We start from the raw sequence: 86,017 nt of genomic DNA on the forward strand, positions 1-86,017 counted from the left end.
CTCGGCGATGGCGGGCGCGAAAGAGGGGGGCAGCGCCAGGCTGGTCGCGGCGGCGGCGGCGAATTTCAGCAGTGCCCGGCGGCTGATGCCCCGGCGCGACAGCTCCTGTCCCAGGGTGTCCTTCTGGCTCATGTCTCTGCCTTTCCAGCGTCTTCCCCCGAGAGCACCCCGAGGCTTGCGCCTATGTCGGGGGCCGCCGCCGGAACGATTTCCGGCACGGCGGCCACTTCCAGCAGGCGGGCCACCAGATGCCCCGCCCGGTCATGATGTTCGACCCACCAGACGCCGGAAAGCCGCGTTTCCTCGATGCGGCTCGGCCCCTCGGCCTCCAGTGTGATCACAATTTCTCCCTGCCCCAGAAGGGCGCGTAGCGCCTCTGTCTGGGCGGGCGCCATGGGCAGGCGCAGCAGGTCGATCTGTCCGCTCTCTCCGCTCTCCAGAAGCTGTGCCAGCAGCATCCGCAACTCGGCCAGCAGGGCCTGCAGGAAGGGATCGTCACTTTGCATCGGACCAGCCCCGACTGATTTGCAAAACCATCTCGCAGGCGCGCGGCAGCGCTGCGGCCACGACCGGGCTGAGCGTTTCGCCCCAGTCCAGCACCGCCGGCTGGATCGCCACGATGGCCAGATGCGGCGGCAGGCGCCCTTCCAGCCGCACGAGGCCCAGCAGATCCAGCAACCCCGCCTCATGGGCCGAGCTGCGCCCGCCGGTGGCGAAGCGCGCGGTCAGATCCTCCAGGCTCAGTTGCCGGACGGTGCCGGGCGCGGCGCCCAGATCGGCGGCATCGACGCAGATGCAGGCGGCGGATCTGGCCAGCGTATCGGCCAGACGAAACCCCATGGTGCCGCCGTCGATGGCGCGCAGCCCGGGGGCGCGTTGGGCCAGAAGCGCCTCGGCCACCCGCACGCCGATGCCGTCATCGCCCAGAAGCGTGTTGCCCAGCCCCAGAACAGTGGTGATCCCGGCCCCGCCAGCCGCGTGCAAGCCTGTCGCCCAGCTCGTCATGACAATGTCGTCCGTGCAGTTCCCTCGCTTCAGGATCCGTCCGATCGCGCCGCATTTGCAATTTGCAATGTCGTGATCGCTATCGGCTAAGTTGCATAAATCAATGCATTTTCAAGTGCATGACCTGAAGCGGGATCAGCATTTGCCCATTCCACCGGCAACACAAGTCAAAACACCGGGAAATCCCGGGCCCTCCCCGCGACGCGCTGCCGCACGGGCCCGGCCTGCCCCTGCGACGGCCTTGCCAGATGGCCCCCCCTGCGTCAGCCTGAACGGGCCCGGACATCTTCAGGAGGTTTCCGATGTGCATGACCCTTCCAATGCAGGTGTGCCGCATTGACGGGCTGACCGCCCTCTGCACCGCCCGCGAGACCGAGCGCGAAGTCGGCCTGATCCTGCTGCAGGATGAAGGCCTGGCGCCCGGCGATCACGTGCTGGTGCACCTGGGCCAGGCGATCCGCAAGGTCTCGGCCGAGGAGGCCGCGACAACCTGGGAACTGCTGGACCAGATCCTTGAGGCGGGCACCCTGCCCGCCTGACCCTAGGCCAGCGGCGCCTCGATCAGCGGACCGCGCCGCTGCGTGCCCGAGGTCAGCATCTCGCGCACCTCTTCGGGCAGCTCGGGGCTGTCGGGGGCATAGAGCGCGCTGCGGCGCATCTCGGGCAATGGCGCGATGTTCTCTCCGAGGTATTCGAAGACGATCTCGGTCGCGGCGGGGGGACGCGGGGCGCGCGCCGCCACGCCTGAAACCACGCCGGTCAGGTGACGGATGCGGTTGTTGTAGCTGGGATAGAGGATGATCTGCATCACCTCGTTGCGGGTCAGCATCTCCATCACCGTCATGAAGATCCGGTCGCCCAGCACGAAACAGGCGCCGTGATACTTGCAGGTGAACTTGCGCCGCCCCGGGCGCCCGACGCTCTCGATGATCTTCACGTTCATGCCGAAGGACGTTTCGTAGATCCGGCCAAGCGCCAGCAGGATCTGCCCGGGATGGGACATCGAGTTGTAATAGACCCGATAGTAGCCGGTATAGGCCATCAGGCTGCGCTGCGATTCCAGCCGGATGTCATGGGCCAGCGCCGAGACGACATCACGTTCCACCGTCGCCCCCATCCGCCCGGGACGCAGGCGCACCAGATCGGCGAACTGGCCATGGGGCAGCAGCAGCTCTCCCTCCTCGACGCCGAAGAAGTCGCACATCCGCTGCATCAGCCGCAGCGAGGGGAAGGTATCGCCGTTCAGGTAACGGTTGAACTGGGAGCGGTTCACCCCCAGTTGCCGGCACACCTCGGCGATCGATTTATGATAGCTGCACAGCAGCCTGAGATTGCGGGGCAAGTCCTGCGACATTCGCCCATCCTTCGCTAGTTGATGCTTTTCCGTATCAAGGAGCGACAGGGGGGTGCAAGCTAGTGAAATGGCATTCCCGACGGCGCTGCCTAGTGTGCGCCGAAATCGCGCCCGGGGCCCGGGCCGCGCAGACCCTGGAGGACGCATGGACTTTCTTGAAATGATCTTCGGCAAGATCGGAGACCTGACCTGGGGCTGGTCGCTGATCCCGATCCTGGTGGTTTTCGGCTGCTTCATCACCCTGGCCACCGGCTTCGTGCAATTCCGCTACTTCGGGCGGATGTTCCGGGTGCTGAGCCGGGCGAACAATTCCGCCGATCCCAACCGCATCTCGGCGCGCGAGGCGCTGCTGGTGTCGGTCGGGGGCCGCGTCGGCGGCGGCAATATCGCGGGTGTCGCGGTGGCGATCACGCTGGGCGGCCCCGGTGCCGTGTTCTGGATGTGGGCGGTGGCACTGGTCGGAATGGCGACCAGCCTTGTCGAATGCTCCATCGCGCAGCTTTTCAAGCGCAAGGTCGGTGAGCACAGCTTCCGCGGCGGTCCGGCCCGCGCCATCCTGCACGGCCTTGGCCCGCAGTTCCGCTGGCTGGCGGTGATCTACGCGATCTGCCTGATCGCGGCTTTCGGCCTGGGCTTCAACGCCTTCCAGGGCAACACCGTGGCCGGCGCCATCCAGGACAGCCTCGGCATCGACCGGCTGTGGTCGGGCATCGCGCTGGCAATCGCCTCGGGGATCATCATCTTCGGCGGCATCCACCGCATCGCCAAGGCTTCGGACGTGATCGTGCCGATCATGGCGGTGGGCTATCTGGCACTGGCGCTGCTGGTCATCCTGCTGCACATCGCAGAGGTGCCCCATGTCTTCATGACCATCGTCAACAATGCCTTCGGCATTGAGCAGGCGGTCGGCGGCGGCATGGGCGCCGCGCTGGCACAGGGCCTGCGCCGCGGCCTGTTCTCGAACGAGGCGGGCCTGGGCTCGGCGCCGAACGTGGCGGCCACCGCAGAGGTGCGCCACCCGATCAGCCAGGGCATCACGCAGTCCTTCTCGGTCTTCATCGACACCATTGTGATCTGCTCCTGCACCGCGTTCATCATCCTGCTGGGCGATGTCTACGTGCCGGGGGCGGAAAACATCGACGGCGTGGTGCTGACCCAGCAATCGCTGGTCTCGCTGCTGGGCGGTTGGGCGCAGTACTACCTGACGGCGGCAATCCTGCTCTTCTCGTTCTCCTCGATCATCTACAACTACTACCTGGGCGAAAATGCCCTGACGGTGCTGTGGAAGACCCCGGTGGCGATCCTGGTCTTCCGCATGGCGATCATCGTCATCGTCTTCGTGGGCGCGGTCGCCCCCGGCGCGACCTCGGTCTTCTTCTTCTCGGACCCGATGATGGGCGTGCTGGCGCTGGTGAACCTGCTGGTCATCATGATGCTGTTCCCGGTGGCGCTGCGGCTGCTGCGCGACTTCCACGGCCAGCTCAAGGCCGGGGTGGATCGCCCGCTGCTGAACCCCGACGACTACGCGGACCTCGACATCGACCGCGAGGCCTGGCGCCTCCCGGCCGAGTAAGCCGATTCCGATCCGCGCAGTGAGAAGGGGCCGCAGTGACAGCGGCCCCTTTTTCATGTCCGCAAGGCGCCCTCAGTGGGCGATCATCACATGGCGCACGGCGGAATAATCCTCCAGCGCGTAGCTCGACATGTCCTTGCCGTAGCCCGATTGCTTCATGCCGCCATGGGGCATCTCGTTGGTCAGCATGAAGTGGGTGTTCACCCAGGTGCAGCCATATTGCAGCCGAGAGGCCACCTGCATCCCCCTGCCCACGTCCCGCGTCCAGACCGAGGAGGCAAGCCCGTAATCGCTGTCATTGGCCCAGTCGATCGCCTGATCGGCACTGTCGAACCGCGTGACCGAGACGACGGGGCCAAAGACCTCGCGGCGGACGATCTCGTCGCTTTGCAGGGCACCGGCGATGACGGTGGGCTGGTAGAAGAAGCCCGGCCCCTCGGGGATGGCGCCGCCGGTCGTCACCTCGATATGGGCGGCCTCGCGGGCGCGGGCGACGAAGCTGGCCACCCGGTCGCGCTGACGAAGCGAGATCAGCGGCCCGATCTCGTTCAGGCTGTCATCGCCCTCGCCGTAGCGGATCGAGGCAACCTGATCGCTGAGCGCGGCCACGAAACGGTCGTAGATTCCGGACTGCACGTAGATCCGGCAAGCGGCGGTGCAGTCCTGCCCGGCGTTGTAATAGCCGAAGGCGCGCAGCCCCTCGACCGTGGCCTCAAGATCGGCATCGTCGAAGACCAGCACCGGGGCCTTGCCGCCGAGTTCCAGATGGGTGCGCTTGATGGTCTTGTTGGCGGCCTCCAGGATCTTGCGCCCCGTCGCGATATCCCCGGTAAGCGAGATCATTGCCACCCCGGGATGGTTGATCAGCGCTGAGCCCACCGTCTCGCCCCGCCCAAGCACGATGTTGACCACCCCTTCGGGCAGCACCTCGGCAAAGATCCGGGCCATGGCCAGCGCGCTCAGCGGGGTCTGTTCGGAGGGCTTGAAGACCACGGTATTGCCGGCGCCAAGCGCCGGGGCCAGCTTCCAGGCCATCATCATCAGCGGATAGTTCCAGGGCGCGATGGAGGCGACGACGCCGATGGGATCGCGCCGGATCATCGAGGTATGCCCCTCAAGGTATTCGCCCGCCACAGGCCCGGTCATGCAGCGCACGGCCCCGGCGAAGAAGCGGAAACAATCGACGATGGCGGGCAGTTCGTCCCCCAGGGCCAGGGCGCCGGGCTTGCCGCAGTTCAGCGCCTCAAGTGCCGCAAGGCTTTCCGCCTCGGCCTCGATCCGCTCGGCGATCTTCAGCAGGTAGCCCGAGCGCACGGCGGGCGTGGTGCGCGCCCAGCCCGGGAAGGCCTTCTGCGCTGCGGCCACCGCCTCGGAGACCTGCGCGATGGAGGCCTCCGGCAGGGTGGTGATCACTTCGCCGGTGCGCGGATCAAGGATCGCTTCCTCGGTTTCCGTGCCCGTCACCAGCCGGGCGCCGATCAGCATCTGGGTGTCCATGTTGGGGTCCTTCTCTATTTGTCGGAACCGGCGGTCTGCGCGCCGTCACGGGTCAGGTAATAGGCGGCCAGGATCGGCAGGATCGTCACGATCACCACCGCCATGGCCACCACGTTTGTCACCGGACGCTGGCGCGGGCGCACCAGCTCTTCCAGCATCCAGATCGGCAGGGTCGTCTGGTTGCCGGCGGTGAAGGTGGTCACGATCACCTCGTCGAAGCTGAGCGCGAAGGCCAGCATCCCGCCCGCCAGCAGCGCCGTGGCAATATTGGGCAGGATCACCATCCGGAAGGTCTGAAGACCGTCGGCCCCCAGATCCATCGCGGCATCAATCAGCGCGCCCGAGGTACGGCGGAACCGCGCGACGGCGTTGTTGTAGACGATGACGATGCAGAAGGTCGCGTGGCCCAGCACGATGGTCCAGGTGCTGAAGGGAACGTCCAGCAGCGCGAAGGCCGAGCGCAGCGAGATGCCGGTGATGATCCCCGGCAGCGCAATGGGCAGGATCACCAGAAGCGAGATCGCCTCGCGGCCAAAGAAGCGCGATCGCGACACCGCCGCAGCCGTCAACGTGCCCAGCACCAGCGCCACCACGGTCGAGATCGCGGCGACCTTCAGCGACAGGCCAAGCGCCTGCCAGACATCGGGCCGGTGCAGCGTGACGCCGATCCATTTCACGGTGAAGCCCGGGGGCGGCCACTGAAAGCTCTTCTCCTCGCTGGAGAAGGCATAGAGGAAGATCAGCGCGATAGGCGCGAGCAGGAAGACCAGCCCCGCGGCGGCGGCCAGGGTCAGGGCCAGGGGCGGGCGGCGCTCAGAGGGCATCGAAAGCTCCCATCCGGCGGGCACCCCAGAGATAAAGCCCCATGACCACGATCGGCACCACGGTGAAGGCGGCGGCCAGGGGGATGTTGCCGGCGGTGCCGTGCTGAAGATAGACCGCCTGCCCCAGGAACAGCCGGGAATTGCCGATGATCTGCGGCACGATGTAATCCCCCAGCGTCAGCGAGAAGGTGAAGATCGACCCGGCCACCATGCCCGGCAGCGCCAGCGGCAGGATGATCATGCGAAAGCTCTGGCCGGGATGGGCGCCCAGATCGGCAGCGGCTTCGATCAGGCCGGGGGGCACGCGTACCAGCGCGGCCTGAAGCGGCATGATCATGTAGGGCAGCCAGATATAGAGGAAGACCAGAAAGGTGCCCGCATAGCTGACCGACAGGGAATTGCCGCCGATCACCGGAAGGCCAAGGAAGGCGTCCAGGGCCCAGGTCAGGTGCAGCTTGGCGAAGATCCAGTTCAGGATCCCCTCTTTCGCCAGTACCAGCTTCCAAGCGTAGACCTTGACCAGGTAGCTGGACCAGAGCGGCAGCATGACCCCGACGTAGAACAGCGCCTTCCAGATCCCCCGGGCATAGCGGGCCGCGAAATAGGCGATGGGAAAGGCCATTACCGCCGCCGCAAGCGTCACCGCCCCCGCCATCACCACCGTGCGCAGCAGGATGTCGAGGTTCGCGGGCCGCAGCAGCTCCCCGTAGGTCTTCAGGGTGAATTCCCGCACCACCATCCCCGAGAATTCGTCGATGGAGAAGAAGCTCTGGATCAGCAGGGCGATCAGGGCGCCGACATAGACGATGCCCAGCCAGAGCGTGATCGGCAGCACCATCAGGAAGACGAACATGCGCGGGCGGCGCAGGAGGCGATCCGCAAGGCGCGGCAGCAGCCCGGGGCGCGGCGCGAAGATCGCGGGGGCCTCTGTGCTCATGCCTCGGCCTCCAGCAGGTGCAGATGCTCGGGCGACCAGGCGATACGCACCTCGGCTCCCGCCTCGGGCGCGGCCTGCTGGGCGGGGATCAGCGCGCTCAGCCTCTGGCCGCGCAGCTCCAGCGTCAGCTTGGTCACGCGGCCATGGAAGAAGCGCCCGGTGACCCGCGCCGCCTGCCCCGCCGGATCCAGCCGGATATCCTCGGGCCGCAGGGAGGCCCACTGGCCGGGCGCGCCGATGCCCGCGACCTCGGCCGGGATGACATTGGACGAGCCCACGAAATCCGCCACAAAGCGCGAGGCCGGGCGGCGGTAGATCTGCGCCGGGGTGCCCAGCTGGCGGATGCGCCCCTCGGCAAAGACGGCAACGCGGTCGGCCAGCGACAGCGCCTCGTCCTGATCATGGGTCACCAGAACGAAGGTCAGCCCCAGCCGCGCCTGAAGCGCGCGCAGCTCTTCCTGCATCTGTTCGCGCAGTTTCAGGTCAAGCGCGCCCAGCGGTTCGTCCAGCAGCACCACCCGGGGCCGGTTGATCAGCGCGCGCGCCAGGGCAACGCGCTGGCGCTGACCGCCCGACAGCTCTCCGGCGCGGCGGGCGCCGAAGCCCGACAGCTCGACCAGCGCAAGGGCCTCTTCGGCGGCGGCGTGGCGTTCCCGCCGCCCCATGCCGCGCACCCGCAGCCCGAAGGCCACGTTGTCGCGCACGTTCATGTGCGGAAACAGCGCGTAGTTCTGGAACACGGTATTCACGTTGCGCAGGTAGGGCGGCACGCCCCGCGCGGAAGTTCCGAAGATCTCGATCTCGCCGGCGGTGGGCTGTTCGAAGCCCGCGATCAGCCGCAGGCAGGTGGTCTTGCCAGAGCCCGATGGCCCCAGCATGGCAAAGAATTCCCCGTCGCGGATCGCCAGATCGACCCTATCGACGGCCCGGACATCCCCGAAATGGCGCGAGACGCCCCGGAAGGTGACAGCATCGGTCATGGTGCAACTTTCACTCGGTGGTCCCGGGGCCGGATCGCGGCCCCGGGCGAACGGGATCAGCGGCCGCCGATCACGCCGATATAGTCCGAGACCCAGCGGTAGTAGGGCACGCAGCCGCCTTCCGCATCGCATTGCGACACCGGCGTCTGCCAGAACTTGATCTTGTCGAAATCGCCCGCGCCATTGGCCGCGCAGCCTTCCTCTGTCTGCATCCCCGAGCCATCGGTGCAGGCCGCGGGCACCGCCGGCACCGCGCCGAACCAGACCGAGAGGTCCGATTGCAGGTTCGAATTCAGCGCATGTTCCATGAACATGTAGGCGCAGTTGGGATGTTCGCTTTCGCTGTGCAGCATCAGCGTGTCGGCCCAGCCCGTCGCGCCCTCTTGCGGGATGACCGAGGCCACCGGCACCCCGTCCGCCGCCAGCAGGTTGACCATGAACGGCCAGGAGGACGAGGCCACCACCCCCTCGTTCTTGAAATCGTCGATCTGGATCATCGCGTCGTGCCAGTAGCGCGACACCAGCGTCCGCTGGGTGCGCAGCAGATCAAGGGCGGCGGCATACTGATCCTCGGTCAGCTCGTAGGGGCTGGTGATGCCCAGCTCGGGCTGATGCGCCATCAGGTAAAGTGCGGCATCGGCGATGTAGATCGGCCCGTCATAGGCCTGCACGCGGCCCTTGTTGCTTTTGCCGTCGGGCAGCGTCATCTCCTGGAAGACGACGTTCCAGCTGGTCGGCGGTTCGGGGAAGGCTTCGGTGTTGTACATCAGCACGTTGGGCCCCCACATGAAGGGCGTGCCGTAATGCACCCCCTTCACGGTGTGCCAGGGCGCGTCCTTCAGCCGGTCGTCGACCTTGTCCCAGTCGGGGATCAGCGCGGTGTTGATGGGCTGCACCCGCTTGCCGGCGATCAGCCGCAGCGAGGCATCGCCCGAAGCCGTCACCAGGTCGAAGCCGCCCTCGTTCATCAGCGCCACCATCTCGTCCGAGGTATTGGCGGTCTTGACCTCGACCTTGCAGCCCGAGGCGGCCTCGAACTTGGTCACCCAGTCATAGGCGGGATCGGTCTCTCCGCGCTCGATATAGCCCGGCCAGGCCACGATCGAGACGCTGCCCTCTCCCGGGCCCAGCGATTTCAGCATGTCGGCAGCCGACAGAGGAAGGGCAGAGGCGGCCACCAGCGCCAGACCCGCGACGCAGCCGGAGTAAATCTGTTTCATCTTGGCGATCCCTGTTGCAGCGAGAGCCTCACGCTCTCTTGAAGGGAAGCCTTGGCAAAACGGGCCGTTGCCACAAATTCAATTCTCAGGTCGCGGGTATCGGAAAAACCGAAAGCGAAGGATTACTTCGCGTTCTTATGGATTTGCGCCGCCTGGATAAATTCGCGCGCCACCCGCGACAACGGCGCACCCCGCCGCCAGACGGTTCCAACCTGCACAACCGGCAGGCTTCCGGAGACATCGCGCGACACGATCCGGTCGCCTTCCAGCGACCAGCGGCGATAGACCAGCTCGGGCAGCAGGGCGATTCCCGCCCGCGTCGCCACCAGAGAGCGCACCGCCTCGACCGAGCGGGTGCGGAAGGCCACCCGGGGCCGCGCCCCGAAGGCCGCAAGCAGCCGCGCCGTCGCCTCCTCGATCTCGTCCACCCGCAGCATGATCATCGGCTCTTCCGCCAGATCCTCGATCGAGACCGAGGGCCGGGTGGCCAGCGGATGCCCGTTCGGCAGCCAGAGCTGGTAGGGAGAGGTGTCGATGATCTCGGAATGCAGGGCCATGCGATCACGCATGTTGGAGGTGACCATGACCGCCACGTCCAGCTCTCCGCCCACCAGCAGGTGTTCCAGGTAATCGCCGCTGTCCTCCAGCGCCGTCACCTCGACCTGCGGGTTGGAGCGACGGAACCGCGCCAGGATGTCCGAAAGCACATAGCCCGCCACCAGCGAGGTCACACCGACATGCAGCCGCCCGGTCAGCGGCGCGCCCTCCTCGCTCAGCGCCTGGCGGGCATCCGAAACGCTGGCCAGGATGGCATTCACATGGCGCAGAAACTGGTGGCCCTTCTGGGTGATCTCCAGCCCCCGCGGATGGCGGGTGAACAGCGGCAGACCCAGATCCGCCTCCAGCTCCCGGATCGCCTCGGTGACGGCGGATTGCGAAATCGCCAGCGCCTGCGCGGCGCCCGACACCGTGCCTGTTTCCGCCACGGCGACAAAATAGCGAAGCTGCTTGAGTGTGAAGGCCATGTCCCTGCCTAGTCCGGCCGCTGCCGCGCCGTCCATCGCAATGTGATCACAGCCCCGCCACGCTATGGCCTGCCCACCGACGCGGCTTGGCGTCAGGACCAAGGTCGCAGGCCGGACGCGCAATTATTAAGCGCGCTTTAACCCTGTAACCTTTATGAAGAGAGGGCCGGATATCCTTCCGGTGGGTGTTTGAGAGAGGAGCGCCCCATGACCACCCCCTCCGACACGCTGGCCATCAAGCGCATCATCGGCGCCCGGATGGACAGCGATGCAGACGGGCGGCTGACCGGCTGCCGCCTGGAGGCCCTGACCGAAACCGGACAGGTCCATATCGAGTTGAGCCGGGAGGAATCCCACAGGTTGCTCGACCTGATGCAATCCGCCCGCGTCGATTTCGGCTAGGCCCCGGCGGCGCGGCCTTTCGGGCAGGACGGGACCCTGCCCGCTTTTCCAATCAGATCGCCAGAATGCCCAGATAGCGCGATCCGCTGACCGGCTTGCCCTCATTGGCCAGCAGGAAACCGGAAATGATCCGGGTCAGCCCCCAGACCAGCAGAAAGAGATAGAGGATCACGCCGATCCCGATGAAAAGCGTGATCAGGCTCAGGATGCTGATCAGCAGGCTGATCCAGAAGGTCCGGATCTGGAACCGCAGATGGGTATCGACCACCTCATCCTTGCCCTTTGAAATATAGGCGAAAATAACGCCTGCAAGATAGGTGATGCCGACAAAGTATCCCACGGCGTAAAGGCCGTAGATGATTTTCGGCGGCATGAAATCCCGTTCCACGGCCAGGCTCTGATCCGTCATGTGCACTCCGTAATGACCAATGCGGAGAGCCGCGCGAGCCATTGCTCCGCCGCTCACGATGAATTGACCGTCACAATATCCATTAATTCCCGCAGGTCCGATTTTTCTGCCCGCTCGGCAGATTATTGCCAGCGCGCTGCGACTTCAGCCGCCGTAACGGCGCAGCACCACATGGGTTTTCGCCGAAGCGATCAGTCCCGAGGCCAGGATCCTGTCCCCGAGCGCCGAAAGCGCCGCCGGATCGGGCACCGTGACCCGGGCCAGGGCGTCGATCTCTCCGGCCAGCGACAAAACGGAGGTCACGCCCTCCTGCCCGCGCAGCCATTGCAGGGCCCGGTCGCAGGGCCGCTCGGCGATGGTCATCAGGATCACCGCCTCGATCAGCCCGGCGCCGGAGATTTCCGCGTGGTAGCCGCGCAGGATGCCAGCCCGTTCCATCGCCTGGATCCGGCCCTGCACCGCCGGGCGCGACAGGCCGACGCGCCGGCCCAGCTCGGCCGCGCTCAGGCGGGCGTCTTCCTGCAGCAGCGCCAGCAGGCGTTTGTTCGTGGGATCAAGGTCCATTTCAATTCAAGCGTTTGGCAATCATCTTCCGACGATCTGCAAGGTGACGGATCGGGGCGGCCCATGGCAAAACCGGCCCAGCAACAGGAGCAACCGGATGCAAAAGATCACCCCCCGCCAGTTCTCGGGCAAAACCGCCTGGGATGCCATGCTGATCGAGACCTTTACCGGCGCGACCACCGTGCGCCTGCACTGGACCGATGCGCCCTACAAGTGGCACATCAACGACGGCCCCGAGGTTTTCGTGGTGCTGGACGGCGTCGTCGACATGCAGACCGAGGAAAACGGCCATGTCCTGACCCATCGCCTGGAGGCCGGCGACATCTTCCATGCCCGCGAAGGCGACCGTCACGTGGCCGCCCCCCGGGGCATTGCGCGGGTTCTGGTCATCGAACGCGAGGGCAGCGTCTGAGCGCCCCTTGCGGCGGATCGGAACTGTTCCTAGGGTCCCGCTCCGTTTGGCAGGGCCATGTTCCCACCCTGCCCCATTACTTCAGGAAGATCCTCGATGTCGTTGAAATCCCTTCTTCTGGCAGGTGCCGCGCTGACCCTGCCCGGCCTGGCCATGGCAGACCCGATCGCCCCCAAGGTGCTGGTCATCACCATGTTCGGCGGTGAGGCCAAGCCCTGGCTCTCCGGGCTGGACCTGCCGCAAAGCGTGAAGATCCCCGGCCTTCCGGCGGATGCGGACGCGCTGCACTGCAATGCAGACCTGTGCGAAATGACGACCACCATGGGCTTTGCAAATGCCGCGGCCTCGGCCATGGCGGTGGGCTTCTCGGACCAGGTGGACCTGCGCCAGACCTATGTGATCATTGCCGGGATCGCCGGGGTGAACCCCGAGAAGGGCACCCTGGGCGGGGCCGCCTGGGCGGATTACGTGGTCGATACCGGTCTCGTGCATTTCATCGACAGCCGCGAGGCCCCCGCCGACTGGCCCAGCCAGATCGTCGAGCTGGGCGCCAAGGCCCCCGATGAAAAGCCCGGCTGGTCCGCCGGTACCGAGGTCTTCGCCCTGAACGCCGATCTGGTGCAGGACGCCTTCGCGGCGACCAAGGACGTGGCGCTGAGCGACGGCGACGCCGCCAAGGCCTATCGCGCCCTCTACAGCCAGGAGGCGGCCAAGGCCGCGCCCGCGGTCACCGTCTGCGCCTCGGTCTCTTCGGACACCTACTGGCACGGGGCGATCACCGCGGCAGAGGTCGCGCGCCACACCGCCTTCCTCACCGATGGCAAGGCCGACTACTGCATGAGCCAGATGGAAGACAACGCCACGCTGACAGGCCTCAAGCGCGCCGCCGAAGCCGGGCGTCTGGATTTCGACCGGGTTGCGGTGCTGCGCACGGCCTCGAACTTCGACCGTGCCCATGACGGCCAGACCACCGCCGAGTCGCTGGCGGCCAAGTCCGGCGGTTACGGTCCGGCGACCCAGAACGCCTTCCTGGTCGGCAATGCCTTTGCCCAGACCATCATCACCCATTGGGACGACTACGCCACCGGCGTGCCGAAACCCTGATCCCGTCGCGGGCGGTTCAGGCCGCCCGCGTCCCTCGCTCAGTACTTGAGCCCCGTGTCACAAAGCACTGTCGCCACGATCACATCCTCCGCCAGACGGCCCGAGCGCAGCAGCGTGATCGCGGCGCAGACATTGGCCGCCGCCGTATAGCCGACATAGAGCCCTTCGCGCACCGCCAGGGCGCGGTGCATCTCGGCCACCTCCTCATCCGTGACCGCAAGCCCGAGGTCCATCAGCCCGGGCTGCCAATGCGGCGGCACCAGCCCGTAACCGGTGCCCTGAAGGACATGGCGCGGCTTGACGATGGCATGGCCCGCCAGCGGTTCGCTGCCCCTGGGCTCTACCGGGGCGCAAAGCGTGGTAGGATCGGCCCGTTTCAGCGCCCGAGCCACGCCCAGGAAGGTGCTGCCGGTGCCAACCGCCGCCACCCAGCCCGCCACCGGACCGCCGGCCTGTTCCAGGATCTCGGCCCCGGTCCGCTCATGGGCGGTGATCCCCTCGGTGGCATTGAACTGGTCGACGTAGAAACCGCCAGTGTCACGGGCCAGGCGGCGCGCCGCCTCGGCGGCGGCAGCGACATCGGCCCCGGTGACCTGCCCCGGCGCGCCATCAACCTGCGGCACCAGCACCACCCGGGCGCCAAGCGCCTCCATCATCTTTGCGCGGGCCGGGCTGTTGCCGGCGGACATCGTGACGATCAGCGGATGGCCAAGCGCGGCACAGACCACCGCCAGACCCGCGCCCATGTTGCCGCTGGTCATCTCGACCACCGGCATGTCGGGGGCCAGCCGCTCGTCCGCCCGCGCGGCCTCCAGGATGGCGCGCGCCGCACGGTCCTTGACGCTGCCGCCGGGCTGGAGGAATTCCGCCTTGGCCAGAATACGCCCCGGTCCCTCATGGATCCGATCCAGCGCCACCAGCGGGGTCCCTCCGATCAGATCAAGCACGCCTGCGGGCATCGCGGCCTCCATCCTTTGCTGCCTGCGGCCAGCCTGCCCGGCTTTGCCCCGGAAGACCACCGCCGGGCCGCCCCCGCAAAACTGCCTTTCCGATAATCGCATCAGACGGCATCCCGCCCATTGGCCCCCTGGCGAGCCGCCAATTCCCGCCGGGGCACCGGATTTGTGACACCATGGGCAAGAATCGCCTCTTGCGGCCTCGTCCATAGAGGCACAAAAGGGGAACCGGAAACCGTATTCACGATGCACCCCGGCGCGGCGCCTTTCCTGGCTCGATCCAATCATGTGTTGCATTTACATTGACTTATGACAGGGCATTGATCTTGGACGACACCGCATTCGACACCCCCAGCCCGGACCAGGACCAAAAGACGGACCTGCGCCTGGAGGTCGCCTTCGCGACCACCGCCAGGGTGAATTTCGCCTCGTCGCAGAACGGGGTCTCGGTTCTCCAGTCGCTCTGCCTGACCAATTCCGGCACCGAAGCGCTGGAGGGTCTGGAAGTCACGCTCGACAGCACCCCGGCGCTGATCCGGCCCCGGACCTGGACGCTGGACCGGCTGGCACCGGGGGACAGCCGCCAGATCACCGATCTGGAAACCCCGGTCGACACCGCCCTGCTGGGCGGTCTGAACGAGGCGGAACAGGGCCGTCTGCATCTTAAGGTCACGCATGAGGATCACATCCTCTTCGAGGAAACCCGCCCGATCGAGATGCTGGCCCGCGACGAATGGGGCGGCATCGGCGAGATGGCACATCTGCTCGCTGCCCATGTCTCTCCGAACGACGCGGTGGTGGCGGCGCTGCTGAAAGAGGCCGGGCGCCTGCTGGAAGCCGGCGGGCACAGCGGCGCCATCGATGGCTACCTCAGCCGTGATCCGGGGCGCGCCTGGATGCTGGCCGGGGCGATCTGGTCGGCGGCGACGGGCCTCGGGCTGACCTATGCGGTGCCGCCTGCCTCCTTCGAGGAACGCGGCCAGAAGATCCGCGACCCGGGCCGCATCCATGCCGAGGGGCTTGCGACCTGCCTCGACAGCGCGCTGCTGCTGGCCGCCTGTTTCGAGGCCGCCGGGCTGAACCCGGTCATCCTGTTCTCGGAAGATCACGCCTGGACCGGCGTCTGGCTGGAGCCGCGCGACTTCGGTTCCGTCACCGAGCCCGACGTCATGAGCGTGCGCAAGGCCGTCGATGCCCGCGAATTCGTGATGCTCGAGACCACGCTCTTGACCCGGCGCCCCTCTGTCGGCTTCGAGGAAGCCGTTGCGGTTGCACGCGAATTGACCGCCGAGCGCAATGAGCACAACTTCCGCCTGGCGGTCGACATCCGCCGTGCCCGTGCCGCCCGCATCCGCCCCCTGGCCAGCCACCGCATCGCCGAGGACGAGACGGTCGAGGAGATCGCGGCCAGCCCCGCCGCGCTGCCGCGCCCGCTGGATCTGGGCGCGCTGCCCGGAGAGCTGATCGAGGAAGAGCCCGCCACCGCCGATGACCGGTTTTCGCGCTGGCAACGCAAGCTGCTGGACCTGTCGCTGCGCAACCGGCTGCTGAACTTCCGCGACACGAAACAGACCCTGCCACTGCTCTGCCCGGATGTGTCCGCGCTGGAGGACAAGCTGGCGGACGGGCACAAGTTCCGCGCCCTGCCGCTGAAGGACGAGGACCCGCTGGGCAACCGCGACCTGCTGGCCAGCCAGGAGCCGCAGATCCTGGAAGAGGTCGCCCGTGACGCCTTTGCGCGCGGCCAGATCGCCGTGCCGCTGACCGGCCGCGACACTGCGAACCGCCTGCTAGAGCTCTACCGTCGCGCGAAGAGTGACCAGCAAGAGGGTGGAACCAATACGCTTTTCCTTGCCGCAGGCTTCCTGCGCTGGAAGAAAACCGAGGGGGATACCCGCAGCTACCGCGCACCGCTTCTGCTGATCCCGGTCAAGCTGACCCGGCGTTCCGCCCAATCCGATTTCCTGCTGGAGACCCATGAGGATGACGTGCGCTTCAACGCCACGCTGCTGGAATTCCTCAAGCGCGACTTCGACCTGAAGATCCCCGAGCTGGAGGGCGATCTGCCGCGCGACGACAGCGGCTACGACCTGCCGCGCATCTTCGACATCCTGCGCCGCCGCGTGCGCGACGTTGCCGGGTTCGAAGTGGTCGAGGATCTGGCCCTTTCGACCTTCTCTTTCGCCAAGTTCCTGATGTGGAAGGATCTTGTCGATCGCACCGACAGCCTGCGCGAAAGCCGGCTGGTGCGCCACCTGGTCGACAACCCGACCGAACCCTTCCTGGCCGAAGGCACCCCCGGCCTGCCGCAGCCCGTCGACGTGGACCGCCGCATCGCGCCGAAGGACCTGTTCACGCCGCTGCCGGCGGATTCCTCGCAGCTGTCCGCCGTGCTTGCCGCGCAGGAGGGCCACGACTTCGTGCTGATCGGCCCGCCCGGCACCGGCAAGAGCCAGACCATCGCCAACATCATCTCGCAATGCCTCGCGGTCGGGAAAACCGTGCTCTTCGTGGCCGAGAAATCGGCCGCGCTCGACGTGGTGCACCGGCGTCTCTCGGCCAACGGGCTGGCCGATGCGGTGCTGGAGCTGCATTCCAGCAAGGCCGACCGCAAGTCGGTGCTGGACCAGCTGGGCCGCAGCTGGGATCGCGCTTCGGACAGCTCTGAAGGAGAATGGATCCGCGTCACCGAGGGTCTGTCCGTCACCCGCGACCAGCTGAACACCTATGTGAACGCGCTGCATCGTCCCGGCACCCAGGGCTTCAGCGTCTTCCAGGCCATCGGGCGCACTGCCGGCGGCGCCGCGCCCTTCTCCCTGCGCTTCGCCCACAAGGACTGCCACGATGCGGAAACCTATGGCGCGCTGCTCCGGCTGGCACAGGATCTGGCCCGCTGCCACGAGATCGTCTCGGCCCGCGCGCCGCTGCCGCTGATCACCGCCGAGGACTGGTCCTTCGCCTGGCAGGCCGCCCTGCTGGACCAGACCGCCGAACTGGCCCGCGCCACCGAAGCCCTGCGCCAGGCCGCCGCGACGCTTTCCGGGCTGACCGGGCTGACCCATGACCCCGAGGCCAGCGTCGAATCCCTGGCGCCGCTGCGCGCCCTTGCCGTGCTGAGCGATCCCCCCGAGGACCTGAGCTGGGCGCTGGAACGGGACGTGGCGCAGCTGACCCGCGCCGGAGAGGACTTCCACGACCTGCTGAAGGCCTGCCACAGCGCCGAGAGCGGCCTTGCCGCCCGCTATCCGATGGACCGGCTGGCCTCGATCCCGCTGGAACGGCTGGACATGGATTGGCGGCAGGCCCAGACGAAGATCTGGCCCTTCTCGTCCTTTGCAGAAGGTTCGGTGCGCAAGTTGCTGCAAACCTATGCGCTTTCCGGTTCCGCCGATCCGGCGCGCGACATTGCCGCCCTGCAGGAGGCACAGCGCCTGCGCGGCCAGATCGCGGACTCCGTCCTGGCCGATTGCCCGGTGACCGAAGGCGCCGAAACAGATCCCGAGCGTCTGAGCCGCTGGCTGGGTGCCGCGCGGGATCTGGCACAGGTGCTGGACGCCCTGGCGCCCGCCGTCGGGGATCCCGCGCTCTGGGAACAGACCCGGACCCGCATCGCCACCGGCAGCCATCCCGCGCTGAGCACCGCGCGTCAGGCCTTTGCCGCAAGCCATGCCGACTGGATCCGCGCCGCCAGTGCCTTTGCCGACACCGCCGGGCGCGACCCCGCCGACATCGGCCTGAGCGAAATGGCCCAGGCGCTGGCCGACACGCTGGCAAACCGCGATCACCTGACCGACTGGACCCGCTGGAGCGCCGTGCGCGCCCGCGCCCGGGCCTCTGGCCTGACCCCGCTGGTCGAGGCGCTGGAGGACAACCGCCTGTCCAGCGCCGCGCCCGAGGCCTTCGCCGCCGCCTATACCGCCTGGTGGCTGCCCCAGGCGATGGATGCCGAACCCTGCCTGCGCGGTTTTTCCCATTGGGCGCACGAGGATGCGGTACGCCGCTTCCGCGCCCTCGACACCCGCGCGACCGAGATGGCCGCCGCCCAGGTGCTGCGCCGCATCCGCCACGGGCTGCCGGCGCGTGACAGCGTTCCGAAACGCTCTGAGCTGGGGACGCTGCGCCATCAGCTGGGGCTGCAACGGCCGAGCATGCCGATCCGCAGCCTGATCCAGGAAATGCCCGACACCTTCACCCGGCTGGCGCCCTGCGTGCTGATGTCGCCGCTTTCGGTGGCGCAGTACCTGCCCGCCGGACAGGCCGCCTTCGACGTGGTGATCTTCGACGAAGCCTCCCAGATCACCACCTGGGATGCCGTCGGCGCCATCGCGCGGGGCCGTCAGGCGATCATCGTCGGCGACCCCAAGCAGCTGCCGCCGACCAATTTCTTCGGCCGCACCGACGAGACCGAGGAAGACCTGCCCGAGACCGAGCGCGACCTGGCCTCGATCCTTGACGAGGTTGCCTCGGCCGGGATCCCGACCCAGCAGCTGAACTGGCATTACCGCAGCCGCGACGAGGCGCTGATCGCCTTCTCGAACTGGCATTACTACGATGGCCGGCTGGTCACCTTCCCCTCGCCGCACACCGCCTCCGAGGCGGTCAAGCTGCACCAGATCGACGGCACCTACGGGCGCGGCCAGGGTCGCACCAATGCCGACGAGGCCCGCGCCATCGTGCGCCACACCGTGCGCCGGCTGCTGGACTGGCTGGGCCTGCCGGAGGGGGAGCGTCCGACCCTGGGCGTCATCACCTTCAACGCGGAACAGCAGGGGCTGATCCTTGACCTTCTGGATGAAGAACGCCGCGCAAATCCCGATCTGGAATGGTTTTTCGAGGATTCTCGGGAAGAACCTGTCATCGTCAAGAACCTGGAAAACATCCAAGGGGACGAACGCGATGTCATGCTGTTCTCGATCACCTTCGGCCCCGATCCGGCGGGCAAGCTGTCGATGGTCTTCGGCGCGCTCAACAGCACGGGGGGCGAAAAGCGCCTGAACGTCGCGGTGACCCGGGCCCGCCAGGAACTGCATGTCTTCGCCTCCGTGCGGGCCGACCAGATCGACCTCAGCCGGACACGGGCGCTTGGGGTGCAGCACCTGAAGGCCTTCCTCGATTTCGCGGCACGCGGCCCGGTGGCGCTGCCGGCACAGGACGAGGGGTCCCTCGGGCCGGTGGAGAATGTCTTCGAAGGCGCCATCAAGGCGGCGCTTGAGGCCCGCGGCTGGCAGATCCGTCCGCAGATCGGCGTTTCGGGGTTCCGCATCGACCTGGGCGTCGTGCACCCCGATCATGCCGGGGTCTACCTGGCCGGGGTCGAATGCGACGGCGCGAGCTATCACAGCTCGGCCACCGCGCGCGATCGCGACAAGGTGCGCCAGGCGGTGCTGGAAAACCTCGGCTGGGCGATCTTCCGGGTCTGGTCGACCGACTGGTTCAAGACGCCCGACGCCGTGGCAGAGCGGCTGCACGAAACCCTGAGCGACCATCTGGAGGCCGACCGCGCCGCCCGGGCCGAAGCCGAACGCGCCAAGGCCGAGGCCCGCGCGCAATGGGAGCATCCCCCCGAGGAACCGACCGAACCCGCGCCCATGGACAGTCCGGCGGAGACGGAAGCAGAGGCCGACCGTTTCTTTGATCGCGACTACCTGCCCCGGCTCTGCACGCTGATCGCCGGGATCGTCGACCGCGAAGGCCCGATGCCGCTGTTGCTGCTGACCCGGCGGATCGCCGCGCTGCATGGCTGGCAGTGTCTGGGCAAGCGGATCTCGGAGCGGGTCGAGCAGGCGCTGGATCTGGTGGAACAGCACCCCGAGGGCGAGGTGACCTTCCTGTGGAGCCCCGGCACGCTGAGCGAGCGGATCGCCTTCCGCCCCGGCCTGGATCGCGGCCTGCGCGACATTTCCCGCGCCGAGATCGCCGACCTCTGGCACGGCCACGCCAAAGCCCTGGGCACCGGCTCCGATCCGACGCTGGAACTGGCCCGACTGGCCGGTGTCGGACGCCTTTCGGCCGAGGCGCGCAGCTATCTTGAGAGCTGCATCGCGTGGTGCCAGAGCACCGGCGCCGATGACCTGCCCGATCCCGTGGCGGATCTGGACTGGCCCGGCACGCCCTTCCCGACCGGCCCGTTCCGCTTTGTCGCCCTTGATGTCGAGACTGCGAACCACGACCGCGCCAGCATCTGCCAGATCGGCGTGGCCTGCGTGCGTCCCGACAACACGATCGAGACCTGGACGACCTATGTCGACCCAAAGACCTCCCGCTGGGATTTCACCGGGCTGCACGGGATCTCGGGGGCGACGGTGGCGGGGGCCCCGGATTTCGCCACCCTGCTGCCGCTGCTGGACAGCGCGCTGAAGCGGCTGACGATCTACCAGCATTCCGGGTTCGACCGCAGCGCCGTGCGCGCCGCCGCCGAGGCCGCCGGCGCCGAGGAACCGGGCTGGATCTGGCAGAACAGCGTCACCGTCGCGCGCAACGCCTGGCCCGAGCTGACCGGAAATGGCGGACATGGGCTCGCCTCTCTCAAGACGCATTTGGGGCTGAGCTTTGATCACCACGATGCCGGAGAGGACGCCCGCGCCGCCGCCGAAGTCGTGCTGCGCGCCGAAGGCGTCCTGCCGGACTTCCGGCCCTGACCCCAGGATCCCGGGCGCGGCGAGGGTCGCGCCCGGGGCTTCAGACCCGGAAGAAGTCGATGAAGGCGCGCAGTGCGGGCCGCATCTGGCGGCGCGACGGGTAGTAGATGTAGAAGCCATCAAAGGGCGGGCACCAGTCCTGCATCACCGCGATCAGGCGGCCCGCGCGCAGGTCTTCCTCCACCACGTCCTCGAAGACGAAGGCCAGACCCAGCCCCTTCAGCGCCGCATGGCGGATCAGCTCCTGCTGGGGCAGGATCAGCGGGCCGGTGACATCGACGCTGAGCGCGCGTCCGTCCTTCTCCAGCTCCCAGCGGTAGATCCGGCCACTGTCGAAGCGGCGGCGAATGCAGCGGTGCTGCGCCAGATCGCGCGGCACCTGCGGAGCGGGATGGCGGGCGAAATAGGCCGGGGCGCCGACGATCACCCCCCGGCGCGGCCCGCTGGCGCGCACCGCGATCATGTCGGCCTCAAGGCTTTCGCCCAGTCGCAGACCGGCATCGCAGCCGCTTTCGACGATATCCTCGAACCGGTCCGACGTGCGCACCTCAAGCTCGATCTCGGGGTAGCGGGCGCAGAAATCCGGCAGGCGGCGCATCACCACCTCATCCGCGGCCAGCAGCGGCATGGTGATGCGCAACGGGCCCGAGGGCACCTCGGGGCGTTCGGCCACCTCTGCCATCGCCTCCGACAGCGCATCCAGCAGCGGCGCCACCCGTTCCAGCAGCCGCGCGCCTTCCTCCGTGGGGCGGGTCCGGCGGGTGGTGCGGGCCAGCAGGCGCACGCCCAGCCCCTCTTCCAGCAGCGCAACGGCCTGGCTGACCGCCGAGGGGGCGATCGCCAGCCGGTCGGCGGCACCGCGAAAGCTGCCGCAATCGGCAACGGCGCGGAACACCACGAGGCGGGAAAGATGTACGCGATCCATTGTGCGGTTTTCTAGAACGACCCGATCAGATTTGCACGGATTATCTTAACAACGCTGCGGCGCTATCCCGGGGGCACAGAAAAGGAGATCCCCATGATCAAACGTACTCTTGGCCCGCTGACCGTTTCCGCCCTGGGGCTGGGCTGCATGGGCCTGAGCCAGGCCTATGGTGTCCAGGACGAGGCCACCTCGGAGCGCACGCTGCAGCGCGCGGTGGAGCTGGGCGTCACCTTCTTCGACACCGCCGAAGTCTACGGGCCGCACCGCAACGAGGTCCTGCTGGGCCGCGCGCTTAAGCCCTTCCGCGACCGGGTGGTGATCGCGACCAAGTTCGGCTTCACCTACAACCGCGCCCGCACCGATTTCGGAGAGATCACCGGCACCGATGGCAGCCCCGCCAATGCCCGCGCGGTAGCCGAAGCTTCGCTGAAGCGGCTCGGGACCGAGGTGATCGACCTGTATTACCTGCACCGGGCCGATCCGAACGTGCCCATCGAGGAAACCGTGGGCGCCATGGCCCGGCTGGTCGAAGAGGGCAAGGTGCGCGCGCTCGGCCTGTCGGAAGTTCCGGCCGAGACGCTGCGCCGCGCCCATGCCACCCATCCGATCGCTGCACTGCAAAGCGAATATTCCCTCTGGAGCCGCGAGGTCGAGGGCAATGGCGTTCTGGAGACCTGCCGGGAACTGGGCGTGGGCTTCGTGCCCTTCAGCCCGCTGGGGCGCGGTTTCCTGACCGGCACGATCCGCGATGCGGCGGCGCTGCCGGCGGATGACTTCCGCCACCAGCTGCCCCGCTTCCAGCCCGAGATGGCCGCGCAGAACCACCGCCTCGTGGCGGTGATCGAGGAGATCGCGCAGGATCTGGGCGTCAGCACCGCCCAGGTGGCGCTGGCCTGGGTGCTGGCACAGGGCGATGACATCACGCCGATCCCCGGCGCCCGCACCCTGCCGCATCTGGAGCAGAACGTCGCCGCCGCCGCCCTCTCCCTGCCCAAAGCCGCGCTGCACCGCCTGTCCGACACCTTCGCGCCGGAACGCATCGTCGGAGAACGCTACCCGATGCGCTTTGAGGCGATGTCGAAATGAGCCGCTTTGCCGGCAAGCGCATCCTGATCACCGGCGGCACGCGGGGGATCGGGCGAGCCGGGGCGCGGGCGATCCGCGATGCGGGTGGCACAGTGCTGGTCACCGGGCGCGGGCCCGACCTTCCCGACCTCGGCCCCGGGGTGGAGGTGCTGGCGGATGACGCCGCCGATCCCGACACCGGGATCGCCCTGGCCGCGCGGGCCGGGGCGCTGGACGGGCTCTGGCTGAATGCCGCCCGGGCCGAGGTCGCGCCCCCCGAAGCCCTGACGCCCGAGGGGTTCGACCGGCTGATCGCGCTGAACCTGCGCGGGCCGATGCTGCAATTCGCCCGGCTTCAGGGGCAGCTGCGGCCCGGCGCCTCGGTGGTGGTGACGGCCTCCAGCAGCGCCTACGAGGGCGCGGCGGACACCGCGCTCTACGGTGCCAGCAAGGCCGGGCTGATCGCTGCGGTGCGCTCCTGGGCGCGGGCGATGGCGCCCCGGGGCATCCGGGTCAACGCCCTGGTGCCCGGCCCCGTCGCCACCGCCTTTCGCGATGCCCTTGATCCGGCGCTCCGCGCGGGGTTCGAGGCCGCCGTGATGGCCGCCGTTCCGCTGGGCCGCCCCGGCCTGCCCGAGGAAGCCGCCGAGGTCGCGCTGTTCCTGCTCTCCGACGCCTCGGCCTATGTCACCGGCAGCCAGTACGCGGTCGACGGCGGGATGCTGATGCGCTGAGCGGCGGTCCGCTATCTGGCACGCCCTGCGATCGCGGCAGAACCGGCCCGCCCCGGCGGGTTCTGCCGCGCCCAGGGCGCCGTCGCCCATTTCCCGGGCGCCCCAAAGTCCGCAATCCTACGTTGAATATGCAGCAGCGGGGCGCCGAGGCGGAAATTTGCCGTTTCCATATGCCTCCGGGACTGCGCCGGGGCCGCACATGCCGCAATTCAGTGGCGCACCGCGCCGTATCGCCGCACTGCGGCAAGCCCTCCTGGAGATCGCCGGGGGCAAGCCCTCTGGCATCAATCCGCCATGCCGGGCCGGTCCTGGGGACGGAAATGATCAACCTTTAGGTGTTTCAGAAAGGTTTCCCGCTTCCCCGGCGATGAGGGATCTTGAGTATTTCGCTCGGCCCGCCCTAGGTATTGGGCCAGAGTTACATCCTTGTGAAAAGCCGGAAACCACACCGACATGATGAACAGACGAACGCTCCTGCGCAGTGCGACCCTTCTGGCCGGCGGTCTGATGCTGCCGGCCCTGCCCCTGCGCGCGCAGCAGGCCCAGGACGCCGCCGCCCCCTTCAGCTTCGACGCGCTGATCCAGCGCGCCAAGGACATGGCCCAGGCGCCCTACGAGCCGCCGATGATGCCCGATCCCGAGATCGTCCAGCAGATCAATTACCAGCGCCACGGCGAGCTGAAGTTCCACACCGCCACCGCGCGCTTCTCGGGCCAGCCCGACACCGGTGACGTGAAGGGCTATCCGCTCGAATTCTTCCCGCTCGGCATGTACGCGCCCAAGCGGGTGCGCATGTTCGTGGTCGAGAACGGCCAGAGCAGCGAAGTGCATTACAACCCCGCGCTCTTCGACATGCCGGCGGACAACCCGGCGCGCAAGCTGCCTTCGGATGCGGGCTTTGCCGGTTTCCGCCTGCAGGAATGGTACACCGAGGACGACTGGACCAAGCAGGACTGGGTTGCCTTCCAGGGCGCCAGCTACTTCCGCGCCATCGGAGCGGATGGCCAGTACGGCCTCTCGGCGCGTGGCATCGTGATCAATGCCGCGATCCCCGACGGCCCCGAGGAATTCCCCGACTTCAAGGAATTCTACATCGAGCAGCAGCCCGGCGGCACCCCCGACAGCCCGGTCACGGTCCATGCGCTGCTGGACGGGCCCAGCGTCACCGGCGCCTACCGCATCAAGATGACCCGCGGTCTGGACCGCACCAAGGGCGTGATCATGGAGGTCGAGGCCAAGGTCTTCCTGCGCGAGGATGTCGAGCGCCTGGGCCTGATGCCGATGACCTCGATGTTCTGGTTCAGCGAATACGGCCGCGACCGGCTGATCGACTGGCGCCCCGAGGTCCACGATTCCGACGGCCTGTCGATGTGGAGCGGCACCGGAGAGCGGATCTGGCGTCCGCTGAACAACCCAGATGCGACCCGCGTCGCCGCCTTTGGTGACGAGAACCCGCGCGGCTTCGGCCTGTCGCAGCGCGACCGCAACTTCGATCACTACCAGGACGGGGTCTTCTACGACCGCCGCCCCTCGCTCTGGGTGGAGCCGCTGGCGCCGCTGGGCAAGGGCGCCGTGCAGCTGATGGAAATCCCCACCGACGACGAGATCAACGACAATATCGGCGCCTTCTGGGTGCCCGAGGCCCCCTCGGTCAAGGGCAACAGCTACGATCTGCACTACCGTCTGTATTGGCAGAACACGGAGCCCTTCCCGGCCACCAACATCGCCCAGACCCGCGCCACGCGGATCGGGCGCGGCGGCCAGCCCGGCCACCCGCGTCCCGCCGGGGTCTATCACTTCGCGGTGGAATTCGACCGCCCCGAGGTGATGAAGCAGATCCCCTACGGCGTCTTCCCGGACGTGATGGTCACCGCCTCCAACGGCACGGTCAGCCGCACCTTCGCCGAGCCGGTGCCCAACGGCAACATCTGGCGGGCGAACTTCGACCTGGCGCTGGAAGAGGGCCAGCTGACCGACCTGCGCATGTACATGGCGCTGGACGGCAAGCCGCTGACCGAGACCTGGCTTTATCAGTTCCGGTCCGACTGGGCCTTCGACTGATCGCCCATCGGCCCGCGCCAGATCCGGCGCGGGCCTCTTCCTGCCGCCCCCGGGCGGCAGGCCCCGCACAGTCCTTCGGCCCTGCCGCAGCGGTATCCGCGCGGCACGGCGCCCAAACACCCCGTGCAGGGCGTGATCAAAGGAATGTGCATTGCACACCCGGAGCCCCGGCCAGCACAACCGGGGCCAAGCCCGCCCGGCGGGCGTTCCGGACAAACACGAAAGACGACTCCCATGGCGAAACTTCCCTCCGCAGGCCGCGGCCTGCGCCTGGCCGCGCTTCCCCTGATCCTGGCCGCGGGCCTGGCTGCCGGCCCCGCACTGGCCCAGAGCGCCGCCCCCGCCGCCGCCCCGCAGGTCGAGACCATCGACGTGCCCGCGCCGGTCAAGGCCACCGTCGACAAGCTGACCGGCGGCAAGGCCAAGATCCTCAAGGCCTTCAAGGCGCCCGCCGGCCTGATCGGCCTGGGCATCGAACTGGGTCCGAACAAGGACACCATCCTTTACGCCTCTGCCGACGGCAAATACCTGATGCAGGGCATGATCATCGACAGCGACGGGCAGAACACCACGCAGCTGGCCAGCCAGAGCGTGCTGCCCCAGCCGCCCTCCGCCGCCGAGAACTTTGCCACCCTCGACAAGACCAAAAGCTATGTCTGGGGCAAGGAAGACGCCCCCAAGGAGCTGTGGATCCTGTTCGACCCGAACTGCATCTACTGCCACAAGACCTATGACGACCTGAAACCGGCGGTCGAGGCCGGCAAGGTCAAGGTCCACATCATCCAGGCCGGCTTCCTGAAGCAAAGCTCGCTTGGCAAGGCGGCGGCGATCATGGCCGCCAAGGACCCCGCCGCAGCCCTGGCCGAGGACGAAAGCAAGTTCGACGAAGCCCAGGAAGAGGGCAGCATCAAGGGCGACACCTCGGACGAGGCCGCCGTGGCCGCCGTCAAGGCCAACAACGCCTGGATGCAGGCGCAGGGCATCAAGGGCACGCCCTACCTGCTCTACAAGGGCAAGGACGGCAAGATCGCCGATGTCGGCGGCTATGATCCGGACATCGACGGCCTGCTGGCCCAGATCGACGGCTGAAGAATGCCCGCGCCCGGGGGCACTGTCCCGGGCGCGGATCCTCATCCCAGCGGGTGGCTTTCCAGCACCTGCCAGTCCGCCACCGGCACATCCTGTGCCGAGCGCACCAGCTGCACCGCCCCGAGCCGCAGCGCCTTTCCCGTCCACCCCTTCAGGTTTTCGCGCTCCGTGCCCAGCCGGGCATGGGCCTTGTTGCCGTATCCCAGCGACAGATGCGGGCGGAAGGCATCGCTGAGGGCGACCTCCGGCAGGGCGGCCTCCAGCCGCTGCCGCAGGGCCGCAAGCCCCGCGCAGGGGGCCAGATCCAGATAGAGCGCCCGAAAGCGTGTCGCCTCGCCCGCTAGATCGCGGACCAAAGGCCCCGGCGCAGGCAACCGCGCCAGATCCCGCAGCACCTGCGACAGCCGCGCGCGCGGCACCGCGATATCCCCCAACAGGGTGACATGGGGGCGGAAAGCCTCGGTCCCGGTGATGCCGGCGATACGGTCGATCTCGGCCTGAAGGGCCGTGGCTTCGGGATCGGCGGGGGCCAGCCAGACAGAGACCAGGGACGTCGTATTCAATGGGTATTCCTTGCGATGAAACGGGTGGGAATGCGCACCACCCGCGCAGGGCCGGAGGGATCCTCCAGCCGGGTTTCCAGAAGGCGTAGCAGCTCGGCCACCGTGGCGGCGGCATCATTGCGCAGGGTTGAAAGGTCGATGCCGGGCCAGGGCGCGATGGAAATGTCGTCGAACCCGATAACCGAGATGTCCTGCGGCACGCGGCGCCCCTGGTCGCGCAGCGCCGCGATGGCGCCAAGCGCCATGGCATCATTGCCGCAGAACAGCCCGTCCAGACCGGGGGCGCGCGCCAGCAGCCGCAGGGCGGCGGCCTGCCCGCCCTCGAAACTGTAATCGGCGCTGTCCTCGGCCACGGGAACCAGCCCGGCCCCGGCCATCGCCGCCTGAAAGCCCGCCCGCCGCTCCTGATCCGAGAAAAGCTGCGGCGGGCCGCCCAGATAGGCGATGCGGCGCCGTCCGCGCGCCTGCAATGCCGCCACCGCCAGATGTGCCCCCCCGGCATTGTCGCCACAGACGCAATCCACCCGAGGGGCCGCCATCACCCGCCCCGAGACCACCAGCGGGATGCCCAGCTTGGCGCAATAATCCACCACCGGCGCGCTGACCGACCCGCCGCGCACGATCAGCGCATCCAGCGGGAACCCCAGCACGTTCAGGATATCGGCCTCGATCATCTCGGGGTCGCCCGCGACCACCAGCGGCCACTTGCCGCGCCGCGCCAGCCCCTCCATCAGGATGGCCTGGAAATCGCTGTCGAAATGGTTGTGCAGCCGCCCCACCACCACCGCCACCAGGTTGGAGCGCCCCTTGCCCTGCAACCCCGCCGCCAGCACGTTCGGACGATAGCCCAGCTCCTGTGCCACGGCCAGGATGCGGCTGCGCTTGGCCGCGTCCAGCGGGCTGCCGGGCGTGAAGGCCCGCGACACCGCCGACCGCGAGACCCCGGCCCCGCGCGCCACATCCATCGCCGTCACCCGCCGTTCCCCTGTCACGTCGAATTCTCCTTCCCGTCGCAGGCCCGTCACATCGCTGTCACGCAGGCCCCGTATCTGAACACGTGTGCATGATGACCATGGCAGTTTCATGAAGGCGAAGCGATGATCCAGAAAACCGAAGCCCAGCCGCACCTTGGCCGCAGCATTTCGCTGAGCGACCTGCATCTTGGCTATGGCGGGCGCGATGTCATCGCGGGCCTGTCGCTGGAGGTTCGGGCGGGCGAATTCATCGCGCTTCTGGGCCAGTCGGGCTGCGGCAAGACGACGATCCTGCGGGCTCTGGCGGGCTTCGTTCCGGTGCGCGCGGGCCGCATCAGCGTCGGTGGCACCGACATGAGCCGCACGCCCCCCGAGGCCCGCGGCATGGCGATGATGTTCCAGAGCTACGCGCTCTGGCCGCATATGAGCGTGGCGCAGAACATCGCCTACGGGCTGAAGCTGCGCCGCCGCCCCCGCGCCGAGATCCGCGCCCGGGTGGCCGAGATGGCCGCCCTCGTGGGGCTGGGCGATCTGACCGCGCGCAAGGTGCAGGATCTTTCCGGCGGGCAGCGCCAGCGGGTGGCGCTGGCGCGCGCGCTGGCCATCGACCCGCCGGTGCTGCTGCTGGACGAGCCGCTCTCGAACCTCGATGCCGGGATCCGTGCCACCATGCGCCACGAGATCCGCGCCCTTCAGCAGCGCCTCGGGCTGACGACGATCCTGGTGACCCATGACCGCGAAGAGGCGATGTCGATGGCCGACCGCGTGGTGATCCTGGAACAGGGCCGCATTGCCCAGGCCGGCACCCCCGAAGAGATCTACCACCAGCCCGCAAGCCCCTACGTGGCGCGCTTCATGGGCCTTGGCAACCGGCTGGAGGCGCGGGTCGAACAGGGCCTTCTGCGCACCGGCAACGGCACGCTGCCGACCGGCGGCCTGCATGCGCCCCAGGGCACCCCCGAGGGCCCCGCAGAGATCCTGTTTCGCGCCGAATCCGCCCGCCTTGGCCCCGCGCCGGGCCCGGCGCTGGCGCTGTCTGGGCAGGTCGTCTCGGCCTTCTACCTGGGCTCTGCCTATCGTCACGAGATCGCTGTCGGAGACGACCGAATCCTGGTGGACGCCCCGCAAAGACATCAGGCCGGCACCCCGGTCGGCCTGCATGTACCGGCCACGGCGCTTAGTCTGTTTCCTGCAAGATCCCAGACGTCCGTGACCGGCCAAGAGGCGGCAATGGCTGCCATTCCCACCCTCTGATCCCGTTGGAGAAACACCATGGCACTGCAAATTGCAAAGACTTTGCTGCCCCTCGCCCTGACGCTGGCCGGCACCGGCATCGCCCAGGCGCAAGACACGCTCTATGTCGCCACCGGCGGCAGCCAGAACATGGTCGACTACGTGACCGACTATCTGGGCCCGATGTTCGAGGCGCAGAACCCCGGCTGGTCCGTCAATGTCGTGGGCACCGGCCCCGGTGACGCCGGCAGCCAGGCGATCCTGGAAAAGCTGACCGCCCAGAAGGCCAAGGACAGCTGGGACACCGATGTCATCGTCACCGCCCAGCTGAAGACCGCCGAGATGGTCAAGGACGGGCTTCTGATGAAGTACCGTGACGATATCGACACCGGCAAGCTGGTCACCAGCGACGTGGCGAAGAACGCCCTTGGCACCGATGTCGACGGCTACGTGATGCCGATGTTCATCTCTCAGACCGCCATCGCCTACAACCCGGCGCTGGTGGATCACGTCCCCACTTCGATGAGCGGGATCCGCGACTGGGCCGAGGCCCACAAGGGCGCCTTCGGCTACAACGGCATCAAGAACGGCATGTCGGGCGTGGCCTTCACCACCGCCTGGATCTACGCCTTCGGTGGTGATGCCGATGTGCTGATGAAGGGGCCCTACGACAAGGCGCAGGAAGCCGGCTGGGACAAGGCCTTTGCCGCGCTGAAGACCTTCGACCAGTCCGTCACCTTCACGCCCGGCAATGCCGGCACCCTCGACATGCTGAACCGGGGCGAGATCGCCATGGGTCCGGTCTGGGTCGACATGTTCTACAGCTGGCAGCAGGACGGCCGCCTGAACCCGGGCCTGAAGATCACCCTGCCCGAACCCGGGATGCCCGGCCAGCCCTACTACTACGCGATCCCCGCCAAGGCCGCCCATGCCGAGGCCGCGAAGAAGTTCATCGCGCTTGCGACCTCTCCCGAGGTGCAGGCCGAGGGCATCGTGAAGAAGTTCAACTGGTACCCGGGGATCGACGCCAGCCACCTGCAGGGCGTGCTGGACCAGGCCAGCTGGGACAAGCTGTTCACCGACATCCCCCCCGAGACCCTTGCGAAGAACGCCAAGCCCTTCCCGCTGGGCGGTTATTTCACCGACATGCTGGAACAGTACGAAACTCAGGTCACGAACTGAGACCGCATCGGGGGCGGCCCGGCGCCGCCCCCCATTTCCGAAGGCCCTCCCATGATCTCTCGCAAGGCTTCCCTGCTGCTGATCGCGCCCGCGCTGGCGCTGATGGCGGCGCTGTTCCTCTATCCGCTGGGCTTTTCGCTGGTCTCGGCCTTCCGGCAGGAGGACGGCGGCGGCTGGGGCGCGGGCAATTTCCTGCGCGCCTGGCAATTCTATTCCGCCGATATCGTCTTTTCTCTGGTCATCGTCGGGCTTTCGACCCTGCTGGTGGCGTTTCTGGCCGCGGCGATCGCCGGCTACCTGACGCTGGGCGAAAACCGCTGGTGCCTGGCGGTGCTGCGCTGGCTTTATCGCTGGCCGCTGTTCATTCCCTTCGTGGTGGCCGCGCAGCTGATGCGCACCTTCCTTGCCAAGAACGGCATGATGAACAACGCCCTGGTCGAACTGGGCCTGCTGACGCCCTTTACCACCCACAGCTACCTCGACTGGCGCGGCATCGTGATCACCTTCGTCTGGAAGCAGACCCCCTTCGTGGCGCTGCTGCTGGCCGGCGCCATGGCGGCGCTGGACCGGTCCACCATCGAGGCCGCGCGCAACCTCGGCGCCTCGCGGCTGCGGCTGCTCTGGGACGTGGTGCTGCCGCAGGTCCGGCCCAGCTTCGGCACCGGGCTGATCCTCAGCTTCGTGACGATGATGTCGGTGCTCTCGGTGCCGATGATGATCAACGCCCAGACGCCGACGCTGCTGACCGTCGACATGGCCTGGCGCATCAATGCCTATGGCGATTACGGCCTGGCCAATGCCCTGGGGCTGATCGCCTATGCCATGACCGGGCTGGTCGCCTGGTTCTACCTGCGCCAGGGCCTGAAGGAGAACCGCTGATGCTGCGCACCGTGCTGACCGCAACCGCCCTGGCCGCGCTGGCGCTGGCGATCTTCGGACCGATCACCAACCTGCTGCTCTGGGCCTTCACCGAGACCTGGTACTTTCCCGCCAAGCTGCCGCAAAGCTACGGTTTCTCGTTCTGGGAGCGGGTCTTTCGGCCCCAGGGCAACGCGATGGCATCGCTTTGGAATTCCCTCCTGATTGCCGCTTTGACGGTGCTGGTGTCGCTGGCGGTGGCAGTACCGGCGGGCCTTGCGCTCGGGCGGGGGCGGCTGCCCTGGCGGATGGCCTTCCTGTTCCTCTTCCTGCTGCCGCAGGCCTTTCCGTCCATCTCGGTGCATATGAACATCGCTCGGATCTTCTACGGGCTGGGGCTGAACGGCACCTTCGCGGGCGTCGTGCTGGTCCATGCCATGCAGGGCATGGTCTTCTCGGTCTGGATCGCCTCGGCGGCCTTCGCCGCCGTCGATCCGGCACTGGAAGAAGCCGCCGCCAACCTGGGCGCCCGGCGCTGGACGGTGTTTCGCACCGTGTCGCTGCCGCTGGCCCTGCCGGGGCTGATCGCCAGCGCGATCTTCGTCTTCCTCAGTTCGCTCGACGAATTCACCGGCACCTTCTTCGTGGGCGTGCCCGACATCACCACGCTGCCGCTGCTGATGTACAATGCCGCGATGGAGGGGAACTACCAGATCGCCTCGATCACGGCGCTGATCCTGCTGGTCCCATCGATCGCCTTCATGCTGGTGATCGAGCGCTTCCTGAAGGCCGACGTGCTGGCCCGGATCGGCTGAAGGCAGAACATGAGGATGGCCCGGCAACACCTTGCTGCCAGGCCATTTTCTTAGCTGTTCCAGAAAGCCTCGTGCAGGGCGGCGCCCTCGTCCTCCAGCAGCGGCCCGACGATTTCCACCGCGCGCTGCCCGGCCTCGAAGACCAGGTGGCAGGGCAGATCCAGCGTCGGGTTTTCCGGATGATCGCCGGTCATCTGCTTCAGCCGCGCCTCGGACAGGCCGTAGACCATGCGCCCGACGCCGACCCAGTACATGGCGCCGGCGCACATCGCACAGGGCTCGGCCGAGGTGTACATGGTGGCCCCCGCCAGAACCTCGGGCGCGAAGGCCTTGCCGGCGCGGGTCATCAGCACGCGTTCCGCATGGCCGGTCATGTCGTGGTCGGGCATGAAGGCATTCGACTGCTCCATCAGCACGGTGCCCCCGGCATCCACCAGGATCGCGGCAAAGGGATGCTGGCCGCCCTCGGCCGCCTCGGAGGCGATCTCGTAGGTGCGGCGCAGATGGGTCAGGTCGGCCTCGGAGGGCTGGCCGTAGGACACGGGCATGATGAAACTTCCTGTCGGCTGTAGGGTTGAGGGCATCGGCGCCCCTTGCCCCCATCCTAGGGTCTGCCGTGGCGCCAACAAGCGCAAAGCTCCTCAGAAAAACCTTTCCCAAATGCAACGTTGCGCCATTTCCATCACGGGTGCTGCATAATGCATTGGCCTCTGTCCGGCCAATCAGCAATATACAGGAATATCGGGACACATTCCGCATGGGAGGGGACAATGCCGGCAAAACGTCTGCTTGAATTCATGCTGAACGCCATGCGGCAGGCACCGTTTCCCTATGTTTTCCTGACACCGGACCTGATTGTCGAATACCACAACGACGACGCCGCCGCGTGGTTCGGCCAGTCCGGCCAGCCCTTCACCGGTCAGCATGCCTATGCGATCCTGACCGCATCGGAACGGGCAGTCGTCGCCCCCTACATGGACCAGGCCATGGCCGGCACGGCGGTCAATTACCGGCGCACGATGCCCTACAAGGGCGGCGACCGGACCTCGATCGCGCATTACATCCCCGAGCTGCTGCCCGACGGGCGCCTGCTGGGCATCCATGTCTTCATCTGGGACATCACCGCGCAGCGCCGGTCCGAACACGAGGCCCGCACCTTCCGCAATCGTTTCGAGGTGGCCTTCAACTACAGCCCCGTCGGCATGGCCATCATGGACCGGCACGGCCAGTTCCTGGAGGTGAACGACGCCTTCTGCGACATGCTGGAATATTCCCGGGAAGAGATGCTGCAGCCGGGATTCCGCCCGCCCAGCCACCCCGAGGACCTGGCCCGCGACCAGTTCGAACGCACCCGGCTGCTGGCGGGCGATGGCGACAGCTACATGCTGGAAAAACGCTATACCACGCGTGGTGGCCAGACGCTGTGGAGCATCCTGTCCACTGCCGCCGTGCGCAACGGCGATGGCTCGGTCTCGCATTTCGTGTCGCAGATCCTCGACATCACCACCCGCAAGCGCACGGAGGAACGCCTGCACCGAGAGCACGAGCTGGCGCGCACCACGCTGCGCTCGATCGGGGACGGGGTGATCACCTGCGATGCCGCCTGCCGCATCACGGAGCTGAACCTGGTGGCCGAAGAGCTGACCGGCTGGAGCACCGCCGAGGCGCGCGGCCGTCCGGTAGACGAGGTGTTCCGTGTCCACGACCCCTCCGGCGCGCCGGTGCCCTGCCCGCTGGCCGAGGCGCTGCGCCTGGGCCGGGTGGTGGAGCTGACCGCCAGCTCGACCCTGCATGCCCGGGGCGGCGCGCTGATCGCGGTGGAGGATTCCGCCGCCCCGATCCGCAACCGCGCCGGAGAGATCGTCGGCGGCGTGCTGGTGTTCCACGATGTCACCGAACAGCGCGCCATGGCCCGGAAGCTGGAGTTTATGGCCCATCACGACGCGCTGACCGGGCTGCCGAACCGTTCGCTTTTCAAGGACCGGCTGGCGACCGCGCTGCGCGCCGCGCGGCGCGATGACAGCAAGTGCGCCGTGCTGTTCTGCGACATCGACCGGTTCAAGGTGATCAACGATGCCCAGGGCCACGCCCAGGGCGATGCGGTGCTGAAGGCGGTGGCCGACCGGCTGAGCGCCTGCGTCCGCGAGGGCGACACGGTTTGCCGCTGGGCGGGCGACGAATTCACCATCCTGCTGCCCCGCCTGCCCTCTGAACGGGAAGCGGCCGTGGTGGCACAACGCATCCTTCAGGCCTCGCGCGATCCGCTGCTGCTGGGCACGCCGGGGGGACGCGTCGATGTCAGCCTCAGCATCGGGGTCGGGCTGTATCCCGATGACGGGATCGATGGCGAGGCGCTGCTGTCGGCCGCCGATGGCGCGCTTTACGAGGTCAAGCGCACGGGCCGCAACGCCTTCCTGTTCCACCGCCCCGAGTTCAATGCCCAGACCAACGAACGCCTGCGCCAGGAACGCCGGCTGCGCACCGCGCTGGATCGGGACTCCTTCGTAGTGCATTACCAGCCCAGGATCTCCTTCGACAGCGGTCGGGTGGTCGGGGCCGAGGCGCTGGTGCGCATGCGCGAGGGCGACACGCTGATCATGCCCGGCGCCTTCATCCGCGTCGCCGAGGAAGCCGGCCTGATCGGAGAGCTGACACGGGTGGTCTTCCGCCAGGCCTGCCGACAGGCGGCACGCTGGCGTCAGGGCCCGCTGCGGGACATGCGGATTTCGGTCAACCTGTCGCCGGTCAGCCTGCAACAGCCCGATTTCATCGAAGAGGTGACGGCAGAGCTGGCAGGCTTCGGCCTGTCCCCCGACCAGTTCGAATTCGAGATCACCGAAGGCGTGCTGATCGGCGCCAATCCCCGCATCCAGGAGCAGCTGGACCGCCTGCGCGACCTGGGCTTCCGGCTGTCTCTGGATGATTTCGGCACCGGTTTCTCCAACCTGTCCTACCTGCGCCGGCTGCCCGTGGACACGCTGAAGATCGACCGCAGCTTCGTGTCCCAGCCCGAACTGGACCGACCCATCGTCGAGGCGATCATCGGACTGGGCCGATCCTTGCAGATGAAGGTGGTGGTCGAGGGCGTGGAGACCGGCGATCAGGAAAGCGCGCTGCGCCGGCTGGGCTGTCACGAGGGCCAAGGGTTCCTTTATGCGCCCGCCCTGCCCGCCGAGGCGCTGGAGCTGTTCTGTGCCGAACGCACCGGCTGCGCCACCGCCTACGGCTAGGCCCCGCCCCATCCGCAGCAGCACACCGGCTCGGGACCGCGCGCCCCGGGCCATTTTTTTCGACCGGGCGACCTTTGCGATTTCAGCAACTTGAAGGGGATTTCCTGAAGGAAACACACCTTCTGTTATCTAGTTCTATATAGAAGTAGTTGACTCGATCCCCTACCGGGCATACTCCAGCCCCCGAGGAGATGGGAGCAATGCCAGAGATGACTGCCCAGGAAGACAGCCGACTGCCCGCCTACATGCGTCTGCGCGATCGCCTTGCGGCACGCATCGCCGCCGGGGAATGGCAGGCCGAACAGGCGCTTCCGTCCGAGAACGCGCTGACGCGCGACAGCGGCCTGTCGGTCGGCACCGTGCGCAAGGCGATCCAGCAGCTGGTCGACGAAGGCCTGCTGGAACGACGCCAGGGCGCCGGCACCTTCCTGCGCAAACCCGCCTTCGATTCCAGCCTGTTCCGCTTCTTCGCCCTGCGCGACGGCGGCGACAGCCCCAGCATTCCCGCCAGCCGCCTGCTGAGCCGCGCCCGCGTCACCGCGCCGGATCCGGTGGCCGCGATCCTGGGCACCAGCGATGTCCTGCGCATCGAGCGTCTGCGCCTTTTCGCGGACGAGCCGCTCCTTTCGGAGGAGATCTGGCTGCCCTACGCCCCCTTCGCGGGCTTCGAGAGCGACCCCGAGGCCGCCATCGGCCCGCTGCTCTATCCCTATTTCCTCGACCGGTTCGGCCAGTTCATTGCCCGCGCTGTGGACGAGGTGAGTTTCGGCACCGCCAAGGGCACCACGGCCACGCGTCTGGGCCTGCCCGAAGGTGCCCCCATCGCGCGCATCGAACGGACCGCCTTCGCCCTGGATGGCACGGTCCTTGAGTGGCGCGAGACCAGCGGTCCGGCAGAGCGGTTCCGATACCGCAGCCAGATCGGCTGAAGATACAGCATTGCCGCGCCGGCCATCCCCCGACGCGGCACCCCTGGGGTTCGAGCCGGTCTCCCTGCGGCTCACCCCACCCCCCGGCCCGCCTCCGGCGTCCTCCCCTTCCAGGCGGAAGCGGGCCGGGTCTCCTTTACCTGCCGAGAAGGTTCCTCCATGACCGTCCCCAAGCCCGCCCGCGCGATCACCGGCATCGACACCCACGCCCATATCTTCAACGCCGATCAGCAGATGGCCGAGGGGCGGCGCTACACGCCCGAATATGACGCCACGCTGATCGAATGGCTGGGTCATCAGGACCGCGCCGGCATCAGCCACGGCGTTCTGGTGCAACCAAGCTTTCTGGGCACCGACAACGGGCTGATCGCCGAGGCGCTTTCGGGCCATCGCGATCGCCTGCGCGGCATCGCCGTGGTCGATCCCGAGATTTCCGAGGCCGAACTTGCCCGGCTGAACGACCAGGGCTTTGTCGGCGCGCGGCTGAACCTGGTCGGCAAGACCCCCGAAGATTATGCCGATGCCGGCTGGCAACGTTTCTTCCAGCGCCTCGCCGCGCTGGACTGGCAGGTCGAAATCCAGCGCGCCTTCGAGGATTTCGCCACCATCGCCCCGCCCATCGCCGCCGCCGGCTGCACGGTGATGATCGACCATTTCGGCCTGCCCCAGGGCGGCATCGATCCGGCAAACCCCGCTCATGCGGCGGTGCTTGAGATGCTGCGCGCCACACCGCGCGCCTGGGTCAAGCTGTCGGCACCCTATCGTTCGGGCCAGGACACGAGCGCCGCCGCGCGCTCTCTTGCGGCGCTGCGCGAAGCCTGCGGCGGGCTGGAGCGCTTCTGCTGGGGCAGCGACTGGCCGCACACCCGCTTCGAGGCCGCCACCGGCTACGACGCCCAGCTGGCCCGTCTGGAGGCCCTGCTGCCCGATCCCGCCGAACGCCGCACCGTGCTGGTCGAAAACCCGGCCCCGCTGTTCCGCTTCAACTGACATCACCGACGAGAGAGGGAGGAATACATGAGCCTCGTTGTCGTTCTGGCCATCGTGGCCGCCATTGTCCTGGGCTATCTGACCCGGATCAACATCGGCCTCTTCGCCATCGCCTTCGCCTATATCATCGGCAGCTTCGTGATGGGTATGAAACCCTCCGAAGTGATCGCCATGTGGCCGCTGAAGATCTTCTTCGTGATCTTCTCGGTCTGCCTGTTCTACAGCTTCGCCATGGTCAACGGCACGCTTGAAAAGTTGGCCGGCCACCTGCTGTACCTGTGTCGCGGAATGCCCTGGCTGCTGCCCTACGCGATCTTCCTGACCGCCACGATCATCGCCGCCATGGGCGCGGGCTACTACACCGTGCTGGCCTTCATGGCCCCGATCACCCTGATCCTGTGCAAGCGCACGGGGATGGACCTGATCCTGGGCGGCATGGCCGTGAACTACGGCGCGCTTGGCGGTGCGAACTTCATGTCCAGCCAGTCGGGCATCATCTTCCGCGGCCTGATGACCAATGCAGGTCTGTCGGACAACGCCGCCTTCGTGAACTCGATCTCGATCTTCCTGGCGACCTTCCTGCTGCCGGTCGCGGTGATCACCGTGCTGCTGTTCCTGGGCGGGCGTCACCGCCAGATCGGCGGCCTTGGTGCCGATTTCGCCCGCCCCGAGCCGCTGGACCAGCGCCAGAAGGCCACCCTGTGGCTGACCCTGGTGATGATGGCCATCGTTCTGGCCGGTCCGCTGGCACATCTGGCGATGCCCGCCAATGCCACGATCACCTACATCAACTCCAAGATCGACATCGGCCTGATCGCCAGCGTCTTCTCGGTCATCGCGCTGATGCTGAAGCTTGGGGATGAACGCAAGGCGATCACCTCTCTGCCCTGGCCGACGCTGATCATGATCTGCGGCATGGGGATGCTGATCTCGGTCGCGATCAAGGCCGGCACGATCAACGAGCTGGCCAGCTGGATCGGCGACACGATCCCCGCGCCTCTGGTGCCGCTCAGCTTCGGGGTGGTGGCCGCGATCATGTCGCTGTTCGCCTCGACCCTGGGCGTGGTGACGCCGGCGCTGTTCCCGATGGTGCCGCCGCTGGCCGCGCAGTTCGGCCTGAGCCCGATGCTGATGTTCACCGCCATCGTGGTGGGGGCGCAGGCGACCTCGATCTCGCCCTTCTCCTCGGGCGGCAGCCTGATCCTGGGCTCGGCCCCCGATGACGCGACGCGTTCGGGCCTGTTCACCCGGCTGCTGCTGCGCGCCGCCCCCATCGGCTTCGTCGCGGCGATGCTGGTCAACGTGGCGCTGACCTTCCTGATCTGATCAGCGCCCCCCCGAAAGGCACATGGCCCGTCCGGAGATCCCTCCGGGCGGGTCTTTCATGCCTGAGGCAGGCCAACGGGAATGCGGATCAGGCGCCCGTCTCCGGTCATTTCGGTGATCTCTCCGGCGGGTTCGCGCAGGAACAGAAGCGCGACAAGGCCCAGAACGGCGGTGCCCGCGATCACCAGGAAGAAGGTTTGCGCCCCGACCACGCCATACAGCAGCAGGTAGAAGACCGCGCCGGCATTGCCATAGGCCCCGGTCATTCCGGCGATCTGCCCGGTCAGCGACCGCCGGATCAGCGGCACCACCGCAAAGACCGCCCCTTCGCCCGCCTGCACGAAGAACGAACAGGCCATCGCCACCAGCACCGCCATCCAGACCGGCCAGCCCGGGCCGATCAGCGCCATGGCCCCATAGCCAAGCGCCAGCCCCCCCGTCAGCACCAGCAGCGTCGCCCGCCGCCCCTTCCGGTCCGAGATCCAGCCGCCTCCGGGGCGCGACATCAGGTTCATGAAGGCATAGGCCGAGGCCAGCATACCCGCCGCCACCGCCGAGAGGCCGAAGGTTTCCGCAAAGAACAGCGGCAGGACCGAGACCACGGCCAGCTCCGATCCGAAGGTCGCGAAATAGAGCAGATTCAGGATCGCCACCTGGCGGAAGCTGTAGCGTTGCGCCACCGGCACCGGGGCGCGGAACAGCCGCGCATTGGCCCGCAGCGTCAGCCCCGCATCGCAAAGATACAGCAGCCCCAGCCCGACCCAGACCGCGCCCAGCCCGCCCGGTGTCAGCAGCGCCACCCCCTTCAGCCGCCAGGCCAGCGCCGCAAGCGCTAGGTAAAGCGGCCCCTTCATCGCCAGCAGGAAGGCCAGATCCCCTTTCGAGGTGACCTCCATCCCTCCGGGCGTGCGCGGCCGCAGGTAGCGCCCGCCCTCGGGCACGTCCCGCGCCAGCAGGAAATAGACGCCCCCGTAGACCATCCCCAGGGCGCCGGTCGCGGCGATGGCCCACCGCCAGCCGTCCTCTCCGCCGATCCACAGCGCGAGCCCCGGCAGGCAGAAGGCGGCGACGGCCGAGCCGAAGTTGCCCCAGCCGCCATAGATCCCCTCGGCCGTGCCCAGTTCGCGCGCGGGGAACCATTCGCTGACCATGCGGATGCCCACCACGAAGCCCGCCCCGATCAGCCCGAGGGCGAATCGTGCCAGCGCCGCCTGGGCGAAAGTCTGGGCAAAGGCGAAGGCGAAACAGGGCAGACCTGCGAGGATCAGCAGGGCCGCATAGACCCGGCGCGGCCCGTAAAGATCGGTCAGCAGGCCGATGACGATGCGTGCCGGGATGGTCAACGCCACGTTCAGCACCAGCAGCGTGCTGATCTGTGCGGCGTCCAGACCCAGGCTGCCGCGGATCGCCTGGATCAGCGGCGCCAGGTTGAACCAGATCGCGAAGGTCAGGAAGAAGGCCACCCAGCTGAGGTGCAGGATTCGCATTTTCCCCTGAAACGACAAAAGGTTGAATGGGCTTGTCTGCACGGGTCTCGCCTTCCAGGAACGTGGCCCGGATAGCCTGCGCGGCAGCGCGGCGCAATGCGACCCCCGCGCCTGCGGGACGGGCGCGCCACATCCTCGTGTCCCCGGAGCGCCCGGAAAACCGGCAGCACGGCGCCCCGGTCTGCGCTTTGAAGCGCCCGCGCGGAAATCGGGCAGGCAAATCCGCAAGCGCGACTTTGCCCAGCGATGCCGTCTTGTCAGGCGTCGACCAACTTGCACACTGGGATACCAGTTACACCGCACAACTTCGGAGCCCCCATGTTCGATGCCCAGGAGGATGTCCGTCAGGACCTCGCCGCCGTCTACCGGCTGATCGCCCGCTTCGGCATGGACGACATGATCCACACCCATGTCTCGGCCCGGCTGCCAGATGAGCCCGACCTGCTGCTGATCAACCGCTACGGCGATCTGTTCCGGGAGGTGACGCCGGAAAGTCTGGTGGTGATCGACCACGACGGGCACCAGGCGCGCGGCGCCCCGGTGCCGGTGAACACCGCCGGCGCGGTGATCCATTGCTGCATCCACCAGGCCCGCCCGGATGCCGCCTGCGTGGTGCATACCCACACCGCCGCCGGCGTGGCCGTCAGCTGCCTGGCCGAGGGGCTGCTGCCGCTGAACCAGACCGCGCTGCTGTTCTACGACCGCATCGGCTACCACACCTTCGAGGGCATCGCCCTCGACACGGCAGAGCAATCCCGGCTGGTCGCGGACCTTGGCGACAACCGCGCGATGATCCTGCGCAACCACGGGCTTCTGACCGTCGGGCGCACGATCGGAGAGGCGTTTTCGCTGATGTACAACCTGGAGATGGCCTGCCGGATGCAGCTGATGGCCCAGGGCACCGGCCAGACCCTGCACCTGCCGAGCGCGGATGTCTGCCGCCGCACCGCCGCGCAATACGATGCCGATCCCGATGGCTCGGCGGATCTGGAATGGCAGGCCATGCGCCGCCTCGCCTGGCTTGACGCATGACCACCGGCCCGACCATCCTGATGACAGACCCGCTGGCCTGGAAACCCGCCTACCAGGCGGCCTTCCGCAAGGCCTGCCCCGGGGCGCGCTTTCTTCTGTGGCGCGATGCCGAGGCCCGCGTGCAGCCCTGCGACGTGCTGCTGGCCTGGCAGCTGCCGCCCGACATGGATGCCCTGCCCGAAGGTGTGCAGCGGGTAATCTGCTTCGGCGCCGGCACCGACCGGCTGAGCGGCGATCCCCGCCTGCCCGCCGGCCTGGAGCTTTCGCGGCTGGTCGATCCCGATCAGGCGCGGCAGATGGCGGATTACGCGCTTCTGGCCTGCATGGCACGCCAGCAGCGCGATCAGGACCGGCTGCGCGACCAGAGCGCGCGGCGCTGGCCCGACCCGCGCCCGCTGCCCGCGCGCGCCACGCTGAAGGTCACCGTTCTGGGGCTGGGGCGCATCGGCGCCGAGGTGGCAGCCCATCTCTCTGCCAGCGGCTTCGACGTGCACGGGCTGGCGCGGCGCCCCCGCACCCTGCCCGGCGTCAGCGTCCACACCGATCTGGCCGCGGCCTGCAAAGGCGCCGACGTGCTGGTGAACCTGCTGCCCCTCACGCCCGAAACCACCGGCCTTCTGAACGCAGAGCTTTTCGACCGGCTTGCCCCCGGCGCCTACCTGGCCCAGGCCGGGCGCGGCGCCCAGCTGGACGAGGGGGCCCTGCGCGCCGCCCTCGACAGAGGCCATCTCGGCGCGGCCTTCCTCGACGTCTTCGGCATCGAACCGCTGCCCTCCGACCACTGGATGTGGGACCATCCCGGCATCCGGATCAGCCCGCATTGTGCCGCGATTCCCTCGCCCGAAGGCATGGCCCATGCCCTCGCCGCCGAGCTCGCCACCCTGCAGCCGACCCCGGCCTGACCGACCGCATCCAAGGACACCGCCATGCAGGACACCGCTCTCACCCATATCCGGCTCGATCACGGCAAGCGCAACACCATGGGCGAACAGGTTTTCGACGCCCTGCGCGAACAGATCCTGACCGCGCAGCTGAAACCCGGCGACAAGCTCTCGGAGCAGCGCGTGGGCGAACAGCTTCAGGTGTCGCGGACGCCGGTGCGCGATGCCTTCCGCCGCCTGCATGATGCCGAGATGATCGAGGTCTACCCCCAGTCCGGCACCCGGGTCGCGCTGATCGACGTGGATCGGGCGCGCCAGGCGATCTTCATTCGCGCGACGCTGGAAAGCCTGGCCTTCGCCCGGGGCCGCCGCCCCACCACAGACGAGATCGAGGAGTTGGAGCTGCTGGTGCGCCGCCATGAGCGCCAGCTTGAGAGCGGCAGCATGATCGACCATTTCCGCGCCGACATGCAGTTCCACGCCGGGCTGATGACCGCCATCGGCATGACCACGGTCTGGCGCACGGTGCAGTATTGCGCCGCCGACATGGTGCGGGTGCAGTTCCTGATCGGCCCCGATCTGGCCCACCTGCGCAACATCGTCGAGGATCACCGCGCCGTGCTGGAGGCCCTGGAAAGGGGCGACCTGCCCGAGGTCGAGCGCCGGATGCGCGAACACCTCGAAGCCTCGGCCACCGACCTTGAGGGGCTGGCGCAAAGCAGCCCCGACTATTTCACCAGACCCGCCGTCTGAGGGACCCGCCATGCCCCGCCTTTCTTGCAAAACGGACTTGGTAAAGCGGTTTTCAAGCCGCCTTTCCGCTGTTTCCGACAGTTTGCAAAGGTCCCGCCCATGATCCGCAAACGTGTCACCATCCGCGATGTCGCACGCGAGGCCGCGGTCTCCATGACCTCCGTGTCGCGGCATCTGAACGGCCAGATCACCCTGCCCGAAGCCACCGCCCGGCGCATCGAACGGGCGGTCGAGACCCTGGGCTATGCCCCGAATGCGCTGGCGCGCCAGCTCAGCCTCGGGGCCAGCCGGACGCTGGGCTTCGTCACCTCCGACATTGCCTATCCGTTCTTCGCCGCCATCGCCTCGGCTGCCGAGGACGAGGCCGCGCGCCAGGGCTACGGGCTGATGATCTTCAACAGCCGCAACCGGATCGAGCAGGAGCTGGCCCAGATCGAACGGATCGCCAATCACCAGATCGACGGGCTGATCCTGCAAACCAACCACCCCGCCGATCCCGCCCTGGCGGAGGCGATCAATGCCACGGGCCGCGTGGTGCTGATCGACGAGGACGTGCCCGGCGCCCTGGCGCCGCGCCTCTTTGCCCGCAACGCCGAGGGCGGAGAGCTGGCCACCCGTCACCTGCTGGACCACGGCCACCGCCACATCGGCATGATCTGCGGGCCCGACGGCATGTCCTCCAGCATCGGGCGCAAGGAGGGACATGCGCGCGCCATGGCCCGCGCCGGGCTGCTGCCCAGCCCCGGGCTGATCCTGCACGGCGCCTATGACGAGGACAGCGGCGCGCGCGCCTTCCGCCACCTGATGGAGCGCCCGCATCCCCCGACCGCGCTGTTCGCCACCGCCGATGTGCTGGCGCTTGGCGCGCTGCGTGCCGCCCGCGACATGGGGCTTTCCATTCCGCGCGACGTGTCGCTGATCAGCTTCGACGACATCCCGAACGCCGATCTGCTGGCCCCGCCGCTGACCACCATCCGCCAGTCGCCCGAGGATTTCGGGCGCGGCGGCATCCGCCTGCTTCTGGAGCTGATCCAGGACGGCTCTGTCCTGCCCCGGCAGGAACATGTCCCGGTGTCGATCATCGAGCGCGCCTCGGTAAGCGCCCCCGGACCGGAGGACCCGCCACTGCCCCGGGCGGACTGACCGCCCCGGGCCAAGAACGTTCGCCAACAGAAATCTACCTCAACAGGGAATTGATCACATGCAACGACAGACGTTCCAGCAAGACGCATTCGACATCGCCCGCCACAAGCTGAAGACCGGCCAGCTGAGCCGCCGCCAGTTCGTCGCCGCGCTCTCCGCCCTGGGCCTGAGCGCCACGATCCGCCCCGGTGCCGCCCATGCCGCCGCCAGCGAGATCGTGGTCTGCAACTGGGGCGGCGCCGCCATCGACGCCTTCCGTGACGCCTACGGCGCCCCCTTCACGAAATCCTCCGGCATCGAGGTCGTGGTGGATGGCGCCGGCCCCTCGACCGGCGCGGTGCGCGCCATGGTCGAGGCCGGCAACGTGATCTGGGATGCCACCGACGGCGGCATGACCGACGCGGCGGTGCTGGGCAAGGGCGGCTATGTCGATCCGATCGACTACTCGGTCGTCGACAAGTCCCGCGTCGGAGAGGGCATGGCGGCCGAATACGGCGTCGCCAACTACATCTTCTCGAACGTGCTGGCCTATGATGCCACCCAGACCGACGGCAAGGTGCCCGCCGGCTGGAAGGACTTTTTCGATTTCGACAAGTTCCCCGGCCAGCGCACCATGTGCAAATGGGTCCAGGGCCAGCTTGAGGCCGTGCTGATGGCCGACGGCGTCAAGCCCGAGGACATGTATCCCCTCGACGTGGACCGCGCCTTCGCCAAGCTCGAACCCTACCTCAAGGACATCATCTTCTGGGAAAGCGGTGCCCAGTCCCAGCAGCTGCTGCGCGAGGGCGAGGTGGTGATGGGCAACATCTGGCACACCCGCGCCAACCTGCTGCGCAAGGAAAACCCGGACCTGACCTGGACCTGGGAAAACCAGCTGATCTTCGCCTCGGCCTGGTCGGTGCCGAAGGGCAATCCCGCCGGCAAGGAAGTGTTCGAGTTCATCAACTCCTCGCTCCTGCCCGAGGGCCAGGTGACGCTGCTGCGCGCCATGGGCAACGGGCCCACCAACCCCGCCGCCCTTGCCCTGATGAGCGAGGAGGACAAGGCGGTCTATTCGCTGGCGCCGGAAAACCTCAAGGACGTGCTGCACGTCTCGGCCGCCTATTACGCCGAACATGACGCCGAGGTGCAAAACCGCTTCCTCGACTTCATCTCGCGCTGATCCGCACAGGGGAGCCGCCCGCAACCTCTCCCACCCGGAGGGCGCGCGGGCGGTCATCGAACATGTCGCATTTCCAACGCTGGGCCCTCGCGCTCACGCTGCCGGCGGGCGCGCTGATGCTGGCTTTCTACGTCTACCCGATCCTTCAGGTCCTGGGGCTGAGCTTCAGCGAGCCCACGCCCGGGCTTGGCAACTACGCGGAACTGGTCACCAACCCGGCGATCCGGCGGGTGCTGTGGACCACCGTGCAGGTGACGGTGCCCACGACGCTGATCACCGTGACGCTGAGCTACATCGTGGCGCTGGCCATGGTGCAGATGGCGCCGGGGCGACGGCGGCTGGCGATGTTCCTGGTGCTGGTGCCGTTCTGGATTTCCGTCCTGGTGCGCGCCTTCGCCTGGATCACCGTGCTGCGGCGCCGGGGCATCGTGAACTCCACCCTTCAGGACCTGGGGCTGATCCACAAGCCGCTGGCCCTGATCTACAACGAGCTGGGCGTGGTCATCGGCATGGTGCACTACATGATGCCCTTCGCGATCCTGCTGCTTTACGCCAACCTCTCCGACATCGACCAGAGCGTGATCCGCGCCGCCCGGTCACTGGGGGCGCGCCGCTGGATGATCTTCAGCCGGGTCTGGCTGCCGCTGTCGCTGCCGGGGCTGCTGGTCGCCGCGCTCTTCGTGGTGATCTTCTCCTTCGGGTTCCTGGTGACACCGGCGCTGCTGGGCGCAGGCCGGGTGCTGATGGTGGCCGAATACATCTCGGTGCAGATCTCGAACACGCTGAACTGGGGCGTGGCGACGGCGCTGTCGACCAGCCTGCTGGTCGCGGTCGGGCTGCTGGTCTGGCTGGCCACCCGCCACCCGGCCCTGCGCGCCGCCCTGGAAGGAGGCCGCAAATGAGCGATACATCCCTGGCCCTGCCCGCCGAAGCCCCGGCCCGCGCCAATCGGCGCGCCGGCCTGATGCGCAGCCTTGAAACCTGGGTGCCCCGGGTGCTGACCTGGGTGCTTCTGGGCTTTCTCTTCGTGCCGATGCTGGTGGTGATCCCGGTGGCCTTCACCGACCGCAGCTACCTGTCGATGCCGGTGGATGGGCTCTCGATGCAGCACTTCCGGGCGCTGGCGGACCCTTCGAAGGGCTGGATCGGCTCGATCCTGACCAGCGCGGTGATCGGCGTGGTCTCGGCGCTCAGCTGCACGGCACTGGCGGCGGCCTTCTCCATCGGGGCCTGGCTTCATGCCGGGCGCTGGCCCTCGCTGATGCGGGTGATCCTGCTGTCGCCGCTGATCGTGCCACCGATCATCTACGCGGTCGGCATGGTGCGGCTGTGGTCGGCGCTGTCGCTGCTGGATACCTGGTTCGGCAACATCATCATCCACGTCATCCTGGCGATGCCGCTGGCGGTGCTGGCAATCAGCGGCGCGCTTGGCAACCTGGATCCGGCGGTGGTGCGCGCGGCGCGCTCGCTTGGCGCGCGCCCGCCGATGATCGTCACCGGGGTCATCCTACCCAACCTGCGCGCGGGGCTGGCCGCCTCTCTGCTGCTCTCGTTCATCGTCTCCTGGGACGAGATCACCGTGACGCTCTTCGTCACCTCCCGCAACATCGTCACCCTGCCGCGACGGATCTGGACCTCGATCAACGACAATGTCGATCCGGCCATCGCCGCCATCGCCTCCCTGATGCTGCTGATCACCGTGCTGGGTCTGCTGGCCCGGCTGCTGATCTGGGACCGCCGCGGCGCCGAGAAAACCAACCATAACAACTGATTCCAAGAGGATAGGACCATGAACAAACCCACCAAGGTCACCGCCCATACCCCCGCGATGAGCGAGCATGAGTACAAGGAGGCGAAGTTCTTCCAGACCTTCGGTTCCGTGCCCACCCCCGGCTTCGACGACCCCGAGGAACAGACCCGCGTCTGGGGCCAGCCCTGGGGCTGCACCTCCGACATCGGCCAGCTGCGCACCGTGCTGATGCACCGCCCCGGCGCCGAACTGGGCGTCGTCAAGGACATGCCCATGCCCGAGATCGGCGGCTTCGGCGATCCGCAGGAAGGCTGGTACTGGATGGGCAAGACCCTGCCCGACCTGGCCGCGATGCAGGCCGCCCATGACAGCCTGACCGCCACCCTGCGCGCCGAGGGCGTGGACGTGGTGCTGGTCGACAAGCCCGCCGACGGCGCCATGAAGCAGATCTTCACCCGTGACAGCGTGATCTCGGTGCGCGGCGGGGCCATCGTCACCCGCCTGGCGCGCAAGGTCCGCCGGGGCGAGGAAATCGCCGTCACCCGCGCGCTTGCCAATGCCGGCTGCCCGATCCTGGGCACCGTCCATGGCGAGGGTGTCTTCGAAGGCGGCGGCTTTGCCCTGATCGACGACAAGACCGCCGTCTGCGGTGTCACCGTCGCCTGCAACGAGGAAGGCGTGCGCCAGGTCGAAAGCATCCTGAACGGCCTCGGGATCGACCTCATCAAGCTGCCGATGCCGGGCTACCGCATTCACATCGACGGCTCTTTCATGATGGTCGACCGCGAGACCGCGATCGTGAACATCAACGAACTGCCCTACTTCTTCCTCGACTACCTCAAGAAGCGCGGGATGCGCCTGATCGAACTGCCCCCCGAGGACAACGCCTTCTCGCTGAACTGCCTGGCGGTGAAACCGGGCCGCGTGATCATGCACGACACCCGCACGCCGCGCCTGGCCGACCTGATGGACAAGGCCGGGATCGAGATCGTCACGATTGACTACGAGGCGGTCGAACTGGGCGGCGGCGGCATCCACTGCTCCACCTCGCCGCTGGCGCGGGACGCGCTGTGACATGACCTTCCTGACCATTGACGGGCTTGAAAAAAGCTACGGCAAGGTCCGTGCCCTCGAGCGTATCTCGCTCGGGGTCGCGGAGGGGGAATTCGTCACCCTGCTCGGCCCCTCGGGGTCGGGCAAGACGACGCTGCTGATGTCGGTCGCGGGCTTCACCGAACCCACCGCGGGCCGCATCCTGCTGGGGGATCAGGACATCACCCGCCTGGACCCCGAGGACCGTGACTTCGGCTTCGTGTTCCAGGGCTATGCGCTGTTTCCGCACCTGAGCGTGGCCGACAACATCGCCTTTCCGCTACGGGTGCGCAAATGGCCGCGCGCCCGCATCCAGGCCCGGGTCGAGGAAATGCTGGCCCTCGTCGGGCTTGAGGCCATGGCAAGGCGCAAGCCCGCGCAGCTTTCGGGCGGCCAGCAGCAGCGCGTGGCGCTGGCGCGCGCGCTCTCGTTCGGGCCGCGCATGATGCTTCTGGACGAGCCGCTTTCGGCGCTCGACCGCAGCCTGCGCGACAGCATGCAGCAGGAGCTGAAGCGCCTGCACCGCGAGACCGGCGTGACCTTCCTCTATGTGACCCATGACCAGGAAGAGGCCTATGCCATGTCGGACCGCATCGCGGTGTTCCATCGCGGTCGTCTGGTCCAGTCCGGCCCCCCGCGCGAGATCTACGCGCGTCCCGCCAACAGTTTCGTGGCGGGTTTCATCGGCGGCAACAACCTGTTCACCGCGCGCCATGATCCCCATTCCGGAGAGATCGACCTGCTGGGCCGCCGCCTGCGGCTGGGCCACCTCGATCCCGGGCTGCATTGCGCCGACGGCAAGGTGACCGGCTGGATCCGCCCCGAGGCGCTGCGCCCCGGCCCCGCCGCCCCAGGCGAGCTGGAGCTGGCGCTCACGCTGGAGGACATCAGCTTTGCCGGCACCGGCGACCGGCTGTTCCTGCGCAGCCCCGACGGCCAGCCGCTGATCGCCAGCCAGACCTCCGGGCCCACGGGCCCGGCCTTCCGCCCGGGGCCGATCACCTGCGCGGTGCACCCCGACGACATCGGTTTCCTTCCCGCGAGGCAGACATGAAAGACCTGACACCCAAGCTGGGCCTGCGCCCGATCGCGCCGCCGCAGATTGCCCTGGATGACACCCGTCCGCTGATCCCCGAAGCGGTCTTTGCCGCCCGCTGCGATGCGCTTTACGCCCGCGCCGGCACCCGCTGGGTCGCCGTCTACGCGGACCGCGAACATGCCGCCAACCTGGCTTTCCTGACCGACTTCGACCCCCGTTTCGAAGAGGCGCTGCTGCTGCTGGGCCCAAGTGGCGAACGGCTGCTGCTGACCGGGAACGAAAACGTCTCGCATGTGGCGCTTGGCCGGTTGCCGGGGCTTGAGGCCGTGCTCTGCCAGTCCTTCAGCCTGATGGCGCAGTGGCGCGACAGCGCGCCCAACCTGTCCCGCGTGCTGGCCGATTGCGGCGTGCAAGCCGGCGACAGCATCGGCGTGGCCGGCTGGAAATACCTTGCACCCGTGGAATGGGACGGCCCCGCGCAAAGCTACTTCGTGCCGGCCTATGTGATCGACAGCCTGGCGCGCGCCGCCGGCGGCACCGATGCGCTGTCGGATGTGACGGCGGTGCTGATGAACCCGCTCGACGGGCTGCGCGCGATCCTCGATGTGCATGGCATCGCCCATGCGGAATGGGCCGCGCAGCGCTCCTCCGTGGCGGTCTGGAACATCGTATCCGGCTACCGGGAGGGGGACAGCGAATTTCAGGCCGCCGCGCGCATGGGCCATGACGGGCTGGCGATGAACGTGCACCCGATGTTTTCCTCGGCCGCGCCCGGCACGGCGATCCTGGGGATGCGCAGCCCCACCGCGCGGCGCACCGCGCGCGGCGATGGCGCCACCACCTGCGTCTCCTTCCCCGGCGGGCTGACCGCGCGGGCCGGGATGCTGGACAGCGGCAACGACGCCTTCCTGGAGGTCGCGCGTGGCTATTACGCCGCCCAGATCGCCTGGTACGAGACCGCCGGTCTGGGCACCAGGGGCGGAGAGATCGAGGCCGTGGTGCGCGAGGTGCTGGAACGCGCCGGCCTGCGTTCGATGCTGAACCCCGGGCACCTGACGGGCTATGACGAATGGGTGCATTCGCCGGTCTTCCCGGGCTCGGAACTGCCCATCGCCTCCGGGATGCCCTTCCAGGTCGATATCATCCCGGCGCCGCTGCCCGATGGCCAGGCGCTGAACTGCGAGGATCCGGTGACCTTCGCCGATGCCGCCCTGCGGGCGGAACTGGCCGCGCTTTACCCGAAGGTCGCCGAACGCTGCGAGGCCCGCCGCCGCTTTGTCGCGCAGGAGCTGGGGATCGAGGTCGCCCCCGACCTGCTGCTGATGTCGAACACGCCGCTGTGCCTGGCGCCGTTCTGGCTGGCCTCGGACCAGCTGCTGGCGCTGACCGACTGAGCGTTCCCGGGGGGCGGCCTTCGCCCCCCTACCGGCGCCGCGCCGCCAGCCCGGCCAGCGCCACCCCGGCCAGCACCAGCACCAGCCCCGCCAGGAAGACCGGAGACAGGCGGTTGCCCAGCAGCCAGACCGAGGAGGCAATGCCGATCAGCGGCACGCCAAGGGTAAAGTTCGACATGGCAAAGGCGCTGATCCGGCGGCCCTGCTCTGCCGAGATCACGAAGCAGGCCGAGGTCGCAACCGGGCCGATGAAGCCCAGCAGCACCAGAAGCTCGGGCGACCAGGTAATGCCATGCGGCGCGCCCTCGATCCCCCAGGCCAGCCCGGCCAGGGGCACGGTTGCCAGCAGCATCTGCCAAGGCGCCAGCGCCAGCGGCGAGGACACCCAGCGGTGGCGGCGCACATGCAGGATCACCAGTGACCAGCTGATCGCGCCGATCAGCAGGAAGGCCGCCCCAAGGCGGGCATCCGCGCTGCTCCAGTCGGTTTCCGCCGGAGAGCAGACCAGCGCCACCCCGGCCACCCCGGTCAGCACCGCCGCCAGCTGCGCCCGCCCGGGCCGGTCGCGGAACAGCAGCCAGCCCAGCAGCACGCTCCAGAGCGGGGTGGTATAGGCCAGCAGCACCGAATGGCTGGTGTCGGTCTTGGTCATGGCGATCATGCCCAGCCCGGTGAAGGTCATCATCTGCATCAGCCCGATGCTGCCGACGATGGGCATGTCGGCGCGTTTGGGAAGCCGCAACTGCCCCTTCGCGGCCAGGAAGGCGAACAGGCAGATCCCGGCAGAGCCGAAGCGGAAGGCCGCCAGCCACAGCGGCGGCACATTCAGCAGCGCGATCTGCGTCGCCGGCCAGCTGAGCCCCCAGAGCGTCACCATCGCCAGCAGCCAGAGCGGCGTGGTATTGGCCGCCACCGGGCGGCTGGGGGTCATCTCGGCAAGGGCCATGGCGATCATCCTGAAATACGTTTCGGGACAAAATGGCCGATGAGAGCCGGAAATTCCGGTCTAACCTCTTCCAGTTTTCACTCAAATCGGTCAGTTTTACCGAAATCGTGACCATATCAGGTGAAACATGCCCAACCCCGGGGTCAAGCTGGACGATGCCACCCTGCGCATCCTCGATGCGCTTCAGCAGAATGCCGAACTGAGCAGTGCCGAGCTGGCCGAGATCGTGAACCTTTCCGCCTCGCCCTGCTGGCGGCGGGTGGCGGACCTGCGCGATCAGGGGATCATCCGCGGCTCGGTCGTGCTGGCGGATCCGGTGAAGCTGGGGCTGCTGGTGAACGTCTTCGTCCATGTCACGCTGGACAAGCAGGACAAGGCGTCCCTCAGGGTGTTCACCGACGCGATCGAGGGCCGCCCCGAGGTGATGGAATGCTACCTGATGACCGGAGAGGCCGATTTCATGCTGCGCGTCGTGGTCGAGGATCTGCTGCGCTATCAGGAACTGGTGCTGGATTGCCTGACGCAGATCCCCGGGGTCTCCAAGATCCGCTCCAGCTTCGCGCTGACCCAGGTGAAATACACCACCGCCCTGCCGACGGCGCATCTGCGGGGCGCGCGCTAGGCGCGCCCCGCTGTTTTACACGGGACGATGGGCGGAGAACCGCAGCCGCACGTAATCGGCCATCCAGCCGGTCGCAGGATCATGCAGCGCATCCAGACGACGCACCGCATCGGCCTTGATCGCTTCGGCCTGCGCGACCTCCAGCCCCGAAAGGTAGGGCCCCGCGAAGGTGTCCAGCCAGCCCGCCATGCCCGCGGCAAGCGGCGTCTGGCGCCCGATCAGCGCGCAGGTGTCGACGGTGAAGCCCGCTGCCTCAAGCCGGGCGCGCTGCGTCGGGACCGAGGGGAAATCCCAGGGGCAGCGGGCGCGCTCCGCCAGGCCTGCGGCCTCCAGCGCGGCATGGAGCGCGGTGACCACGGCGGCCACGTTGCCGAAACCACCCTGTTCGACCACCAGCCGCCCGCCGGGGCGCAGGGCACGGAAGGCATGGCGCATCACCAGCCCGGGATCGCGGAACCAGTGGAAGGCCGCGTTGGAAAAGACGGCGTCATAGCCACCCTCTCCGAACCCGTCGTGGGCATCGCGTTCCAGCACGTCCAGCCCCAGGGCGCGCGCCGCCCCGGCCAGTTCCGGCGAGGGTTCCAGCCCGGTCACCTTCGCGCCCGCTTCGGCCAGGCGGCGGGTCAGCACGCCATCGCCGCAGCCCAGATCCAGGACCCGCTCGTCCGGCTGCGCATCCAGCAGCGCCAGCACGTCGCCGCCAAGCGCGGGCACGAAGCCCGCCTTGCCCGCGTAATCCTGCGCATTCCACACCTGTCCGGCGGCGGGGATTGTCCGTTCGCTCATTTCTCGTCTCCGTCCTTGCGCCCGTAGGGCAGCGTCACCTGCGCCCGATCCAGCGCGCCGTTTTCGGCAAAGAAGCCCACCATCGCCCCCGAGGCCGTGCTGTCCAGCGCCAGCCGCTCCGTGCCCATGGCATAGACGGTGATGCGGTAGCGATGGGTCTGGCCTTCCGGCGGGCAGGCCCCGGAATAGCCGTTGATCGAAAAGTCGTTGCGCGCGGCAACCGCGCCCTGCGGCAGCGCGCCCGCCTCCAGCCCGCTGGCCGATCCCGGAATGTCGAAGACCGACCAGTGCCAGAGGCCCGATCCGGTCGGCGCGTCGGGGTCGTACATGGTGACGATGTAGCTTTTGGTGCCCGCGGGCGCGCCGCTCCAGCGCAGCGCCGGAGAGCGGTTGCCCCCCGTGCAGCCAAAGCCCGACAGCACCTGCGCGGGGGCGATGCTGCCCCCGGGCGTGGCAGAGAGATCCGTCAGCTCCATCTGTGCGCGGGCGGCAGGGGCCAGCAGCAGCGCGGCCAGCAGGCCGGCGGTCGCGCGGGAAACAAGGCTGTGCATCTGGAAACTCCTTCTGTTCGTTCAGAAGGCCCTTCTAGCGGCGTCACGGGCCCGGCGTTGTGCCGATCCGCGCAAGCTCGGTGCCGTTCCGATCATTCTGCGGGCGACGCACCTGCGACGGGCTGAGGCCGAAACGGTCACGGAAGCGCAGCGCGAAACGCGACGGGGAACTGTAGCCGACCTCAAGCGCGATGCGCCCGACCGGAAGATCGCCGGTTTGCAGCAGGCCAAGGGCGCAGCTCATCCGGATATCGGCCAGCAGGTCCTGAAAACTGGTGCCCTCTGCCGCCAGCCGGCGCCGCAGCGTTGCCTCGCTGAGGGCAAGCTGCCCGGCGGCGGCCGCCGTCGTCCAGCCCTGATCGGGGGCCTGCACCAGCAGACGGCGCAGTCGCGTCACCAGATCCGCCTGCGGCGGCCCGAAGCGGATGTCGGCCTCGGCCAGCCACAGCAGCACCTCGCGCACGGCGTTCTCGCGCAGGCGTTCGGGCAGCAGCGGGTCCGACAGCGCGGCGGTGGCGCGTTCGAAGGCGGCAACGGCACGGTCGTCGCCGGTGGTGTGAAAGGCATCGCCCCGGGCCGGAACCTCCTGCTGGAGGCGCTCGATCGTCTCGGGGGCGACCAGCAGCGCGCTGGCACGGTAGGCGCCCTCCTCGGGCGGGTGGTTCTGCACCGTGTAGGGGGCGCCGGCCTCAAGGATGCCGATGCGCGCAGGCGTCAGTTCCAGCTGGCGGTGATCGCGGCGGGCGGTCTTGCGCCCTGCCCGCACCAGCACGATGATCGCCCGCTCCGAAACGAGAGAGCGGAATTCGGCGCGGCGGGACTGGCGCAGGTCGATGGCGGAAAGCGCGGACATGGCCTTCTCTTAGACCTGTGCGCCGCCCCGCCACAAGCACCCCGTCGCCCCTCTGCCCGGCATGTCCCGCCTGAAAGGCCCATCCTGCAGGGGCAACCGCCCGCAATCACGGACCTGACACATCCACGTTACATCGGGCGCCTAAGCGCGCAGGAACCAGATGAGTTCCGAACCATGACCCAAGGCCTGCCCCCCGCCCTGTCCGTCCGTGCCCTCGGGCTGAGCTACGGCGCCACCCGCATCCTGGATGGCATCGACCTGACCCTGCCCGCCGGAGAGGTGCTGGCACTGCTGGGGCCTTCGGGATCCGGCAAGACGACGCTGCTGCGGCTGCTGGCGGGTCTGCTGCGCCCCGATGCCGGACGGATCGAGATCGCCGGAAAGGCGGTCGCCGATCCGGGCCGGGGCCTCTTTGCGCCGCCCGAACGGCGCGGACTGGGCATGGTGTTCCAGGATTACGCGCTCTGGCCGCATCTGTCGGTGGCACGCAATGTCGCCTTCCCGCTGGAGATGCAGCGTTGTCCGACCGCGGAACGCCGCGCCCGCGTCACCCGCGCGCTGGAGCGCGTCGGGCTGGCCGCGCTGGCCGAACGCCGCCCCTCCGAGCTGTCGGGGGGCCAGCAGCAGCGCGTCGCCATCGCCCGCGCCATCGTCGCCGAACCGCCGCTGGTCCTGTTCGACGAACCGCTGTCGAACCTCGACCGGGAGCTGCGCGAGACCATGGTGGACGAAATCGCGGCGCTGGTGGCCGATCTGAAGCTGAGCGCGGTCTACGTGACCCATGACCATGCCGAGGCGCTGGCGCTGGCAGACCGGATCGCGGTGATGCGTGATGGCGGGATCGCCCAGCTGGCCGCCCCCGCCACCCTGATCGACGCCCCCGCCAGCGCAGGGATCGCGGCCTTCCTGCGGTTGGGCACGCTGCTGCCGGCCAGCCGGACAGAGGCAGGCTGGACCATCACCGGCAGCCGCGTCGCCCTGCCGGATCCACCGAACGCCCCCGCCGGGGCGGCCGCCCGGGTGCTGCTGCCCGAACGCGCCCTGGCCCCGGCTGCCACCGCCTCGCCCGATGCCCGCGCCCGGCTGGCCGCCCGGGTGCTGCGGGTGCAGGTGCGGGCCAGCGGCTTTGCCCTGACCCTGCGGCTGGCCGGCACCGAGCACGAGGTCGCGTTGCTCAGCCCCCGCCCCGCCGCCCCCGGAGACGACCTGGAGCTGGCCTTCGCCCCCGAAGCGCTGCGCTGGTTCCCCGCCACCGACGACCCCACCGACCATCCCTTGCCCTGACCGGAGATCCCGTCATGAAGCTTTCCCTGATCGCCGCCCTTCTGCTGGCCACCGCCACCACGGCCCGGGCCGATGTCACCGTCTATTCCGCCGGCCCCGGCAGCCTGATCAATGCCCTTGCCGCCGGCTTCACCGCCACCACCGGCACCAGGGTGAACGTTTTCCAGGCCACCACCGGCAAGATCATGGCCCGGCTTGAGGCCGAGGCCGCCAACCCGGTCGCCGACATGGTGATCTCGGCCTCCTGGGGGACCGCCACGCAGTTCGCCGAGGAAGGGCTGCTGCTGGATTACGACAGCCCCAATGCCGCCACCGTGCCCGATTTCCTGAAGCTGCCCGGTGCCGTGGCCGAGGGCGTCTCGGGGCTGGTGATCGCCTGGAACCCCACCTCGGGCACGCCGCGCCCGACCGACTGGGCGGACCTGGCCCGGCCCGCCTACAAGGACATGGTGACCCTGCCCGATCCCGCCGCCTCGGGCGGGACCTTCACCCTGGTCGAGGCCCTTCTGGCCAATGACCGCAAGGATCTGCTGGAGGATCTGAAGGACAATGGCGCCATCGTTGCCGGGGCCAACAAGGCCGCGCTGACCCCCGTCCTGCAAGGCGCCAAGGCCGCCGTCTTCGCCGGGGTCGACTACATCACCATGGATGCCGCCGCCAAGGGCGAGAGCATCGAGGCGATCTTCCCCAGCTCGGGCACCGTGATCGCGCCGCGCCCGATGATGATCCTGAAATCCTCGCAGAACGCCGAGGACGCCAAGGCCTTCTTCGACTACGTGCTTTCGGAGCCCGGCCAGGCCATGGTGGCCGCCGCCTACCTGATGCCCGCCCGCACCGATATCGAGGCCGACCGGCCGCTGATCGGCGACATGAAGCTGATGTCGAACGAGGGCGCACCGGCCCGCGACGAGGTGCTCTCGACCTTCCAGGGCATCTTCCGCTGATGGCGCGGGGCAGCACCACCGGGGCCGGCGGCAGCCGGGGATTCCTGTGGATCTCGGCCCTGTCGCTGGGGCTGGTGGTGGCGCTGCCCGCGCTGTTCGTCGTCCTGGTCGCGGTCTTTCCCGATCTCGGGCGCGGCTCGCTGGCCGCGCCCTTCCGCCCCCTCTGGCGGGTCCTCTCGGATCCGGCGCTGGCGGTGCTGCTGCGCAACACGCTGGTGCTGGGGCTGGGCACGGTGGCGGTCTCGGCGGCGCTGGCGCTGCCGCTGGCGGCGCTGCGGGCGCTGTTCCGGGTGCCCTGTGCCCGGGTCTGGGACCTGCTGCTGCTGATCCCCTTCATGATCCCGCCCTATATCGCGGCGCTGTCCTGGATCCTGACGCTGCAACCGCGCGGTTACCTGGAGCAGCTGAGCGGGGTGAACCTGGCGGGGCTGCTGTTCTCGGTGCCGGGGATCATCCTGCTGATGGCGCTCAACACCTTTCCGGTGGTCTATTTCATCCTGTCCCGCAACTTCGAGACCATCGGCGCGCGGTTTTCCGATGTCGGGCGGGTCTGCGGCGCCGGTCCCTGGCGCGCCTTCCTGCGGCTGACCCTGCCGCTGGCCACCCCCGGCATCGCCGCCAGCCTGCTGCTGGTCTTCGCCATGGCGATCGAGGAATACGGCACCCCGGCCGCCCTTGGCCGCCGCATCGGGTTCGAAGTGCTGGTCACCGGGATCGAGAACCGGGTGTCGGAATGGCCCATCGACCTGCCCGAAGCCGCAGGGCTGTCGCTGGTGCTGGTGCTCCTGGCACTGGCCGCCTTCGCGGTGCAGCGCTGGCTACTGGCGCGGCGCGACTACCGCATCCTCGGCGGCAAGCCCCAGCCCTTCCAGAAACGCCCGCTGGGCCGCTGGCGCCTGCCGGTGCTGGCGCTGTTCGCGCTGGTCGCGGGGGTGGCGACGGTGCTGCCGCTGCTGGCGATCCTGGCGGCGGCGCTCGGGCGGACGATCTCGGGCGGGCTGCGGCCCGACAATCTGGGACTGACCAATTTCGCCGAGCTGCTGGACCTGGGCAGCGGCGGGCTGCGGGCGCTGTCGCATTCGCTGAGCCTGGGTGTGGCGACCGCGCTGCTGGCCGGTGGGCTGGGGGCGATCACCGCCTATGCGGTGGCCCGCGGCGCCGGGCGCGGACGCGCGGCGCTGGATGCGCTTTCGCTGATGCCCAATGCCCTGCCCGGCGTCGTCGTCGGTGTCGGCATCATCCTGGCCTGGAACCAGCCCTGGCTGCCGGTCAGCCCCTACAACACGCCGCTGATCCTGCTGCTGGCCTATACCTGCCTGCTGCTGCCGCAACCGGTGCGCTATGCCTCGGCGGCGCTGCAACAGCAGGGCGACAGCCTTGAGGCCGCCGCCCGGGTCTGCGGCGCCGCCCCCCGCACCGCCTTCGCCCGGATCGTGCTGCCACTGATGACACCCAGCCTGATCACGTCGATGCTGCTGGTCTTCGCCGTCGCCTCGCGCGAACTCGTCGCCTCCCTGCTGGTGGCGCCGGTCGGTTACGAGACCATCTCGGTCTACATCTGGCGGCAGTTCGACCAGGGATCGGTGGGGCTGGGCATGGCCATGGCGCTTTGCACCATCGCGATCACGACGCTGATCCCGATGCTGCTGATCGCCCTGATGCGGGGCCGCCTGTCACCGGGCTGAGGCCCTAGTGATGCGGCGTCTCGTCGGGGCCGGGTTTCAGCACCAGGTCCTCGTGCTGGGGCACCGCCTGACGTTCGATCATCCGGTGCACGGCCGGGCGGCCTGCGCCGCGATGCAGCTTCACCAGCGCCTCGTAGCCTTCCAGATCGGACTTGGTGCGTCGCGCATTGTGGCGCAGGTAGTCGTTCCAGGTCGCGACATGGAAACGTTCGCGCCACAGGTCGGGGTTCTCGAGGTCGCGCATCAGCGACCAGTTGCGCGCTCCGTCGCGGATGCGCACCCGGCGCCGCCGCCCGATGGCGGCCAGGAAGGCGTCGATATCCTCCTCGGCGATCAGGTAGTCGATCAGGATCACGATGGGACCCGAGCGCGCCTGCAGATCCAGCCGCAGCTCGGGCTCGCGGAAGGTGTTCAGCGGATCGAGGTCGAGGCCGCCGAACTCTCCCAGGCGGAACCAGCGCCCCACCACGGCCCCCAGCAGAAGCAGCGCCGCCGAGACCAGCAGCGCCACGAAGACCGAATGCTGTTCCGCCAGAAGGCCCCAGATCCAGGCGCCAAGTGCCATGCCCCCGAAGGTAGCGGTCTGGTAGAACGAGAGGGCCCGGCCCACCACCCAGCGGGGCGTCGACATCTGCACTGAGACGTTGAACAGCGACAGCGCCACCACCCAGCAGGCGCCCGAGATCATCAGGCCAAGCGCGCTGACCGCGATGACCCGCCCGAAGGCCAGGATCACCATGCCGAGCGCGAAGCCCAGGAAGGCCAGCACGACGATACGTTCGTTCGCCAGCCGTGCCCTCAGGTGGCCGTTGATCAGCACGCCGCCGATGGCGCCCAGCCCGAAGAAGCCCAGCAGCAGGCCGTAGGTCAGCGCCGTGCCCTGCAGCACATCGCGCGCCACCAGCGGCAGCAGCGCCATGACCGAGGAGGCCGCGAAGCCGAACAGGCTGCTGCGCACCAGTACCTTCAGCAGGTGCGGCGACATCGCCATGTAGCGCAGCCCCGCCCCAAGCGCCTGGCCCAGCGGTTCGCGCGGCAGCCGTTCATCCCGCGCCGGGGCCTTCCACAGCCAGAGCGCGATGACGTTCGGGATATAGGTCACGGCGTTGAAGCCAAAGGCCGCCGCCGCCCCCGCCAGCGCCACCAGGAAGCCGCCGATCGCCGGCCCGACCGACCGCATCAGGTTGAAGCCCATGGAATTCAGGCTGACCGCCGCCGAAAGGTTCGGCCGGTCGACGATATCGCCCATGCTGGCCTGCCAGGACGGATTGTAGAAGGCCATGCCGCTGCCGATGGCGAAGGTGAAGCTGAGCAGCCCCCAGGGCCCCAGCAGCCCCGCCCAGGCGAAAAGCGCCAGCGCGCAGGACACCGCCAGCATGAAAAGCTGGGCCATCAGCAGGATGCGGCGACGGTCGAAACTGTCGGCCAGCGCCCCCGCCACCAGCGAGAAGGCCATGATCGGCAGCGTGTTTGACGCCTGCACCAGCGCCACCATGTCGCTTGAGCCGGCCAGCGAAGTCATCAGCCAGCCGGCGCCCACCATCTGCACCAGCCCGCCCAGGTTCGACACCTGCGAGGCCATCCAGAGGTTGCGGAAATTGGCGATGCCGAAAGGCGCAAAGGTGCGGCTTCTGGGTTCCATGCGTTCGCTCCGGCGACGGTGGCCCCGGACGGGCCAGGACGGTCGATGGCGCGCCGGGATCAGGGTTTAGGACAGTCGAACGCGGCCCCGCGGCTCGTGATCCTTCTTGTCTTGTCCGGGAATAACGCATGGAACGCGCAGGACTTTCAAGGCCCAAGCCCGTGCATTCCCGCACAGGCGCAGCCTGTGATCACAGCGCGGGCGCCACGGCGCCCGGCAGATCCGACCGGGCCGGACCCGACCCTTTCCGCCAGTGGCAATACGACGGGGGATCGTTGTCGGATGCCCCGATGATGACAGGGGGCGCCGGTTCCCAGACGCCCCTGCCCCATATCCATTTCATTCAGGAAAACATATCCTTGCAGGATGATCCTGAAGCAACGCCTCAGGGTCCTGCGGGATCAGCCCTCCAGCCGCTCGACGCTCAGGCGGACGCTGCCGCAGTTGTTGCCATAGGTCGCCCAGGCATCATTGGCATAGGCGTAGAAATAACCGCTGCGAAGCGGCGTGACATCGGCGCCGGCGCCGATGACGAAGGTTTCGTGCAATGCCGCACCGGCGCCGCCGCGCGCGGCGGCATCGGGCAGCTCTCCGTTGGCGATGGTGCCGATCAGGGCGAACCAGTCGGCCTCCTCGACCCGCTTGGTGAAGGGAATGTCCGCCTGCCCGTTGCCGGTCAGGCGCTTGTAGAGCCCCTCGAACCGGCCCAGCACCGAGGACGCCATCTGCACCGCCTCGCCCAGCTGGAAACTGCCGTCGCGGGTGCCGCCGGGCGGACAGGTGATGCCGCCGTCCATCCATTCGCCCTCGGCCACGAGCCGGTAGGTCGCGCCGGCCTCAAGATAAAGCCCGGTGCGGTTCCAGCGTTCCTGCGCGAAGACATCGACCGTGGCGTGCTCTCCGGCAGCCAGGCGGCGGGTCTTCCAGTAGCCGCCCTGCGCGAGCGGCGGGTTGCGGTGACGCGCCAGCGCGGAGGGATGCAGCGCGGGGCTGGCGGCGGCGAAATCCGGCACCGCCCGGGGCAGCGTCTTCAGCGCCTTGAACACCCCCGAGACGGAATCGTGCAGCTGACCGCGCGGATCCGGGCAGATCTGGTCGTCGAGCGTGTCACGGAAGCTCAGCCCCAGGGCGGCGGTCTCCTCCATCATCCAATGCAGCGCCCCGTCGGACAGCGCGCAGCGCCCGTAACCGCCCCCGACATCGGCATGGACCCCGGGAAACCAAATCTGCCGGACGCTCGGGCGATCCTCGACCCCGGTCCAGAGCGTCGGCGTGAAGCTGCGGCGGTGCTCGTCTATGGCCAGGGCATGGCGGGCATGGGCCACGATCGGGCTGAGCCTGGTGTCATGGAACCCGTGCCGCGCCGGGTCGTCCAGCAGGTTGAGCAGCGCCATGTCGTCGGGCACCCCAAGGGCGCCCACCGTGTCCCAGACGCCGATGCAGTGGATCGGCACCGTCTGCGCGCAGGGCTGGCCCGGAGCCACGCCGTGGAAGGGCCGCGCCCCCGTCGCGATCACCGGCTCGGCCTTTTCCGGGTCCTCGCGATAGGTGGCAAAAAGCGCGTGGATCGCCGACCAGATCGCGGCATCGGACATCTGCCCGGGATCCAGCAGGCCGCAGCGCGCGATCATGCCGCCCAGGCTGCGCACCGTGTAGGCGCCCCGGCTGAAGCCGAAAAGCCAGATCCGCGCCCCCGGCCGGTAATGCCGTGCCAGCCAGTTGTAGGCGCTCATGATGTTCTTATCGAGCCCCTCGCCCATGCCGCCCCCGGCGATGCGGTCCCACCAGCCGCCCTCGGTGCCGACACCGGGATGATAATAGCTGAGCTGCGATGCGCCCTCGGCATCTGCCGGGGCCAGCGCGTGGTATAGCTTGACCACATTGGTCGCCGCCGGCAGCCCGTCCTCCATCTGGTCCGGTGTATTCCAGGTGCCGTCGCAAAACACGATCAGGTGCATTCCATCCCCCCTTGGCCGCACCGGTGCACACCCCTTGCCGTGCCCGCCGGCCCTCTCTGTGCTGTCCCTTGGGACAGCTTGGTTTCCGCAGGGGAAGCTGGCAAGAAAACATGGACAGAGGCTGAGGCCGCCGCGCGGCCCTGCCGCCCCGGCGTGCAGCCCGGGGCCCGGGCGCGCAAGACCCGTGCAACGCGCCGGGATGCATGCCAGCCCGCTCAGGCTGGCGCGCCCCTCACTCCCAGCTTTCGACCCGCGCCAGCGGCACGAGGTCGAAATCCGGGGTCTCGCGGTCGATGCCCAGGGCCGGGGCCAGCCATTTCACCTGTTGCGCCGCCGCATCGAAGACCCGTTTTGGCAGATCCTCCGCAGGATCCTCGAGGATATCCAGCAGCCGTTGCAGCACTGCCCGGCCACGGGCCAGCACCGGCGCGGTCGCCCGTTTCACCCCGATGGCCTGAAGGAAGGCCACGATATCTTCGGCGGTGATGTCATCGGTCATCAGCGCCGCACCGATCCGGAAGGCCATGTCGTGACGCACATCCTGAAGGATCGTCGGCATGACGTCATAGACCGGGGCAAGCCCGGGCCCCTCCGGCCCGTGCAGGACGGCGTGGTTCTTGCCATGGGCATCGGTATTGCCAAGCGCAAGCCCCGCCAGCATCACCTCGTAAAACGCCAGGCGCGCCGCGCCGGGACGGGCCAGCTGATCCAGCACCCGGCCAACCGCCCGGGCATCGAAGCAGCGTCCGGCACTGCCGTAACGCTCGTACTTGAGCTGCTCTGGCAGCCCGAGCGCCTGGCAGAAATCCTCCTGGTGCAGGCGGTGGATGCCATGGGCCTCGATCCGCCGGTCGAAGCGGGTGACCAGCAGCCCGGCCAGCCCGTCGCATTCCAGGATCTCCGTCTTGGCCACCGGATGATCGGTCAGCCGCCCCATCAGCGCCATGGCCAGGTGTTCCTGCCGGACCTGCGGCTGGTCGGCGACGGTGGGCACCTTCAGGATATGGGTGGTCGGCGCGCGGCTGCCGGCCCTCGGAAGGGCCAGCCGCCCGTCCGCCAGCCGCGTGACCGCGATCTTGCTTTGCACCCCCGCCAGCGGCGAGGGATCCATGAGGTTTTGCGGCAGGCGCCGGTGCCGGGCCAGGGTGCCGATCAGCTCGGCCAGCTGAACCTCGGACAGGGCGTCGTAATCGGCAGCCAGATCCCCCGGCGCCTTGCCCGGCCCCGAGCCGCGCGGCACGCAGGAAATCGCGCCGGGGCAGTCGGCCCCCAGATGTGCCAGAAGACCCACGTAGTCCTGCGCGCCGATGCCGTGCTGCGCCATGATCTGCTCTCGCATCCGGTTCTCGAACAGCAGGTTCGAGAAGAAGGCCCGCGCCTGCGGATCCTCGTAGGGCTGTTCGCGCACCGGCAAGCCGATCGACACCGGATGCGGCAGGTGGTCCTGAAGATAGCGAAAGGACGTGCCCTGATCCTCCTGCCGGACAAGCCGCCCGACCGGAGCCTCGACCCCTTCGAGGAAGACATCCAGCTCAATCATCCCTGGGGGCCCTCCGTCATCAGCGGCAGCCCCAGATCACGGCAGACCTGCAGGACCAGGCCGATATGGGCGGTTTCCTTGCCATTCTCGATGGCGCCGACGGTGATCCGGGCGATGCCGACCTGTGCGGCGACATCCTCCTGCGTGAGGCCAAGCGCCTTGCGGCGACGCCGGATCGCCTGTCCCAGGTCATGGGCGTTCAGGATGCGCATCGGTTTCGGATCGGGGTCGGGCATGGCACTTCATCCGCAGTTCATGACAGTGATCGCTGACATTTTTGAGCAGATAGGCATTGCCCGCCCGTTTGTCAACGATCGCTGTCATTTTTCATGAATGCGGCGACCACCCCCAATATGACAACGATCATTGTCACAATGAACAGGCATCCCGCCCCTGCAACCGCCTAGCGCTGCCCGAACCGGGCCCGCGCGACCTCCGTCACGGGCATGTAGAAGCTGACCAGGTTGCCCTCCGGATCGCGCAGCTGGAAGGTCCGGTTGCCCCAGGGCAGATCCTTCGGCGGATGCACGACATCCAGCGCCTTCAGACGTGCGAACTCGGCTTCCAGATCGGCCACCTGAAGCTCCAGGATCACGCTGCGGTTGGCCCCCGCCTCGGCACTGCCCGGCGCGAACAGCGCCACCGTCTCTTGCGTGCCGAAGGCCAGCGCCACCGAGGGGGTGACGATCTCGGCAAAGACCGGGGCCAGCCAGTCGGCCTTGCGACCGGTGATCGTCTCGTAGAAGGCCACGAGGCCCTGGATATCCCGCGCGATGTAGCGCAGCGATGCAATTTTCATGATCTGTCCTTTCGCGCCGGCAACGGGCCGACCGGCCCAAGGTCTACAGGGGGGCTGCTGACAGCCTTGTGTCAGCAAACTGGCGGCGCCGGCGCGGGGCGCCCCCACGGCACCTGCCCTGAGTCCGCCGGGCCTGCGGGCCTGTCACGCCTTCGGGGCATGGGCGGGACGGTTGCGCGATGGGCCGGCCCGGGCCGCAAGCTGGCGCCGCCCGGCAGGACATTGCTCAGAACCCCCTCGCCGTGCTCCTCGCGCGGGGGGGCGGGATCTCTCAGGCGCGGCGCGCCGGGACGAAACCGGCGGAACGGGCCGCCAGCAGGAAGGCCTGCCGCGCCTCGTCGACCGATCCCATGCAGTCCATGGCCGCCTCGACCCGCAGCAGCGCCTTCTTCTGCGCGCCATCGGCCACCGGCCACTTGCGGCGCAGCCAGTGGTGCGCGGTTTCAATCGTGCCCACACGGGCCACGTCGTTGCCCTTGGAGTCGATCAGGGCGAAGGGCTCGCCCCAGGGAATATCCATCATGTCTGTTTCCTATGTCTGTTCATGTCTGTTCAGGGCGCGGCCTCAGGCCACGCCGTCCAGTTGCCGCCGCCCCCGGGGCCGTTACAGGGAGGTGCGTCAGGGATCGGAGCGTGATCATGCCCCGGCCACCCGGGCGACGCCGTTCCATCCCATGCGACGCATCGCCCCCGTCACGATGGAGAGGGGCAGACGCGATGCTCCGCCGGAACCGGGCGGGATCAACCGCAGCGGCTGCATGTTCAACGTGATCTGGCTGTGGCGAATCCTGACCGCCGTCCGACCCCCGCCGCAAAGCGGGGTGGCAGCGGCTGACGCGGGCCCGTTTCGAAACGAAACGGGCCGCGCCTTCGAGCGATCAGCTGTTGCCGTCGCGCTCGGTCGCCTTCCGAGCCGCCCTGAGGCGCGCCGTCTTCTCGGCCCGCGCCTGGGCTTCCTCAGCCAGCACCCTTTTGGCGCTGGCCGTGATCTTGTCGAGTTGCGTCTCGCCCGGGGAGCGGCGCGTTTCGGACGATTTCGAGGGCTTCAGCGGTTTCCCGCCATTACCGTCCTGGGACGGCACACCCTTGAGGATATCGTCCAGGGCTGGCTTCACGCCAGTTCCAGGTTGGTCGCGGATTCGCGCCCGTCACGCCCGGATTCGATATCGAAGGTCACTTTCTGACCATCGGGCAGCGAAGAGAGGCCCGAGCGCTCCACGGCGGAGATGTGCACGAAGACATCCTTGCCGCCGTTATCCGGTTGAATGAAGCCGAAGCCTTTGGTGGTGTTGAACCATTTCACGGTGCCATTGGCCATATCCGTGGTCTCCTGATAATTGCTGCCCGCAACATGCGGCAGCCCGGCAAAAGTCGATCCAAGTCGATCAACCGTAACCGCCAGGCGGAAGCAGAATGTCGAAGAGAAAAGCGTTAGCAGTCCCTACATGGGGCTTCGGGCGACCTTTTACAAGGACGAACCGCGCCGCGGCAAAACGCAATGCGAAACGCCCCGGTCGAATGGGCGCCCGCACAAGGGCGCGCGACCTCCCCGAGGCGTCCCCTGCCCCCTTGGAGCAAACCCCGGGCAACTCTTGTCCCGGAGGCTCCTTTTTATCACCAAATGCTCTCAATCCACCGGCAAGGCGCGCCGGAAATCTTGGCCCCGCTGCGGCAAGACGGCACAGTCCGCAGCCGAGGGGCCTCCCAACCGCAGCGCCGGCGGCCCCCGGAAAGGCTGGCCCCCATGTCGAGAGCAACGGCAACCAACGACCGCATGGAATACCTGCGCGTGCAGCAGGCGCAGACCGTCCGGGCCTCGATCCTGGACAAGGCGGTCGTCTCCGTCTCGCGGCTGACGCGCGAGACGCCGAACCACGGCTTCGTGGACCAGCATGCGCCCGAGGACGCCTTCATGCTGGCCTACCAGATGCGCGATTACCGGGGCGACCTTTGGGTCGATGGCCGCAATGTCGCGCTTGAGACGCTGCGCAAGGGCACCTTCAGCTTTTACGACTACAACCGCTCCTGGCAGGCCAACATGCGCTCGGCCTTCGACTGCGTGAATTTCCACGTCCCCCGCGTTGCCTTCGATGCGCAGGAAGAGGACCTGGGGCCGCACCGCATCGGGACGCTGGTGCCTGCCCCCGGCGCGAATATCGACGACCAGATCGTGCGCGGCCTGGTGGGGGCCCTTCTGCCGGCCTTCGAAACACCCGAGACCGCCAGCCTGCTGTTCCTCGACCATGTCGGCCACGCGCTGTGCACGCATCTGGCGCTGACCTATGGCGACCGGACCGTGCGACCGCCGACGCCCGCGCGCGGGCTGGCCCCCTGGCAGCTGTCCCGCGCCTGCGAAATGATGGATGCCCGGCTTGACGGCACGATCAAGGTGGCCGACATCGCCGGCGCCTGCCGGCTGTCGCCATCGCATTTCACCCGAGCCTTCAAGCTTTCCACGGGGATGCCGCCCTACCGCTGGATCACGCAACGCCGGATCGAACGGGCCCGCGACCTGCTGGACAGCAGCCGGCTGTCGCTGCAGGAGATCGCCCTGACCTGCGGCTTCCTGGACCAGAGCCACTTCACCCGCGCCTTCACCCGCACGGTCGGCACCTCGCCAGGCCGCTGGCGCCACGATCTGCGCAGCTAGACCGGCGCTTCGACACGCAGGCCCGCCATATCGCCTGCAACGGCTCTGGCTGAGGGCCATGCGCGCCCCGCCAGCGTTCCGGCGCCTCACTGATGAAGGCCGAAAACGCCCGGGTCGGATGGCCCTGATCTGCCAAGCCGCAGCGCAGCGCTATTTCCCCTGATCGGCATCACGCTGCGCAGCAGTTCGCGCGCGGGCGGCAAGGCCGCATTCCGTTTGCCGGCGCAAGGGGTCCTGCCGCAGCGCCCCCTTGCGCAAAGCCACCACACAGCCCGCTGCCTGCTGCTGTTCCGCAGCGGGCGTCCGGGCCGTACCAGGCGGCAGAGCGTTCGAACAGCGGACCGGTCCCGGGCTCATGGCCAGGCCCCGTGGCTATGCACCAGATGCGCACAGAGCGCCATGGCCACATGCCGCAACAGAGCCCGGGAGGCAGCAGGCGCCCCGAACAGCGGCACCAAAGCCGTTGCCAGATCCGCCACCACCGGATCGGAAGTGCCGTGCAGACACCGCAAGGTGCCCTCGCCCGTGCCCGCCAGTCGGGCGACATCGCGCAGCACCGGTCGGGGACAGACGAAGGCAACGGCCCGCAACGGGTGGCCCAGCAGGATGGAAGCGCCCTCCTCAAGGTCGATCAGGCAGATGGCGCGGGCAGGAACATGGCGCAGCGCCCCCTGCACGCCATCCGCATCAATTTCTGCATGCTCCGCCGCATCGAGGTAGAGCATCAGGAAATGGGCATCGGCGGGCGGAAGGACGACAGGACGGCCCTGCGGACCGGGCGCCGGGATCTCGAGCAGGCAGGCCGTGAGCGCGGCCCCGCCCGTCGGGACAATGGAGAGGACGGGCGCGGCGGGAAGGCCGAAGGCGCGTCCAATGTTGTAGGTCCCCTCGCCGGTCACTGTCACCTCGCCTCATCGCGCCCAGAAATCGTTCCCTGCCAGGGCGTTGCAAGCCCCTTCACGGTGATCCGGGGCGGCGTCCTCCGGGGGCCGGATACGTTTCCAAACATAGGGGTGTGCTCTGGCCGGGTCTTGTAGATTCCTGCCATCGCGGTTCGACAGGCCGCGACAAGAGGGCCACCCGTTCGGACCGGCCTGACCGCCGTGCGCACCGGGGCCGCCAAGCCCGCCGCCAGACCGATGGCTTGGCTGGGGGCTCGATTTCAACTCAGGCGTCCCACAGCTTCGGGCTTTAAAGAGGTTCGCCGCACCGCATCATAAAAAGGCAACCTCGAGGCTCTCTGAAGGCGAACACAATGATCGACAATCGCCCGTGAAGGGCCGAAAGAGCCTCCCGATTTGTCAGCCTCTCCGGAGGAAAGATCCTCCAGGCGTTGACGACTGCCGTCCCGATCGGCCTGGCGACCTTCCCGGTCACGCCGGCAAGTGTTTCCCTGGTATCCGTACTGGCCCTCGCGACCATTGCGGCACCTGTGGCAGCTGCCCTCCTGGGCACCCCCAGGCGGGTCGCCAGAACGCAGGAGGTCATGCAGGGCATCCTGCCAGTCAGGACCTTCGTCCATCTTGGGAAGGTCATCTTTCCGGCTACGCTTCTGGTCCTTCTGTGCCTTGCCTTCATTAGGCTTCTGAAACTGACGTAATATTCCTGCCCCCCGAAAGTGAGGCATGTTTGGCAGGCCGGCCAAAGATCCGAAAAATGACAGGAGAGACCTGTCGCCCGTGGATGATGTCCCGGCGCCCCCGCATCCGAAAATCTTCCCTGGCTCGCGGATGCAGAGACCGGTCCTCCGGAGGCGGCGCCTCCAAGACAATCAAGACAATGCCCCTGCGCCAGCCAGGCCCTGTCTTCGAATTAACCGTTCATTAAGACAGATGAACTAAGTGTAAATGCGAGGCCGGTTTTCAAGGCATCCCCGTGCGCAGCTTGGCCCGCGTGCCAAGCGCAACTGGCCTCCCCCTTCCTCCCGCCTGGTCCCGCCCCCTGCCGCATCTGTGCCGAAACCGGAGGCCCCCTCTCGCCTCGGCCAACAGATCCGCCTGGAACCATATTCCGCACACATATCAACTTTGGATTGTATAAATGCCATATTTGATATTTGATTGGTATGAGGCTGGCGTTTTCCCGTACACCCCTCGGAACGCTCAGTTCCCCTTAATGAGTGCTGCCAGCCTCGCCTTCCCCCCGCTCAGATCGCGGCATCCCCTCGGCCTCGCCCCGGCTTCGAGGTGCCACGCCCCGCGCGGGCGGGCGCGGCCCAATCTTCTGACCGGCCATCGCACCACCGTCCGCATGAGACGACGCCGGGACAGGACCGATGATCGCGCGGGCGGTTGAGGCGCGCAGACAGCCCGGCAACGGATCCGTGCAGGGAAAGCTTGCGAAGGGATTCAGGTGGAAGCCCGGAAACCTGAATGGCACGCGCCCGACACGACAGCCTCAAGCGGCGCGCGGGTCAGGGCATCGAAGATGTTGAGAGGTATGGTACCGCCTCCCCGGCCTGAGCGGGGGACCTCTGGATCCACAATCACGTGACGATTCCAAAGTTTCTTTTTGTCGCAAGGCATTGCCGGGCCCGTTGTGTTGTCCCTCCAAGTGGCCGGGGCTGCTTTTGCAGCGGCAGGAAACCCGGGGCAATGGGGCATATCACAACGACCGGCCCCCGAAATCCGGCGATTTGCGGGCATGAATAGCCCCGCGTTTGCATCATCTACTCCAAGGTCCGGTGAGGGCTCCAAACGGCCATGCGGCAACGCAGCACGCCTTCCTCGATGCCCGCGCGGCCGTATCGACGTGCTCGGCCCTCTCCGGACATTTGCCTGGCCGCGCCGCGCTGCGGCGCAGCTCCCCCAAGCCGACCTTCGCGCCTGGGGCGGTGGATGACCGGTGTCTCCCCCCCTAAGCTGACGATCATGCCGGTCGAGGACTTAGCCTACTTTACCCAAGAACTGACATTCGTCACCTCATGTGTACGTCACTGGAACTCAACTATGGAATGTGGCTTGGTGATCCGAAGCTTTGGAACGGCTTCCTTGCTAGGCCCGACTGTGGTGGTACAATTTCGGCTTGCTCAGCCCGGATCAAGAGATCTGGGCCGACTTTTCATTGGCGTGGGCGTGAGATAGGGTCCGCGGCGAAGCCGGAAGATGATCCCGGCATGACGGGAGACAGGTATGCCGCTGCTGAACTGGTTGACTCGGGACGAGGATCTTAGATCGGCGGACAGGGTGCCCTATCGGCTGCTGGACGAGGTGCCGGAGCTGTCGCAAGGCGAAGGTGATCAGGGGCTGCTGGTACAAGGCGACAACCTGGAAGCGCTGAAGGCGCTGCTGCCCTTTTACGCGGGCCGCGTGAAGTGCATCTACATCGACCCGCCATACAACACCCGATCGGCCTTTGAACATTACGACGATAGCCTGGAGCACGCGAAATGGCTGGCGATGATCGTGCCGCGCCTGATGCTGCTACGCGAATTCCTGTCCGAGGATGGCTCTATCTGGGTCTCCATCGACGACAACGAGGGGCATTACCTCAAGGTCGTGATGGACGAGATTTTCGGACGTCGGAATTTCGTCGATACAGTCATCTGGGAAAAGGCAGACTCTCCGCGCAATTCGGCACGTCAATTCTCTTCAGATCATGATTATATCTTTGTCTACGCCAAGAACGAGGCATGGGTCCCGAAGAGGCTTCCTCGCTCCGCCGAGAAAAATGCTATCTACAAGAATCCTGACGATGATCCGCGCGGCCCTTGGCTGCCCGGCGATCCCTACGCGAATAAGCCCTACAGCAAAGGGCAATACGTCGTGACAGGACCGACTGGCCGGGAATTCCAGCCGCCTGTGGGTCGCTTTTGGCGCATCTCTCAAGAGAAGCTCCAAGATCTTGATAAGGATGGGCGCATCTGGTGGGGACCAACGAAAAATGCGCGCCCCAGCATCAAACGGTATCTGACCGAGGTGTCCGACCTCGTGCCTCGCACACTCTGGAAAAAGGACGAGGTTGGAAGCAATCGAACATCAAAAAATGAACTTCGCAACCTTTCACCCGGCGAGGAAAACTTTACGACGCCAAAGCCGGAGCCTTTGATCCAACGCATTCTGCACATCGCCACGAACCCCGGCGACCTTGTGCTTGATAGCTTCCTCGGCTCTGGCACCACCGCTGCCGTGGCGCACAAAATGGGACGTCGCTGGATCGGCATCGAGATGGGCGAGCACGCCCGCACCCACTGCGCACTGCGCCTGAAAAAGGTCATCGCGGGTGAGGACGGCGGCATCTCGAACGACGTGGGTTGGACCGGCGGCGGCGGCTTCCGCTTCTGCCGCCTGGGTCCGGCAGTCTATGACGCAGAGGGGCGGATCGACGCGGCCATCCGCTTTGCCGACTTGGCGCGGCATGTTTGGTTCTCGGAAACCCGCCGGCCCTTGGGCGATGTCCCCGACAGCCCGCTTCTGGGCAAATACGAGGGTCGCGCGGTGGCGCTTTTGTACAACGGCATCCTGAAGGACCGCAGCCCGCACGGTGGCAACGTGCTGACCCGCCCGGTGCTGCGCCTACTGAAAGACGCGCTGCCCGAGGGCTTCGGTGGGGAACTTGTAGTCTACGGCACTGCCTGCCGCCTGTCGGCGGACACCCTGAAACAGGAAAACATTCTGTTCCGCCAGACGCCCTATGATATCGCGGCGAGGACCTGACCATGTTGCTGAAGACTTACCAACAGAAGACGCTGGATGCCTTGGACGGGTTCCTGTCCCGATCGCTGGCCAGTGGACCGGCCAAAGCCTTTGCCCATGCGGTGAAGGAGCAAGAGGCACTGGCTCAGCTTGAAGGGCGCAAGATGGAGCCGCGCGCCTATCGCCCGCTCGACCAGCTGCCCGAAGTACCCTACGTCTGTTTGCGTCTGCCTACCGGCGGCGGCAAGACCCTGCTGGCGGCGGAGTCGATTAGGTTGGCGGCGCGCAGCTATCTTGGACGGGCCTGGCCGCTGGTGCTTTGGATGGTGCCTTCAGACGCGATCAAGTCCCAAACCCTTGAGGCATTGAAGGACCGCGAGCACGCTTATCGGCGGCGGCTGGATGAGAACTTCGGCGGGCATGTGCGGGTGTTCGACGTCGCGGAGTTCGAGACGCTGCGCCCGCAGGACTTGGCACGATCCGCCTGCGTGGTGGTGTCGACCATCCAAGCGTTCCGAGTGACGAACACCGTGGGGCGGCGCGTCTATGCCCACCACGAAGAACTGGAGACGCATTTCTCCGGCGTGCCGACGGAGGGGATGGAGGTGGTCTCTGCCGAGGAAGCGGCGGCGAACGACATGCTGCGTGAGGGCGCGGTGAAGTTCAGCTTTGCCAACCTGCTGTACCACCAGCGCCCGCTAATGATCGTGGACGAGGCGCATAACGCGGTATCAGGCCTGTCGCGCGAAGTGCAGGCACGTATCCGTCCGGCGGCGATCATTGAGTTTACGGCGACGCCGCGCGGCGTGAACAACATCCTGTTCTCGGTCACTGCATCGGCGCTAAAGGACGAGGAGATGATCAAGCTGCCGATCCGCGTGCGTCCCCATGATGATTGGCGCGAGGCTGTGTCTTCCACCGTGGCGACGCGGGCGATGCTGGAAGAAAAGGCAAAGCGGGATCGTGACTTTATCCAGCCCGTGGCACTGTACCAGGCGCAGGCGAAAAATGGCCATCCGACGGTTGATGAGGTGAAAACTTACCTCAAGGAGGAGAAACTAGTCCCTGAGGCTTGGATCAAGATCGCGACGGGCGAGCAGCGGGAACTGGATGGGGTGAACCTGCGCGACCCGAGCGTGCCTGTGCGCCATGTCATCACGGTGGCGGCTCTGAAGGAGGGATGGGATTGCCCCTCGGCCTATGTCCTGTGCGCGACGCAAAACCTGTCGAGCACGACAGCTGTTGAGCAGCTTTTGGGGCGCGTGCTTCGGATGCCCTACGCCGCGCGGCGCAAGGACCCGGCGCTGAACTGCGCCTATGCCCATGTGTCGGAGCCGAACTTTGCCGCTGCGGCGAACGGGCTGCGAGACAAGCTCATCGACATGGGCTTCACCGACGAGGAGGTACGCGAAAGCCTGCAACCGCGCGGCGTCGATCAAGACGACCAAGGGCGGCTGTTCGACCCGGATCCGGTGCGTCCGAAGCCTGTGCTGCAGGTGACGGTGAAGGACACTCCGGAGGTGCGGCAGACGCTGAACAACTTGCAGGAAGGAGGCGTCGATTACGTGCCGAAGTCTGATGGCACCCTGTCCGTCGGTGTGAAGGGCGCAGTAAGTGACGACGTGGCGACAGCGGTCCGCTCAGTTATTCAGGATGCCGATCAGGGCCATTTCGATGCGCAACTGGCGAAGCACCGGGCCCAGGTCGAAGCGCAGAAGACCCGCGCTGAATTGGGTGCCGTGATCGAAGTGCCGCGACTGCTGGTCGAGATGGAGGGGGAGGTCTTCGAAGCGGATACGGACGCGATCTATGAGCGTGTCGAGTGGTCGCTGTTGAAGCATCCTGCCGAACTGACCGAGGCTGAGTTGACCTTCCGTCGAGACGAAGAGGTCGTGATGATCGACATCGAAGGCGAAAAGCTTGTGTACAACCGCGCGACGCAGGAATCGCCGCAGCTGACCGGCCTTGCGATGCCGGACGATGCCGATGTCGAGGTGACGCTGGTTCAATGGCTGACCCGTCAATGTCGCGACCGCTGGATTCCGGATGCGGAGATGCAGCCTTGGATCGCGGGACTGATCGGCAAGCTGCTGGAACGGGAGGGTGTCAGCGTGCGAACCCTGATCGATTGGCAGCATCAGATCGCGGCCCGTATCCGCTGGAAGGTCGCCGAAATCCACAAGATCGAGCGCTCGAACGCCCACCAGATCATGTTGTTCGACGATCTGGCAAAGCCGACATCGGATGCAGCGGCGGTGGTCCGTTTCGACGATCAGGTCTACCGTACCGTGCCAACCCAACCCATCGGCGCAATGCGCTTTCAGCGGCACCTGCTCGGTGCAGATCGCGCTCCGCTGCTCGACGGCAATCTGAATGGCGACGAGTTCCAGTGCGCATGGGCGCTCGACAGCCTAGATAAGGTTGACGTCTGGGTCCGCAACGTGGCGCGGCATCCGGGCTCCTTCTGGCTGCCCCGCGTGGGTGGCCGCTTCTATCCCGATTTTATTGCCCGCTTGAACGATGGGCGGATCTTCGTAGTGGAATATAAGGGCGAGCATCTGGTCGGCGCCCCTGAGGCTCGTGAAAAAGACCGTATCGGCAAGCTCTGGGCGAAAGCTACAGGTAACGTCTTCCTTACAGTCAGGAAGATCGCACACGGTGTCGATGCTGGCGGTCAAATGCTTGGTGCCATATCAGTGTAAGTGTCCCCATATCTCAACACTAGCGGCGAATAGATTTAGGTCCCAGTGGCCCAAGGCCCTTTCGCCACAGCTGCCATGTGTCCGCTTTTGGACCCATTCTATCTAATTAGTGCCTTGCGCTGGAACTCTCCTGCCCTGCGCATTGCTGCCGTTAGCCCAAGAAGCAGCGAACGTCGGCTCCCCGCCCTTTCTACTTCGCCGGAGTGAACGGTCCCAAGTCGCCTCACACAAACTGTCCCCCTGCTGCTGTGCAGCCTCCCTTAAATCGTCTATCCAAGCGCGAACTAGAATACCCCCGCAGGACAAGGTAAGTGGTCGGAATCATGCCGCCATGTGCTGAGGGTGTCCGATCTCTGCTGTAGTAACTAAGGCAATACGCCGAACCGGTAGGAACCAGATATTTCAGTGGCCTGCCTAAACACAGCAGGTTGACATTAGTCGTCGAGCCAAACTTCTAGGAATTTTCTGACACGATCAACTTGCTCATCGACGTGTAGATTCATATTTCCTGCAAGAAATTTGCGAACCTCCGCTTCAACCTCTGACATGCCAATGTTCTCTGCAATTAGCTTTCCGAGCATCTCATGCGCTGTCCGTAAGTCTGAAGGATGTCCCGCAAATTTGCGGTCAGCTAACCCGAAGCTGTTCCGCAGATCTTGTTGCCAAGTAGACATGTTTCTCTCCTGAATGTTTTACTTTCGACGCCGACGTCACTCTACGCCATGATAAGGCGGCTTGTGTCAACATAGTGGTGCAGTTACACGTTGACCTTCAGAATAGCGGTAGTTTCGCTTTGCCGCCATTCGTCCAGGATGCAGCGAACGACCTGTGTGGATGGCTCCCGCATAGCAAGTCGTAAATGATCTCGTGTACCTTTTCAGAAGCGGTCTTGTGTCCGGCCTGTTTGCGCGGTTCACACCGCTGGCCCTGATGGGATCCGCAGATCAGGTTCCTATCTGCTTTGCGGGCAATTGCGCCCGGGTCATTCGGCGGAGCGTCCTGATCGTTGCGGCTGAAGGGTACACCATCACATCGTCGGTCTTGCTATCTCGCTGTTTCTGTACGTCTCAGGCGGTGTGAGGGCGGTAGGGTTCGTTCCTGGTCAGCACCGCCCACATGATCCGCGCCGTCTTGTTCGCCATGGCGACCGTCGCGAGCCGGGCTGGCTTTCTCTGCAACAGCTTCGTCAGCCAGGGATCGGCGCGCTCCGGATGATTAGTGACCTGCCGCACGCGCGATGTCATGCCGACAACGATAAGCTGGCGCAGATACCGGTCGCCCATCTTGGTGATCTTTCCTAAGCGCTCCTTGCCACCGCTGGAGTGGTTGCGTGGTGTTAGACCAAGCCACGCCGCAAATTCCCGACCACTCTTGAACTGGTGACCCGACCCGATCGTGGCGGCCACGGCCGAGGCGGTCACCGGCCCGACGCCGGGAATGGTCTGCAGGAGTTGCGCCTGGCGGCTGAGACGAGCCTGGATACGCATGGTGATCTCATACCAGCGAAGGCGATTGTGCAGCTCGACCAGCTGACGGCTGAGGACCCGCAGAACGTCCTGGGCGAGCTCGGGGAACCCGGACTGCTTGCCCTCTATGATCCCTTTCGCAAAATCGATGGCCCGCACAACGCCCCGGGCGATGGCGATCCCGAACTCAGCAGCCAAGCTCCGGAGCATGTTGATCAGCTGGGTGCGCTGCCGAACCACGAAGTCCCGTGCGCGATGCAGGGAGAGAAGCGCCTGCTGGTCCGCGGACTTGATCTCGACAAAGCGCATGGTCGGCCGCGTCACAGCCTCGCAAATGGCTTCTGCATCGACAGCATCGGACTTGCCCCGTTTCACGTAAGGTTTGACGTACATCGGCGGCATCAGCCGGACAGTATGACCGAGCTTCGTAAGCTCGCGGCCCCAGTGGTGGCTCGATGCGCAGGCTTCGATGCCGATGAGGCAGGGCGACAGTCGCTCGAAAAACGCCAGCACCTGCGCCCGACGCAAAGGCCGATTGAAAGCGACCTCTCCGGTCTGGGTAACTCCGTGGACATGAAAGATGTTCTTAGCCAGGTCGAGGCCGACAGTGGTAACTTGCATGGGGTGGCTCCTCTCAGTTGCAGATTCTGACACCTGCAGTATGGCGCATTGCGACGCCGGGAGCGGGAGCCATCCACCCCATCTGCTCCTCGCCCTTCGTGTAGGCCCCCTCCCATTATGTCGACTTTGGACGCCATGTTCTTCCAGGCAGAAAAGTTCGCTCCATGTCTCGTCCTGACCAACGGGATGGCATTCATATATATAAAACAGGTTACTATGGGAGACTGAAACAAGGCGCCTTTTCTCTCAGCCCTTCTTCTTGCTGCACAGCTGGCGTAGCCAGCTGTATAAGCCTCCGAAAACAGTCATCACCACCACGCACAGCACAACTGTTACGACCATGCCATGGCCATCGAGAGTGGGTGCCCCAGCTGGTGCTACCCGCCGCAGGTATGCGACCAAGGCTATGCCGATCAGCAGTCCGATTCCACCGGATATTGTAAAACCTTTGAGCATGGTATTCTCCTTTGGCAGTTCAGGCCAGTTCCAAGGCACGCTGCGAGCGCCAAAAATTTAGGATTTAGCCCTTTATCATTAACTTGTAGAAATCGCTGTTGGCGCCCAGCATGTTCACAAATCGCACAAAGGCTGAGGTCCAATGTTCATTGGCAATCTGAGGCTTAAGCCAAAGATCGGCATTGCGCTCTATTGTAATGCGCCAGCTCTGGAAGACGCGCTCTGCCTGCAGCTCAGTCTCGACGTTGGAGAGGTCGTAGGCCAACACTAGTACGTCGTCCGCACTGCTGCCCTTGTTCTCGCCTGGTGCCCAGGCCAGCAACCATGGGCCGTCCAAGTCCGCTGCACCAACCCGCTCGGCGACGTCGTTTTTGCCTCGGCTGAGGTAAAAATCGGCGGCCTGCTGCAGTGCGGAGCTACCTTCGCGCCAATCATAGCGCTCGATGGCCTCCGCGCAGGAAATGTCGTCGTCGCCACCGGGTGTGCCATTGCCATAGTGTTCCGCAATCGTCGCTTTCGGCGTAATTGGCCAGATAGTCGCCACCTGCTTATCTGGCCCGAAGCTGCGGTCAGACCCGAATTCGACCGTTTCCATGGCCAGCGAGAATGCCTCGCAGAGCAATGTCGCTCGCTTGACCAGGGAACCATCGGGCGCGCGGGGAAATGCGACGATTCCGACTCCTGCATATTCTTTCATTTTTAACTTCGTCATTGGTGAGAATAGCCTTGACGCGCGCACCCCTCGCAATCGGAGGTAAAACTCCGAGCTCATGGCTTTCGGATCCGAGTCGGACCCAAAGCTATGCCACGAGTCCGACCCGGGGTTCACCGAGGCCACCGTTGACATGTCGTGGTCCGGAGCAGTTGGCAGGATAGGGTACAGTCTGCCGTCAGGGGATTTCAGAATTGCCAAATCCGAGAACGGGATTGTCAGAGCCGCTGGTGCGTCGCTCAAATTTTTCAGAGGAGGCTTTACGAAAGGATCATTACGCCCAATGACCACTCCGTCGGGCGTCACGTCGATGACCCGTTCCTGCATGAACGTGTAGCGGGATGGTTTGAGAGTTTCCAGAGGCAGGTTCCGCAGATCGGCGGCCTCTGGACTATTCAGAACGGACAGTTCGGAAGCATCGGGTAAGTGGCGCAATCTGGCATCCTGAAAGATGGTGTTCAATGCTTCGGTACAGGCGGACATCCGATTTTCGGCCAACAGATTGGTTAGACTTTCGTCCCTAAGGATCTGATCAAGTGCACCAATTTCTCCCATCCTCCAAAGCACTCCGCAGGGATCGCCTTGCACGGCAGTCTCCGCCGGAGCTGGCGCACCAAATCCCGCAGACCCTAGCAATAAACCGGACAAGATTCTGGAAAAGATGCTTACAGCGCACATGGCCATTACCCTCATGTCTATTGATCGAGCGATGGTGAACCGGAGGAAAATCTTCACCCAAATGATGATAGTGATTTTGAAGAATTAACCTTAGCGTGTATTTTTTGATTCGAGAATGTACTCATTCGTGACGTCGATGAACAACGCTATGAGTCGGATGTTCCAGCCGAACCAAACTTTGCCCTCTAGGTGTATGGCCTCTGCTGCACTTCGCTGCCGTTCGTTCAGGTCGCAGGGAATGTCGGCTCTCCGCCCGTCCTGTCGGAGCCTCACGCCGTCGCTGTAAAACGCCGCCAGAAGGCCAGACGGCATCCAACAGTTCGTGGTGATGGGCAGCCCCTCGGCAAGTGAATCAAGCCTTGGGGGCGACAGCCTATCCGGGGTGAAAGACCGGCCGCATTCGGGGCTATAATCAGCGGAAGTGCCTGAACAGCCCGCCGGCGATATCCACGATATCGAAGGCCCGCGCATAGAGGTGCTCACGCGCCGCGAAGGATGTCACGCCGGAGCCGGTCATGTCCTGCTCCACGGCGCTCACCAGCCTGCGCAACCGGACCTGGTGCACCCCAAGCCGGGTCTGCACCGGATCGGCCAGGATCCCCGCAAAGGCCGTGACGATGGCCGCCGTTACGACCAGTGCCAGGGCGATCATGACAATGGCCAGGGGCGACGCGTCGACGGGAAAGGCCGCGTACCAGAGGCGCCCCAACCCGCGTCCCAGCGGGAAATTCCCGATCGCGGCGTCCATGGCGAAGGTATCGGCCAGCTTCGGCGCCAGCGTCATCATGCCCGGCGTGAGGCGATGGAACACCCAGGCCCCGAAGCAGATCGTCAGAAGCGCCGTGGTCATCTCGGCCACGGCCGACCGGGTGCCGGTGTAGGCCCTGAGGGTTTCGGCGGCGCGCCCTGCCCGCGCATGTCTTTCGCTGTCGCTCAGGGACGGATCATCGCGCAACGGCGGGACCTCAGTAAGGCGATCGGCAATGGAGCGCCCAGGGCCCGCCGGCAAGGCGAAGACATGCGTCAGCAGCCCCTCTTCCACCGCGCGCGCCGTGCGGGTTGGCAGGACCAAGTGGAGCCGCCCCAGAATGCCCGCCGCATGTCTTAGCCGTACCAGCCGCAGCAGAAGTGTAAGGAGCCGCAGGAATGCATGCAGCGGCGCAAGGATCACATTGAACGAGGCACAAAGGATATCCAGGCCCAGGGCCTTGCGATGCAGTCGCGCCGAGCCCGCGAGAGAAAAGGTGGCGGAGACATGACCGTCGATGCGCCCGCGCGCTGCGGCAAAGAAGTCCTCTGTCTCCGAAGGCAGGGTCGCGCCGCGCTGCATGGCTGTCCTTTCACCGGGCCGCGTCCCCTGCGCGCCCTTTCCGCAGATAGGACGCTCGCTCCTGGCTGCCAAGCGGTGACACCAGGTGGCGCCATCAATCGAGAGTTGGTCGGGGCGATCGGGCGGGCAACCAGCAATAACCCGCCTGGGCGAACATGACGCCCTAGGCAGACAGAAGCGCGGGAAGCGGACTGCGGTCCCGCGTACTCCGGTGGCGGGCTTTCCCACGCGGTTTTCATCCCGGGTATCAAGCTTTGCCGGCTACGATTGCACGACAGGCTTCCATCATCTCGGGGCTTCGCTCGCCAGGGATGACGGCCTCGAGAACGCCCAAGGCGTAAATGAGAAACGCCCGCGCCTCTGCTTCCGCGCCATCAAAGCCGTTTTCCAGAACCACGGAGCGGAAATATTTCAAGCGGAGCGCGTCGACCTCCTCCATCGTGGCGGCTGCGCGCCTGTCGGAGTGCCCCCACAGCCGTATGGCCATTTCCATCCGTGCTCGCTCTCCGGCATCCGGCCGGCGCCCGGAAATCTCCAGGACGCGGGCCAGCTTTGCCTCGGAAGGCTCTTCGATGCCGGACAGCAATTCAATCACCTTGAGGGTCGACTCGCGGCGCCAGTAATCGAGCATGGATACCAGCAGGTCATCCCGTGAGTCATAGCGCTTGTAGAAGCTGCCCTTCGTCACACCGAGGCTTTGCGCCAGCGGTTCAACCCGAACGGCTTCGATCCCGCCGTCCGCCAGAAGAACAAGCGCCGCCTCGAGCCAGTCCTTCTCCGACTTAAGGGCCTTTCGCCCAGGACGCCGACGCTCGGCGTTAACCTGTTCTGACATCTGGATTTCCTTTGAGGCAAGCAGAGAGCGGACAAGCATACCCGGCACCGAAGCGAATTAGAATTCTGTTGACTCGATATTCTTCGCCCCATAGCGGTGATCTATATGATACGGCAGGGTATCATATAGATCTTCGACACGGAAACAGCGCTGCCACAAGGCAGTCAAAGACGGCAAACCACGGGAAAGGCAATGTCCTCATGAGAAACGGACCCATCGCCACGACTGGCTACGGAAAGGTCTGCGGAGTTCGCGATGACAGTGGCGTTCTTGCGTTCAAAGGCATTCCCTACGCCGCCTCCCCGACCGGGGAAAAGCGTTTCAAGCCACCACAGCGGCCGGAAAACTGGTCTGAAGTGCGTGACGCGACCGGATACGGTCCGACGTCCCCGCAATCTTCCGGCGGCGACGACGCTCTGGCGCTGCTCCCCAACGTGGTCATCCCAGGTGATGATTTTCTCAACCTCAATGTCTGGACGGAGTCCCTGAGCGGCAGGCGGCCGGTGATGGTGTTTATCCACGGAGGCGCATTTTCGAGCGGTTCCGGGGCGGTGCCCCTCTACGATGGTACCAATTTTGCCCGTGACGGCGTGGTGCTGGTGACACTCAACTATCGGCTGGGTGCCGATGGCTTCCTGTGGTTCGGCGAGGGCGTCGCCAATCTCGGCCTGCTTGATCAGGTCGCCGCGCTTGCCTGGGTGCGCGACAATATCGAAGGGTTCGGCGGCGATCCCGAAAACGTCACGATCTTCGGCGAGTCGGCTGGCGGGATGAGTGTGTGCACGCTCATGGCGATGCCTGCCGCCAGGGGGCTGTTCCACAAGGCCATTGCCCAATCCGGCGCAGGGCACACTACGATCACCCCATCCACCGCCAAGCGGATCGGTGAAAGACTTGCGCAGATGCTGGGCGTCTCTGCAAGCCGCGACGCCCTGGCCGATGTGCCCATGGAGAAACTGATCGCAGCGCAGGACAGGATCTCGGCGGAGGTATTTGCGGCACCGGACCCCGCGGTCTGGGGCGAAGTCGCAGAGACCCTCATGCCGTTCACTCCGGTCATCGACGGCAGTGTGGTGCCGGGCCATCCGATCGACTGCATCGCTCACGGCGCGGCCAATGGCATCAAGGTCCTGATCGGCACCAATAGCGAGGAGGGCAACCTCTTCTTCGTGCCGTCCGGCATGGTCGCCAAGGTCACGACCGGGATGGTGGACGCGATGACAGAAGCGTACGGTTTGCCGATGCCACTGGCCCGCGAGGTCTACCGGAGCAATCGGCCAGATGCGACACCCGGCGAGCTCTACTCGGCAATCTTCACGGACTGGTTCTATCGAATTCCCGCCGTGCGCTTGGCAGAAGCGCAGCCCGACACGCATCTGTACGAGTTTTCGTGGCGCTCGCCTGCGTTCAACGGCAGCCTGGGTGCCTGCCATGCCTCGGAGCTTTCGTTCGTCTTCGACAATATCGGCGATCCAGGGGTCCGGCAGATCAACGGTGAGACCCCGCCGCAGGCATTGGCAAACGAGATGCACAGGGCCTGGGTGGACTTCGCTACCTCCGGCGATCCAGGGTGGCCAGCCTATGCGCCGGAAAGCCGGATCTCGATGCAATTCGGCGAGGTGTCCTCCGCAGCCACAGGCGACCGCCGCGAAGAACAAGCACTGTGGCAGGGTATACGATGAAGACGGTGCACGAATGGCCGGTCTGGCGAAGCTGCACGGGCAGCGATTGACTGCATCGGCAATGACCGGTTTGGGCCGCCTCTCGTCTGGCGACGTACCGGCGCCCCTTCCAAGAGCGGCATCCGTTATCTTCGCTACCCAAACCACAAGACAGGTGCTGCGCCCGGCGGCTCAGGAGCTATAGACGGGCACTTCTAATTTGCTGAGGCAGCGGCCCTAGCAGCAGCCACCTCTTCCCGCCACGCACCAAGAAGAGCTGCTTGAGCGCTTAGGCCCTTTGCCTCTTTGGCGTCTGGGTCCTTTGCCTCTTTAGCGCCTGGGTCCTTTGCCTCTTTAGCGCCTGGGTCCTTTGCCTCTTTAGCGCCTGGGTCCTTTGCATCTACCAGTTTCTGCAGGTGCTCCAGGGCAGCCTTTTTGGTGCATCCATTTTCCGCGAAATAGATCACCGGCCTCTCCGCTATGCCCAGATTACAGATCCGGGCTGTGACATCCGAAGTGATTGCCTGAGCCGGGACCCCTCCCCCGAGGTTACTGTTGAATAGTCCGTTTTGCATGAGGATCACCGGGCCTGGGCCGCCCCTTAGGATCAGACCAAGCATCAACCCAAAAATACCTACGATGGCCCATCCAGCAGGTGCGAAAAGGCAAATGAACATCACTAAGCAAGACAGAAATACAGGGATCAAGACAGCCCAGTCGCCCGAGATCCGCAAGCCCAACAACACATTCCCAACGACGGTAATTTCGACGAACAAGAAAAATGTCGAGCCGAACAGAAGGAGCGACGACCATACATGCTTACGCCCCTCGTCTTTCCATGGGTATTTGACCAATACCCATAGCACAGGACATAGTCCGAGAAAAATCACGAACAACCAATACCGAGGATCAAAGTCCGGTAGACGATATTCATGCTGCAAAAACAATACAATCGCCACCAGAAGCCAGAGACAGACCATATAAAGACACAGAGGCCAACCCTTTGCCGGCATTTCCCTTAGCATAAAATGCCGTGTATAGATCAATGGAAACGACACACCGACCATCGGCAAAACACATATAAATAAGATCAAGAAGAAAGTCACCGAGGGCCCGGCAAGGTCCAACGTCACACCCGTCTGCCCAATTGCACTCAGATAATAGTTCAGTATTAGGAGAGATATCAGCGTTCCCACCACCGAAAGGACTGCCGAAATCTTCAGCCCCATATCGATGTAGGGAAACCAATTCACCCGAAACGCAAATAAATTCATCCCTTTACGCCTACTCCAAATTCTTTTTCCGATTAAAAATCATAATGAACGCAGAACTTCCGGGCGAGCATAAAAATCTGCTTCATCCACCTACGCGAAGGACTGCTCATCAGAGCCGACGTACTCTGACACGAGGGGAATGCCTCCACATTGCCGGCAGAAGAGCACAAAATCATAGTTCATATCCCATCTCCGGCAGCGCAGACTTCCAGATCAGGAACTCTTACTCTGACGTTTTTTGACAGACTGCCTTCCTGAGCCGAGGTTGTCGATCCATAGCTGCCAGGCACAAAATGATGCGTGCCTCAGCCCCTGATGCGAACCGATAGGCAGCAGAGCCCCCAGAAGAGCTGAATATCTATGCAAGCATTGGGGAACTTCCACCGACACCGCGAATTCACAAAATGAATACAAATTGTCGCATGTATTTTAGAGTTGAGCGTGTTATCACCCCCTCATCGCCGGGGCGAAAATTGAATATGCGTTGTCGGTGTCTTTCTCAGGAGAACCACCGAGGGCCAGTCGCACGATGTCACGTTTTTCCCTTCTACCATCCGCTTTCGCCGCTTTTATCGCTGCGATCCCCATTGCCTCTTATGCAGATCAGCCCAACAGGACTTTCGTAATTGGCGGTTTCGCCTGGGTTACCGGAGACTTGGCTGAGGCCTTGAACGAAGCCTTCACCAAGGCCGAGAAGATGGGGCTAAGTGGCGTTAGCCTGGTCAAGTACGACCGCAGGTACAAACCCGGGCGGGGAAAGCATTACATCGTGACAGTGATGGGCACCAATTCTTCCGGGGAATGGATGACCCTGGCCTACAGCACAGTGATCAGCCACTAAATCAGTCTTTAGCCTCCCTGCCCCAAGATTTGGCCGACGCATTGCAACGGCCCCGGGCAGAAGGGGCGCGCGCGCCCCTTCCGGGAGGGATCTACTTGATCCCCCATTTCGCGAAGACGCCGGCGCTGAGGCCGAGGGCCGCGACCAGGGCGCCCGCGAGGGTCGAGAGGTCGATGGTCAGCACGCCGTCGCCAAAGCCAATCCCCCAGCCGGGCAGCAGCGCCACCAGCGCGGTCAGCAGCGGCGAGAGCACGTAGAGGATCAGGCGGACGTAGATATTGGTCATGGGTTGGGTCCTTTCTCGGGTTGGGAAGGGTCAGCCGGCAAGCAGCGCGCCCCAGGTGGCGGGGCCGGCAATGCCGTCGGGGATCAGGCCCCGGGCGGCCTGGAAGGCTTCCACGGCGGCCTCGGTGCGGCGCCCGAAGCGGCCGTCTGCTGCGCCCGGGTCGAAGCCGGAAGCCACCAGCAGGGATTGCAGCTCGGGCACCGGGGCGCCGGTGGCACCGCGGCGTAGGGTGCGGCGGGTATCGGGCTGGAGAGCGGCCAGGTACTCGGTGGCGAGCGCGGCGATGTCAGCGGCGCGGTCGCTGCCGTTGATCACGCGCCGGGCGCCCTCGAAGTCGCAGCGCGTAGCCGAGACGTACTCGGGCAGCGCATGGCCAGTGAACCAGCCCTCCATGGCCCCCCGCACCAGGATCTGCACCGCGGCCTCGGGCGCCAGCACCGTGTCGGGATCGCTGGTGAAGTCTTGGCCGAGCTTTTCCCCGGCGCCGGCGTAGTTGTAATCCCAGGTCAGCTGCACGAGGCCACGCCCGTACCAGGGGTAATAGTCCTTGGACTTGCGGTAGGCCTCGGCGCGGGCCGCGCTCAGCCAGCAGGCCTCGCGCACCGGCTCGAGGTGGGCGGCGGTCTCCCAGGCGGCAGTGGCCAGGATATAGGCCGTCTGCGCAGGCGTGCAGCCGCAGGCTTCGGCGGCGGCGCGGATCTCGGGCGTCAGGCCCAGGGTCATGTCGGTCATGCTCTCTCTCCAAAGAAAAAGGCCCCGCAAAAGCGAGGCCAGGTGCCGGGGGATCGGGGTTAACGGATCATTAAGCTTGATGAAGTATCGGTTAACGGGAGGCCGGTGTTTCAAGGCATCCCCGTGCTCGGCCTGGCCCCTCGCCAGGTGCAGCCGGCCTCACCGCTTCCCCCTATCCAGGACGGCCCGACAGGCCAGCCGCAGGTCCCGAAGACGGGACCGGAGGCAATTTTTCCGCGGCGCAGCAAGGATTTAGGAGAGCCTGTGCGGACCGCCCCATAGCACCTTATGGTTGCATTTTGAGGCAACAGGATATTGGATATAGCCGAGGCTGGTGTTTCCCGGTGTACCCCTCGGACCACTCAGCTCCCCAGCAATGAGTGTTGCCAGCCTCGCCCTGCCCGTTCAGCCCCCGACCCGGCGGAGGATCGCCTTGCGCAGACGGCGCACGGCGGCAATGCCGCCCTCGCCCATGGCGAAGGCCGCGCCGCAATAGGCGGGCGTGCCGGCATCGGTCCACCCATCCAGGATCGCGCCCAGCAGCCAGCCCAGCGTCATCGCAGAACAGACCCCGGCAAGGGCCTCGACCAGGCGGCGGACCAGGCGCATCTCGGGCAGGAAGACCGCGCGCACCCAGGCGCCGGCGACGCCCGACAGGAGCAGCGCGAAGAACTGTTCCGGCAGGGTCTCGCGCCAGGCGCGCAGCGCCTCGGCCAGCCCGCCGATCACGGCGGGATCTTTCGTCGGATCGCTCATCGTCCCCTCACCAGCTCGACAGCGCGGCGCGCTTCCAGACGTTCGTGCCGGTGCAGACGTAGAAGTAGTCGTCATCCCGGGCGATCTGATCCTTTATCCCTGTCGCCGTGGCAGAGGCCGGCACGTTCTTCCACACCGGAGACCACCACCAGCCTGATCCGTCGTA

General features: G+C 66.5%; 78 protein-coding genes (1 of these 78 cut by a window edge). 37 read left to right on the forward strand and 41 right to left on the reverse strand.

Annotation, left to right across the window (positions count from 1 at the left end; translation table 11 throughout):
* The 3 genes in view from KM176_RS20515 to KM176_RS20525 are tightly spaced (each overlapping or abutting the next) and all read right to left on the reverse strand, a layout consistent with a single transcriptional unit that may run on beyond the window.
* On the reverse strand, positions 1-132 hold the 5' end (the start) of the coding sequence (locus tag KM176_RS20515) for a hydrogenase small subunit (protein WP_160896440.1). 960 nt of this gene lie to the left of the window's left edge; only the first 132 of its 1,092 coding nucleotides appear in the window; it begins with the start codon at positions 130-132; its stop codon lies off the left edge, out of view.
* Complete coding sequence (locus tag KM176_RS20520) at positions 129-506, reverse strand: hydrogenase expression/formation protein (protein WP_160896441.1); 378 nt, start codon at positions 504-506, stop codon at positions 129-131. The genes KM176_RS20515 and KM176_RS20520 overlap by 4 nt, the downstream gene beginning before the upstream one ends.
* A complete protein-coding gene (locus tag KM176_RS20525; protein ID WP_160896442.1) occupies positions 496-1,005 on the reverse strand; it encodes a hydrogenase maturation protease in 510 nt (169 codons plus the stop codon). The genes KM176_RS20520 and KM176_RS20525 overlap by 11 nt, the downstream gene beginning before the upstream one ends.
* Before the next feature lie 308 nt (positions 1,006-1,313).
* On the opposite strand from KM176_RS20525, the gene KM176_RS20530 reads away from it, so the two are divergent.
* The gene (locus KM176_RS20530; RefSeq protein ID WP_236045402.1) at positions 1,314-1,544 is read left to right on the forward strand and encodes a HypC/HybG/HupF family hydrogenase formation chaperone; all 231 of its coding nucleotides are present in this window, start codon (positions 1,314-1,316) and stop codon (positions 1,542-1,544) included.
* A 2-nt stretch (positions 1,545-1,546) separates the two neighbouring features.
* On the opposite strand, the gene KM176_RS20535 is transcribed toward KM176_RS20530, so the two are convergent.
* On the reverse strand, positions 1,547-2,359 hold the full coding sequence (locus KM176_RS20535) for a helix-turn-helix domain-containing protein (RefSeq protein ID WP_160896444.1): 813 nt from the start codon (positions 2,357-2,359) through the stop codon (positions 1,547-1,549).
* A 145-nt stretch (positions 2,360-2,504) separates the two neighbouring features.
* On the opposite strand from KM176_RS20535, the gene KM176_RS20540 reads away from it, so the two are divergent.
* Positions 2,505-3,932 (forward strand): alanine/glycine:cation symporter family protein, encoded by a 1,428-nt coding sequence (locus tag KM176_RS20540; RefSeq protein ID WP_160896445.1) that lies wholly within the window; start codon positions 2,505-2,507, stop codon positions 3,930-3,932.
* A 72-nt stretch (positions 3,933-4,004) separates the two neighbouring features.
* On the opposite strand, the gene KM176_RS20545 is transcribed toward KM176_RS20540, so the two are convergent.
* The 6 genes from KM176_RS20545 to KM176_RS20570 form a co-directional block, all read right to left on the reverse strand.
* Entirely contained in the window at positions 4,005-5,429 is a 1,425-nt protein-coding gene (locus KM176_RS20545) for a gamma-aminobutyraldehyde dehydrogenase (RefSeq protein ID WP_160896446.1), read from the reverse strand.
* Between the two features lie 14 nt (positions 5,430-5,443).
* Positions 5,444-6,253: an ABC transporter permease gene (locus KM176_RS20550; protein WP_160896447.1), complete on the reverse strand. Its 810-nt coding sequence runs from the start codon at positions 6,251-6,253 to the stop codon at positions 5,444-5,446.
* Positions 6,243-7,190 carry an ABC transporter permease gene (locus KM176_RS20555; RefSeq protein ID WP_160896448.1) on the reverse strand — a complete coding sequence of 316 codons (948 nt, stop codon included), beginning with the start codon at positions 7,188-7,190 and terminating at the stop codon, positions 6,243-6,245. The genes KM176_RS20550 and KM176_RS20555 overlap by 11 nt, the downstream gene beginning before the upstream one ends.
* A complete protein-coding gene (locus KM176_RS20560; RefSeq protein ID WP_160896449.1) occupies positions 7,187-8,170 on the reverse strand; it encodes an ABC transporter ATP-binding protein in 984 nt (327 codons plus the stop codon). The genes KM176_RS20555 and KM176_RS20560 overlap by 4 nt, the downstream gene beginning before the upstream one ends.
* 56 nt (positions 8,171-8,226) lie before the next feature.
* Positions 8,227-9,390: an ABC transporter substrate-binding protein gene (locus KM176_RS20565; RefSeq protein ID WP_160896450.1), complete on the reverse strand. Its 1,164-nt coding sequence runs from the start codon at positions 9,388-9,390 to the stop codon at positions 8,227-8,229.
* Positions 9,391-9,512: 122 nt separating this feature from the next.
* Positions 9,513-10,415 carry a LysR family transcriptional regulator gene (locus KM176_RS20570; RefSeq protein WP_160896451.1) on the reverse strand — a complete coding sequence of 301 codons (903 nt, stop codon included), beginning with the start codon at positions 10,413-10,415 and terminating at the stop codon, positions 9,513-9,515.
* A gap of 207 nt (positions 10,416-10,622) precedes the next feature.
* Here KM176_RS20570 and KM176_RS20575 point away from each other — a divergent pair, with 207 nt between their 5' ends.
* Positions 10,623-10,817, forward strand: a complete 195-nt coding sequence (locus KM176_RS20575; RefSeq protein WP_160896452.1) for a hypothetical protein — start codon at positions 10,623-10,625, stop codon at positions 10,815-10,817.
* 52 nt (positions 10,818-10,869) lie between these two features.
* Here KM176_RS20575 and KM176_RS20580 read toward each other — a convergent pair whose 3' ends face one another.
* Positions 10,870-11,226: a DUF4870 family protein gene (locus KM176_RS20580; protein WP_202398033.1), complete on the reverse strand. Its 357-nt coding sequence runs from the start codon at positions 11,224-11,226 to the stop codon at positions 10,870-10,872.
* Between the two features lie 144 nt (positions 11,227-11,370).
* Positions 11,371-11,790: an Lrp/AsnC family transcriptional regulator gene (locus KM176_RS20585; protein ID WP_160896453.1), complete on the reverse strand. Its 420-nt coding sequence runs from the start codon at positions 11,788-11,790 to the stop codon at positions 11,371-11,373.
* A 97-nt stretch (positions 11,791-11,887) separates the two neighbouring features.
* Between KM176_RS20585 and KM176_RS20590 the strand changes: the two genes are divergently transcribed.
* Positions 11,888-12,202, forward strand: coding sequence for a cupin domain-containing protein (locus KM176_RS20590; protein WP_160896454.1), 315 nt, complete (start codon positions 11,888-11,890; stop codon positions 12,200-12,202).
* Positions 12,203-12,298: 96 nt separating this feature from the next.
* Positions 12,299-13,306 carry a purine-nucleoside phosphorylase gene (locus KM176_RS20595; RefSeq protein ID WP_202398035.1) on the forward strand — a complete coding sequence of 336 codons (1,008 nt, stop codon included), beginning with the start codon at positions 12,299-12,301 and terminating at the stop codon, positions 13,304-13,306.
* Positions 13,307-13,344: 38 nt separating this feature from the next.
* Here the strand turns inward: KM176_RS20595 and KM176_RS20600 are convergent, their stop codons facing one another.
* Entirely contained in the window at positions 13,345-14,265 is a 921-nt protein-coding gene (locus KM176_RS20600; protein ID WP_160896456.1) for a PLP-dependent cysteine synthase family protein, read from the reverse strand.
* Between the two features lie 323 nt (positions 14,266-14,588).
* Here KM176_RS20600 and KM176_RS20605 point away from each other — a divergent pair, with 323 nt between their 5' ends.
* The gene (locus KM176_RS20605; protein WP_160896457.1) at positions 14,589-20,900 is read left to right on the forward strand and encodes a DUF3320 domain-containing protein; all 6,312 of its coding nucleotides are present in this window, start codon (positions 14,589-14,591) and stop codon (positions 20,898-20,900) included.
* Positions 20,901-20,940: 40 nt separating this feature from the next.
* Here the strand turns inward: KM176_RS20605 and KM176_RS20615 are convergent, their stop codons facing one another.
* Entirely contained in the window at positions 20,941-21,825 is an 885-nt protein-coding gene (locus KM176_RS20615; protein WP_160896458.1) for a LysR family transcriptional regulator, read from the reverse strand.
* A gap of 93 nt (positions 21,826-21,918) precedes the next feature.
* Between KM176_RS20615 and KM176_RS20620 the strand changes: the two genes are divergently transcribed.
* The 4 genes from KM176_RS20620 to dsbG all read left to right on the forward strand — a co-directional run bounded on the left by KM176_RS20620 (position 21,919) and on the right by dsbG (position 26,774).
* Entirely contained in the window at positions 21,919-22,911 is a 993-nt protein-coding gene (locus KM176_RS20620; RefSeq protein WP_160896459.1) for an aldo/keto reductase, read from the forward strand.
* On the forward strand, positions 22,908-23,624 hold the full coding sequence (locus KM176_RS20625) for an SDR family NAD(P)-dependent oxidoreductase (RefSeq protein WP_160896460.1): 717 nt from the start codon (positions 22,908-22,910) through the stop codon (positions 23,622-23,624). Before KM176_RS20620 ends, KM176_RS20625 begins: the two co-directional genes overlap by 4 nt.
* A gap of 453 nt (positions 23,625-24,077) precedes the next feature.
* Positions 24,078-25,685 carry a glucan biosynthesis protein gene (locus KM176_RS20630; protein ID WP_160896461.1) on the forward strand — a complete coding sequence of 536 codons (1,608 nt, stop codon included), beginning with the start codon at positions 24,078-24,080 and terminating at the stop codon, positions 25,683-25,685.
* Between the two features lie 234 nt (positions 25,686-25,919).
* A complete protein-coding gene (gene dsbG, locus KM176_RS20635; protein ID WP_160896462.1) occupies positions 25,920-26,774 on the forward strand; it encodes a thiol:disulfide interchange protein DsbG in 855 nt (284 codons plus the stop codon).
* Between the two features lie 41 nt (positions 26,775-26,815).
* On the opposite strand, the gene KM176_RS20640 is transcribed toward dsbG, so the two are convergent.
* Together KM176_RS20640 and KM176_RS20645 are read right to left on the reverse strand one after the other, a co-directional pair.
* On the reverse strand, positions 26,816-27,337 hold the full coding sequence (locus tag KM176_RS20640; protein ID WP_160896463.1) for a 2'-5' RNA ligase family protein: 522 nt from the start codon (positions 27,335-27,337) through the stop codon (positions 26,816-26,818).
* Positions 27,334-28,329 (reverse strand): LacI family DNA-binding transcriptional regulator, encoded by a 996-nt coding sequence (locus KM176_RS20645; protein WP_311136188.1) that lies wholly within the window; start codon positions 28,327-28,329, stop codon positions 27,334-27,336. The genes KM176_RS20640 and KM176_RS20645 overlap by 4 nt, the downstream gene beginning before the upstream one ends.
* A 105-nt stretch (positions 28,330-28,434) precedes the next feature.
* On the opposite strand from KM176_RS20645, the gene KM176_RS20650 reads away from it, so the two are divergent.
* The 4 genes from KM176_RS20650 to KM176_RS20665 are packed head-to-tail and all read left to right on the forward strand — an operon-like array spanning position 28,435 to position 32,399.
* Positions 28,435-29,565 (forward strand): ABC transporter ATP-binding protein, encoded by a 1,131-nt coding sequence (locus KM176_RS20650; RefSeq protein ID WP_160896465.1) that lies wholly within the window; start codon positions 28,435-28,437, stop codon positions 29,563-29,565.
* A gap of 18 nt (positions 29,566-29,583) precedes the next feature.
* Positions 29,584-30,726, forward strand: a complete 1,143-nt coding sequence (locus KM176_RS20655; protein WP_160896466.1) for an extracellular solute-binding protein — start codon at positions 29,584-29,586, stop codon at positions 30,724-30,726.
* 51 nt (positions 30,727-30,777) lie between these two features.
* Complete coding sequence (locus KM176_RS20660; protein ID WP_160896467.1) at positions 30,778-31,605, forward strand: ABC transporter permease; 828 nt, start codon at positions 30,778-30,780, stop codon at positions 31,603-31,605.
* Positions 31,605-32,399 (forward strand): ABC transporter permease, encoded by a 795-nt coding sequence (locus tag KM176_RS20665; protein WP_160896468.1) that lies wholly within the window; start codon positions 31,605-31,607, stop codon positions 32,397-32,399. The genes KM176_RS20660 and KM176_RS20665 overlap by 1 nt, the downstream gene beginning before the upstream one ends.
* A gap of 50 nt (positions 32,400-32,449) precedes the next feature.
* On the opposite strand, the gene KM176_RS20670 is transcribed toward KM176_RS20665, so the two are convergent.
* The gene (locus KM176_RS20670) at positions 32,450-32,947 is read right to left on the reverse strand and encodes a nucleoside deaminase (RefSeq protein ID WP_160896469.1); all 498 of its coding nucleotides are present in this window, start codon (positions 32,945-32,947) and stop codon (positions 32,450-32,452) included.
* Between the two features lie 222 nt (positions 32,948-33,169).
* Between KM176_RS20670 and KM176_RS20675 the strand changes: the two genes are divergently transcribed.
* The 4 genes from KM176_RS20675 (at position 33,170) to KM176_RS20690 (ending at position 38,874) form a co-directional block, all read left to right on the forward strand.
* Positions 33,170-35,629 (forward strand): sensor domain-containing protein, encoded by a 2,460-nt coding sequence (locus KM176_RS20675; protein ID WP_160896470.1) that lies wholly within the window; start codon positions 33,170-33,172, stop codon positions 35,627-35,629.
* Positions 35,630-35,829: 200 nt separating this feature from the next.
* Entirely contained in the window at positions 35,830-36,558 is a 729-nt protein-coding gene (locus tag KM176_RS20680; RefSeq protein ID WP_160896471.1) for a GntR family transcriptional regulator, read from the forward strand.
* Between the two features lie 159 nt (positions 36,559-36,717).
* Positions 36,718-37,548, forward strand: a complete 831-nt coding sequence (locus KM176_RS20685) for an amidohydrolase family protein (RefSeq protein ID WP_160896472.1) — start codon at positions 36,718-36,720, stop codon at positions 37,546-37,548.
* A gap of 27 nt (positions 37,549-37,575) precedes the next feature.
* On the forward strand, positions 37,576-38,874 hold the full coding sequence (locus tag KM176_RS20690) for an SLC13 family permease (protein ID WP_160896473.1): 1,299 nt from the start codon (positions 37,576-37,578) through the stop codon (positions 38,872-38,874).
* Between the two features lie 56 nt (positions 38,875-38,930).
* Here the strand turns inward: KM176_RS20690 and KM176_RS20695 are convergent, their stop codons facing one another.
* Positions 38,931-40,361 (reverse strand): NarK family nitrate/nitrite MFS transporter, encoded by a 1,431-nt coding sequence (locus KM176_RS20695; RefSeq protein ID WP_160896474.1) that lies wholly within the window; start codon positions 40,359-40,361, stop codon positions 38,931-38,933.
* A gap of 318 nt (positions 40,362-40,679) precedes the next feature.
* On the opposite strand from KM176_RS20695, the gene KM176_RS20700 reads away from it, so the two are divergent.
* The 10 genes from KM176_RS20700 to KM176_RS20745 all read left to right on the forward strand — a co-directional run bounded on the left by KM176_RS20700 (position 40,680) and on the right by KM176_RS20745 (position 50,607).
* On the forward strand, positions 40,680-41,393 hold the full coding sequence (locus KM176_RS20700) for a class II aldolase/adducin family protein (RefSeq protein ID WP_160896475.1): 714 nt from the start codon (positions 40,680-40,682) through the stop codon (positions 41,391-41,393).
* On the forward strand, positions 41,390-42,295 hold the full coding sequence (locus KM176_RS20705) for an NAD(P)-dependent oxidoreductase (protein ID WP_160896476.1): 906 nt from the start codon (positions 41,390-41,392) through the stop codon (positions 42,293-42,295). Before KM176_RS20700 ends, KM176_RS20705 begins: the two co-directional genes overlap by 4 nt.
* Before the next feature lie 24 nt (positions 42,296-42,319).
* The gene (locus KM176_RS20710) at positions 42,320-43,027 is read left to right on the forward strand and encodes a GntR family transcriptional regulator (protein WP_160896477.1); all 708 of its coding nucleotides are present in this window, start codon (positions 42,320-42,322) and stop codon (positions 43,025-43,027) included.
* A 99-nt stretch (positions 43,028-43,126) separates the two neighbouring features.
* The gene (locus tag KM176_RS20715; RefSeq protein ID WP_160896478.1) at positions 43,127-44,170 is read left to right on the forward strand and encodes a LacI family DNA-binding transcriptional regulator; all 1,044 of its coding nucleotides are present in this window, start codon (positions 43,127-43,129) and stop codon (positions 44,168-44,170) included.
* Positions 44,171-44,228: 58 nt separating this feature from the next.
* Entirely contained in the window at positions 44,229-45,332 is a 1,104-nt protein-coding gene (locus KM176_RS20720; RefSeq protein ID WP_160896479.1) for an ABC transporter substrate-binding protein, read from the forward strand.
* 62 nt (positions 45,333-45,394) lie between these two features.
* Positions 45,395-46,234 carry an ABC transporter permease gene (locus KM176_RS20725; protein ID WP_160896480.1) on the forward strand — a complete coding sequence of 280 codons (840 nt, stop codon included), beginning with the start codon at positions 45,395-45,397 and terminating at the stop codon, positions 46,232-46,234.
* Positions 46,231-47,103 carry an ABC transporter permease gene (locus tag KM176_RS20730; protein ID WP_202398037.1) on the forward strand — a complete coding sequence of 291 codons (873 nt, stop codon included), beginning with the start codon at positions 46,231-46,233 and terminating at the stop codon, positions 47,101-47,103. The genes KM176_RS20725 and KM176_RS20730 overlap by 4 nt, the downstream gene beginning before the upstream one ends.
* 18 nt (positions 47,104-47,121) lie before the next feature.
* The gene (locus tag KM176_RS20735) at positions 47,122-48,156 is read left to right on the forward strand and encodes a dimethylarginine dimethylaminohydrolase family protein (RefSeq protein WP_160896481.1); all 1,035 of its coding nucleotides are present in this window, start codon (positions 47,122-47,124) and stop codon (positions 48,154-48,156) included.
* Between the two features lies 1 nt (position 48,157).
* Positions 48,158-49,228 carry an ABC transporter ATP-binding protein gene (locus KM176_RS20740; RefSeq protein WP_160896482.1) on the forward strand — a complete coding sequence of 357 codons (1,071 nt, stop codon included), beginning with the start codon at positions 48,158-48,160 and terminating at the stop codon, positions 49,226-49,228.
* The gene (locus KM176_RS20745; RefSeq protein WP_202398039.1) at positions 49,225-50,607 is read left to right on the forward strand and encodes a M24 family metallopeptidase; all 1,383 of its coding nucleotides are present in this window, start codon (positions 49,225-49,227) and stop codon (positions 50,605-50,607) included. The genes KM176_RS20740 and KM176_RS20745 overlap by 4 nt, the downstream gene beginning before the upstream one ends.
* A gap of 28 nt (positions 50,608-50,635) precedes the next feature.
* Here KM176_RS20745 and KM176_RS20750 read toward each other — a convergent pair whose 3' ends face one another.
* Complete coding sequence (locus KM176_RS20750) at positions 50,636-51,553, reverse strand: DMT family transporter (RefSeq protein WP_236045403.1); 918 nt, start codon at positions 51,551-51,553, stop codon at positions 50,636-50,638.
* 127 nt (positions 51,554-51,680) lie between these two features.
* Between KM176_RS20750 and KM176_RS20755 the strand changes: the two genes are divergently transcribed.
* Positions 51,681-52,175, forward strand: a complete 495-nt coding sequence (locus KM176_RS20755) for an Lrp/AsnC family transcriptional regulator (RefSeq protein WP_160896484.1) — start codon at positions 51,681-51,683, stop codon at positions 52,173-52,175.
* A gap of 15 nt (positions 52,176-52,190) precedes the next feature.
* Here KM176_RS20755 and KM176_RS20760 read toward each other — a convergent pair whose 3' ends face one another.
* The 3 genes from KM176_RS20760 to KM176_RS20770 are packed head-to-tail and all read right to left on the reverse strand — an operon-like array spanning position 52,191 to position 54,365.
* Positions 52,191-52,961 (reverse strand): class I SAM-dependent methyltransferase, encoded by a 771-nt coding sequence (locus KM176_RS20760; protein WP_160896485.1) that lies wholly within the window; start codon positions 52,959-52,961, stop codon positions 52,191-52,193.
* The gene (locus KM176_RS20765; RefSeq protein WP_160896486.1) at positions 52,958-53,512 is read right to left on the reverse strand and encodes a YbhB/YbcL family Raf kinase inhibitor-like protein; all 555 of its coding nucleotides are present in this window, start codon (positions 53,510-53,512) and stop codon (positions 52,958-52,960) included. Before KM176_RS20765 ends, KM176_RS20760 begins: the two co-directional genes overlap by 4 nt.
* Positions 53,513-53,555: 43 nt before the next feature.
* On the reverse strand, positions 53,556-54,365 hold the full coding sequence (locus KM176_RS20770) for a helix-turn-helix transcriptional regulator (protein ID WP_160896487.1): 810 nt from the start codon (positions 54,363-54,365) through the stop codon (positions 53,556-53,558).
* Between the two features lie 174 nt (positions 54,366-54,539).
* Between KM176_RS20770 and KM176_RS20775 the strand changes: the two genes are divergently transcribed.
* From KM176_RS20775 to KM176_RS20785, 3 genes are read left to right on the forward strand one after another with little or no spacing between them, the layout of a single operon-like run.
* Positions 54,540-55,649 carry an ABC transporter ATP-binding protein gene (locus KM176_RS20775; protein WP_160896488.1) on the forward strand — a complete coding sequence of 370 codons (1,110 nt, stop codon included), beginning with the start codon at positions 54,540-54,542 and terminating at the stop codon, positions 55,647-55,649.
* 14 nt (positions 55,650-55,663) lie between these two features.
* Positions 55,664-56,593, forward strand: coding sequence for an ABC transporter substrate-binding protein (locus tag KM176_RS20780; RefSeq protein ID WP_160896489.1), 930 nt, complete (start codon positions 55,664-55,666; stop codon positions 56,591-56,593).
* The gene (locus tag KM176_RS20785) at positions 56,593-58,278 is read left to right on the forward strand and encodes an ABC transporter permease (RefSeq protein WP_160896490.1); all 1,686 of its coding nucleotides are present in this window, start codon (positions 56,593-56,595) and stop codon (positions 58,276-58,278) included. The genes KM176_RS20780 and KM176_RS20785 overlap by 1 nt, the downstream gene beginning before the upstream one ends.
* 4 nt (positions 58,279-58,282) lie before the next feature.
* Here KM176_RS20785 and KM176_RS20790 read toward each other — a convergent pair whose 3' ends face one another.
* From KM176_RS20790 to KM176_RS20825, 8 genes are all read right to left on the reverse strand, one after another.
* The gene (locus KM176_RS20790; RefSeq protein ID WP_160896491.1) at positions 58,283-59,920 is read right to left on the reverse strand and encodes an MFS transporter; all 1,638 of its coding nucleotides are present in this window, start codon (positions 59,918-59,920) and stop codon (positions 58,283-58,285) included.
* A gap of 401 nt (positions 59,921-60,321) precedes the next feature.
* Positions 60,322-61,878 (reverse strand): DUF2235 domain-containing protein, encoded by a 1,557-nt coding sequence (locus KM176_RS20795; protein WP_160896492.1) that lies wholly within the window; start codon positions 61,876-61,878, stop codon positions 60,322-60,324.
* A 232-nt stretch (positions 61,879-62,110) separates the two neighbouring features.
* Positions 62,111-63,418, reverse strand: a complete 1,308-nt coding sequence (locus KM176_RS20800; RefSeq protein ID WP_160896493.1) for a HipA domain-containing protein — start codon at positions 63,416-63,418, stop codon at positions 62,111-62,113.
* Positions 63,415-63,654, reverse strand: coding sequence for a helix-turn-helix domain-containing protein (locus tag KM176_RS20805; protein ID WP_202398041.1), 240 nt, complete (start codon positions 63,652-63,654; stop codon positions 63,415-63,417). Before KM176_RS20805 ends, KM176_RS20800 begins: the two co-directional genes overlap by 4 nt.
* A 167-nt stretch (positions 63,655-63,821) precedes the next feature.
* Positions 63,822-64,217 carry a VOC family protein gene (locus tag KM176_RS20810; protein WP_160896494.1) on the reverse strand — a complete coding sequence of 132 codons (396 nt, stop codon included), beginning with the start codon at positions 64,215-64,217 and terminating at the stop codon, positions 63,822-63,824.
* A 271-nt stretch (positions 64,218-64,488) separates the two neighbouring features.
* A complete protein-coding gene (locus tag KM176_RS20815; protein WP_160896495.1) occupies positions 64,489-64,740 on the reverse strand; it encodes a DUF982 domain-containing protein in 252 nt (83 codons plus the stop codon).
* A 355-nt stretch (positions 64,741-65,095) separates the two neighbouring features.
* On the reverse strand, positions 65,096-65,332 hold the full coding sequence (locus KM176_RS20820) for a hypothetical protein (RefSeq protein WP_160896496.1): 237 nt from the start codon (positions 65,330-65,332) through the stop codon (positions 65,096-65,098).
* Positions 65,329-65,535, reverse strand: coding sequence for a cold-shock protein (locus KM176_RS20825; RefSeq protein WP_160896497.1), 207 nt, complete (start codon positions 65,533-65,535; stop codon positions 65,329-65,331). Before KM176_RS20825 ends, KM176_RS20820 begins: the two co-directional genes overlap by 4 nt.
* A gap of 426 nt (positions 65,536-65,961) precedes the next feature.
* Between KM176_RS20825 and KM176_RS20830 the strand changes: the two genes are divergently transcribed.
* Positions 65,962-66,867 carry an AraC family transcriptional regulator gene (locus tag KM176_RS20830; protein ID WP_160896498.1) on the forward strand — a complete coding sequence of 302 codons (906 nt, stop codon included), beginning with the start codon at positions 65,962-65,964 and terminating at the stop codon, positions 66,865-66,867.
* 353 nt (positions 66,868-67,220) lie between these two features.
* On the opposite strand, the gene KM176_RS20835 is transcribed toward KM176_RS20830, so the two are convergent.
* Positions 67,221-67,772: a hypothetical protein gene (locus KM176_RS20835; protein ID WP_160896499.1), complete on the reverse strand. Its 552-nt coding sequence runs from the start codon at positions 67,770-67,772 to the stop codon at positions 67,221-67,223.
* A 2,226-nt stretch (positions 67,773-69,998) separates the two neighbouring features.
* Here KM176_RS20835 and KM176_RS20840 point away from each other — a divergent pair.
* Both KM176_RS20840 and KM176_RS20845 read left to right on the forward strand, forming a co-directional pair.
* Positions 69,999-71,522: a site-specific DNA-methyltransferase gene (locus tag KM176_RS20840; RefSeq protein ID WP_160896500.1), complete on the forward strand. Its 1,524-nt coding sequence runs from the start codon at positions 69,999-70,001 to the stop codon at positions 71,520-71,522.
* Positions 71,523-71,524: 2 nt separating this feature from the next.
* Positions 71,525-74,203, forward strand: a complete 2,679-nt coding sequence (locus KM176_RS20845) for a DEAD/DEAH box helicase (protein ID WP_160896501.1) — start codon at positions 71,525-71,527, stop codon at positions 74,201-74,203.
* Between the two features lie 434 nt (positions 74,204-74,637).
* Here the strand turns inward: KM176_RS20845 and KM176_RS20850 are convergent, their stop codons facing one another.
* The 6 genes from KM176_RS20850 to KM176_RS20875 form a co-directional block, all read right to left on the reverse strand.
* Positions 74,638-74,877: a ribose-phosphate pyrophosphokinase-like domain-containing protein gene (locus KM176_RS20850; RefSeq protein WP_160896502.1), complete on the reverse strand. Its 240-nt coding sequence runs from the start codon at positions 74,875-74,877 to the stop codon at positions 74,638-74,640.
* A 393-nt stretch (positions 74,878-75,270) separates the two neighbouring features.
* Positions 75,271-76,290: an IS110 family RNA-guided transposase gene (locus KM176_RS20855; protein ID WP_215558816.1), complete on the reverse strand. Its 1,020-nt coding sequence runs from the start codon at positions 76,288-76,290 to the stop codon at positions 75,271-75,273.
* Between the two features lie 246 nt (positions 76,291-76,536).
* Positions 76,537-76,746 (reverse strand): hypothetical protein, encoded by a 210-nt coding sequence (locus KM176_RS20860; RefSeq protein ID WP_160897283.1) that lies wholly within the window; start codon positions 76,744-76,746, stop codon positions 76,537-76,539.
* Between the two features lie 64 nt (positions 76,747-76,810).
* Complete coding sequence (locus KM176_RS20865; RefSeq protein WP_160897284.1) at positions 76,811-78,046, reverse strand: hypothetical protein; 1,236 nt, start codon at positions 78,044-78,046, stop codon at positions 76,811-76,813.
* 502 nt (positions 78,047-78,548) lie between these two features.
* Positions 78,549-79,466: a DUF6635 family protein gene (locus KM176_RS20870; RefSeq protein ID WP_160897285.1), complete on the reverse strand. Its 918-nt coding sequence runs from the start codon at positions 79,464-79,466 to the stop codon at positions 78,549-78,551.
* Positions 79,467-79,713: 247 nt separating this feature from the next.
* Positions 79,714-80,301 (reverse strand): TetR/AcrR family transcriptional regulator, encoded by a 588-nt coding sequence (locus tag KM176_RS20875; RefSeq protein ID WP_160897286.1) that lies wholly within the window; start codon positions 80,299-80,301, stop codon positions 79,714-79,716.
* Positions 80,302-80,501: 200 nt separating this feature from the next.
* Here KM176_RS20875 and KM176_RS20880 point away from each other — a divergent pair, with 200 nt between their 5' ends.
* The gene (locus tag KM176_RS20880; RefSeq protein ID WP_160897287.1) at positions 80,502-81,983 is read left to right on the forward strand and encodes a carboxylesterase/lipase family protein; all 1,482 of its coding nucleotides are present in this window, start codon (positions 80,502-80,504) and stop codon (positions 81,981-81,983) included.
* Between the two features lie 194 nt (positions 81,984-82,177).
* On the opposite strand, the gene KM176_RS20885 is transcribed toward KM176_RS20880, so the two are convergent.
* Positions 82,178-83,236 (reverse strand): hypothetical protein, encoded by a 1,059-nt coding sequence (locus tag KM176_RS20885; RefSeq protein ID WP_160897288.1) that lies wholly within the window; start codon positions 83,234-83,236, stop codon positions 82,178-82,180.
* Positions 83,237-83,765: 529 nt separating this feature from the next.
* On the opposite strand from KM176_RS20885, the gene KM176_RS20890 reads away from it, so the two are divergent.
* The gene (locus KM176_RS20890; protein ID WP_160897289.1) at positions 83,766-84,077 is read left to right on the forward strand and encodes a hypothetical protein; all 312 of its coding nucleotides are present in this window, start codon (positions 83,766-83,768) and stop codon (positions 84,075-84,077) included.
* 91 nt (positions 84,078-84,168) lie between these two features.
* Here KM176_RS20890 and KM176_RS20895 read toward each other — a convergent pair whose 3' ends face one another.
* The 3 genes from KM176_RS20895 to KM176_RS20905 all read right to left on the reverse strand — a co-directional run bounded on the left by KM176_RS20895 (position 84,169) and on the right by KM176_RS20905 (position 85,851).
* Positions 84,169-84,363: a hypothetical protein gene (locus KM176_RS20895; protein ID WP_160897290.1), complete on the reverse strand. Its 195-nt coding sequence runs from the start codon at positions 84,361-84,363 to the stop codon at positions 84,169-84,171.
* Positions 84,364-84,393: 30 nt separating this feature from the next.
* Positions 84,394-85,095, reverse strand: a complete 702-nt coding sequence (locus KM176_RS20900) for a peptidoglycan-binding domain-containing protein (protein ID WP_160897291.1) — start codon at positions 85,093-85,095, stop codon at positions 84,394-84,396.
* 405 nt (positions 85,096-85,500) lie between these two features.
* A complete protein-coding gene (locus KM176_RS20905; protein WP_215558817.1) occupies positions 85,501-85,851 on the reverse strand; it encodes a hypothetical protein in 351 nt (116 codons plus the stop codon).
* Positions 85,852-86,017: the final 166 nt, after the last annotated feature.

The organism is Pseudooceanicola endophyticus, from assembly GCF_018760365.1.
GTDB lineage: Bacteria > Pseudomonadota > Alphaproteobacteria > Rhodobacterales > Rhodobacteraceae > Pseudooceanicola > Pseudooceanicola endophyticus.

Coding starts and splice junctions, on each gene's coding strand:
- KM176_RS20590 (WP_160896454.1), top strand. CDS start 11,888: ATGCAAAAGATCACCCCCCGCCAGTTCTCGGGCAAAACCGCCTGGGAT.
- KM176_RS20830 (WP_160896498.1), top strand. CDS start 65,962: ATGTCGAGAGCAACGGCAACCAACGACCGCATGGAATACCTGCGCGTG.
- KM176_RS20705 (WP_160896476.1), top strand. CDS start 41,390: ATGACCACCGGCCCGACCATCCTGATGACAGACCCGCTGGCCTGGAAA.
- KM176_RS20760 (WP_160896485.1), bottom strand. CDS start 52,961: ATGAGCGAACGGACAATCCCCGCCGCCGGACAGGTGTGGAATGCGCAG.
- dsbG (WP_160896462.1), top strand. CDS start 25,920: ATGGCGAAACTTCCCTCCGCAGGCCGCGGCCTGCGCCTGGCCGCGCTT.
- KM176_RS20860 (WP_160897283.1), bottom strand. CDS start 76,746: ATGCTCAAAGGTTTTACAATATCCGGTGGAATCGGACTGCTGATCGGC.
- KM176_RS20535 (WP_160896444.1), bottom strand. CDS start 2,359: ATGTCGCAGGACTTGCCCCGCAATCTCAGGCTGCTGTGCAGCTATCAT.
- KM176_RS20580 (WP_202398033.1), bottom strand. CDS start 11,226: ATGACGGATCAGAGCCTGGCCGTGGAACGGGATTTCATGCCGCCGAAA.
- KM176_RS20780 (WP_160896489.1), top strand. CDS start 55,664: ATGAAGCTTTCCCTGATCGCCGCCCTTCTGCTGGCCACCGCCACCACG.
- KM176_RS20525 (WP_160896442.1), bottom strand. CDS start 1,005: ATGACGAGCTGGGCGACAGGCTTGCACGCGGCTGGCGGGGCCGGGATC.
- KM176_RS20850 (WP_160896502.1), bottom strand. CDS start 74,877: ATGTCTACTTGGCAACAAGATCTGCGGAACAGCTTCGGGTTAGCTGAC.
- KM176_RS20730 (WP_202398037.1), top strand. CDS start 46,231: ATGAGCGATACATCCCTGGCCCTGCCCGCCGAAGCCCCGGCCCGCGCC.
- KM176_RS20585 (WP_160896453.1), bottom strand. CDS start 11,790: ATGGACCTTGATCCCACGAACAAACGCCTGCTGGCGCTGCTGCAGGAA.
- KM176_RS20855 (WP_215558816.1), bottom strand. CDS start 76,290: ATGCAAGTTACCACTGTCGGCCTCGACCTGGCTAAGAACATCTTTCAT.
- KM176_RS20670 (WP_160896469.1), bottom strand. CDS start 32,947: ATGCCCGTGTCCTACGGCCAGCCCTCCGAGGCCGACCTGACCCATCTG.
- KM176_RS20845 (WP_160896501.1), top strand. CDS start 71,525: ATGTTGCTGAAGACTTACCAACAGAAGACGCTGGATGCCTTGGACGGG.
- KM176_RS20550 (WP_160896447.1), bottom strand. CDS start 6,253: ATGCCCTCTGAGCGCCGCCCGCCCCTGGCCCTGACCCTGGCCGCCGCC.
- KM176_RS20815 (WP_160896495.1), bottom strand. CDS start 64,740: ATGATGGATATTCCCTGGGGCGAGCCCTTCGCCCTGATCGACTCCAAG.
- KM176_RS20545 (WP_160896446.1), bottom strand. CDS start 5,429: ATGGACACCCAGATGCTGATCGGCGCCCGGCTGGTGACGGGCACGGAA.
- KM176_RS20885 (WP_160897288.1), bottom strand. CDS start 83,236: ATGAATTTATTTGCGTTTCGGGTGAATTGGTTTCCCTACATCGATATG.
- KM176_RS20655 (WP_160896466.1), top strand. CDS start 29,584: ATGGCACTGCAAATTGCAAAGACTTTGCTGCCCCTCGCCCTGACGCTG.
- KM176_RS20520 (WP_160896441.1), bottom strand. CDS start 506: ATGCAAAGTGACGATCCCTTCCTGCAGGCCCTGCTGGCCGAGTTGCGG.
- KM176_RS20745 (WP_202398039.1), top strand. CDS start 49,225: ATGAAAGACCTGACACCCAAGCTGGGCCTGCGCCCGATCGCGCCGCCG.
- KM176_RS20725 (WP_160896480.1), top strand. CDS start 45,395: ATGTCGCATTTCCAACGCTGGGCCCTCGCGCTCACGCTGCCGGCGGGC.
- KM176_RS20770 (WP_160896487.1), bottom strand. CDS start 54,365: ATGTCCGCGCTTTCCGCCATCGACCTGCGCCAGTCCCGCCGCGCCGAA.
- KM176_RS20625 (WP_160896460.1), top strand. CDS start 22,908: ATGAGCCGCTTTGCCGGCAAGCGCATCCTGATCACCGGCGGCACGCGG.
- KM176_RS20785 (WP_160896490.1), top strand. CDS start 56,593: ATGGCGCGGGGCAGCACCACCGGGGCCGGCGGCAGCCGGGGATTCCTG.
- KM176_RS20680 (WP_160896471.1), top strand. CDS start 35,830: ATGCCAGAGATGACTGCCCAGGAAGACAGCCGACTGCCCGCCTACATG.
- KM176_RS20840 (WP_160896500.1), top strand. CDS start 69,999: ATGCCGCTGCTGAACTGGTTGACTCGGGACGAGGATCTTAGATCGGCG.
- KM176_RS20715 (WP_160896478.1), top strand. CDS start 43,127: ATGATCCGCAAACGTGTCACCATCCGCGATGTCGCACGCGAGGCCGCG.
- KM176_RS20790 (WP_160896491.1), bottom strand. CDS start 59,920: ATGGAACCCAGAAGCCGCACCTTTGCGCCTTTCGGCATCGCCAATTTC.
- KM176_RS20765 (WP_160896486.1), bottom strand. CDS start 53,512: ATGCACAGCCTTGTTTCCCGCGCGACCGCCGGCCTGCTGGCCGCGCTG.
- KM176_RS20720 (WP_160896479.1), top strand. CDS start 44,229: ATGCAACGACAGACGTTCCAGCAAGACGCATTCGACATCGCCCGCCAC.
- KM176_RS20805 (WP_202398041.1), bottom strand. CDS start 63,654: ATGCCCGACCCCGATCCGAAACCGATGCGCATCCTGAACGCCCATGAC.
- KM176_RS20775 (WP_160896488.1), top strand. CDS start 54,540: ATGACCCAAGGCCTGCCCCCCGCCCTGTCCGTCCGTGCCCTCGGGCTG.
- KM176_RS20600 (WP_160896456.1), bottom strand. CDS start 14,265: ATGCCCGCAGGCGTGCTTGATCTGATCGGAGGGACCCCGCTGGTGGCG.
- KM176_RS20710 (WP_160896477.1), top strand. CDS start 42,320: ATGCAGGACACCGCTCTCACCCATATCCGGCTCGATCACGGCAAGCGC.
- KM176_RS20530 (WP_236045402.1), top strand. CDS start 1,314: ATGACCCTTCCAATGCAGGTGTGCCGCATTGACGGGCTGACCGCCCTC.
- KM176_RS20875 (WP_160897286.1), bottom strand. CDS start 80,301: ATGTCAGAACAGGTTAACGCCGAGCGTCGGCGTCCTGGGCGAAAGGCC.
- KM176_RS20905 (WP_215558817.1), bottom strand. CDS start 85,851: ATGAGCGATCCGACGAAAGATCCCGCCGTGATCGGCGGGCTGGCCGAG.
- KM176_RS20595 (WP_202398035.1), top strand. CDS start 12,299: ATGTCGTTGAAATCCCTTCTTCTGGCAGGTGCCGCGCTGACCCTGCCC.
- KM176_RS20870 (WP_160897285.1), bottom strand. CDS start 79,466: ATGCAGCGCGGCGCGACCCTGCCTTCGGAGACAGAGGACTTCTTTGCC.
- KM176_RS20575 (WP_160896452.1), top strand. CDS start 10,623: ATGACCACCCCCTCCGACACGCTGGCCATCAAGCGCATCATCGGCGCC.
- KM176_RS20555 (WP_160896448.1), bottom strand. CDS start 7,190: ATGAGCACAGAGGCCCCCGCGATCTTCGCGCCGCGCCCCGGGCTGCTG.
- KM176_RS20810 (WP_160896494.1), bottom strand. CDS start 64,217: ATGAAAATTGCATCGCTGCGCTACATCGCGCGGGATATCCAGGGCCTC.
- KM176_RS20560 (WP_160896449.1), bottom strand. CDS start 8,170: ATGACCGATGCTGTCACCTTCCGGGGCGTCTCGCGCCATTTCGGGGAT.
- KM176_RS20895 (WP_160897290.1), bottom strand. CDS start 84,363: ATGACCAATATCTACGTCCGCCTGATCCTCTACGTGCTCTCGCCGCTG.
- KM176_RS20665 (WP_160896468.1), top strand. CDS start 31,605: ATGCTGCGCACCGTGCTGACCGCAACCGCCCTGGCCGCGCTGGCGCTG.
- KM176_RS20695 (WP_160896474.1), bottom strand. CDS start 40,361: ATGCGAATCCTGCACCTCAGCTGGGTGGCCTTCTTCCTGACCTTCGCG.
- KM176_RS20565 (WP_160896450.1), bottom strand. CDS start 9,390: ATGAAACAGATTTACTCCGGCTGCGTCGCGGGTCTGGCGCTGGTGGCC.
- KM176_RS20880 (WP_160897287.1), top strand. CDS start 80,502: ATGAGAAACGGACCCATCGCCACGACTGGCTACGGAAAGGTCTGCGGA.
- KM176_RS20540 (WP_160896445.1), top strand. CDS start 2,505: ATGGACTTTCTTGAAATGATCTTCGGCAAGATCGGAGACCTGACCTGG.
- KM176_RS20650 (WP_160896465.1), top strand. CDS start 28,435: ATGATCCAGAAAACCGAAGCCCAGCCGCACCTTGGCCGCAGCATTTCG.
- KM176_RS20750 (WP_236045403.1), bottom strand. CDS start 51,553: ATGGCCCTTGCCGAGATGACCCCCAGCCGCCCGGTGGCGGCCAATACC.
- KM176_RS20660 (WP_160896467.1), top strand. CDS start 30,778: ATGATCTCTCGCAAGGCTTCCCTGCTGCTGATCGCGCCCGCGCTGGCG.
- KM176_RS20685 (WP_160896472.1), top strand. CDS start 36,718: ATGACCGTCCCCAAGCCCGCCCGCGCGATCACCGGCATCGACACCCAC.
- KM176_RS20570 (WP_160896451.1), bottom strand. CDS start 10,415: ATGGCCTTCACACTCAAGCAGCTTCGCTATTTTGTCGCCGTGGCGGAA.
- KM176_RS20800 (WP_160896493.1), bottom strand. CDS start 63,418: ATGATTGAGCTGGATGTCTTCCTCGAAGGGGTCGAGGCTCCGGTCGGG.
- KM176_RS20900 (WP_160897291.1), bottom strand. CDS start 85,095: ATGACCGACATGACCCTGGGCCTGACGCCCGAGATCCGCGCCGCCGCC.
- KM176_RS20890 (WP_160897289.1), top strand. CDS start 83,766: ATGTCACGTTTTTCCCTTCTACCATCCGCTTTCGCCGCTTTTATCGCT.
- KM176_RS20700 (WP_160896475.1), top strand. CDS start 40,680: ATGTTCGATGCCCAGGAGGATGTCCGTCAGGACCTCGCCGCCGTCTAC.
- KM176_RS20620 (WP_160896459.1), top strand. CDS start 21,919: ATGATCAAACGTACTCTTGGCCCGCTGACCGTTTCCGCCCTGGGGCTG.
- KM176_RS20740 (WP_160896482.1), top strand. CDS start 48,158: ATGACCTTCCTGACCATTGACGGGCTTGAAAAAAGCTACGGCAAGGTC.
- KM176_RS20825 (WP_160896497.1), bottom strand. CDS start 65,535: ATGGCCAATGGCACCGTGAAATGGTTCAACACCACCAAAGGCTTCGGC.
- KM176_RS20615 (WP_160896458.1), bottom strand. CDS start 21,825: ATGGATCGCGTACATCTTTCCCGCCTCGTGGTGTTCCGCGCCGTTGCC.
- KM176_RS20675 (WP_160896470.1), top strand. CDS start 33,170: ATGCCGGCAAAACGTCTGCTTGAATTCATGCTGAACGCCATGCGGCAG.
- KM176_RS20755 (WP_160896484.1), top strand. CDS start 51,681: ATGCCCAACCCCGGGGTCAAGCTGGACGATGCCACCCTGCGCATCCTC.
- KM176_RS20735 (WP_160896481.1), top strand. CDS start 47,122: ATGAACAAACCCACCAAGGTCACCGCCCATACCCCCGCGATGAGCGAG.
- KM176_RS20630 (WP_160896461.1), top strand. CDS start 24,078: ATGATGAACAGACGAACGCTCCTGCGCAGTGCGACCCTTCTGGCCGGC.
- KM176_RS20795 (WP_160896492.1), bottom strand. CDS start 61,878: ATGCACCTGATCGTGTTTTGCGACGGCACCTGGAATACACCGGACCAG.
- KM176_RS20690 (WP_160896473.1), top strand. CDS start 37,576: ATGAGCCTCGTTGTCGTTCTGGCCATCGTGGCCGCCATTGTCCTGGGC.